General features: G+C 63.7%; 102 protein-coding genes and 2 pseudogenes (1 of these 104 running past the window's edge). 51 read left to right on the top strand and 53 right to left on the bottom strand.

The features are described 5' to 3' along the window. The coding region (locus AC54T3_RS02015; RefSeq protein WP_496621898.1) for a hypothetical protein at window positions 1-193 on the top strand (193 nt) is incomplete at its 5' end. Here the strand turns inward: AC54T3_RS02015 and AC54T3_RS02020 are convergent. The 5 genes and pseudogenes from AC54T3_RS02020 to AC54T3_RS02040 form a co-directional block, all read right to left on the bottom strand. Then, entirely contained in the window at window positions 190-3,114 is a 2,925-nt protein-coding gene (locus AC54T3_RS02020) for an O-linked N-acetylglucosamine transferase, SPINDLY family protein (RefSeq protein ID WP_496621900.1), read from the bottom strand. The two genes, AC54T3_RS02015 and AC54T3_RS02020, sit on opposite strands and share 4 nt — an antisense overlap. 119 nt (window positions 3,115-3,233) lie before the next feature. Then, complete coding sequence (locus AC54T3_RS02025) at window positions 3,234-4,478, bottom strand: FliC/FljB family flagellin (RefSeq protein ID WP_496621902.1); 1,245 nt, start codon at window positions 4,476-4,478, stop codon at window positions 3,234-3,236. Between the two features lie 213 nt (window positions 4,479-4,691). Continuing rightward, window positions 4,692-5,132: pseudogene (locus tag AC54T3_RS02030) on the bottom strand (hypothetical protein). Window positions 5,133-5,238: 106 nt separating this feature from the next. Further along, entirely contained in the window at window positions 5,239-6,258 is a 1,020-nt protein-coding gene (locus AC54T3_RS02035) for an Rpn family recombination-promoting nuclease/putative transposase (RefSeq protein WP_496621903.1), read from the bottom strand. Between the two features lie 31 nt (window positions 6,259-6,289). Further along, complete coding sequence (locus tag AC54T3_RS02040) at window positions 6,290-6,658, bottom strand: DUF4351 domain-containing protein (protein WP_496621905.1); 369 nt, start codon at window positions 6,656-6,658, stop codon at window positions 6,290-6,292. Window positions 6,659-6,818: 160 nt separating this feature from the next. Between AC54T3_RS02040 and queF the strand changes: the two genes are divergently transcribed. The 8 genes from queF to AC54T3_RS02080 all read left to right on the top strand — a co-directional run bounded on the left by queF (window position 6,819) and on the right by AC54T3_RS02080 (window position 11,531). Further along, window positions 6,819-7,208, top strand: coding sequence for a preQ(1) synthase (gene queF, locus AC54T3_RS02045; protein WP_496621907.1), 390 nt, complete (start codon window positions 6,819-6,821; stop codon window positions 7,206-7,208). Continuing rightward, the gene (locus AC54T3_RS02050) at window positions 7,205-7,639 is read left to right on the top strand and encodes a hypothetical protein (RefSeq protein ID WP_496621908.1); all 435 of its coding nucleotides are present in this window, start codon (window positions 7,205-7,207) and stop codon (window positions 7,637-7,639) included. The genes queF and AC54T3_RS02050 overlap by 4 nt, the downstream gene beginning before the upstream one ends. Window positions 7,640-7,680: 41 nt before the next feature. Beyond that, window positions 7,681-8,304 (top strand): V-type ATP synthase subunit D, encoded by a 624-nt coding sequence (locus tag AC54T3_RS02055; protein WP_496621910.1) that lies wholly within the window; start codon window positions 7,681-7,683, stop codon window positions 8,302-8,304. Between the two features lie 23 nt (window positions 8,305-8,327). Beyond that, a complete protein-coding gene (nth, locus tag AC54T3_RS02060; protein ID WP_496621912.1) occupies window positions 8,328-8,978 on the top strand; it encodes an endonuclease III in 651 nt (216 codons plus the stop codon). Then, complete coding sequence (locus tag AC54T3_RS02065) at window positions 8,959-9,408, top strand: DUF1841 family protein (protein ID WP_496621914.1); 450 nt, start codon at window positions 8,959-8,961, stop codon at window positions 9,406-9,408. The genes nth and AC54T3_RS02065 overlap by 20 nt, the downstream gene beginning before the upstream one ends. Before the next feature lie 153 nt (window positions 9,409-9,561). Continuing rightward, a complete protein-coding gene (locus AC54T3_RS02070) occupies window positions 9,562-9,819 on the top strand; it encodes an HvfA family oxazolone/thioamide-modified RiPP metallophore (RefSeq protein ID WP_496621915.1) in 258 nt (85 codons plus the stop codon). A 10-nt stretch (window positions 9,820-9,829) separates the two neighbouring features. Then, window positions 9,830-10,696 (top strand): HvfB family MNIO-type RiPP peptide maturase, encoded by an 867-nt coding sequence (locus tag AC54T3_RS02075; protein WP_496621916.1) that lies wholly within the window; start codon window positions 9,830-9,832, stop codon window positions 10,694-10,696. Then, window positions 10,689-11,531 (top strand): HvfC family RiPP maturation protein, encoded by an 843-nt coding sequence (locus AC54T3_RS02080; protein WP_496621917.1) that lies wholly within the window; start codon window positions 10,689-10,691, stop codon window positions 11,529-11,531. The genes AC54T3_RS02075 and AC54T3_RS02080 overlap by 8 nt, the downstream gene beginning before the upstream one ends. Here AC54T3_RS02080 and AC54T3_RS02085 read toward each other — a convergent pair. Further along, window positions 11,502-12,275 (bottom strand): retropepsin-like aspartic protease family protein, encoded by a 774-nt coding sequence (locus tag AC54T3_RS02085; RefSeq protein ID WP_496621918.1) that lies wholly within the window; start codon window positions 12,273-12,275, stop codon window positions 11,502-11,504. The genes AC54T3_RS02080 and AC54T3_RS02085 overlap by 30 nt on opposite strands. A gap of 416 nt (window positions 12,276-12,691) precedes the next feature. Between AC54T3_RS02085 and AC54T3_RS02090 the strand changes: the two genes are divergently transcribed. Genes AC54T3_RS02090 through AC54T3_RS02100 form a run of 3 tightly spaced genes read left to right on the top strand, consistent with a single transcriptional unit; the run spans window position 12,692 to window position 15,550 of the window. Next, window positions 12,692-13,882 (top strand): aspartate aminotransferase family protein, encoded by a 1,191-nt coding sequence (locus AC54T3_RS02090; protein ID WP_496622085.1) that lies wholly within the window; start codon window positions 12,692-12,694, stop codon window positions 13,880-13,882. Next, a complete protein-coding gene (gene argF, locus AC54T3_RS02095; protein ID WP_496621919.1) occupies window positions 13,879-14,829 on the top strand; it encodes an ornithine carbamoyltransferase in 951 nt (316 codons plus the stop codon). Before AC54T3_RS02090 ends, argF begins: the two co-directional genes overlap by 4 nt. A 31-nt stretch (window positions 14,830-14,860) precedes the next feature. Continuing rightward, on the top strand, window positions 14,861-15,550 hold the full coding sequence (locus tag AC54T3_RS02100; protein ID WP_496621920.1) for a TIGR04211 family SH3 domain-containing protein: 690 nt from the start codon (window positions 14,861-14,863) through the stop codon (window positions 15,548-15,550). Window positions 15,551-15,557: 7 nt separating this feature from the next. On the opposite strand, the gene AC54T3_RS02105 is transcribed toward AC54T3_RS02100, so the two are convergent. The 4 genes from AC54T3_RS02105 to gpmI are packed head-to-tail and all read right to left on the bottom strand — an operon-like array spanning window position 15,558 to window position 20,002. Next, the gene (locus AC54T3_RS02105; RefSeq protein WP_496621921.1) at window positions 15,558-16,460 is read right to left on the bottom strand and encodes a LysM peptidoglycan-binding domain-containing protein; all 903 of its coding nucleotides are present in this window, start codon (window positions 16,458-16,460) and stop codon (window positions 15,558-15,560) included. Continuing rightward, window positions 16,451-17,521 (bottom strand): protease SohB, encoded by a 1,071-nt coding sequence (gene sohB, locus AC54T3_RS02110; protein ID WP_496621923.1) that lies wholly within the window; start codon window positions 17,519-17,521, stop codon window positions 16,451-16,453. Before sohB ends, AC54T3_RS02105 begins: the two co-directional genes overlap by 10 nt. Window positions 17,522-17,572: 51 nt before the next feature. Next, window positions 17,573-18,412, bottom strand: coding sequence for a thymidylate synthase (locus tag AC54T3_RS02115; RefSeq protein WP_496621924.1), 840 nt, complete (start codon window positions 18,410-18,412; stop codon window positions 17,573-17,575). 45 nt (window positions 18,413-18,457) lie between these two features. Continuing rightward, window positions 18,458-20,002 (bottom strand): 2,3-bisphosphoglycerate-independent phosphoglycerate mutase, encoded by a 1,545-nt coding sequence (gpmI, locus tag AC54T3_RS02120; RefSeq protein WP_496621926.1) that lies wholly within the window; start codon window positions 20,000-20,002, stop codon window positions 18,458-18,460. A 273-nt stretch (window positions 20,003-20,275) separates the two neighbouring features. Here gpmI and AC54T3_RS02125 point away from each other — a divergent pair, with 273 nt between their 5' ends. Further along, entirely contained in the window at window positions 20,276-21,535 is a 1,260-nt protein-coding gene (locus AC54T3_RS02125; RefSeq protein ID WP_496621928.1) for a glucose-1-phosphate adenylyltransferase, read from the top strand. A 59-nt stretch (window positions 21,536-21,594) separates the two neighbouring features. On the opposite strand, the gene ihfB is transcribed toward AC54T3_RS02125, so the two are convergent. The 4 genes from ihfB to aroA all read right to left on the bottom strand — a co-directional run bounded on the left by ihfB (window position 21,595) and on the right by aroA (window position 25,938). Beyond that, complete coding sequence (ihfB, locus tag AC54T3_RS02130; protein ID WP_496621930.1) at window positions 21,595-21,963, bottom strand: integration host factor subunit beta; 369 nt, start codon at window positions 21,961-21,963, stop codon at window positions 21,595-21,597. 91 nt (window positions 21,964-22,054) lie between these two features. After that, complete coding sequence (gene rpsA / locus AC54T3_RS02135; RefSeq protein WP_496621932.1) at window positions 22,055-23,764, bottom strand: 30S ribosomal protein S1; 1,710 nt, start codon at window positions 23,762-23,764, stop codon at window positions 22,055-22,057. An 84-nt stretch (window positions 23,765-23,848) separates the two neighbouring features. After that, window positions 23,849-24,589, bottom strand: coding sequence for a (d)CMP kinase (gene cmk / locus AC54T3_RS02140; RefSeq protein WP_496621933.1), 741 nt, complete (start codon window positions 24,587-24,589; stop codon window positions 23,849-23,851). Then, window positions 24,586-25,938, bottom strand: coding sequence for a 3-phosphoshikimate 1-carboxyvinyltransferase (gene aroA, locus AC54T3_RS02145; protein WP_496621935.1), 1,353 nt, complete (start codon window positions 25,936-25,938; stop codon window positions 24,586-24,588). The genes cmk and aroA overlap by 4 nt, the downstream gene beginning before the upstream one ends. Before the next feature lie 292 nt (window positions 25,939-26,230). Here aroA and AC54T3_RS02150 point away from each other — a divergent pair, with 292 nt between their 5' ends. The 7 genes and pseudogenes from AC54T3_RS02150 (at window position 26,231) to AC54T3_RS02180 (ending at window position 35,478) form a co-directional block, all read left to right on the top strand. Next, a complete protein-coding gene (locus AC54T3_RS02150; protein ID WP_496621937.1) occupies window positions 26,231-27,463 on the top strand; it encodes a PQQ-dependent sugar dehydrogenase in 1,233 nt (410 codons plus the stop codon). A gap of 104 nt (window positions 27,464-27,567) precedes the next feature. Beyond that, entirely contained in the window at window positions 27,568-28,539 is a 972-nt protein-coding gene (locus tag AC54T3_RS02155) for a DUF1848 domain-containing protein (protein ID WP_496621939.1), read from the top strand. A gap of 14 nt (window positions 28,540-28,553) precedes the next feature. Continuing rightward, entirely contained in the window at window positions 28,554-29,750 is a 1,197-nt protein-coding gene (locus tag AC54T3_RS02160; RefSeq protein WP_496621940.1) for a 3'-5' exonuclease, read from the top strand. 21 nt (window positions 29,751-29,771) lie between these two features. Continuing rightward, on the top strand, window positions 29,772-32,009 hold the full coding sequence (locus AC54T3_RS02165; RefSeq protein WP_496621942.1) for a hypothetical protein: 2,238 nt from the start codon (window positions 29,772-29,774) through the stop codon (window positions 32,007-32,009). Further along, complete coding sequence (locus AC54T3_RS02170) at window positions 32,006-33,796, top strand: hypothetical protein (RefSeq protein ID WP_496621943.1); 1,791 nt, start codon at window positions 32,006-32,008, stop codon at window positions 33,794-33,796. Before AC54T3_RS02165 ends, AC54T3_RS02170 begins: the two co-directional genes overlap by 4 nt. 107 nt (window positions 33,797-33,903) lie before the next feature. After that, a pseudogene (locus AC54T3_RS02175) lies at window positions 33,904-34,623 on the top strand (AAA family ATPase); the annotation flags it as partial. A 726-nt stretch (window positions 34,624-35,349) separates the two neighbouring features. After that, window positions 35,350-35,478, top strand: coding sequence for a hypothetical protein (locus tag AC54T3_RS02180; protein WP_496621944.1), 129 nt, complete (start codon window positions 35,350-35,352; stop codon window positions 35,476-35,478). Between the two features lie 22 nt (window positions 35,479-35,500). On the opposite strand, the gene rluB is transcribed toward AC54T3_RS02180, so the two are convergent. Genes rluB through AC54T3_RS02215 form a run of 7 tightly spaced genes read right to left on the bottom strand, consistent with a single transcriptional unit; the run spans window position 35,501 to window position 41,516 of the window. Next, window positions 35,501-36,430 carry a 23S rRNA pseudouridine(2605) synthase RluB gene (gene rluB, locus AC54T3_RS02185; protein ID WP_496621946.1) on the bottom strand — a complete coding sequence of 310 codons (930 nt, stop codon included), beginning with the start codon at window positions 36,428-36,430 and terminating at the stop codon, window positions 35,501-35,503. Further along, a complete protein-coding gene (gene scpB, locus AC54T3_RS02190) occupies window positions 36,417-37,034 on the bottom strand; it encodes an SMC-Scp complex subunit ScpB (RefSeq protein ID WP_496621947.1) in 618 nt (205 codons plus the stop codon). Before scpB ends, rluB begins: the two co-directional genes overlap by 14 nt. Continuing rightward, window positions 37,031-37,891 (bottom strand): segregation and condensation protein A, encoded by an 861-nt coding sequence (locus AC54T3_RS02195; RefSeq protein ID WP_496621949.1) that lies wholly within the window; start codon window positions 37,889-37,891, stop codon window positions 37,031-37,033. The genes scpB and AC54T3_RS02195 overlap by 4 nt, the downstream gene beginning before the upstream one ends. 32 nt (window positions 37,892-37,923) lie before the next feature. After that, the gene (locus AC54T3_RS02200; RefSeq protein WP_496621951.1) at window positions 37,924-39,141 is read right to left on the bottom strand and encodes a tryptophan--tRNA ligase; all 1,218 of its coding nucleotides are present in this window, start codon (window positions 39,139-39,141) and stop codon (window positions 37,924-37,926) included. 36 nt (window positions 39,142-39,177) lie between these two features. Next, entirely contained in the window at window positions 39,178-39,909 is a 732-nt protein-coding gene (locus AC54T3_RS02205) for a site-2 protease family protein (RefSeq protein ID WP_496621952.1), read from the bottom strand. Between the two features lie 57 nt (window positions 39,910-39,966). Beyond that, window positions 39,967-40,599: an L-threonylcarbamoyladenylate synthase gene (locus AC54T3_RS02210; RefSeq protein ID WP_496621953.1), complete on the bottom strand. Its 633-nt coding sequence runs from the start codon at window positions 40,597-40,599 to the stop codon at window positions 39,967-39,969. 17 nt (window positions 40,600-40,616) lie between these two features. Next, window positions 40,617-41,516: a PHP domain-containing protein gene (locus AC54T3_RS02215; protein WP_496621954.1), complete on the bottom strand. Its 900-nt coding sequence runs from the start codon at window positions 41,514-41,516 to the stop codon at window positions 40,617-40,619. A 175-nt stretch (window positions 41,517-41,691) separates the two neighbouring features. On the opposite strand from AC54T3_RS02215, the gene AC54T3_RS02220 reads away from it, so the two are divergent. From AC54T3_RS02220 to AC54T3_RS02230, 3 genes are read left to right on the top strand one after another with little or no spacing between them, the layout of a single operon-like run. Then, on the top strand, window positions 41,692-42,432 hold the full coding sequence (locus tag AC54T3_RS02220) for a septation protein A (RefSeq protein ID WP_496621956.1): 741 nt from the start codon (window positions 41,692-41,694) through the stop codon (window positions 42,430-42,432). Then, window positions 42,432-42,734 (top strand): YciI family protein, encoded by a 303-nt coding sequence (locus AC54T3_RS02225; protein ID WP_496621957.1) that lies wholly within the window; start codon window positions 42,432-42,434, stop codon window positions 42,732-42,734. Before AC54T3_RS02220 ends, AC54T3_RS02225 begins: the two co-directional genes overlap by 1 nt. A gap of 43 nt (window positions 42,735-42,777) precedes the next feature. After that, window positions 42,778-43,644 carry a peptidylprolyl isomerase gene (locus AC54T3_RS02230; RefSeq protein WP_496621959.1) on the top strand — a complete coding sequence of 289 codons (867 nt, stop codon included), beginning with the start codon at window positions 42,778-42,780 and terminating at the stop codon, window positions 43,642-43,644. 54 nt (window positions 43,645-43,698) lie between these two features. Here AC54T3_RS02230 and AC54T3_RS02235 read toward each other — a convergent pair whose 3' ends face one another. The 17 genes from AC54T3_RS02235 to AC54T3_RS02315 all read right to left on the bottom strand — a co-directional run bounded on the left by AC54T3_RS02235 (window position 43,699) and on the right by AC54T3_RS02315 (window position 62,590). After that, the gene (locus tag AC54T3_RS02235) at window positions 43,699-44,496 is read right to left on the bottom strand and encodes a carbonic anhydrase (RefSeq protein ID WP_496621960.1); all 798 of its coding nucleotides are present in this window, start codon (window positions 44,494-44,496) and stop codon (window positions 43,699-43,701) included. Window positions 44,497-44,573: 77 nt separating this feature from the next. Then, window positions 44,574-44,858 carry a segregation and condensation protein A gene (locus AC54T3_RS02240; RefSeq protein WP_496622087.1) on the bottom strand — a complete coding sequence of 95 codons (285 nt, stop codon included), beginning with the start codon at window positions 44,856-44,858 and terminating at the stop codon, window positions 44,574-44,576. A gap of 115 nt (window positions 44,859-44,973) precedes the next feature. Next, window positions 44,974-47,055 (bottom strand): NAD-dependent DNA ligase LigA, encoded by a 2,082-nt coding sequence (ligA, locus tag AC54T3_RS02245; RefSeq protein ID WP_496621961.1) that lies wholly within the window; start codon window positions 47,053-47,055, stop codon window positions 44,974-44,976. Next, complete coding sequence (locus AC54T3_RS02250; RefSeq protein ID WP_496621962.1) at window positions 47,052-47,942, bottom strand: cell division protein ZipA C-terminal FtsZ-binding domain-containing protein; 891 nt, start codon at window positions 47,940-47,942, stop codon at window positions 47,052-47,054. The genes ligA and AC54T3_RS02250 overlap by 4 nt, the downstream gene beginning before the upstream one ends. A gap of 77 nt (window positions 47,943-48,019) precedes the next feature. Next, window positions 48,020-51,652, bottom strand: coding sequence for a chromosome segregation protein SMC (smc, locus tag AC54T3_RS02255; RefSeq protein ID WP_496621963.1), 3,633 nt, complete (start codon window positions 51,650-51,652; stop codon window positions 48,020-48,022). 63 nt (window positions 51,653-51,715) lie between these two features. Further along, window positions 51,716-52,624, bottom strand: coding sequence for a DMT family transporter (locus AC54T3_RS02260; protein ID WP_496621964.1), 909 nt, complete (start codon window positions 52,622-52,624; stop codon window positions 51,716-51,718). Beyond that, window positions 52,624-53,448 (bottom strand): bifunctional hydroxymethylpyrimidine kinase/phosphomethylpyrimidine kinase, encoded by an 825-nt coding sequence (gene thiD, locus AC54T3_RS02265; protein WP_496621966.1) that lies wholly within the window; start codon window positions 53,446-53,448, stop codon window positions 52,624-52,626. The genes AC54T3_RS02260 and thiD overlap by 1 nt, the downstream gene beginning before the upstream one ends. Window positions 53,449-53,953: 505 nt before the next feature. After that, the gene (ureG, locus tag AC54T3_RS02270; RefSeq protein ID WP_496621968.1) at window positions 53,954-54,571 is read right to left on the bottom strand and encodes an urease accessory protein UreG; all 618 of its coding nucleotides are present in this window, start codon (window positions 54,569-54,571) and stop codon (window positions 53,954-53,956) included. Window positions 54,572-54,631: 60 nt separating this feature from the next. After that, window positions 54,632-55,036 carry a VanZ family protein gene (locus AC54T3_RS02275; RefSeq protein WP_496621969.1) on the bottom strand — a complete coding sequence of 135 codons (405 nt, stop codon included), beginning with the start codon at window positions 55,034-55,036 and terminating at the stop codon, window positions 54,632-54,634. Further along, window positions 55,033-55,776 carry an urease accessory protein UreF gene (locus AC54T3_RS02280; RefSeq protein WP_496621971.1) on the bottom strand — a complete coding sequence of 248 codons (744 nt, stop codon included), beginning with the start codon at window positions 55,774-55,776 and terminating at the stop codon, window positions 55,033-55,035. The genes AC54T3_RS02275 and AC54T3_RS02280 overlap by 4 nt, the downstream gene beginning before the upstream one ends. Next, window positions 55,733-56,236 (bottom strand): urease accessory protein UreE, encoded by a 504-nt coding sequence (ureE, locus tag AC54T3_RS02285; protein WP_496621972.1) that lies wholly within the window; start codon window positions 56,234-56,236, stop codon window positions 55,733-55,735. Before ureE ends, AC54T3_RS02280 begins: the two co-directional genes overlap by 44 nt. 129 nt (window positions 56,237-56,365) lie before the next feature. Continuing rightward, a complete protein-coding gene (ureC, locus tag AC54T3_RS02290; RefSeq protein WP_496621974.1) occupies window positions 56,366-58,090 on the bottom strand; it encodes an urease subunit alpha in 1,725 nt (574 codons plus the stop codon). Beyond that, window positions 58,087-58,449, bottom strand: a complete 363-nt coding sequence (locus AC54T3_RS02295; protein WP_496621976.1) for an urease subunit beta — start codon at window positions 58,447-58,449, stop codon at window positions 58,087-58,089. The genes ureC and AC54T3_RS02295 overlap by 4 nt, the downstream gene beginning before the upstream one ends. A 28-nt stretch (window positions 58,450-58,477) precedes the next feature. Further along, on the bottom strand, window positions 58,478-58,780 hold the full coding sequence (gene ureA / locus AC54T3_RS02300; protein WP_496621978.1) for an urease subunit gamma: 303 nt from the start codon (window positions 58,778-58,780) through the stop codon (window positions 58,478-58,480). A gap of 120 nt (window positions 58,781-58,900) precedes the next feature. Then, window positions 58,901-59,734, bottom strand: a complete 834-nt coding sequence (locus tag AC54T3_RS02305; RefSeq protein WP_496621979.1) for an urease accessory protein UreD — start codon at window positions 59,732-59,734, stop codon at window positions 58,901-58,903. Window positions 59,735-59,817: 83 nt separating this feature from the next. After that, window positions 59,818-60,513: an urea ABC transporter ATP-binding subunit UrtE gene (gene urtE, locus AC54T3_RS02310; protein ID WP_496621981.1), complete on the bottom strand. Its 696-nt coding sequence runs from the start codon at window positions 60,511-60,513 to the stop codon at window positions 59,818-59,820. A gap of 82 nt (window positions 60,514-60,595) precedes the next feature. Further along, on the bottom strand, window positions 60,596-62,590 hold the full coding sequence (locus tag AC54T3_RS02315) for an ATP-binding cassette domain-containing protein (RefSeq protein ID WP_496622089.1): 1,995 nt from the start codon (window positions 62,588-62,590) through the stop codon (window positions 60,596-60,598). A 174-nt stretch (window positions 62,591-62,764) separates the two neighbouring features. Between AC54T3_RS02315 and AC54T3_RS02320 the strand changes: the two genes are divergently transcribed. Together AC54T3_RS02320 and AC54T3_RS02325 are read left to right on the top strand one after the other, a co-directional pair. Further along, window positions 62,765-63,472, top strand: a complete 708-nt coding sequence (locus AC54T3_RS02320) for a Crp/Fnr family transcriptional regulator (RefSeq protein WP_496621983.1) — start codon at window positions 62,765-62,767, stop codon at window positions 63,470-63,472. A 137-nt stretch (window positions 63,473-63,609) separates the two neighbouring features. After that, entirely contained in the window at window positions 63,610-64,038 is a 429-nt protein-coding gene (locus tag AC54T3_RS02325; RefSeq protein WP_496621985.1) for a rhodanese-like domain-containing protein, read from the top strand. 7 nt (window positions 64,039-64,045) lie between these two features. On the opposite strand, the gene AC54T3_RS02330 is transcribed toward AC54T3_RS02325, so the two are convergent. The 3 genes from AC54T3_RS02330 to AC54T3_RS02340 form a co-directional block, all read right to left on the bottom strand. Continuing rightward, window positions 64,046-64,561, bottom strand: a complete 516-nt coding sequence (locus AC54T3_RS02330; protein ID WP_496621987.1) for a Fe-S cluster assembly transcription factor — start codon at window positions 64,559-64,561, stop codon at window positions 64,046-64,048. A 61-nt stretch (window positions 64,562-64,622) separates the two neighbouring features. Beyond that, entirely contained in the window at window positions 64,623-65,402 is a 780-nt protein-coding gene (cysE, locus tag AC54T3_RS02335; RefSeq protein ID WP_496621988.1) for a serine O-acetyltransferase, read from the bottom strand. A gap of 40 nt (window positions 65,403-65,442) precedes the next feature. Further along, window positions 65,443-66,261 carry an RNA methyltransferase gene (locus tag AC54T3_RS02340; protein ID WP_496621990.1) on the bottom strand — a complete coding sequence of 273 codons (819 nt, stop codon included), beginning with the start codon at window positions 66,259-66,261 and terminating at the stop codon, window positions 65,443-65,445. Window positions 66,262-66,346: 85 nt separating this feature from the next. Between AC54T3_RS02340 and AC54T3_RS02345 the strand changes: the two genes are divergently transcribed. The 5 genes from AC54T3_RS02345 to AC54T3_RS02365 all read left to right on the top strand — a co-directional run bounded on the left by AC54T3_RS02345 (window position 66,347) and on the right by AC54T3_RS02365 (window position 70,454). After that, window positions 66,347-67,156, top strand: a complete 810-nt coding sequence (locus tag AC54T3_RS02345) for an inositol monophosphatase family protein (protein WP_496621992.1) — start codon at window positions 66,347-66,349, stop codon at window positions 67,154-67,156. 261 nt (window positions 67,157-67,417) lie between these two features. After that, window positions 67,418-67,813 (top strand): septal ring lytic transglycosylase RlpA family protein, encoded by a 396-nt coding sequence (locus AC54T3_RS02350; protein WP_496621994.1) that lies wholly within the window; start codon window positions 67,418-67,420, stop codon window positions 67,811-67,813. Between the two features lie 220 nt (window positions 67,814-68,033). Then, on the top strand, window positions 68,034-68,603 hold the full coding sequence (locus AC54T3_RS02355) for a Tll0287-like domain-containing protein (RefSeq protein ID WP_496621996.1): 570 nt from the start codon (window positions 68,034-68,036) through the stop codon (window positions 68,601-68,603). 21 nt (window positions 68,604-68,624) lie between these two features. Then, window positions 68,625-69,857, top strand: coding sequence for a protoporphyrinogen/coproporphyrinogen oxidase (locus tag AC54T3_RS02360; protein ID WP_496621997.1), 1,233 nt, complete (start codon window positions 68,625-68,627; stop codon window positions 69,855-69,857). 39 nt (window positions 69,858-69,896) lie between these two features. Continuing rightward, window positions 69,897-70,454, top strand: a complete 558-nt coding sequence (locus tag AC54T3_RS02365; protein WP_496621999.1) for a putative 2OG-Fe(II) oxygenase — start codon at window positions 69,897-69,899, stop codon at window positions 70,452-70,454. Here AC54T3_RS02365 and AC54T3_RS02370 read toward each other — a convergent pair. Beyond that, a complete protein-coding gene (locus tag AC54T3_RS02370; RefSeq protein ID WP_496622000.1) occupies window positions 70,451-70,864 on the bottom strand; it encodes a hypothetical protein in 414 nt (137 codons plus the stop codon). The genes AC54T3_RS02365 and AC54T3_RS02370 overlap by 4 nt on opposite strands. 136 nt (window positions 70,865-71,000) lie before the next feature. Between AC54T3_RS02370 and AC54T3_RS02375 the strand changes: the two genes are divergently transcribed. From AC54T3_RS02375 to AC54T3_RS02385, 3 genes are read left to right on the top strand one after another with little or no spacing between them, the layout of a single operon-like run. Next, a complete protein-coding gene (locus tag AC54T3_RS02375) occupies window positions 71,001-71,651 on the top strand; it encodes an ankyrin repeat domain-containing protein (protein ID WP_496622002.1) in 651 nt (216 codons plus the stop codon). Window positions 71,652-71,705: 54 nt separating this feature from the next. Continuing rightward, on the top strand, window positions 71,706-72,002 hold the full coding sequence (locus AC54T3_RS02380) for a hypothetical protein (protein ID WP_496622003.1): 297 nt from the start codon (window positions 71,706-71,708) through the stop codon (window positions 72,000-72,002). A 21-nt stretch (window positions 72,003-72,023) separates the two neighbouring features. Continuing rightward, on the top strand, window positions 72,024-72,767 hold the full coding sequence (locus AC54T3_RS02385) for an SDR family oxidoreductase (RefSeq protein WP_496622005.1): 744 nt from the start codon (window positions 72,024-72,026) through the stop codon (window positions 72,765-72,767). A 120-nt stretch (window positions 72,768-72,887) separates the two neighbouring features. Here the strand turns inward: AC54T3_RS02385 and ppdK are convergent, their stop codons facing one another. Then, a complete protein-coding gene (gene ppdK / locus AC54T3_RS02390) occupies window positions 72,888-75,662 on the bottom strand; it encodes a pyruvate, phosphate dikinase (protein ID WP_496622007.1) in 2,775 nt (924 codons plus the stop codon). A 307-nt stretch (window positions 75,663-75,969) separates the two neighbouring features. Here ppdK and AC54T3_RS02395 point away from each other — a divergent pair, with 307 nt between their 5' ends. Further along, entirely contained in the window at window positions 75,970-78,933 is a 2,964-nt protein-coding gene (locus AC54T3_RS02395) for a valine--tRNA ligase (protein WP_496622009.1), read from the top strand. On the opposite strand, the gene glcF is transcribed toward AC54T3_RS02395, so the two are convergent. From glcF to AC54T3_RS02420, 5 genes are all read right to left on the bottom strand, one after another. Further along, entirely contained in the window at window positions 78,899-80,272 is a 1,374-nt protein-coding gene (glcF, locus tag AC54T3_RS02400; RefSeq protein ID WP_496622011.1) for a glycolate oxidase subunit GlcF, read from the bottom strand. The two genes, AC54T3_RS02395 and glcF, sit on opposite strands and share 35 nt — an antisense overlap. 7 nt (window positions 80,273-80,279) lie before the next feature. Beyond that, window positions 80,280-81,446, bottom strand: a complete 1,167-nt coding sequence (gene glcE / locus AC54T3_RS02405; RefSeq protein ID WP_496622012.1) for a glycolate oxidase subunit GlcE — start codon at window positions 81,444-81,446, stop codon at window positions 80,280-80,282. Between the two features lie 16 nt (window positions 81,447-81,462). Continuing rightward, entirely contained in the window at window positions 81,463-82,947 is a 1,485-nt protein-coding gene (locus AC54T3_RS02410) for an FAD-linked oxidase C-terminal domain-containing protein (protein WP_496622014.1), read from the bottom strand. 26 nt (window positions 82,948-82,973) lie between these two features. Then, on the bottom strand, window positions 82,974-84,350 hold the full coding sequence (locus AC54T3_RS02415; RefSeq protein ID WP_496622016.1) for a four-carbon acid sugar kinase family protein: 1,377 nt from the start codon (window positions 84,348-84,350) through the stop codon (window positions 82,974-82,976). A 305-nt stretch (window positions 84,351-84,655) separates the two neighbouring features. After that, a complete protein-coding gene (locus AC54T3_RS02420; protein WP_496622018.1) occupies window positions 84,656-86,884 on the bottom strand; it encodes a phosphoketolase family protein in 2,229 nt (742 codons plus the stop codon). A gap of 261 nt (window positions 86,885-87,145) precedes the next feature. On the opposite strand from AC54T3_RS02420, the gene AC54T3_RS02425 reads away from it, so the two are divergent. The 15 genes from AC54T3_RS02425 to lpdA all read left to right on the top strand — a co-directional run bounded on the left by AC54T3_RS02425 (window position 87,146) and on the right by lpdA (window position 103,474). Next, window positions 87,146-87,565 carry a DUF6858 family protein gene (locus AC54T3_RS02425; protein ID WP_496622020.1) on the top strand — a complete coding sequence of 140 codons (420 nt, stop codon included), beginning with the start codon at window positions 87,146-87,148 and terminating at the stop codon, window positions 87,563-87,565. A gap of 124 nt (window positions 87,566-87,689) precedes the next feature. Further along, window positions 87,690-88,043 carry a NifB/NifX family molybdenum-iron cluster-binding protein gene (locus AC54T3_RS02430; protein WP_496622021.1) on the top strand — a complete coding sequence of 118 codons (354 nt, stop codon included), beginning with the start codon at window positions 87,690-87,692 and terminating at the stop codon, window positions 88,041-88,043. Window positions 88,044-88,129: 86 nt separating this feature from the next. Continuing rightward, on the top strand, window positions 88,130-89,761 hold the full coding sequence (locus AC54T3_RS02435; protein WP_496622023.1) for a cytochrome ubiquinol oxidase subunit I: 1,632 nt from the start codon (window positions 88,130-88,132) through the stop codon (window positions 89,759-89,761). Then, complete coding sequence (gene cydB / locus AC54T3_RS02440; protein ID WP_496622024.1) at window positions 89,758-90,900, top strand: cytochrome d ubiquinol oxidase subunit II; 1,143 nt, start codon at window positions 89,758-89,760, stop codon at window positions 90,898-90,900. The genes AC54T3_RS02435 and cydB overlap by 4 nt, the downstream gene beginning before the upstream one ends. Before the next feature lie 38 nt (window positions 90,901-90,938). Continuing rightward, on the top strand, window positions 90,939-91,061 hold the full coding sequence (gene cydX, locus AC54T3_RS02445) for a cytochrome bd-I oxidase subunit CydX (RefSeq protein WP_496622026.1): 123 nt from the start codon (window positions 90,939-90,941) through the stop codon (window positions 91,059-91,061). A 9-nt stretch (window positions 91,062-91,070) separates the two neighbouring features. Then, complete coding sequence (locus AC54T3_RS02450) at window positions 91,071-91,835, top strand: YciK family oxidoreductase (protein ID WP_496622028.1); 765 nt, start codon at window positions 91,071-91,073, stop codon at window positions 91,833-91,835. Then, the gene (locus tag AC54T3_RS02455; RefSeq protein WP_496622029.1) at window positions 91,835-92,794 is read left to right on the top strand and encodes a transketolase; all 960 of its coding nucleotides are present in this window, start codon (window positions 91,835-91,837) and stop codon (window positions 92,792-92,794) included. The genes AC54T3_RS02450 and AC54T3_RS02455 overlap by 1 nt, the downstream gene beginning before the upstream one ends. Continuing rightward, window positions 92,791-93,825 (top strand): transketolase family protein, encoded by a 1,035-nt coding sequence (locus AC54T3_RS02460; RefSeq protein ID WP_496622030.1) that lies wholly within the window; start codon window positions 92,791-92,793, stop codon window positions 93,823-93,825. The genes AC54T3_RS02455 and AC54T3_RS02460 overlap by 4 nt, the downstream gene beginning before the upstream one ends. 27 nt (window positions 93,826-93,852) lie before the next feature. Continuing rightward, window positions 93,853-95,028 carry a RuBisCO large subunit C-terminal-like domain-containing protein gene (locus tag AC54T3_RS02465; protein ID WP_496622032.1) on the top strand — a complete coding sequence of 392 codons (1,176 nt, stop codon included), beginning with the start codon at window positions 93,853-93,855 and terminating at the stop codon, window positions 95,026-95,028. Between the two features lie 256 nt (window positions 95,029-95,284). Continuing rightward, entirely contained in the window at window positions 95,285-95,947 is a 663-nt protein-coding gene (locus tag AC54T3_RS02470; protein ID WP_496622034.1) for a hypothetical protein, read from the top strand. A gap of 213 nt (window positions 95,948-96,160) precedes the next feature. Then, window positions 96,161-98,848 (top strand): pyruvate dehydrogenase (acetyl-transferring), homodimeric type, encoded by a 2,688-nt coding sequence (aceE, locus tag AC54T3_RS02475; RefSeq protein ID WP_496622036.1) that lies wholly within the window; start codon window positions 96,161-96,163, stop codon window positions 98,846-98,848. Between the two features lie 79 nt (window positions 98,849-98,927). Beyond that, window positions 98,928-99,905, top strand: coding sequence for a DUF368 domain-containing protein (locus tag AC54T3_RS02480; protein ID WP_496622037.1), 978 nt, complete (start codon window positions 98,928-98,930; stop codon window positions 99,903-99,905). A gap of 86 nt (window positions 99,906-99,991) precedes the next feature. Then, complete coding sequence (gene aceF, locus AC54T3_RS02485) at window positions 99,992-101,806, top strand: dihydrolipoyllysine-residue acetyltransferase (protein ID WP_496622039.1); 1,815 nt, start codon at window positions 99,992-99,994, stop codon at window positions 101,804-101,806. Window positions 101,807-101,842: 36 nt separating this feature from the next. Then, a complete protein-coding gene (locus tag AC54T3_RS02490) occupies window positions 101,843-101,995 on the top strand; it encodes a DUF29 family protein (RefSeq protein ID WP_496622040.1) in 153 nt (50 codons plus the stop codon). A gap of 48 nt (window positions 101,996-102,043) precedes the next feature. After that, window positions 102,044-103,474: a dihydrolipoyl dehydrogenase gene (gene lpdA, locus AC54T3_RS02495; RefSeq protein ID WP_496622041.1), complete on the top strand. Its 1,431-nt coding sequence runs from the start codon at window positions 102,044-102,046 to the stop codon at window positions 103,472-103,474. Window positions 103,475-103,551: 77 nt separating this feature from the next. Here lpdA and AC54T3_RS02500 read toward each other — a convergent pair whose 3' ends face one another. The 3 genes from AC54T3_RS02500 to AC54T3_RS02510 are packed head-to-tail and all read right to left on the bottom strand — an operon-like array spanning window position 103,552 to window position 104,422. Next, window positions 103,552-103,998 carry a 3D domain-containing protein gene (locus AC54T3_RS02500; RefSeq protein ID WP_496622042.1) on the bottom strand — a complete coding sequence of 149 codons (447 nt, stop codon included), beginning with the start codon at window positions 103,996-103,998 and terminating at the stop codon, window positions 103,552-103,554. A gap of 12 nt (window positions 103,999-104,010) precedes the next feature. Then, complete coding sequence (locus AC54T3_RS02505) at window positions 104,011-104,295, bottom strand: YkgJ family cysteine cluster protein (protein ID WP_496622044.1); 285 nt, start codon at window positions 104,293-104,295, stop codon at window positions 104,011-104,013. A gap of 4 nt (window positions 104,296-104,299) precedes the next feature. After that, window positions 104,300-104,422: a DUF2256 domain-containing protein gene (locus AC54T3_RS02510; RefSeq protein ID WP_496622045.1), complete on the bottom strand. Its 123-nt coding sequence runs from the start codon at window positions 104,420-104,422 to the stop codon at window positions 104,300-104,302. Between the two features lie 77 nt (window positions 104,423-104,499). On the opposite strand from AC54T3_RS02510, the gene AC54T3_RS02515 reads away from it, so the two are divergent. Beyond that, window positions 104,500-104,679, top strand: a complete 180-nt coding sequence (locus tag AC54T3_RS02515; RefSeq protein ID WP_496622046.1) for a hypothetical protein — start codon at window positions 104,500-104,502, stop codon at window positions 104,677-104,679. An 86-nt stretch (window positions 104,680-104,765) separates the two neighbouring features. Further along, on the top strand, window positions 104,766-110,618 hold the full coding sequence (gene uvrA, locus AC54T3_RS02520; protein ID WP_496622047.1) for an excinuclease ABC subunit UvrA: 5,853 nt from the start codon (window positions 104,766-104,768) through the stop codon (window positions 110,616-110,618). Between the two features lie 10 nt (window positions 110,619-110,628). Here uvrA and AC54T3_RS02525 read toward each other — a convergent pair whose 3' ends face one another. Both AC54T3_RS02525 and cobD read right to left on the bottom strand, forming a co-directional pair. Next, window positions 110,629-115,221 carry a hypothetical protein gene (locus AC54T3_RS02525; RefSeq protein WP_496622049.1) on the bottom strand — a complete coding sequence of 1,531 codons (4,593 nt, stop codon included), beginning with the start codon at window positions 115,219-115,221 and terminating at the stop codon, window positions 110,629-110,631. Between the two features lie 62 nt (window positions 115,222-115,283). Beyond that, on the bottom strand, window positions 115,284-115,343 hold the end of the coding sequence (gene cobD, locus AC54T3_RS02530; RefSeq protein ID WP_496622050.1) for a threonine-phosphate decarboxylase CobD. 1,077 nt of this gene lie beyond the right edge of the window; only the last 60 of its 1,137 coding nucleotides appear in the window; its start codon lies beyond the right edge, outside the window; it ends in the stop codon at window positions 115,284-115,286.

Raw genomic sequence — 115,343 nt, forward strand, 5'->3', positions numbered from 1 at the left:
GGAGGCGCAGGGCCACCCGTTGGGCTTCGCGCTGACGCCCTTCTTGGCGGCCTTCTTGGCGGCCTTCCTGCCGGCCTTCCTCTCGGCCTTCCTCCAGCCAAAGCGGCTGGTTCTTGGCGACAATCTCGCGATAGGCGCGGGTCTGTTCGAGTGGGGTCAGTTCACCGAGCATAACGAGGATCTCCTCTGTTAATCGAAGACGAATTCGTCAGCATCATCGGCATCCGCTGTTGTCGATGGCTGCGCCGGTTCGGCGTCCCTGTCCGAGTCGGACAGTTTCGGCTCAGTCAACGCCTCTGTGTCGACGGCCAGTTCCGATTCAGGCTCCGGCTCCGCCACCGGCTCCCAAGCATGCGCGATGCAACCCTCGGCGATCAAGTAACGCTCGCCCAGCTGCGGATCGATGTCGGCCAGCAGCGCATAGGTCAAATCCTTGATGCCAAAAGCCGTGTGCAGCAAGAACGAGAGCTTCTGGCGCTGATCGTCGCTGAGTCTGGCCCAGCGCTCGGCGCTGGGGATGAACAGCGCATCGGCACCGGTCAGCTCGGTGCTTTGCGGTTTCAAGAGGTCAGTGCGCTCGGGAAAATGGCTGGCGTGCGTCATGCTCTCGAAGCGGTAGAAGCGAAAGCCGTGGCGCGCGGCCCAGTGCTGCAGCTCGGCTAGAGTCGGCTGGCGCTCGTGGGTGGGCTGGAAGGCGATGCGCACCTGGATCAGCAGGCTGTCCTTGAGCGCCTGGTCGCCGTGCTCGAGGATGCTGTTGGCGTCGCTGAGGTCATCGAGGATGAGCCAGTCGAGACTCTCCAGTCCCTCGATCTGGTTGAGCGCGATCGTGTTGATCGGCAATTCGGTGAGCACGCGCGCGCCTTGCCGCTGGCATGTCGGCGGCAGTTGCTCCTCTGACAGCGGTTTCAGCGGACTGGAGAAGGCGGGGTCGAGGCAGACCCGCAGTTGCGCGGGCTGGCCGTCGCCGAGCACCGCGTGCTGGACCAGTTGCAGGTGCGCCTGATTGGCGAAACGCGCCGGCGATGGCAGGCGGCTGGCGGGGTCGAAGACCACCAGGCCGAAGGTATCGAGCGCCAGGAGGTCTTCCAGCCCCGGTTGCGTCAGCAGTCGCGCGCTGTTGTCGATGACCACGAGCCGGCCTGGGAGATCCCAGGAGAAGCGGGGCTTGGCGCGCCCGGTCGGCTGCGGGGCCGACTGCGCGTCGGTCTGGGCCGCCGCGCGCGCCGCCGAGGGGTGGGCCAGCGGCGCCGGCAGCGCCAGTTGCTCGGGCGCCGACTCGCCCTCGAACCAGACCTCGCCGTCGTCATCGAAACTCAACGCCGCCGCTGACTTGCCGGCGCAGTAGCGCTGCCAGATGGCGCGCAGCGCGCGGGTGAAGTGATTGGCAAAGCGCGCACCATCGCAGACCGGGGACGACTGCAGCACCTCGCGCAGGCTGCGACGAATGATCGCCAGGTTGTCGAGATCGCCGGCCAATTCGAGCACGCGCTGGTGATAGACCTCCCAACTCTCGGCGACCAGCTCCGGCAGGCCGGCGTTGATCAGATGCGTAGCGCTGTGGCGCCCGGCAAAGGTGGGGCCGGGATGGGTGACCACGGGCACGCCCATCAGCAGCGCCTCGCAGGTGGTCAGCCCGCCGGAGTACGGCCAGGGGTCGAGGGCGATGTCGACCTGGTTGTAGCACGCCAGCAGCACTCCATGCGCGGCGGGGCCTTCGATGCGCAGGCGCTCCTCGGTGATGCCGTGCGCCAGCAACTGCTCCTTGATGTGCCGCGTCAGCCCGGCATCATTGAACTGATGGCCTTTCAGATAAAGCCGGGAATTGCCGGTGGCCTGCAGCAGCTTGGCCCACTGCGCCAGCAGCCGATGATTGAGCTTGGTCGGGTTGTTGAAGCAGCCAAAGGTGATAAATCCATTGCGCCGCGCCGGCAGCTCGGCGACTGGCGGGGCATAGCGCGGCGGGTCGTAGCAGATATAGTCGTCCGGCAGGCGGATGAGTTTCTCGGTGTAATCCTCATCCACGCCAGGCGGCGTTTCCACCGCGTCCGAGAGTAGATAATCGATCGCCTCGACGCCGCTGGTATTGATCAAGCCGCCGACCCATTTCACGATCAGCGGCGCCGGCGCGCGGGCGACCGCCCGCATGCGGTTACCGGCATTATGGCCGGAGAGTTCGAGCAGGATGTCGATCTGATCGGCCTGAAACCGCGCGTAGACCTGATCGTCGCTTAGATAGGCGATGCTGTGCCAGACTTGGGCGTGCGCCTTCAGGCGCTCGGTGATCGGGTCTTCTGTGTTGCTGGAGGAATAGAAGAACAGCTCGAAATGGCCGGCCGGCAGCTGTTCGATGGCGCGGGTGATCATGGCGCCGACCGGATGCCCGCGAAACCCATCGGAGACTAGGCCCAGACGCAGCACGCGGTCCGGTGACCGATCGCTGGGCACGGGACGCCGCACCGGCGTCTTGGGCGCAAACAGCTCGTTCCAGCGCCAACAGGCCTCGGTGATCATCGCCGGCGGGATGTCGGGATGATAGTGCATCACGGTCAGCTTGTTGGAGTAGGCGTAATACGAATCCCTCTCGATCCGCGCGTAATGGGCAATCGCCTCATCGAAACGCCCGAGGTCCTTTTCGACATTGGCCAGGTTATTGGCCGCCGCGACGCTCTCTGGCTTCAAATCCAGCGCTTTCTTGAAGGCTGAGGCGGCGTGTTCGTATTGATACAGCCCTCTGTACGCATTGCCGAGGGTATTGAAGTTGTGCGCATCGTCGGGCGCATACTCACAGGCCAGTTCGGCGTGATGCACGGCCTCTGTATACTTGTTCTCCGAGTTCAGGAGACAGGCCAGGGAATCGTGCGCGTGGGCGTCCTTTGGCTTCTGTGCAAGGGCTTGTTCGAGAAGCTCGCGTGTGCGCGCATACTGGCCGAGATGGAAATGACAGTCGCCCAACAGGATCAGCAGCTCGGGATCATCCGGCTGCGCGCTCAGGGCCTGCTCGAGGTGAGGCAGCGCCGCCTCGAAGCGCTGCTCCTTGTGCAACCGCTGCCCTTTGGCCCGCGCCTTACTCGCCTGTTTGCGCGCCATGGCGTCTCGTGCCTGCTGTGCCATGCTTCGTTCTCCGGCGCCGCGCGCCTGATGCAGACAAAAAATCGGCCTCGCAAGGAGGCCGATCGGGTTAAAACCGTCGCACCGCTGGCGCCGTAGCGCCAGCGGCGTTCAGCCTGGGGTTAGCCGAGCAGCGAGAGCACGTTCTGCGGGATCTGGTTGGACTGGGCCAACACCGAGGTTCCGGCCTGCTGCAGGATCTGCGCACGCGTCATGTTGGCCACTTCCTTGGCGTAGTCGGCATCCTCGATCCGAGAACGGGCGTCGGAGAGATTGATCGAGTTCGTCTCCAGGTTACTGATCGCATCCATGAAGCGGTTCTGGATCGCGCCCAGGTTGGAGCGTAGGCTGTCGATCTGGTTGATCGCGTCATCCAGCCTCGCCATCGGATCGGTCGTGCCGCCACGACTCAGGTCGGTGAAGGCCATGGTGGTACCGTCAAGCTCGAAGTCGATAGTGGTAGTAGTTACATCACCTTCCGCCGGATCCAGGGAGATGTAGAAACTGGTGGTGACACCACTCTCGACCAGCAGACCGCGGGACGCCAAATTTTCGATTTCCGCCGTGTTGGTGGTGTTAATCGTTACTTCAGCAAAGAGATTCCCCTTGTTATCCATCTGAGCGGTCGTATTAAGAGTAATGCCGGCATCACTCATACCAATCCGCGCAGCGAGTTCGCCATCGAAATCGGCGGCCTCAGTGATAGTAATGGTGTCGACCTCAGTCGTCTCCCCAAAGTGACGGGTCAGCGCGGTGTTATCCGCGTCAATGCCGGCAGCGGTCGCATCAAAGTCGATCGTCGCCGAGACGGTACCACCAGCGCTCGTCACCTCAGCCGGGCCGGTGACATTGAAGGTGCCGATGCCGAGCGTCGCGGAGGTGATCTCCTCCATGCCGATATCGATCCGCTCGCCATCGTTGGCGCCGACTTGAATGCCGAGGTTGAAGTCCGTGCCCAGCACGGTGGTGCCGTTGAAGTCGGTCTCGGCCGAGATGCGGTCGATCTCCAAAAGCCGCTGGGAGATTTCGTCCTGGATCGATTGCAGGTCGTTGGCGCTGTTGGTGTCGTTGGCGGCCTGCACGCTCAGCTCGCGAATCCGCTGCACGTTGTCGTTGATCATGTCGAGCGCGCCTTCGGCGGTCTGCGCGATCGAGATACCATCGTTGGCGTTGCGCATCGCCTGGTTGAGGCCGGTGATCTGCGAGGTGAAGCGGTTAGCGATGGCCTGACCGGCGGCGTCGTCCTTGGCGGCGTTGATGCGCAGGCCCGAGGACAGGCGCTCCATCGCGGTGGTGAGGTCGTTCTTGCTGCCGTTCAGGTTCTGCTGGGCGATCAGCGAGGTGATGTTGGTGTTAATGACGGACATGATGTGCTCCTTCAGAGACGTGGTGAGAGCGTCAGGTCAGTGGCTGTCGCAAGGACCGCCAGGGCCTGTCGCAACGGCACCTGTGTTGGCCGTTGCTTTAGGTTAACGGCCGCGCCGGCGGAAACTTTAGGACGAGAATGTGATTTTCTTCACACTCGCCGCCGCGCGTGGGACGCGGCGCGGCGAGAGATGCCGAGCGGGGGCGTGGCGCGGCTACAGATAACGCACGGCGGTGATGGTCAGGCCGACGCCAGTGGCGATGAAGCCGACCAACCACAGAAAGTGGCGGTCGTGACGCTTGAGCATCTCATCGAAGCGTTTGTCGACTTACTTGAAGCGTTTATCGACCTGCTCGAAGCGCTTATCGACCTGTTCGAAGCGTTTGTCCATCTGCTTCTGCATCGATTCGATGCGTTTGTCGACCTGCTCGAAGCGCTGGTTCATGTCCGCGCGCATCGTGGTGAAGCGCTCGTCCATGCGGTCGAAGCCCTCGCGCATCAACTCGCGCTGGTGCTTGAGTTCTTCTTCCACCCGCACCATGCGCTCACGCAGTTCGATCTCGTAGACCGCCGTCGGCTTGCCAAGGCTCTGCTCGGCAAGCCACTCCCCGAGGTGGGTTTTGATGAAGACGATGTCTTCTTCGGCTAGAGCCATAGTGGTCGCGCTCGCGGTTGGTTGATGGCGCTGAGGCGTAAAGGCTAATGGAGCGCGGTGAGGCGGGCAAGGCGGGCGACCTAGTTGTTTGGCCCCGACACATCAATCAGTGCGGGTCAGCCGAGCGCAAGGCCTCGATCTGCGCGAGGCCGAGGCCCGTCGCCTGGGCGATCTGCGCGTCTGTGAGTACGCCCAGGGCGATGAGGTTGCGGGCCGTGGCCTGAGCGGTTTCCAGGCGGCCTTTCTGTATCCCGATCTGCTCACCTTCCTGGCGTCCTTCCTGACGTCCTTCCTGACGGCCTTGCTGGCGGCCTTCCTGGCGTCCTTCCTGGCGGCCTTCCTGGCGCTCGCGCTGTGCCCAGGTTTCCAGGTTCTCGGCTAACATGGTTTTGTCCTCGATGAGTGAATGGATGTGTGTGAGGTCGATCTGCGCGCCAAGTCGCTTGAGATGACGCTTGAGCCAGCGGGTGATGAGCACATCGAAGCGGGCCTTGTTCGGGTCGGCTTGGATCAGGCGCACCAGGCGATCGACGGCCGTTTGCAGCGAGGCGCGATCCCGGGAGGCGATCTCGACCTCGAACACACCGCTCAGGGGGCTGTCGATCAGGCTCAGTTGCTCAGGCGTGTAGCGGCCTTCGTCGATCAAATAGTAGCGCAGCTGCGGCTGGTAGGTGCGTAAGAACGGCGGTGGCTCGGGGCGGATCTGGTCGCGGATGTCCTCGGCGGCTGTCCACCGCGAGAGGCCATTGTAGAGCAGGATCGGTAGGATCGGCGGCAGGCCTTTAGCCGGCGTGGTGACCTGGGTCTTGAGCAGGTGCTGATAGAAGCAGGCGACGTAGTGGAGCATGCGCAGCGGCATGGTCGGATCGACCGTGGATTGGCATTCGATCAGCAGGTAGAGGAACACCCGTTCGGTGACGCCCTGCCAGTGTATTTGTACTGACCAGACGACGTCCTCGAAGCGCTCCTCGAACAGCGGCGTGATGTAGTTCCCGCTGTGGTTCTCGAGCGTCGAGAAATCCATCAGCGCGGCGATCTCGGCGGGGGCGAAGCCTTCGATCAGTTGCTGGACGAACTCGGGGTGGCTGAACAGCGCCTTGTAGCCGGTATCGTGGTGCTTGGCCATGCGTTGCAAGCCCCCGGGGAGCCCCCTGGCCTCAATGGAAAATCGTCTCGGGCGTCTCGGCGCTGAGGATGCGATCTAGCCAGGTTTCCAACTGCTCCAACTCGGCGGCTTCGATGCGCTCGCGGTGCGCTTGTGCCGCTTCGGGGCCGAATTTCTGAGTGAGTTGGCGCAGTAGTGTCCTGGCTTCGCCCTGCTGCACGCCCTGTTGCAAGCCCTGCTGCAAGCCCTTCTGAATCCCCGCGCGTTCAACGGTGGTCACATATGGCATACGCTGTTGCTCCTCGTAGGTATAGAGTTGTTGACGAAAGTCCGCCTCCAACGCCTCGGGCAGGCGGATCATCCAGTCGATGAGGCGGAAGAGTTCTAGGATCAAGGCGCGCTCATCGCCGCACTCGTACATCAAGCGGATCAGGCGGAATTTCCAGCCTTTGAGCGTTTCGGCGTCCTGGGTGACCTTGGCGCGGATCTGGGATTGGTGCTACTCGCAAGTGTAGCGCGGAACAGAAATCGTCCTATACTGCGCCGCCCGACACAATCCACAATCGACGAGGCCGATTTCGATGGCGAGTGCTCCCAGCCAGTCCCTGGAAACCTTTCCCAACCCCCAGCCCGAGCGCGACTATACGATCCGCATCCGCGTGCCAGAATTCAGCTGCCTGTGCCCCAAGACCGGCCAGCCGGATTTCGCCGAGCTGACCTTGGAATATGTGCCCGAGGCGGCCTGTGTCGAGCTGAAATCGCTGAAGCTCTATGTCTGGTCATATCGCGACGAAGGGGCCTTTCACGAGGCGGTGACCAACCGCATTCTCTCTGATCTGGTGACCGCCACGGAGCCGCGATTCATGCGTCTGACCGCCGATTTCAATGTCCGTGGCGGCATCTATACCACTGTGGTCGCCGAGCATCGGGCCGACAACTGGCGCGCGCCGGTACCGGTAACGCTGCCGTGACGCTCAGCGCCGAGGCGCGCTGCTGGATCGGCCTCGACCTTGGCACCTCCGGCTGCCGCGCCGTGGCGATCGATGCCGAGGGCGTGGTGATCGCCGCAGCGAAGACCGCGCTTGTCGAGCAAGACCCGCAGGCCTGGTGGAACGCACTCATCGAGGTGCTAGGCGCACTCGGCGCGTCGCTGAATGGCCACCGTCCGCAAGCCCTCTGCCTCGATGGCACCTCGGCGACGAGCAGGCCGGTTATCAGCGTCTATGCGCCTTGGGCGCGCCCTCGCCTACCCGCATCCTCAGCACCGGTGGCGGTGCCCGAAATCCGACCTGGAGCGCGATTCGCAGCCGCGTACTCGGGCTTGCGGTGGAAAGCGCACCGCAGCAAGAGGCCGCTTACGGCGCGGCCTTGCTGGCGCGCGGTGATTGGCACCCGTGAATAATTTGGCACAATGCACCTTTCTTAGAATCGGTTGTCATCGCCATGGCCCAGCAAGTCCTTAAGGTTCCGCCGACCAAGAACACCCTGCTCGCGCTGAAGAAGCAGACCAAGTTCCTCGAGGAGGGGCATGATCTCCTCGAGCGCAAGCGCGAGCTGCTCACGCGTCTGGTGTACGAGCGTATCGGCGAATACCGGCGCCTGCGCGAGGAGGCCGAGCGTGGGCTCGCCGAGGCCTATCGCTGCCTCGGTATCACCCATCTGCGCATGGGCAGTCGCGGCTTGAATCAGGCCGCGCTGGGCGCCGGGCCGGGGCTGCGCGTCGATATCCTGCCGCGACGCTCGCTCGGTGTGGAGTACCCGGCGGTGACCGCCAAGCGCCTGCCGATCAAGCCGGTCGGGCTCCTGGGCACCGATGCCAGCTTCGATAATACCCGCGAGCACCTGGCCGAAGCCGCCGTGCTCTTGGCCCGGCTTGGCGAGGTCGAGATCGCCCTCTATCGGCTGATGGAAGAGCAGCGCAAGGCGCAGAAACGGGTCAACGCGCTCAAGTACAACATCATCCCGCTCTATCAGCGCAGCATCCATTTCATCCAGTCCGCGCTCGAGGAAGAGGAGCGCAACACGCTATTCCAAGTCAAGGTGCTGCGCGAGCGGGCGATCGTCTGAGCCGCGCGCGCGACGAGCCCGCCATGAACAAAGACCAGCGCAGGGCGATCTTCGAGCGGTTACGCGCGGCTAACCCCAGCCCCACCACCGAACTCCATTACCGCTCGCCTTTCGAGCTGCTGATCGCCGTGATCCTCTCGGCCCAGGCCACCGACAAGGGCGTCAACAAGGCCACCAAGCAGTTGTTCGCGCGCGCCAACACGCCGGCGGCGATCCTGGCCTTGGGCGAGGAGGGTCTCAAGGCGCACATCCGCACCATCGGTCTTTTCAATAGCAAGGCCAAGCACATCCTCGCGACCTGTCGCCACCTGGTCGAGCAACATGGCGGCGAGGTACCGTCCGAGCGCGCCGCGCTCGAGGCGCTGCCCGGCGTCGGGCGCAAGACCGCGAACGTGCTCTTGAATACCGCCTTCGGCGAGCCGACCATCGCGGTGGATACCCATATCTTCCGGGTCGCCAATCGCACCGGGCTCGCGCCCGGCAAGACGCCGCTCGCCGTCGAGCAACGGCTGCTGCGGGCGGTGCCGAGCGCGTTCCTGCAGCATGCCCATCATTGGTTGATCCTGCACGGGCGTTACGTCTGCAAGGCGCGCACACCGGACTGCCCGAGCTGCATCATCTGCGACCTCTGCGAGTACACACAGAAGACGAGCGATGTTCAGTCAGGACCGTGACGCGCTACGCCAGACCTATCTCACCGCCTGGTGCAAGGCCCGCGCCGGCGAGCCGTTGGAGCCCGTCGAGCGGCAGATCGTCGAGGTGGCCGAGCAGCACCCGGAGTATCACCGGCTGCTGGAACAGGGCGAGACCGCGCTCGGGCGCGAGTGGCTGCCCGAGGGTGGCGAAGGCAATCCGTTCCTGCACATGGCGCTGCATATTGCTTTACAGGAGCAGGTCGGCACCGACCGACCGCCCGGTATCCGACGGCTGTATCAAGGCATGATCGAGTCCTGCCTAGGCGATGTACACGCGGCCGAGCACCGCATCCTCGACTGCCTGGCCGAGGCGATCTGGAAGGTCCAGCGCGATGGTCGCGCGTTCCGTCCCAAGGCTTATCTCAAATGCATCAAGCGCCGTGGGGCTGGCCAGCGCCCGCGCGATTGACCCCCCCGGGTTGTTCCCCGGTTGTTCCCCGGTTTTACCTGAGTGCCATGCTGTGCTATTAGTGATATGCCGTAGGTGCTTTCGTGAGGTCTGATCTCGAAGGCACGCAGACTTTAACATTCAAACATACAACGTTTTTTCGGAGTGGAACCCATGTCTAAGAACACCATGACCCCCGCCGCTGCCGTGATCGGTGCTGCCCTGGTTGGCAGTCTCTCTGCGGTCAACATGGCGCATGCGGCCGACAACCCGTTCGGTGCCGAGCAGCTCGACGGCGGCTACCTGATGCTGGCTGAAGGCAACTGCGGCGAAGGCAAGTGCGGTAACAAGGAGGATGGCGAGGGTAAGTGCGGTAACAAGGACGATGGCGAGGGCAAGTGTGGCGAGGGCAAGTGCGGCGGCGAAAGCTAATCCCCCCTGGATGCTAACGCACCCTGTTCATGGTGCCGGTCTCGGCCTGCGGCGCGCCTTCGCGGCCGCCGCAGCCGAGCAGCCACCCGCCGAGGTCGATTTCTGGGAGATCGCTCCTGAGAACTGGATGGGTGTCGGCGGCCGCTGGGGAAAGATCTTGCGCGATCTGACCGAGCGCTTTCCGTTCGTCTGCCACGGACTCTCCCTGTCGATCGGATCACCGGCGCCGCTGGACCTCGACTTCGTGCGCAAGGTCAAGGTCTTTCTCGATGCGCATCGGATTCGCGCCTACAGCGAACATCTGAGCTTCTGCTCGGACGAGGGCCATCTCTACGATCTGATGCCGATCCCCTTCACCGAGGAGGCAGTGGCCCATGTGGTCAGGCGCATTCGTCAGGTTCAGGACATCCTGGAGCGCCGGATCGCGCTCGAGAACGTCTCTTATTACGCCGCGCCCGGCCAACAGCTGAGCGAGCTTGAGTTCATCAACGCCGTGCTGCGCGAGGCCGACTGCGACCTGCTGCTCGATGTCAACAACATCCACGTCAACAGTATCAATCACGCCTATGACGCGAACGTCTTTCTCGACGGACTCCCCGGCGAGCGCGTGGTCTATGGGCATATTGCCGGGCATTATAAGGAGGCACCCGATCTGCGCGTCGATACCCATGGCGCCGATGTGATCGAGCCCGTGTGGGGTCTGCTGGAGCGCGCCTACCAGCGCTTCGGCGTGTTCCCAACGCTCTTGGAGCGGGATTTCAACATCCCACCGCTCGAGCAACTCACGCAAGAGGTGCAACGGATCAGCCAGATGCAAGCCGAACATCGCCCTCGGATCGCCGCCAACACCCGGCTGGAGCGGCTGGCTTATGCCTGAGTTCAACACCTCCACCACAGCGCATTCCAAGTCGCCGCCAGCGCCAATGCCAACGCCAGCTCCAGCGGGCTTCGCCGAGATCCAGCGAGCCTTCGCCGGCCATATCCGTGATCCGGAGGGAACGCCAGCGCCGGCCGACATCGAAGCGCGGCGCATGGCGATCTACCGCAACCTGTTCTTCAACAACGTCTCCTCGCTGTTGCGGCAGGGCTTTCCGGTCCTGTACCGCTGTCTCGGCCAAGCGCGCTGGGACAGGTTGATACGGCGGTTCCTGAGCGAGCACCGGGCGACGACGCCGCTATTTCCAAAGCTCGGCCAGGAATTGGTCGCCTATCTTGGCGAGGGACGCGACGCCCAGCCCGATGATCCGCCCTTCATGCTCGAACTCGCGCACTACGAGTGGGTCGAGGCCGCCCTGCTCTTCAGCGACGAGGAGGCGAGCCCGGATCTCGCTGATCCCAATGGCGACCTACTCGCCGGCGTCCCCGTGGTCTCGCCGCTGGCCTGGAATCTGAGCTACCGCTTTCCAGTCCACCGCATCAGCCCTGACTTCCAGCCACAAGCACCCGATTCGGAGCCGACCCATCTGGTGGTCTATCGCAATCGGGGCGACGAGGTCGCGTTCCTGAAGATCAACCTGGTCACCCAGCGCCTGCTGCAATTGCTAAAAGGCCAGGATCAGCAGGATCCGCAGACCGGGCTCGAGATCTTGAAGACCATCGCCACAGAGCTGCGCCATCCAGACCCGGAGCAGGTGATCGGCTTCGGCACGGGGCTGCTCGACGATCTTCGCCAACGCCAAATCCTACTCGGGACGCGCCGCCTCCTCGGCTGAGCGCCCGCCGCGATTCGGCGTCAGGATCAAACGATTGCGCTCATCATCGATGGTCATCTGATAGCGTCCGAGCACACTCATCCCGAGTAACCCCGGGGCGCCGAGCTTCTCCATCTCGAGGAAGGCGACGGCGACCCCGGGCAGGCGCTCGCCGTCGAGCCAGACCGCGTCCAGGGTGCCCATCAAGGCCTGGACACGACCGTTCGCGGTCTGCACCTCGCGGGCCTCGAGGCCATCGCGCGCGAGCCCCAGGGCGGCGATCATCGAGTCCGGCAGCACCACCGCGTCGGCACCGGTGTCGATCAGCAGCGCCCGATCGACGCGGCGCCCGCTCGCGCCTTCGAGCGTCACCCGCACCGAGTGCTGCGAGCCCTTGCGGAGGGTCTCGAGTTCGATCTGCCCCGCGCCTTCGCCCGCCTGCTCGCCGGATGGGGTATCGATCCGCACCTTGGGCGCCGGCGGCTGGCTGTTGGTGCGGCCGATGATGATCACCCGCTCGACCTCGCCGTTGGCCGCATGCACCAGGATGTGGTCGAAGCGCTCGAGCAGAACCCGCAGCCGGCGATACAGCCCGGCCTCCTCGGCCCGCCCGCGCTCGTCCTCGAGCACCTCGAGCCCGGAGATCGAGAACCCATGCGCCGCCGCCAGGCGATCCAGTTCCGGCGCGATCTCGACCTGAGCCGCCCGAGCGCCCTGCCAGAGGCCATCCCAGACGCCACCGAGGACGCCCACCAGGGCGAGCACGCTCCAGGCAAGGGCGCGAGCACAGGCAGACCGGCAGTGACATGTCATGAGATGGACCGACTCGCTCAGCAAAGATGGAAGTCCCACGGACGATAGGCTGTGAGCTTACCACTCACGCGCGCCGTCGGTTTCGAGCAGGCCTCGCGCTCCGGCGCTGGGCAAACGCCGCGCAAACGCATTTGCGGCGGCAGACCAAACCCTGATATCGTTCCCTGTTTACTCGAGCGCCGTGCACTGGATGGATGCCCAACCCATTTGCATCCCGCTTGGTATCCCCCTCCCCCACTCGACCACCTCGATGATGTTCAAGCGACCCTTGAGATCGAAGCCTCGGAGAGACCATCGTGAACGGGCCTGACGACGCCGGCAATCCATTGGCGACTGAACCCCCAGACAGCGGCAAGCAGTCGCCGCTCATGACCACCTACAAACGCCTGCCGGTGGCCTTCGAGCGTGGCGAAGGCGCCTGGCTCTGGGACCAAGACGGCCGACGCTACCTGGATGCGCTCGCCGGCATCGCCGTCTGCGGGCTGGGGCACGCGCATCCTGCGGTGCGCGATGCCCTCTGCGATCAGGCCGGCACCCTGATCCATACCTCCAACCTCTATCAGGTGCCGCATCAGGCCGAGCTAGGCGTCCGCCTGTGCAGTGCGGCTGGCATGGAGCGTGTGTTCTTCGGCAACTCGGGCGCCGAGGCCAACGAGGCGGCGATCAAACTGGCCCGCCTGCATGCCCACAAGCGCGGCGTGCAGAATCCCGCCATCCTGGTGATGGAGAACGCCTTTCATGGGCGCACCCTGGCGACGCTCACCGCGACCGGCAACCGCAAGGCCCAGGCCGGGTTCGAGCCACTGGTACAGGGCTTCGTGCGCGTGCCCTACAACGATATCGATGCCGTCGAGACCGCCGCCGAGAACCGACCGACTATCGTCGCCGTGCTGGTCGAGCCGCTCCAGGGCGAAGGCGGCGTCATCGTGCCGGACGAGGATTATCTGCAGCGCTTGCGCCTGCTCTGCGATCATCATGACTGGCTGCTGATGATCGACGAGATCCAGACCGGCATGGGCCGCACCGGGCGCCTGTTCGCGCACCAGTGGGGCGGCGTGAAGCCGGATGTGATGACGCTGGCCAAGGGGCTCGCGAACGGGGTGCCGATCGGCGCCTGTCTGGCCAGTGGCGCGGCTGCCGAGGTGCTCGGCCCGGGCAGCCACGGCTCGACCTTCGGCGGCAATCCGCTCGCCTGCCGTGCGGCCTTGAGCGTACTCGACACCCTCGAGAACGAGCATCTGCCCGCGCGCGCGGCTGTGCTCGGCGATCGCCTCATCGATGGTCTGCGCACGCGCCTGAACGGGGTCGCGGGCGTCGTCGACATCCGTGGCTGCGGACTGATGATCGGCATCGAACTCGATCGCCCCTGCGCCGAGCTGGTGCCGCTGGCCCTTGAACAGGGTTTACTCATCAACGTCACGGCGGGGTCGGTGGTGCGATTATTACCACCACTGATCATTGATGACGACCAGGCGACGCAGATCGTCGCGGCGGTCTCCGAGCTGATCCTAACGTTCCTAAGCGCCGATGCGCATGCCGCTGACGGAAGCCCCTCGTGACGACCGATACCACGCCGACCGGACCCAAGCATTTCCTCACCCTGCTCGATCTCGACGCGAGCGAGGCCGAGCGCCTGCTCGCGCGCGCGAGCGAGCTGAAGCAGCAACGCCAGCGCGGCGAGGACTATCGCCCCTTCGTCGGCTACAGCCTGGCGATGGTGTTCGAGAAATCATCGACCCGCACCCGCGTCTCGTTCGAGGCCGGCATGGCGCAGCTCGGCGGCAGCGCGATCTTCCTCTCGCCGCGCGATACCCAGCTCGGCCGGGGCGAGCCGATCGAGGACAGCGCGCGCGTCTTGTCGCGGATGGTCGATGCGGTGATGATCCGCACCTTCGAGCACGAGACCGTGACGCGCTTCGCCGCCCATTCCCGGGTGCCGGTGATCAATGGGCTGACCGACCGCTTCCATCCCTGCCAACTACTCGCCGACATGCAGACCTATCGCGAGCATCGGGGTGCGATCCGGGGCCGGCGCGTGGCCTTCATCGGCGATGGCAACAACATGTGTCATTCCTATATCAATGCCGCGCGCGTGTTCGGCTTCGAGCTGCGGATCGCCTGTCCGCAAGGCTTCGAGCCGGACGCCGAGATCCTGGCCTCGACGCCCGACCAGTGCAGCCTGACGCATGATCCGGCCGTGGCCGTCGAGCAGGCCGATCTGGTGGTGACCGATGTCTGGGCCAGCATGGGCCAGGAGAGCGAGCAAGCCGAGCGTCAGGCGCGCTTTGCCGCGTTCAGTGTCACCCCGGCGCTGATGGCCCAAGCGCGCGCCGATGCCCTGTTCATGCACTGTTTGCCCGCCCATCGCGGCGAGGAGGTCAGCGCCGAGGTCATCGACGGTCCTCAATCGGTGGTCTGGGACGAGGCCGAGAATCGGTTGCACGCCCAGAAGGCCCTGCTGGAGCTGCTGCTCGATCCTTCATCCCGCAGCGGCAGCGGCCGCTGATCATCGACCGTTCCACCTGCGATCACACCTCATGCCGCGCACGCGCTCTTCCCACGCCGCTCTTTGGTTCGCCCTCGCCCTTGCTGCCTCGGCCGTGGGGGCGGAGACGCGCTATGTCACCGACCAGTACGATTTCAACCTGCGCAGCGGCGAGAGCACACGCTACAAGATCCTGCGCCAACTCCCGAGCGGCACGCCACTCGACATCCTGGCTGTCAACCGAGACAGCGGCTATGCCCGGGTGCGCACCGAGGATGGTCTGACCGGCTACATCCTGCTGACCTATCTGCAGAGCGAACCCGCCGCCCGCAGCCAGCTCGAGACCATGGAGGCCAAGCTCGCGGAGCTGCAACAGGAGCCCGATAAGCTCGCCGCGCGGCTGAGCAGCCTGCAACGCGAGCACGGCCAGCTCGAGGACCAGGCCGAGGCGCTGAAACGCGAAAAACAAGACCTCGAGGCCGAGCTTGCCGAGATCCGCAACGCCGCGACCAATGCCATCCAAATCGACCGCGAGCGTCGCCAGCTCCAGGAGCAGGTCTCGAATCTCCTGCTCAAGGTCGATCAGCTCGAGCACCGCAATCTGGAGCTGAGCAATCAGACCCGGCAGCAATGGTTCCTGATCGGTGCTGGCGTCGTCGTTGGCGGCATCTTGATCGGACTCTTATTGCCCAATCTGCGCCTGCGCCGGCGGCGCAGCTCCTGGGGTAGCTCCTCGCTCTGAGCGCACTTTAGGGGATCACCAACGACATCCCCGGCGATAACGCATCCGGCGTCCGCAAGAGATCCCGATTCGCCTCGTAGATGCGTTGCCAGGCGTTGCTCTCGCCATAGACGCGCTCGCTGATGCGCGACAAGGTATCCGCCGGACGCACCACATAGAAGACGGGAGCCGTGATCGGTTCCGACCTCGGGTCGGCTGCAGGCGGCGTCGCACTGGGTGTGGAAGGCGCTAAGGGCGCGGAAGGCGCGGATTCGCCGGTGTTCGTGGCCGCCGGCATGGGCTCCGACGGCTCGGGCGCGGCCGGTGATGGCTCCAACGTGAAGCGCGCCAGCCGTGCCTCGGCGGTGGCTAGCCGGCGCTCGAGTTCAACGGTGTGTTGCAGAGCCTGAGTCTGGCGCGCCTTGGCGTTGGTCAGCTCGGTGTTGAGGCGTTCGATCTCGGTGGCGGCCTGGGCCTGGGCTTCGTCCATCGCCGCCGCCAGCTTTTCGGCCTTCTCGGCCCGGCGCCGCGCCTCATCGAGCGCGAGCTGCTGCTGTTGCAGACGTGCAGTGAGTTCGGCGAGGTTGCGTTGACAATCCGTCGGTAACGCTCGATTCGAGGCGTTCGATGGATCTGGCGCGGAAGCTGGCGGCGCGGAGGCTGGGAGCCGCTCTTCTAGGTTGGCCATCGAGCGCTGCAGTAGCGCCGTCTGCGCCGCCACCATGGCGCGCAGTTGCTCGGTCTCGGTGGTCAGTGCATCGAGTCGCTCCCGGACGCTGGCCTCGGGGATCGGTTCGCTGGCCGCCTCGGGCGTGGTGGCCGACGACAGCGAGACGGGCCCATCGGCCCAAGCAAAACCTGTGCCGAGCAGTGTAAGCAGCAACGTGCCCAGCAACGTGAGTAGCCTTAGGCCAGCAAGCCTTATGCGCATCGCGCACTCCCGAGCGTCCGCAACCAGCGCGCGACCGGCCCGATCACCCCCGCGAGCGGGCGCGCGAAGGCCCGCCCACCCTCGGACCCGAGCAAGCGCTGCAACAGCCGTTTCCGCGCCCGATAGCGAACCTTGTAAAGATCGGCGTCATCGCGTGCCGCCAGCAGATAGTCATCGCTGGTCTGGACACCATCGACCAAACCGAGGCTCAATGCCTGCTCGCCATGCCAATACTCGCCGGTCGCGACCTTGCTCAGATCGAGCGCGGGCCGATAGGCGGCGATGAAGGCCTTGAACTGGCCATGGGTCTCTTCGAGTTGCTCGCGCAGCTTGGCGCGGCCTTCATCGGTGTTCTCGCCGAACAGCGTCAGGGTGCGTTTGTGCTCGCCGGCGGTATGCAGCTCGAAGTCGACGCCTTTCTCCTGCAACAGGCGATGAAAATTGGGCATCTCAGCCAGCACGCCGATCGAACCGACCACGGCAAAGGGCGCGGCGAGAAGGCGGTTGGCGACACAGGCCATTAGGTAGCCACCACTGGCCGCGACCTTGTCGACGGCAATGGTCAGCGGGATGCCCGCGCTGCGCAACCGCAGCAGCTGCGAGGCGGCAAGCCCGTGCTCGTGCACGGCGCCGCCGGCGTTGTCGAGACGCACCAATACCTCGTCCTTCGGCGTCGCGGTGATCAACAGCGCCGAGATCACCTCGCGCAAGGCCCCGACCTCGCTCGCCATCAGGTCGCCGTGGAAATCGATCACGAACAGTCGGCGTTTATCGGCCTCCTCGGCCTTCGCGCGCGCCTTCTCGGCCTTGCGCTCGGCCTTGAAGGCCTTTTTGACGACCTTCGGCGGCAGGGTCGCGGCCTTGATCGTATCGGCCATGTTAGCATAACGCGTGTTCAGATCGACCACCTCCAAGCGGCTGCCGTCGTCATCATCATCCGCTCCCGCGCCGCCGGTTCGGGCGCGGAGCACGACGACCAGCAGCAGCCCGATCGCCAGTACCAGGGTCAGCGTCTTGGCCATGAACAGGCCGTATTGGATCAATGCGTCAATCAGGGTCATGCTTGTGGGGATCGCTGTGGGGGGGTCGTTGCTCGTGTGGGGCGCGGTGCCTTAGACCGCGATGGGGGCGCGAATGGGCGAATGCGGATCATAGCCCTCAAGGCTGAAATCCTCGAGCCGATAGGCGAACAGACTCGACGGCCGGCGCAGGATGTGAAGACGCGGCAGCGGACGCGGCGCGCGGCGCAGCTGCTCGAAGACGATCGCCTCGGTGAGGTGATTGCGATACAGATGCAGATCGCCGAAGGTATGCACCAGCTCGCCGACCCGAAGATCAGCCTGCTGCGCCATCAGCTGCGTGAGCAGCGCGTAGCTGGCAATATTGAAGGGCACGCCCAGGAAGAGATCGGCGCTGCGTTGATAGAGCTGACAGGACAAGATCCCATCCTGCACATAAAACTGAAACAGACAGTGGCAAGGCGCCAATGCCATGCGCCCGTTCGCGGCGTTCTCGCGCGGCGAGCGGCCGGGCTCCGGCAGCACGGCCGGGTTCCAGGCCGTGACCAGCAGCCGGCGCGAATCTGGATCATGCTGGATCTGCTCGAGCACCTGGCTGAGCTGATCGAGGCGGTCACCGCTCGGCGTCGGCCAGCTGCGCCATTGCGCGCCATAGATCGGACCGAGTTCGCCGTCGTCGGCGGCCCACTCATCCCAGATGCGTACGCCCTGCACATTCAGGACGCGGTTGTTGGTGGAGCCGGAGAGGAACCAGAGCAGCTCGGCGAAGACGCTCTTGGTGTGGATGCGCTTGGTGGTGACCAGCGGAAAGCCGGCATTGAGATCGAAACGCACTTGCCGACCGAACACCGAGCGCGTGCCAACCCCGGTGCGATCGGCCTTGTCGTGGCCGTTCTCGACCACGTCGCGGAGCAAGTCGAGATACTGTTGCATACTCGGAGCACGGCCAGCGGCAGCAACGCCGCCCGCGAGCCGTGTCTATTTCTGTGCCGGTTTCAGCAAGATGGATTTTCCCTGCATGGCCTCGGGCTGGGGCAGGCCCATCAGCTGCAGCACGGTCGGGGCAACATCCTCGATGCTACCGCCGATGCGCAGCCTCCAGCCTACCTCATCGACCACCAGGCAGGGCACCGGATAGACCGTGTGGCGGGTATGCGACTCGCCGGTCAGGGGGTCGATCATCTCATCGCAGTTGCCGTGATCGGCGGTCAGCAGCACCGAATAGCCTTGTTCCTGGGCGCTCTCGATGACGCGACCCACTTCCTGATCCAGCGTCTCGACGGCCTTCAGCACCGCCTCGCGCACGGCGGTGTGCCCAACCATGTCGCCGTTGGCGAAGTTGACGACGATGAAGGCATAGGCCTGGCTTTCGAGCGCGGCGATCACTGAATCCGCAACCTCGCGCGCGGACATCTCTGGTTGCAGATCATAGGTCGCGACCTGCGGAGAGGGGATCAGGCTGCGCTCCTCGCCCGGGAAGGGATCGCCACGACCACCGTTGAAGAAAAAGGTCACATGCGCGTACTTCTCGGTCTCGGCGCAATGGAACTGCGGCAGGCCGGCATCGCTGAGCACCTCGCCGAGCACCACCGGTGGCATCTCGTGACCGAAGGCGCTCGGCAGCCCGTACCAGGGATCGTACTCCATCATGCAGGTCAGGTCGGCGGCGCTGAAATCACCGCGCTCGAAGTCATTGAAATCGCGGTTGTAGAGGGCCGAGACGATCTGGCGTGGTCGATCCTTGCGGAAGTTGAAGAAGATCACCGGATCGCCGTTCCGAATGCGCTCGCCGCCCGCGATCAGGGTGGGTCGGATGAACTCATCATCCTCATCGGCGGCATAGGCCTGCTCGATCGCCGCGCGCGCCGACTCGGCCTCACGCCCCTGGCCGTGGACCAGCGCCTCGAAGGCGAGCTGGGTGCGATCCCAGCGCTTGTCGCGATCCATCGCGTAGTAGCGTCCGCTGACCGTAGCGATGACGCCGCCTGCGGCCGCGAGCGCCTCGTCGAGTGCGGCGAGGTAGCTGAGCGCCGAACGCGGGGCGGTATCGCGACCGTCGGTGATCATGTGCACGGCTGGACGCGCGCCCTGGTACTTGGCGAGCTTGATCAGCGCATTGAGGTGCCGGACATGGCTGTGCACACCGCCATCGGAGACCAGCCCGATCAGATGCAGGGGACGACCACGCTCGACCGCGCGCCGTGCCGCAGACTGCAGCACCTTGTTGTCGAAGAAGCTGCGATCCGCGATCGCGTCATCGACCAACACCAGGTCCTGACGCACGGTGCAGCCCGAGCCCAGCGTCATGTGGCCGACCTCGGAGTTGCCCATCTGGCCTTCCGGCAGGCCAACGGCCCGTGCCGAGGCCTGCAGCACCGTATGCGCGTTGTGCGCGAACAGGCGATCAAAATTCGGCGTGTGCGCGAGTGCCACGGCATTGTTCGCCTTGCTGGGATTCGTCCCAAACCCGTCGAGAATGATCAGTACCACTGGACGCCGTGGTAGCTCGAAACGGTTGCCCATAGTCTCTCCGTGGATAAAGTCAGACCGCTTGCGGTCTCGATAAGGGTTCGGATTACAACAATAAGAGCCGGTCCCGGTTTATCATGGGTCGATGTCGGTCTACGCGAGCCTTGGGAGCGACGCGCAGGCGGCATCGAACATAACCGAACTGAAGCGCGCATTGTAACGCGGCGCGCCGCTTCGTCGCCGAGTTCGCGTCTCGAAAGCGCGGCGGCGATACCGCGCCCGCGTTGCCAGTGCCTCAGTAACCGATCCATAGCGCCCGGAGGAGACATGCCCGATCGAATCATTGCCTTCGTCATGGCCGGTGGCCAAGGCTCACGCCTACAACCGCTGACCGCCGCCCGTTCCAAGCCCTCGGTGCCCTTCGGCTCGCGCTACCGCCTCGTCGATTTCGTGCTCAGCAACCTGATCAACTCGCAGATTCGGACCATCTATCTGCTGGTGCAATACAAGTCGCAATCGCTGATCGAACATGTGCGCAAGGCCTGGACCATCTCGCCCTTGCTCAAGGATCAGTTCGTTACCGTGGTGCCGCCGCAGATGCTGCTCGGTGAGTCCTGGTTCCAGGGCACCGCCGACGCGGTGAATCAGAATCTCAACCTGATCGAGGAGCACGGACCGGATCTGGTCGTGGTGTTCGGCGCCGATCACATCTACCGCATGGACATCTCGCAGATGGTCGCGTTCCACAAGGAGCGCGAGGCCGATGTGACTATCGCCGCGCTGCCTGTCCCGCTGGAGGACGCCAAGGGCTTCGGTGTCATCGCCGCCGATGCCGACGGTCGGGTCGAGGCCTTCCAGGAAAAGCCGGCCAACCCCTCGCCGATGCCCGATGACCCCGATAAGGCCTATGCCTCGATGGGCAATTACATCTTCACCACCGAGGTGCTGCTGCGCGCCCTGCAGGACGCGCAGCAAGCCGGTGAGACCGACTTTGGCCAGCATGTGCTACCGCGCTTGCTGGCGAGCAAACACCGGCTGTTCGCCTATGACTTTGCGACCAATGTGATTCCCGGCATCAATGCCTACGAGGACCGTGTCTACTGGCGTGATGTCGGCAGCATCGACGCCTACTTCAACGCCCACAAGGATGTGCTGGGTGCCGAGCCGGTGTTCGATGCCTTCAATCCGGACTGGCCCATCTACTCGAGCAACTACCAGGGGCCGGTTGCGCGCGTGCTCGGCGGGCAGATCGACAACACCCTGCTCGGCGCCGCGACCATCATCCACGATGGTACCCGGATCAAGAACTCGATCATCCGCCGCGAGGCGGTCATCGACGAGGGCGCCGAACTCGAGGACTGCATCATCATGGACTATGTGCATGTCGGCAAGGGCGCGCGTCTGAAGAAGGTGATCGTCGACCGCCATAACGCCATTGAGCCGGGCGCGGTCATCGGTTACGACCGCGAGGCCGATGCCAAGCGCTACAAGGTCTCGAGCGGCGGTGTCACTGTGGTTCCGGCTGGGCAGCCGCACATCTTCGCCCGCGCCGTCGTCGGTCGCCAGGGTCACGGGTATTCCGAGTAGACAGGAACAGGGGAGACGCTGATCAAGCAGCGCCTCCCCTCTTCTTTAAGGTGGCTGGATCAGCCAACGCTCGTGGCGGCACGCGCTGCCTGAGCCTCTTCGCTGTCTTCGTCCGTGCTCTGCCCAACGCGGGCCAACTCGTCCTGATAGGCATGATTGACCCGGTCGCGAAGCTCCTTACCTGGCTTGAAATGCGGAACATGCTTGCCCGAGAGCGCGACGGCGTCGCCGGTCTTGGGATTGCGGCCGACGCGCGGTGGCCGGAAGTGGAGCGAGAAGCTGCCGAAGCCCCGGATCTCGATGCGCTCGCCGGAGGCCAACGCACCGCTCATCTGCTCCAGGATGCAGCGCACCGCGAGCTCGACGTCTTTATAGGCGAGGTGGTTTTGCTCCCTCGCGAGAATCTCGATGAGCTCGGATTTCATCATAGCGGATAGCCTGCAATAGCGATGCAAGAGCCCGGCACAGGGTGCCGGGCGAATGCTCACAGGGAATGACGTCTGCGAGAGTGCAGCGGTGTCAGTCCTTCGCGGCCTCTTCCATCTGTTGCTTGAGGATATCCCCGAGCGTGGCCGTGCCGGCCTGCGCCTCGCGCGCATAGCCCTTGATCGCGGCCTGCTCGTCGGCCATGTCCTTGGCCTTGATCGAGAGCGAGATGCTGCGATTCTTGCGATCGACGCCGAGGAACTTGGCCTCGACCTCCTCGCCAACCTTCAGCACCGCGCGCGCATCCTCGACGCGGTCGCGCGAGATCTCGGAGGCGCGCAGATAGCCCTCGACGCCATCGCCTAGGTCGATATTGGCGCCCTTGGCGTCGACCTCGGTGATGGTCCCGTTGACGATACTGCCCTTCTCGTGCACCGCGACGAAGCTCGAGAACGGGTCCTTGTCGAGCTGCTTGATGCCGAGCGAGATACGCTCGCGCTCGGGATCGACCGAGAGCACCACGGTCTCGACCTCATCGCCCTTCTTGAAGCTGCGCAAGGCATCCTCGCCGGATTCATCCCAGGAGATGTCCGAGAGATGGACCAGGCCATCGATACCGCCGTCGAGGCCGATGAAGATGCCGAAGTCGGTGATCGACTTGATCTGCCCGGCAACGTGATCGCCTTTCTTGTGGATGGCCGAGAACTCGTCCCAGGGGTTGGACTGACACTGCTTGATGCCGAGCGAGATGCGGCGACGCTCCTCGTCGATATCCAGCACCATGACCTCGGCGTCGTCGCCGACGCTGACGATCTTGCTCGGATGGACGTTCTTGTTGGTCCAATCCATCTCGGAGACGTGCACCAGCCCCTCGACGCCTTCCTCGATCTCGACGAAGCAGCCGTAGTCGGCAATGTTGGTGACCTTGCCGAAGACGCGGGTGCTTTCCGGATAGCGACGCGAGATATTGACCCAGGGGTCTTCGCCCATCTGCTTGAGCCCGAGCGAGACGCGCTGGCGCTCGCGATCGAACTTGAGCACCTTGACCATGACCTCTTGGCCGATCTCGACCACCTCGGACGGGTGCTTGACCCGACGCCAGGCCATGTCGGTGATGTGCAGCAGGCCGTCGATGCCGCCCAGATCCAGGAAGGCGCCATAATCGGTCAGGTTCTTGACCACGCCGTTGAGTTCCAGCCCTTCCTCGAGCTTCTCGAGCAGCTGCTCGCGCTCGGCGCTGTACTCTTCCTCGACCACCGCGCGGCGCGAGACGACGACATTATTGCGACGCCGATCGAGCTTGATCACCTTGAACTCGAGGTCTTTGCCCTCGAGGTAGGTGGTATCACGCACCGGGCGAATATCGACCAGCGAGCCCGGCAGGAAGGCGCGCACGCTGCCCAGCTCGACGGTGAAGCCACCCTTGACCTTGCCGTTGATCTGGCCGGTGACCGTCTCGCCATCGTCGAACGCCCGTTCGAGCTTGTCCCAGGCGGCGAAGCGCTTGGCCTTCTCGCGCGAGAGGCGGGTGGCGCCGAAGCCGTCCTCGACCGCGTCCAGCGCGACCTCGACGTCATCGCCGATGGCGACTTCCAACTGGCCCTCGGGGCTGAGGAACTGATTGCGTGGAATGATCCCTTCCGACTTGAGTCCGGCATTGACGATCACGGAGTCGGCGGTGATATCGACGACCTGGCCGGTGACGATGGTGCCAGGTTGGAGCTGGGTATTGGTTAGGCTCTGCTCAAAGAGTTCGGCGAAGCTTTCGGTCATGCTGTGAATGTTCCTGGCGTCCCACGCCATCTCCCGGTGTTCGTTGCCGTCGCATCACTGGCAAGCCGACAGCAGGAGGGTTGAGTGAAAAACAAAATGGATGAAGTCTTGCCCTTAGCCGCCTCGAGCAGCGAGGGCAACATCGACGAACTGGAGTACCTGAGCGAAGACTTGCTCGATCGATAACTCGGTTGAATCGACGATGACACCGTCGGGCGGAACCTGGAGCGGGCTCTCGGCTCGCTCGCGGTCACGCTCGTCGCGCGCACGAAGCTCTTTGACAAGGTCGGGCAGGTTAGCATCCATCCCCTTGTCCTTCAACTGTTTATAGCGGCGCCGAGCGCGCTCGTCCGGGCTCGCGTCGAGATACAACTTGAGCCGCGCATCGGGGAAGACCCGCGAGCCCATGTCTCGGCCATCGGCGACCAGGCCAGGCGCGAGCGCCGCGTCCCGCTGCCAGCCGAGCAGCGCTTGGCGAACCTCGGGATGCACGGCGACACGCGAGGCATCGACCCCGGCCTCGGCGGTGCGGATCAGCGCCGAGACCTCCTCGTCATCCAACCGCACCCGTTCGCCTTCGAGCCGGACGCTGATCGTCGCCGCCAAGTGGCCCAGACCAGCGCCATCGTCGAGATCAACCTCGTGCCGACGTGCCGCCAGCGCCAGCGTGCGATAGAGGGCGCCGCTGTCGAGCAGGTGCCAGCCGAGGTGTTCGGCGAGCAGGCCGGCAATCGTGCCTTTTCCGGTCCCGGATGGACCATCAATGGTGATCACTGGAGCGGCAACTGGAGCGGCGCCCGATGGAGCCGCCTGCTCGGGCTCTCGCCCGGCCTCTAGCGTTGTCGGTTGCTTCATGCCTGGCGCTCCACATCGCGCAGCTCGGTGATCGGCAAACCGACTCCCGCCGCGAGACCAGCGAAATCCGGGAACGAGGTCTCGACATTCGCACAATCCTCAACCTGAATCGGCGCCGCCGCGCGCAGCGCGCTGATCGCGAAGGCCATCGCGATGCGATGGTCGCCATGCGCCTCGACCTTGCCGCCACCGAGCAGACCGGCCGCGCCTAGGCCGCAAATCCGCATCCCATCCGGGCGTGGCTCGGCCTCCACGCCCAAGGTGGCAAGGCCATCGGCCATCACCTGGATGCGATCACTCTCCTTCACTCGCAGCTCGGCCGCGCCGCGCAGCAGCGTCTCGCCATCGGCACAGGCGGCGGCGATGAACAACGCGGGGAATTCATCGATCGCCAAGGGCACCTGTTCCTCCGGGATCGCGATGCCGTGCAAGGGCGCGGCGCGCACGCGCAGATCGGCGACCGGCTCACCGCCGAGTTCGCGCGGGCGCTCAATGGTGATATCGGCGCCCATCTGGCGCAGGATGTTGACCACGCCGAGGCGGGTCGGATTCATGCCGACCTGGGTCAGGGTCAGGTCCGAACCCGGTGCAATGCTGGCGCCAACCAGGAAAAACGCCGCCGAGGAAATATCAGCCGGAATGCTGATCGGGGCCGCGACCAAGCGCCCGCCTCCGCTCAGGCAGACGCGGTTGCCCGCGCGCCGCACCGAATAGCCGAAAGCACCGAGCATGCGCTCGGTATGATCACGCGTCGGCGCCGGCTCGCTCACGCAGGTCTCGCCCTGGGCATAGAGCCCGGCCAGCAGCAAGCTCGATTTGACCTGCGCACTGGCGACCGGCAGCGGGTAGTCGATGCCCTGCAGCTGCGCGACCGGCAGCAGGCCGAGCGGCGCCCGCCCTGCCGGCGTTGCCTCGATGCGCGCGCCCATCTGCCGCAGCGGCTCGATCACCCGCCCCATCGGCCGCCGCGAGAGCGAGGCATCGCCAATCAGCGTGGTCGCAAAGCGCTGCCCGGCAAGCAGCCCGGACAACAACCGCATCGAGGTGCCCGAGTTGCCGAGATCCAGCGCCTGTCCCGGATCTTTCAGCCCGTGCAGACCAACGCCATGAACCCGCAGCCGACCCGCGACCGGGCCCTCGGCCTCGACGCCCATGGCTCGGAATGCCGCCAGGGTCGCCAGGCTGTCCGCGCCTTCGAGGAAACCGTCGATCTCGGTCGTGCCCTCGGCCAGGGCCGCAAGCATCACCGCGCGATGGGAGATGGATTTATCACCGGGCACGCGCAGCTCGCCACGCAAGGCCCCGCCAGGCGCGAGTTCGAAACTCAGGGATTGGGCAGACGCAGTCATGGTCCTCTCGGGCGACAGGATGGGAATCGGATTGAGGCCGCAGACCGGCAAACTCGATCAGCAAAGCCGCGATGATAACCGCGTAGAATGCGGCGCTGATGACGCCCTGGTCAAGAAGGTAGAGCTGGCCAACCCAATCAGCGCCTTGTTGAGACAGCACCACTCTGGGCACTACCAGCAAGCGCGTCTGTCGGAAACCATCGCGGGGCGCCGTCGAAGAAGGAACCACCAGGGTTCCGTCATCAGCGGCGGCCACATGTTGCACCATCAGGCACATCAGGAGGCACCTCCCATGCAGCGAATTCGACACCTTCAGGCTCCCGGCCGCGCGCGCGCCGCAGCGATCTGGCTGCTGGCGCTGATCCCGGCCATCGGCTTCACCCAACCCGCAGGCCCTGTCGAGCCGACCGGCGACGTGCCCGAAGCCGAGGGTTGGCGCACCGCGACCGTCGTCGCGGGTCTCCGCCATCCCTGGGGCATCGCCTGGCTGCCCGACGGTTCAGCGCTGGTCACCGAGCGTCCGGGCCGGTTGCGCCTGATCCACGGCGCGGTGCGCGCCGATGACGACAGCACCGGAGACGAGGCCAGGCTCGATCCAATCCCGATCCGAGGCACCCCCGAGGTCTGCGCCTGCGGCCAGGGCGGATTGCTCGATATCAGCCTGCATCCCGACTTCGACGCCAATCGGCTGGTCTATCTGACCTTCGCCGAGGGGACTGAGAACGCCAATCGGACCGCCCTCGCCCGCGCCCGGCTCGACTTGGCTGCAAAGCGGCTGACCGACCTCGAGATCCTCTTCCGCAACGCCGATAGCAAATCCGGCGGTCAGCATTTCGGCTCGCGGCTGCTCTGGCTGCCCGATGGCACCCTGCTGATGAGCATCGGCGACGGCGGCAATCCGCCGGTCGCGTTCGACGGCGAGAATATTCGCAATCAGGCGCAAAACCCTGCCACGCACTTCGGCTCGGTGCTGCGCCTGAACGCCGACGGTTCGGCGCCCGCCGACAATCCCTTTGTCGAGCATCCCGATGCCAAACCCGAACTCTACAGCATCGGCCATCGCAATATCCAAGGCCTGACCCGCGATCCCGACAGCGGCCGCGTCTGGGCCAACGAGCACGGCTCGCGCGGCGGCGACGAGATCAACCTGATCGAGGCCGGCAACAACTACGGCTGGCCCGAGGTCACCTACAGCCTGGAATACTCGGGCCCGCGCATCTCGGACAAGACCCAGGCGCCTGGCATGATCCAGCCGACGGTGGTCTGGACGCCCTCGATCGCCCCCAGTGGCATGACCGTCTACACCGGCGACGACTTCCCGGCCTGGCAAGGCGACCTGATCAGCGGCGCGCTTGCATTTAAGCAACTGCGCCGCACCGAGCTTGACGGCACCCGCGCCGTCGGCGAGGAAAAGCTCAGCATCGACCGGCGCGTGCGCGCTGTCCGTCAAGGCCCCGATGGCGGCCTCTACATCCTCACCGACGAGCCCGATGGCGCCTTGCTGCGCATCGTGCCGGATGGCTAGCCCAGATGTATGCCTCTGTGACCGCGCGGAAGCTGACCTTGGAGTTGCTATCATGAGACCATGAAATTCATCTGCAGAGCTTATGCCAAGCGAAGGACATCAGCATGAAAATCCGCGTCATCAGCGCTAGTCGTCGCACGGACATTCCCGCTTTTTATGGAACCTGGTTCATGAACCGCATCCGGGCTGGTTGGTGTGCGGTGCCGAATCCTTTCAACACCAAACAAGTTTCACGCATCGAATTCGATCCGAAAAGCACGCTGCTCGTCTTCTGGACACGTTGGGCAGAGCCTTTTATTAAAAATATCCCTGAACTGGAAAGTATGGGATACCGCTTTTACTTTCAATATACGGTTATGGATAACCCGCAGGCTATCGAGCCAAAGTCGCCGTCTCTCGATAAGGCCATTGATAGTTTCCGCCACCTCGCTGATCGGATTGGGCCAGAACGAGTGATCTGGCGCTACGATCCTATCCTGCTCTCGCAAAAAACAGATCACAGTTTTCACATCGACCGGTTTTCACACATTGCTGGGCGTCTGCAGGATTCTACTAAACGTGTTGTTATCAGCATTGTCGACTCATACGATAAAGTCGAGAGCCGCCTGAGAAAACTAGCAAAGGAAAAGCCTGAGTTTGAGTGCTGCCCGTTTCAATCGCAACCGGACTTGGAGATGATGAAAAAAATAGCAGAAATTGCACAAGACTATAGTTTCGAAATCCAATCCTGTGCAGAAGAAATAGACCTGCAATCTGCTGGCATTCAACCAGGCAAGTGCATCGACGATGAATTGATCGCAAAACTGTTTGAAGCTGATGTCAACCATCAAAAAGACAAAGGTCAGCGAAAAGCCTGTGGATGCATCGAAAGCCGAGAAATTGGCATGTATGACTCTTGTTTGTTCGGCTGCGTCTATTGCTACGCAACGCGCAGTTTCGATGCAGCGAAAAATAATCATTCAACACATGATCCGGAATCCGAATCATTATTGGGTCACTATCGCGCTCCACAAGCGAAAAATAAAAGGCCAGCATTGAAAGTGAAAACCCCACTTCAGCCTGGTTTGTTTGATTAAAAGGAGAAATTGCAGTGCCAAAAATCAAATTTAGGCTACCGTCATTGGAAAGCCTGCGAGCAAGCCCCGAAGGAAACGCCATGATTCGGATGTCGGAGGACGATGACTTTCGCTCTTTCTTAACAATAGGCTGTCCAGGGAGTGGAAAAACGACGCTATCCATTCTCCGTTTAGCTCGCTTGACTAATCTTGGCTTTGATGTACTGTTTATAACCTACCAAAAATTACTGGTTCTTGCGATCCGCAATGCGGTCCAAGATTCAGCCGCAAACCCAAAGCAAATTACTAACTTTCACCGCTGGTATTATGATCTTACGAGAGATGATGATAAAAGCGAATTCAATGCGGCAAGAATAATTACAAACCTTGACCGCGCAAAGCTCCAAAAATCAGGGAAAGAAGAGATCTTAATTGATGAAGGCCAAGATTTGCAGCCTGCTATCTATGAAGCGCTTCCGCACTATTTTAAACGCTGTTTCGTGAGCGCTGATAATGGGCAACGTGTCCATGAAAAAGGCGCATCAGCAGAAGAGATTAGTCAAAATTTAGAATCAGGATTTTCTCCGTATCGGAACTCAGTTCTAAGTAGAAATTTTCGTAACACTTATGAGATTTACCGTTTTTCTCGCCAGTTTGCTCCGAGAACAAATCTCGCTGCATGGGATGAAAACATTCTAGCCAGCTTGAAGCGAACCGGACGCCGTGGACCAAAACCGACAGTTGTCGGTTATCGAGATATAGAAAGTCGCAAAAAACATCTTCAGACTGTGCTTGAGAACGCCCGAGGAGAAAACGTTGCAGTTCTTTGCGAATATGGTCCAGCTTCTAATTCATCAAAAATAGCTGACAATGGATCGGTTGACGAAATTTACGAACTAATTACAAGTGTCGGCTTTTCTACGACAAGGTATCACAACAAATTAAAAGAGCCTGAGAGCCTTGAGCAAATTATCATCACAACTTATATCTCAGCCAAAGGAATGGAGTTCGACACCGTAATAATCCCACACATCAATTCCAGCTTTCCAAGTCGACTAATGGAGCAATGGTATGTAGCCTGTACTCGAAGCGTAACTCGGCTTATTATATACCATAATCTAGCTACCCCCTTTTACGATCCAATTGCTAAGCTGTGTTGCGATCCGGAAACTTACGAAAAAGTGCTTTTAGATGGAGGCGCTGATGCCTTTGATGACGACATTCCTTTTTGATGCTTGAGCCTAGATTTTATTATGAAAAACAGCGCGCCGATCAGCTTAAAAAAAGATGATTTTTTTGAACACGAGGGGGAAAAATATAGGGTTTTAAAAGATGGTTTGCAGCATAAAAAAAATTGCAAAAAGAAATGTATTGTTCCGCCAGATGGAGAAAGCCAACAAGCTGTCGGAATAGACAAAGCTGTGAGTAACAATTGGATTAAGTCAGAAAAAAAAACAATGGGGGTGACTCATGATATGCTCCGGCCGGATCTCGAAGATGCTGTAACTGAACCGAATCAAGAGCCCCTACCTTCGAAAAGGGCCGTTTCTCAGCCGATAACAGAGCCGGATCATCAGGTCGCAGATGAAGAAGAAAAAAATCCCGAGACCTCAGATGCAACAGAAAACAGTTTCGCATCAAATGCAGGCATTGAGGGATCGTTGCCATCAAACCACAAGGAGGAATCAAAGGCACTAGACAATCAAAATTTCTGTCCGCCAGAAGATCCGCCCCCATCTTTTGCGGAGTCGCCCCTCGTAAATTTGGATAAGGTCCCGTCGCTCTCAGAAAAAAGATATGTTCAGGGTGGTGGCAAATCAGAGTTCACATCATCTACCGACAATTTTTTCTACATTCTGGTCGACTCGATCCGCGCACGCACTTTCTTAGTACGTGGCTTGATTTATCCAGCAATTTACGATGAAGACGGCTTAGATAAACAATATCTAGACCATCATCAACCCGGAAGCCTGCTTTTGACGTCAACTCGTCCTCGGCTTAACAGCGAGAATCAGATTATTTTAAAAGTGCTTCTTCTGGCCGTCGAAATTAAGACTTTAGAAAATTCGGGATTTATACTTGATTGGCCGCTGCCCATTTCTCGCTTATACCAAATTGAAATATCACCTACGGCTGGCGGACCTGAGCGATTTGCAAAAGGCTGGGTAAACCCAGACGTGCCTGTGCCTCCTTTGGATTTATTTTGCGAGGTATCAGAGCCTCCGGACCTAACTGACAACATAATTGCTCAGCAAACCGAAGATATCGGCGCCAAGCCAAAAGAAGAAATCAAAGATGCGATAAAGCGATTTAACCGTGTTATGGGCGCTGTAGCGTTTTGGCGCAATGCAGACCGTTATGTCTCGGGTATTTCCGGATATTATTCCGATTATCCGGCAGGCTTCGAAGCGGTTTTCGATCTGATTATAGATTCTCCGGATTCTACAAATTTTGATGAATCTTTTCTCACCTGTTTTTTTCTATACATTCTTGGGGTTAGGAACCAAAATTCGAGGCTAACTTCTAATTGTATCCTTGATGATTTTCTCTTAACTGCATCTCATATTGATAGCGAATCCGCAAGAGAATGCGCAAAATGCATCTACGAGAAGCTAGATAAAAATAAAGCGCTCAGCGATGCATTCAAAAAACTTCTCAAAGGCGATTATCGCACCGCGATTGAGCTTTTGCAAAAGCCAAACATTCCCATCGAAGCTGCAGTTCTTGCAGCTTTGTTTAAATATTCGGCACGGAATTCAAACGACCATCAGATCATCAAAGCAGTAATCCACGAAGATATTCCAAGCGATGAGCATCGGCGTGCCGTGCTTGCCGTGCTCGGGGCTTATCACGGCTATGCTGCGATGAATGCATGTGAAGAAACTTTGCCTTCAATTCATCCAGATATCAGCGACAAAATTGAAGCGAGACCGGATATCAAATTTCATCTAAAAAGTCGCTTTGAGCGGATTCTGGTCGAGGCGCTTTATCGGCACAGCTTCGGATTTTTTGATTATACTGATGCTTCTTTAGATTCTGTATATGCTAGGTTTTTTCCGCCCTCCGAGAATTCGACAAAAAAAGAAGAGTTAGAAGAAAACGATCCCGTTTTCAGAAGTCAAATTTACAGAAATTACCTGCTAGTTAGAGCTTACCAGACCGAAATGGACCCAAAAGCGGTCCGGGTTTTTTATAACGAAGTGCCTGAAGGGCATGATTATTATGAGTTTAGGGTAAAATTCCCGAAAAAAATATTTCACGATCTCGCAGAGTCTAAAGCGTCGAACGCTTTCGATGAAATACACCAGATAATCCAGATAACCCAGACTGCTTGGGGGCAGATAGAAAGAAAAATCTTTGATAGACAGTCTAATCTTTCGGAGTCCGAAGCGTTGAAAGCTTTCAAAGAATTGCTCCAGATAGCCCAGACAATTTGGAAACAGATGGAAAGACAAATCTTCGATAGACAATCTAAGGGTGATCGCGAATGACGCTTCATGAGCTTAGAAATGGTTTGATTGGCTGCAAAAACTTTCTTGAGTGCGATGCTTTTTTGTCCGCTCGCTTTCGCGAAATACGTCTTCTGTTTTATGGTTATACGGACGAACAGTTGCGCAAAAATTCTCTTTACCTTGAATATGAAGAAGAAGTGCTACTTCCGTTAGACAATTCGGTATTAGGTAAATCGCTTCGCTCTGGAGAAAGCCCTCCCCCCTCTTTGATTGCCCTGCTGATTCTTTTCTTGTCTCTTTTCGAGAGATCTCGGCACTATGCCGCTATGCAGTCTGTGATAAATCTTCTTCCTCGCGGACCGTTGCACAATCGCGGTGATGCGCTTTGCAAATTTAAATATATCCAAAATGCTAAGATCGACTATATTCGCCGATTTGAACATATTTTAACTCTGCTGCAGCAGGCATGGGAGCAAGATAATGATGCAGGCCGTGAGCAGTGCGAAGATTTGCTGCTTGAATATTTCCTTGATGCTTTGCTAAGGCCGCAAGATGCTGGTTTCGATATTCGACAGGAAATTGTTTCGTACTTTGAGCAGCAATCGGCGCAGCAACGCTATCCCATCATAGAGAGTTTGTTCAAACGGAAAGCTTTTAGCTGGTGGGGAAATAAGCTCCGCCTTGAACATGAAGCTGTAAGGACTCGCATTGTCGAATCCCTTCATGCAGAATCGTTTTCTCTTGCTCCTGAATCGGTATCTACCGAACCTGAGAAAGAACCGGTAGATGGGGTATTTTCTGATAGCTTACGCGTCCGCACTGAGCTTCCTTCTTTTCTTGACGATCTGCTTGATAAAAAAAATGCCATATATAATCCACAGCGTGTCAACGCAAAATTTAACTTTGATAATAACGCAGAAAGCAATCGCATTTATTTTGGTACTTATTTTCCGAGGACTGTGATCGAAAGCTGGAATATATTTTCTGAATTACTTGATATACCAACAATAAGTGCGGCTTTTTCTCAAAAACTCATAATTCGAATCTTTGATGTAGGCTCGGGCACGGGAGGTGCGATCGTTGGGTTTTTGCTGGCGCTAGAAAGCTGGGGCCAATTTTCTGGTTCTGTAGAAATCGCTGCGATCGACTGCAACCAGGATGCCCTTGGCCAGCAGAAAAAAATGCTTGATGCAATTTCTAATCGATTTTCTTTTTCCTTGAAAGCAAGCATGCGCTATCAGTCGTTACCATTCACTCTGAATGGTTTTTCAAATGAGTTCAGTAAGCTTTCTGCGGCTCAAGAAAACAAGTACGATGTCGTAATCTTCTGGAAATGCTTTAGCGAATTTTACAACGTCAACTATGCCTCGGCGCAAGGTATTGTTAAAACTGCGCTTGTTTTTGCGTCTCGGATGCTTTCGAAACATGGTCTATGCGCCGTTGCTGATGTTACTTCTAAAGACAATGGGCATGAACATTTTTCAACGATTTTGAATCGAGAGGCAAACGAACATGACCGATTGCTGAAAGCGCAAATGCGGACAATCATTCCGCTGCCTTGTGGAACTAGCCCTATATTGTGCGAGGAAAAAAGTTGTTTCACGCAACGCCGTTTCCAAATCGTTCATCGTTTGGCAAAGCAGCAAACAAAGATCGCATACCGTGTTCTGGCTTCATCTCAATTTGCTCACGCTATACTCAAAAATTTTGCACGACAGAAAGGATACCGAGTCAACGGAGCTAACTCTGGAGAAGCATGTGTTGATAGAAAGAAAATTAACCTGGTAGAAAGAATGCCTTGTGGTTATACTCATTTTCATCTGTGATTTTGGTATGAATGGATTGCAGTTCAACAAGTGTGTTGTGATGCTATTTGATGCGATAAACAAGTCTTGCGCTTCGCACTTTCACGCTTGTTTTGAAGGTACAGCCGATGCGGTTTTTCACCACCGAGGGGCCAGTTCGGGCCGAGGATCACTATTGCCTGCCGCCGCTGGAGCGCTGGAATCTCACGCAGGTACTGGAGCTGATCGAACAGAAGAAATACTTTCTGCTGCATGCCCCGCGCCAGACCGGCAAGACCACCTGCCTGTTGGCGTTGATGGCGTACTTGAATCAGGACGGTCGTTATCAAGCCGTCTATGCCAATCTCGAAGGGGCGCAGACCGCGCGCGAGGATGTCGCCCGCGGCATGCGCGCGATCTGCGGCACCATCGAGGCGGCGGCGCGCCTCTATCTGAATGACGATCGCCTGCATGACTGGACCGAGGTCGCTTGGCAGGCGCGGGGCATCGATGGCGTGCTGACCGGCCTGCTCGAGACCTGGAGTGCGCGCACCTCGACCCCGCTGGTGCTCCTGCTCGACGAGGTCGATGCGCTGATCGGCGATACCCTGATCGCGCTGCTGCGCCAATTGCGGGCCGGTTATGCGCAGCGCCCGGATCACTTCCCGCACACGGTGGTGCTGTGCGGCGTGCGCGACTTGCGCGATTACCGCATCCATTCCAGCGCGGAGCGGGCGATCATCACCGGCGGCAGCGCCTTCAACATCAAGGCCAAATCCCTGCGGCTCGGCGATTTCAGCCACGACGAGGTCGAAACCCTGCTCGGCGAGCACAGCGCCGAGACTGGACAAGTGTTCACGCCGGCGGCGCTCGAGCGCATCTGGGAGCTGACCCTGGGACAACCCTGGCTGGTGAATGCGCTGGCCTACGAGAGTTGCTTCGAGATCCCAGCCGGCCGCGATCGCACGCGGCCGATCGGTGTCGAGCTGATCGATCAGGCCAAGGAAAACCTCATCCTGCGCCGCGTCACCCATCTCGATCAGCTCGCCGACAAGCTGCGCGAAGAGCGCGTCCGCCGCATCATCGAACCGATGCTGGCCGGCACCGCACTGGAGTCGGTGCCCGATGACGACCGACAATATTTGATCGATCTCGGCCTGCTGCGCCGCGCCAACGGTGGCGGGCTGGTGGTCGCCAACCCAATCTATCGCGAGGTCTTGCCCCGCGCCTTGGCTGGCGGACCTCAGGACTCCCTGCCGCAGATCAGCCCTACTTGGCTCAATGCCGACGGCAGCCTCAACCCAGACCAGCTCCTCAGTGCCTTCCTCGCCTTCTGGCGCCGGCACGGCGAGCCACTGCTCGGTAGCGCGCCTTATCATGAAATTGCCCCGCATCTGGTGCTGATGGCCTTTCTGCAGCGGGTGGTCAACGGCGAAGGCACGCTGGAGCGCGAATACGCCATCGGTCGCGGGCGTATTGAGCTGTTTCTGCGCTATCGGGATCTAATGCTCGCCATCGAACTCTAGGTCTGGCGCGATGGCGCACCGGACCCGCTGAGCGAAGGGCTGGAGCAGCTCGACGGCTATTTGGCCGGTTTGGGGCTAGACAGCGGCTGGCTGGTGATCTTCGACCGGCGAGCCGGTCAGCCGCCCCTGGCGGAGCGGATCGCCGAGCACGAGCAGCGCAGTCCCGACGGACGGCGGATTCGGCTGCTGCGGCTATGAGCCCATAGCAGCGCGACCGCTTTCATCGCGTTTTACCGCGCCACTGCGGTTTTCCTGGCCCGGCGCGGCGGCCTGTGGATGCGTCAGCCGGCTTGAGTCCAGGTTGATGGCGTTCGGTTCGTGTCCGTTCGGTGCGTGCCAGCCCGCCGGACGCTTTTGGGGCGAGATCAGCCAGCGTGAGCAAGCCTTCGAGTTCCTCGCCGACGACTTCCCGCCACTGCCCCGGCGTCGGCCGCGCGCCGAGGATCACATTCCCATAACGCACCCGCTTGAGCCGGCTGACCGTGCAGCCCACCGCCTCCCAGAGCCTTCGCACCTCGCGATTGCGGCCCTCGACGATCAGCACATGGAACCACTGATGGCTCTCCGAGCCGCCGGACGGCACGATCTCCTCGAACCGGGCCGGACCATCCTCCAACTCGACCCCATTGACCAACTGCGCCAGCAGCTGATCCGAGACCTCGCCACGCACCCGCACCGCGTATTCACGTTCGACTGCGCGCGATGGATGCATCAGCCGATTGGCCAGCTCGCCATGATTGGTCACCAGCAACAGGCCGGCGGTATTCAGATCAAGCCGTCCAACAGCAATCCAACGCCCGTCACGAATCCCCGGCAGACGACGGAAGATGGTCGGCCGCCCGTCGGGATCGCGCCGCGTGACCACCTCGCCCTCAGGCTTGTGATAGGCAAGCACGCGCAGCCGGTGGCGGCTCGCCGCGCGCCGGCGCACCTCGTTGCCATCGACCCGGATACGATCGATCGGCTGCACGCGATCGCCGAGCTTGGCCTGTTGACCATTCACGCGTACCCGGCCCTCGCGAATCCAGCCCTCGATCTCGCGCCGGGAGCCAAGCCCCGCTTCGGCGAGTACCTTCTGCAGCCGAACCGGCTCCTCGGGCTCCGGTGGTGGTCCGCTCGGTGGTGGTCCACGCCGATTAGCGTCCTTCATCTAACTGATCTCCGTGTGTATAGGACGGTTCTGGTTGTGTTTCCAGCGCCCGCTCGAAGAAGCTGGCATCGCGAATTTCGGTCAGGGGTGGCAACTGGTTGAGCGAGTGCAGCCCGAAATAGTCGAGAAAGCGCCGGGTCGTCGCATAGAGCGCGGGACGACCAGGCACATCACGATGACCAACCACCCGCACCCAGTCGCGCTCAGTGAGGGTCTTGATGATCGGCGTGCTCACCGCGACGCCACGGATCTGTTCGATCTCGCCACGGGTGATCGGCTGCCGATAGGCGATCAGGGCCAGGGTCTCGAGTAGCGCGCGCGAATAGCGCGTCGGCTTCTCCTGCCACAGCCGCCCGACCCAGGGAACGATCTCGGCGCGGACCTGCACCCGCCAGCCGCTAGCGACCTCGACCAACTCGATTCCTCGGCCCTGATACTCTTCGCGCAGTGCCTCAAGGGCTGACAGCACCGCCTCCCGGCTCGGGCGCTCTTGGTCTTCGTAGAGGCCCTGTATGCGCTCGATCGACAGCGGTTCGCCGGAGGCCAACAAAGCACCCTCGACCACCTGTTTGACCTCGGGCACCAGCAGCTCCCAATCGCTCATGCCGCCTCGTCAACGCCACGCAGGCGCAGCCGCAACCGAATCGGCGCGAAGGGTTCGACCTGGATCAGCTCCAGCGTCGCAGCCTTCAACAGCTCGAGCACCGCCAGGAAGCTGACCACGACACCCGCGCGGCCCTCGGTGACATCGAATAGATCGGTGAAGGGCACAAGCTCGTCACCACTGATCCGCTCGAGCACCGCCGACATCCGCTCGCGCAACGACAGCGACTCGCGCTCGACCTGATGGCTGGTGAACAGATCGGCGCGCGCCAAGACGCCCTGCAAGGCCGCCAGCAACTCATCGAGTTCGACATGGGGCGGGATGCGCCGAATATGCCCCGGCGGTACCGCTGCCTGGACCGCGAAACAATCGCGCTCCAGCCGTGGCAAGGCCTCGAGGTCTTGCGCGGCTTGCTTGAACTGCTCGTATTCGGCCAAGCGGCGCACCAGCTCGGCGCGCGGATCCTCATCATCCTCGCTGTCGTCGTCGGTTCGCGGCAACAGCATCCGCGACTTGATCTCGCACAGCATCGCGGCCATCACCAGATACTCGGCGGCCAGTTCAAGCCGCACCTCCTTCATCAGCTCCACGTACTCCATGTACTGATTGGTGATCTCGATGATCGGGATATCGAGGATGTCGAGATTTTGGCGTCGGATCAGATAGAGCAGCAGATCCAGCGGCCCCTCGAAGGTGTCGAGGAAGACCTCGAGCGCATCCGGGGGGATATAGAGGTCTTCCGGCAACTTCAGCAGCGGCTCGCCACGCACCAGCGCGAGACGCGTCTGGGTGCCGACTTTGTTCGTCTCGGCCGGGGACGTGGCTGTGGTCTCGGTCTCGGAGTCTGGCAGTGGCATGATCTGGCTCGCGCGCGCTGGCGTGCCGCCGCTCAGCCCTGGCGCAGCGACATCACGTGGCGGACATCTTCCATGGTCTCGCGCGCCGTATCGCGAGCACGCTCGCAGCCCTCGTTGATGAACGAGCGCACCAGATCCGGATCGGCCTCGAGCCGTTTCGCCTCGGCCTGGATCGGCTCCAGCTCCTTGCGCACGGCGTCGATGATGGGCTGCTTGCACTCGACACAACCGATGCCGGCGCTGCGGCAACCTTGCTGCACCCAGTCCTTGACCTCAGTCTCCGAGTAGACCTCGTGGAACCGCCAGACCGGGCAGACTTCGGGATTGCCCGGGTCGCTACGACGCACGCGCGCTGGATCGGTCGGCATGGTGCGCAACTTCTGCTCGACCGCGTCCGGATCATCGCGCAGCGCGATGGTGTTGCCGTAGGATTTGGACATCTTCTGCCCATCGAGCCCTGGCATCTTGGCGGCCTTGGTCAGCAGCGGCGCGGGCTCGGGCAGGATCACCCGGCCACCGCCCTCGAGATAGCCGAGCAGCCGCTCGCGATCGCCGATGGTGATGTTGGCCTGGCTCTCGAGCAGCGCGCGGGCGATAGCGAGTGCCTCCTGATCGCCCTGCTCCTGGTAGCGGCGCTTGAGCTGATCGAACATCTTCGCGTTCTTCTTGCCCATCTTGCGCTTGGCCTGCTCGGCCTGGGCCTCGAAGTCCGGCTCGCGGCCATAGATGTAATTGAAGCGGCGCGCGATCTCGCGCGTCATCTCGACATGGGCGACCTGATCCTCGCCCACTGGCACCGCGCCGGCCTTGTAGATCAGGATATCGGCGCTCTGCAGCAACGGATAACCGAGGAAACCGTAGGTTGCCAGATCCTTTTCCTTGAGCTTCTCCTGCTGATCCTTGTAGCTCGGCACGCGCTCGAGCCAGCCCAGCGGCGTGATCATCGACAGCAGCAGATGCAGCTCGGCATGCTCCGGCACCCGCGACTGGATGAACAGGGTCGCCGCGCCGGCGCTGATGCCCGAGGCGAGCCAGTCGACCACCATGTCGAAGCTGGCCTGGGGTATCTGAGATGGATCTTCGTAGTCGGTCGTCAGCGCATGCCAATCGGCGACGAAGAAGAAGCACTCGTACTCATGTTGGAGCGCGATCCAATTCTTCAGCACACCATGATAGTGGCCGAGATGGAGCTTGCCCGTCGGGCGCATGCCGGAGAGGACACGATGGGTTTGGTTCGGAACGGAAGTCAACGGCTTCGGGCCTTTGGCAGTCACAGGGAGGATCAGTCAGAGAGGGAAACGGTCACGAATCAGCTCGGATGACGGCACCACAGCGAGTGCCGCATGCACCATCGGCCGCAGCACGGTGCCGAGCACGCCGGGCGGCTGTCCGTCCGGCAGCATCAAAAGCGCGACTAGGATCAGCAGCCCATAGGGCTCCAAACGCGCAAAGCCACGCGCCATCGCGCGCGGCAAAAAAGCGCTGAGCACGCGCCCGCCATCCAGCGGCAGCACCGGGATCAGATTCAGCGCCATCAGGAACAGATTGATCAGCACGCCGATCACACAGAGTTCGACGTAGAAATACAGGAAGGCGCTCGGAATGTCGATGCGACCGTCCAACCAGGCCAGCAGCACGGCCATCCCTGGCAAGGCCAGGCCCCACCCGATCGCCATCAGCAGATTGACGCCAGGCCCGGCGACGGCGACCAGCGCCATATCCCAGCGCGGATTGCGCAGCAGGCGCCAGTTCACCGGCACCGGCTTGGCCCAGCCGAACAGGAACGGCACACCGAGCAGGGTCTTGGAACTGAAGAAGATGACCAGCGGCACGATGAGGGTGCCCACCGGATCGATGTGCTTGATCGGGTTGAAGGTGACGCGCCCGAGCAGGGCGGCGGTCGGATCGCCGCGACGATTGGCGACCCACCCATGCGCGGCCTCGTGCACGGTGATCGCGAACAGCACGGGCACCGCGATCAGCAAGATCAGCAACAGGGTTTGAGAGACAGATTCCATGAGATGAGCAGCGAGTGCAGGCGAAGGCCGAAGGCGGCTGGAGTCAAGATTGGGAGGCTACTGCTGAAAGACCGTCGTATCGCCCTTGCCTTCACGCACGACGACGGGCGGATCCTGGGTCATATCGACGACCGTGGTCGGTTGATTGTCGCAGGGACCGCCATCGATGATCAGCTCGACACAATGGCCAATGGTCTCACGGATCTCGAGGACATCATCCATCGGCTCCTCGTCGCCGGGCATGATCAGAGTCGTGCTCAGGATCGGCTGATCCAGCTCGCTCAGCAAGGCCTGGGTGATCGGCGTGCCCGGCACGCGGATACCGATGGCGCGGCGCTTGGGGTGCAGTAACCGACGCGGCACCTGCTTGGTGGCCTGGAAGATGAAGGTATAAGGTCCGGGCGTCAACGACTTGAGCTGACGATAGCCCTGATTATCAAGGCGTGCATAGGTGGCGATCTCCGACAGATCCCGACAGACCAAGGTGAAATGATGGTTGTCGTCGACCCGCCGGATCAGCCGAATGCGATCCAGCGCCGCTTTGTCGCCAAGCTGACAGCCTAACGCATAGGAGGAATCGGTCGGATAGACCACCACTCCACCGGACTCGAACACCGCCGCCGCGCGCTGAATGAGCCGCGCCTGCGGGTCTTGCGGGTGGATCTCGAGGAATTGATGTGAAGTAGCCATCGGCGAAGAGCGGCGACTTAGGCCGTCGCAAGGCGGAAGCCCGGCCGCGCGGTCTGTTCGAGCGGCGATGGTCCGACGCTGGCGAAGCCCAGCTGGTTCCAGATCGGTCGACAGCCGTCGGGAAGGGACGGCAGTCGGCCGAGTTCGACCCAGGGGCTCTCGGGGCCATGATAGTCGGAGCCCGCCGAGGCCAGCAGTCCCTGCTCGCGCGCCCAGCGGGCGAAGGTGAACGCGTCATCCCGACTGTGACTCCCCGAGACCACCTCAATGCCGCGTCCACCACAGGCGCGAAAGTCATCGAGCAAGCGTTTCATCTTCGAGCGCGTGAGCCCGTAGCGCGCCGGGTGAGCCATCACGGCCTGACCGCCGGCGGCGCGAATCCAGCCGACGGCCTCTTCCAGGGTTGTCCAACGTCCAGCCACGTAGCCAGGCTTGCCTTTGACGAGAAAGTGTTTGAACACGGCGCGTACATCCCGAGCCGCACCCCGTTGAACCAGAAAACGGGCGAAATGGGTGCGACCAACGAGTTCGCCCGAGGCGTAAGCCCGCGCGCCCTCGAGTGCCCCGGGCCAGCCAGCCTGCGCCAAACGCTGAGCGATCTCGACCGCCCGCTCTTCGCGGTACGCCCGCAAGCCGGCTAGCCCGGCGCGCAAGCTCGCGCAATGCGGATCGACATCCAGCCCGACGACATGGACGGTGCGCGCACTCCAGGTCACCGAGATCTCGACCCCAGGCACCAGGGTCAATCCCAGCGCGTGCGCGGCCTCGGCGGCTTCATCGATCCCGGCCAAGGTATCGTGATCGGTCAGGGCCAGCACCTCGACGCCCTGCGCGGCGGCCCGCGCCATCAGTTCGCGCGGAGTCAGGGTGCCATCGGAGGCAGTGGAATGCGTATGCAGGTCGGGCGTCTTGATCATCTGTGCATTCTAACCGATCCACCGCCGCATCCCGAGACTCCGTTTCGGGCGCTCGTGATCTCTCCCCGCGATGCGCTCATCTTGGGGAGCGACGGTGTAGGATGCCGCCTTCATTCAGCCTTGCGCGCCCATTGAACCGCGTTGTTCAAACGCGGCCTACCAACCGGAACCCGCGATGAAACTGCTCATCGACTTCTTCCCCATCATCCTCTTTTTTATCGCCTACAAGCTGTCCGGCATCTATGTCGCGACCATCACCGCGATCGTCGCCGCGTTGGCGCAGGTCACCTGGTTGCGCTGGCGGCATAGCCGATTCGAGACGATGCCCTTGATCACGCTGGGGCTGATCGTCGTCTTCGGCGGGCTCACCCTGCTCCTGCGCGATCCGATCTTCGTGATGTGGAAGCCGACCATCGTCAACTGGCTCTTCGCCGGTGCCTTTATCGGTGGCAGCCTGATCGGCAAGCGGCCCTTGGTCGAGCGCATGATGGGTCAGGCCATCAGCGTGCCGGCACCGATCTGGCGACGATTGAACGCGGCCTGGGTGGTGTTCTTCATCGTCTCGGGACTGATCAACCTGTTCGTCGTCTACATTGGCAGCGGCTTCCATGCCGCCGAGCAGGCACTGATCGCGGCGACCGGGATCACCGCGATCGATCTCGCCACCTGCGCCGAACAGTTCGCGGGCCAGTCCCTCGTTCTCTGCGAAACGGCCCATGCGAGTGAAGCGGTTTGGGTCAACTTCAAGCTGTTCGGTATGATGGGGCTGACGATCCTGTTCGTGATCGGGCAGGCGTTCTACCTCGCGCGCCATGTTCAGGAGCCAGATCCAGCGGAGTCCACACCCGTGGATTCCGACCCAACGGATTCTGACCCAGCGGCGCCCTCACCTGCGACCACCGGAGACACCCGCTGATGCTCTATGCCATCATCAGCCGCGATCGGCCAGAGAGCCTGTCGCAACGCCGCGCGACGCGCCCGGCGCATCTCGAGCGCCTGCGTCAGCTACAAGACGCGGGTCGGCTGATCCTCGCCGGCCCGCATCCCGCGATTGATACCTCGGACCCCGGCGAGGCCGGCTTCACGGGATCGCTGGTGGTGGCCGAGTTCAGCGATCTGCAATCGGCCCAGGCTTGGGCCGATGCCGATCCCTATGTCCTTGCGGGCGTCTACGCCGAGGTCCATGTCAAACCCTTTATCAAGGTCCTGCCTGCTTGAGCCAGGCATTCACAGCCATCAAACCGTCAAGAAGGAAAGTCGTATGAGACATCGTTTTATCACCGCGCCGCTGCTGGCCATCGTCCTAGTCTCGCCCGCCTGCGCCCAGGAGCAGGACCCTCAAGAGGCGCAGGCGCGCGACGACACGCTGATCGCCACCGTCAACGGTCAGCCCTATGAACTCGATCTGTTTCGCGCCTACTACGGCGAGCTGCTGCAGCAGCGCGGCGGCCAGAACAGCCCGGAGTTGCAAGAGCAGGCGTTCAACGAGTTCATGAATCTGGTGGTGGCCTCGCAGGAAGGCGAGAAGCGCGATCTGACCGACAACAATGAAGTGCAGACGGCGTTGGCGCTGCAGCGCATGATGGTGCTCTCTGCGGCGGCCCTGCAGAGCATCGGCGCCGAGTTCGATCCCAGCGAGACCGAACTCCGGCAAGCCTATGATCAGCTCGTCGAGCAGTCGCAACAGACCGAGTACAAGGCACGCCACATCCTGCTTGACGATAAGGACAAGGCGCAGGCGCTGATCGAACAGCTCAACGCCGCTGACGGCGAGGGCTTCGCGGAGTTGGCCGAGAAAAACTCACTCGGTCCAACCGCCGAGAAGGGCGGCGATCTCGGCTGGTTCGATGCGCGGCGCATGGTCAAGCCGTTTGCCGATGCCGTCGCCGAGATGGAGCCGGGCTCCTACTCCCAGCAACCGGTACAAACCCAGTTCGGCTGGCATGTGATCCTGCTCGAGGAGACGCGCGCCGCCGAGCCGCCGTCGTTCGAGCAAGCCAAACCCCGGCTCACGACGATGCTGCGTCAGCAGAAGGTCGCCGAGGCGCTCACCAAGCTGCGCAACGATGCCGAGGTCGAACTGAACGAAGACGTGGTCAAGGTCAAGGAAGAGGCCAGCGCCGAGTAAGCCTCTAGCGCGCGGGAGATTGAATTAGCGTAGCGCTGCTCGATCAGCGTTACGCTAATCGCCTGGTGTTGAACAAAACCGCTCCACCCGACGCTCTCCGAGAGGCTGCAGTGGGCGGGCGTTGGCTCCGATGATCCGGGCCAGCCTAGCCAGATCGGAGGGTGCGATCTCGAGCGGCGTATCGAGCACGTAGCGGTGCACCCCTTCCTCGCAGGGTGGCCGTGTCAGCGAGCCTTGGTAGCGGAAATACGAGCGCGGGGACGGAAGCAGCAACATGGCGTTGACGCCGATGTGACGACCGTGGGCATGCTTTCCGGCAGCCGTGGGAGCATGATCGAGGATGCGCCGCAAGGTCTGATTGAACCGATTGCCGGCCTCGATCAGCACTGAAACGATGGCGATATCACCACGGTTATTGCCATGGATAAACTCGATCTCCCCGTCGGGGACGTGCCCATCGATCGCGTGCTCGCCGGGAACGTGAAAACGCAGCTCGACGAGTTCGTAGCTGAGGCCGTCGATCACGAGATGACTGCCACGACCATAACCAAGCCGTAGCGCATTACCGTCATTGACCAAGTGTAAGGCTGTGCTCCGGTAACGAAACCGAAGCGGCGTACAGGGCTGAAACAGGGCTGCCGCGCTCTCGATCGGCACCGGTGACTGCAAGCCCCTAGCACGGCAACGTTCATAGGAGGCATTCAACTCGCCCCAGTGGCTCGGCCCCCGCTCGCCGGCATACGACCAATCGGGTGCCGACGCCTTCATATCGGACAATTGCGATTGCCAGGCGTGGGCGCTCGTGGACAGCAGCAGCGTGACCAGGACTAGACTGAACCGATAGAGCTGCATTTCAACCTCCTTCAACGCTGGGCTTGGCGTCGGGCTTGGCGCTGGGCTTAAGCCCGCCTCGGGCTTCGGCGCGTCAGTCAGGCACCGCCCGGTTTATCGGCACGCCGAATGCCTGCAATCGGCACGACCCGCGCCGATTGCGGCTGATCGGCATAGTAGGGACGGTCACCACCACGGCCCTCGCTATCCGCCAACTCCTTTTCGCGCGCCGCGATCAACGACAAACAGGCGCGCACATCGCCGATCGTACGCTCGGAGAGCGGATGTTTCATGCCGGGTGGCGGTGTCACATCCTTGATCACGGCGGCGAGCGTCTTGCGCATCGCGATCAGGATCTGCTGCTCTTTGCTCAATTCAGACATCATCATCATCCATCGTCGTTTAAGTGACATCGAGCCGGTCATGACCGCCCGCCCTGCGAAGATCGGGACACATCGCGCCGAATTCAGCCACCGCCCTCTGTTGACCGCTCGCACCTCATACCCCGAGCAGTTCGGCGAGCCGCTCGCCGCCGATGATCTCCACTCCGCATTCCTCGGCTTTCGTGAGCTTAGTATCGCCAGGATCGACACCCGCGATGAGAACGTCAGTCTTCTTCGACAGGCTGCTGGTGACCTTGGCGCCCAGCGCTTCGAGCTGCGCCTTGATCTCGGCCCGCGGGCGATCCAAGGTGCCGGTGATCACCACCGTTTTACCCGCTAGCGGGCTGGTCGCGGCTAACGACGCCGTGTCGTCCTCGGGCGCTGCGGGCCGCTCCCAGATGATGTCACCAAGCGACGGCGAGCGCAGCTTGGCGATGACTTCGAGATTATGCGGCTGCGAGAAGAAAGCCTGGATGTGCGCCGCGACCACCGGGCCGATGCCTTCGATCGGCAGCAGCGCTGAGCACGGCGCCTCGATCAAGGCATCGAGATCGCGGAAATGCTCGGCTAGGGCGCGCGCCGTCGTCTCGCCGACCTCGCGAATCCCGAGCGCATGGATGAATCGCGCCAGGGTCGTGTGGCGGCTCTGATCGAGCGCGGCGAGCAGATTCGCGGCCGATTTCTCGCCCATGCGCTCGAGCCCACTCAGCTGCTCCAGCGTCAAACCGTAGAGGTCGGCCGGGTCGGTGACCAGACCGCGATCGACCAACTGCTCGACCAGCTTGTCGCCAAGCCCTTCGATATCCATCGCCCGCCGCGAGGCAAAATGCTTGATCGCCTCCTTGCGCTGTGCCGCGCAGAACAGCCCGCCGGTGCAGCGCGCGACCGCCTCGCCCTCGGCACGCAGCACATCCGAGCCGCAGACAGGACAGTGCGCCGGCAACTGCACCGGCGCCGTGTCGCTCGGCCGGCGTTCCGGCAGCACTCGCACCACCTCCGGGATCACATCACCGGCGCGGCGTACATAGACGGTATCGCCCACGCGCACATCCTTGCGCTGGATCTCATCCATGTTGTGCAGGGTCGCGTTCGCGACCATCGCCCCCGCGATCGAGACCGGCGCCAAGCGTGCGACCGGCGTCAGCGCCCCGGTGCGTCCGACCTGGAACGCGACCGCCTCGACGGTGGTGAGTTCTTCCTGGGCCGGGAATTTGTAGGCGATCGCCCAGGCCGGATTGCGGTTTTCCGCGCCCTTGCGGCGTTTCTCGGCTTTTTCGGTCAGCACACGCTGCTGCGCGAACGCATCGATCTTGTAGACCACGCCATCGATTGCGTAGGCGAGTTGTTCCCGGCGCTCGCCTATCGCCGTGAGATAGGCGAGGCACCCCTCGATCCCCTCGACGCTGCGCTGCTCGGGCGAGACCGGCAGCCCCCAACGCGCGATGCGCGCGAGGCTGTCGTTGTGGCTCTCGGACCAGGGCGCCCCCTCGATCGCGCCCAGGCCATAGCAGAACATGCTCAGGCCGCGCGCGGCGGTCACGCGCGGATCGAGCTGGCGCAGACTGCCGGCGGCGGCATTGCGCGGATTGGCGAAGACCTTGCCGCCCTCGCGTTGGGCACGCGCATTGATGGCCGCAAACCGCTCATAGGTCAGGAAGACCTCACCGCGCACCTCCAACAGCGCTGGCCAGCGGTCTTCCTGCTCCAGGTCGCGCAGGCGCAACGGCAGCGACTGGATGGTTCGCACCTGCGCGGTGACCTCCTCGCCGCGATGACCATCCCCGCGCGTCGCCGCCTGCACCAAGACACCGTCCTCGTAGCACAGGCTGATGGCGAGCCCATCGAGCTTGGGCTCGGCAGAGTAGCGCACCCGATCGGTCCCGAGCCCCTCGCGCACCCGGCGATCGAATTCACGCAGCTCGTGTTCATCGAGCGCGTTCGAGAGCGACAGCATCGGCAATCGATGCTCGACCTCGGCAAAGCTGGCCAGCGGTTCGGCCCCCACCCGCTGCGTCGGCGAGTCCGGCGTCACCAACGCCGGGTAGCGTGCCTCCAATGCCTGCAGCTCGCGCAGCAGGCGGTCGTACTCGGCATCCGGGATCTCCGGGTCATCAAGGACGTAATAGCGGTGATTGTGATGCTCCAGCGCGCGCCGCAGGCGCTCGGCCTGCTCCCGCTCGGACGCCGGCACGCTCATGAGCGAGACGATGGCGCATTGGCGTCGCTCGGCTCGGCACCACGCGCCAGGGCATCGGCGCGCGCGTTGATCAGCTCGAGCAGCTCGTTGCGCAGGGCCTCCCAGGCCGCGTCATCGAAGGGCCGCCGATCCTGCAACCGTAGCTCACCGCCGAGTTCGTCGGCGATCGCGCGGGCCGTGCGCACCAGTTCGTCGTAGACCATCAAGTCGCTCGGCAAGCCTTCGAACTGGGTGAACAACGCAAGCCCAGGCGAGTTGAAGTCCTCCATCGCGTCGAACGGAAAGGTGCCGGGCTTGACCAGATTCGCCAGGCTGAAGTGCGAGCGTTCACCGCTGCCATCGAGGTTGCGCCGGTGATAGATGTCCATCTCTCCAGGCACCAGGTGCTGGCGCTCGGCTGCGGTCTGAATCGCCAAGCCGTCGAAGGCCTGCTCGCGTGCGAACACGAACAGCTGCACGAGCAGCGTTTCCTCCGGCTGTGACGCGGAAGTCGATGCGCCTTGCTCGCGGGCGGCAGGTTCCCGCCGCCCAGCCGCGCCCGCGCCCGCGCCCGCGCCCGATCGACGATTGGAACCGCCGCGCGCCGCGCCGTCCTCGTCATCCACATCGAGGTCATCGATCTCGGCGCGCGCCAGATCGAAACGCCCACGTCGGCGCGCACTGGGCTCCGCATCGATATCGAACGCGGCGCCCGATGTCTGGGCATCGTCCTCGAAGCGCCCGCCGACGTTCGGCTCGCGACGACGGCCAGCGCTGAGCGAGCGCTCGGCATGAGGCGCGTGCGGATCATCGCCCCTGGCGATGCGCCGCCGCTCCCAGATATACAGGGCACCGAGCAAGAGCGCGCCGAGGACGATCAGAATCAATCTTAGTGTAGAGGCATCCATTGGTCTGCATCCGATGGAGGATTGTCTGGAGTATATCAGTGCATGGGTAGCGATTATGCGCTGGGTCAAGCCAACATTCAGGAGGCTGCGACCATGCGCGCGGCCTGTTCGACGTCGACCGAGACCAGGCGCGAGACGCCCGGCTCGTGCATGGTGATACCGAGCAGTTGATCGGCCAGCTCCATGGTCACCTTATTATGGGTGATGAAGATGAACTGGATCTGATCCGACATCGAGCGCACCAGCTCGCAGAAACGCCCGACATTGGCGTCATCGAGCGGCGCATCGACCTCGTCGAGCATGCAGAACGGGGCCGGATTGAGCTGGAAGATCGCGAACACCAGCGCCACAGCGGTGAGCGCCTTCTCGCCACCGGAGAGCATGTGGATGGTGGCGTTGCGCTTACCCGGTGGGCGCGCCATGATCGAGACGCCGGTATCGAGCAGATCGTCGCCGGTGAGTTCGAGCGAGGCATGGCCGCCGCCGAACACGCGTGGGAACAGCTCCTGCAGCCCGCTGTTGATGCGCTCGAAGGTCTCCTTGAAGCGGCTGCGGGTCTCGCGATCGATCTTGCGGATCGCGGATTCGAGCGTCTCCAGCGCGGTGCTGATATCGGCATGCTGCTCCTCGAGATAGCGCATGCGCTCGGATTGCTCCTGGAACTCGTCGATCGCGGCCAGGTTGATGTTGCCGAGGCGCGCGATGCGCGCCTTGACCGCCTCCAGCTCGGACTCGCAGCGCGCCAGTTGGTCGGCGCCGGCAGGTTCGGTACCGGCGAGTTCGGCACTGGCGGGCTCAGCATTTGCGGGGGCGGTCGGGTTCATGGCGTCTAGGTCCAGCGCGTCTGCGTCCATCGCCGCCAACACCGCTGGCGCCGAGGTCTCGCGCGCGCGCAGTTGTTCCTCGACGGTCTGGCGCCGCACCAGCAGCTCTTGGCGCTGCAAGCGCGCTGCGTCGAGCGCCTGGCGCGCGCTGTTCAGCGTCTGCTCGAGCCCGTGGCGACGCTGCTCGGCGGCGCGGATGCGCGTGTCGATCGCCTCCATGCGCGTGCGGCTCTGGTTCAGCGCTTGTTCGACCTGCACACGTTGTTCAAGCTGCTCGTCCAGGCGTTCCCGATGCTCGAGGGCGGGCTCGGCGGCCTCGTTCAAGGCGTCGGCCAGTTCGTCACGGCGCGCCTCGAGACTGGCCAGGCGCTCGCCGGCGCGCTCTAGGTTCGCCAGCAACGCGCCCCGCGAGGCCCGCCACCGTTCGGTCGCGACCTCTAGGCGTTGCACCTGGTCGCGCCAGTGCGTCTCCTCGCCACGCAGCTCGGTCACCGCCGAGCGTCGCGACTCACGCTCGGCGGCTAGGGCATCGCGGCGGTCGGTGAGCTGTTCCGTCTGCTCTAAGGCCGCATGCAGGCGCTCGCGCCCCTGCGCCATGGCATCCTCGATCTCGGCGTGGCGTGCCTGCAGCTCGGCGCGCTCCTCGGCTAGCGCCGCGCGGCGCTCGCGCAGATGGCTCAGGCGAGCGCGCGCGGCGCCTTGCTCGGCATCCAGCTCGGCTCGATCCCGACTCAAACGGGCAAGATCCGCGTGCGCTTCATCGCGCGCCTGCTCAAGTTCGCCCCGGCGCGCGGCCAGGACCTCCTGCTCCTCGGCCAACTCCGCGATCACCTCGTCGAGTTCCTCGGCCGCAGCCTGAAGCGCCCGCATCTCCTCGGCACGCGCGATGCTGCCGCCGACATCGGCGCCGTCCTTCAGGCGTTGGCCCGGCGCGCGCACCCAGCCCGGGCCGACCAGGAAACCATCGCGGGTGACGATGCGCTCGCCGGTATCGAGCCGCGAGCGGCTGCCCAGCGCCTGCGCGCGGCTTTCGGCGACCGCGACCCGATCCAGCCATTGGGTCAGAACCGCCGGTCCACGCACTAGGGCGCCGAGCCCCCCCAGACCGGCCGGCGCGGCACCAACCCTGCCAGCGCCGCTATCCCCATCAACCTGCGTGGCAGCGTGCTCGACCAGCATCAGCGCTTCGCTGTCGAGCGCGCTGGCCAGTGCGTCCAGTTCATCGACGCAGACAGCGGCAAGCGCGCGATTCAAGACCACCTCGACCGCCGACTCCCAGCCGGGCGTGACCTCGATCAGGTCCAACAGACGCGGCGCCTGGGTGAGATCGTAACGATCGATCCAGGCTGCGACCGCCGTATCCGGATTCTCCAGCGCCGCATCCTGCAGCGCTTCGAGCGAGGCCAGCCGGCCGCGCGTGGTCTGCAATTCGGTGCGCGCCGCATCCAAGCGCCCCGCCAGTTCGCGCCGCGCGCTCTCCGCCTCGCGCAAGTCGGCAGCCGCTCGCGCCTGGGCATCGGCGGCGAGGCTCAGGCGCTCGTCGAGCCCCTCGGAACGCTCGTCGAGCGCGGCGAGGCGTTCCTCAAGCTCGGCGGTATCGAGACGCCCGTCTTCGTCATCAATGCGAGCGCTGCGCTGGCGATCCTGGGCCAAGCGCTGTTCGAGCTGATTGAGCGTCGAGCGCTCGTGCTGGGCCTCGGCCGCAGGTCCGGCGAGTTCGAGTTGGACCTCATCCCAGGCCTGTTGCCAGGTTTCGAGCTGATCCTCGGCCTCGGCGAGCTGCTCGCGCAGATCGTCGAGACGCTCGCGTCCCTCCTCCAGCACCGGTGTATCGCGTTCGAGTTCGGCATCGAGTTCGGCCTGCCGCTGCTGATCGCGCTGCAGTTGATCACTGGCCTCGTCCAGCTCGCGCCGCACCGCGCCCAGCTCGCGCTCCTGGCGCTGACGGGTCTCGGTGGCGAATTGCAGGGCTTGTTCCAGACGCGCAATCTCGGAGCCGACCGCGTACCAGCGCCCCTGCACCGCGTTGAAGGCCTCGGAGGCTTCGGCGTGCTCGGCGCGCTCTGATTCGATCTCGGCCTCGAGCCGGCGCAGCGCCGCCTGATCGGCTTCCAGCCGTGTCTCGGCCTCACCGATCACCCGATCCTGGTGCGCGAGCGCGTGGTCCAGCTCGCGCCAGCGCAGGGCATCGCGTTCATCGGTCAGGCGTCGTTCGTCTTCTTTCAGCGCCCGATAGTTGGCGGCGGCCTTGGCTTGCCGCTCCAGATGCTGCAACTGTTTGCTGACTTCATCGCGCAGATCTTGGAGGCGCTCCAGATTCTCGCGCGTGTGGCGCATTCGGTTCTCGGTCTCGCGCCGACGTTCCTTGTACTTAGAGATGCCGGCCGCCTCCTCAATGAACAGCCGCAGCTCATCGGGCTTGGCCTCGATGAAGCGCGAGATCATGCCCTGCTCGATGATCGCGTAGCTGCGCGGCCCGAGGCCGGTGCCGAGAAAGAGGTCTTGGATATCGCGCCGCCGGCAGCGGGCGCCGTTCAGGAAGTAGCTCGACTGGCCATCGCGCGAGACCTGGCGCTTGACCGCGATCTGCGCGAAACGCGCGAATTCGCCGCCGGCGCGACCATCGCTGTTGTCGAAGACCAGCTCGATATGGGCCAATCCAACCGGCTTGCGCGAGCTGCTGCCATTGAAGATGACATCGGCCATCGACTGCCCGCGCAGCATCTTCGCCGAACTCTCGCCCATGACCCAACGCACCGCATCGATGACGTTCGATTTGCCGCAGCCGTTCGGGCCGACCACACCGACGCGATTGCTCGGAAAGGGAACGGTCGTCGGGTCGACGAAGGACTTGAAACCGGCGAGCTTGATCTTCTCCAGACGCATCGGCGAACGATACTGGAGCCCTCGGCAGCCCACAAGCTCGCCGACGGCACGCCGACCTGGGCTCTAATCTGAGCGTCGGCCCTGATGGGTGAAGACATAGAGCCCGGAGCCGACGATGATCGCGGCGCCGAGACCGGTGAGCAGATCCGGGATCTCGCTGAAGATCAGCCAGCCCAAGAGTGTCGCGCTGAGGATCTCCAGATACTGAAAGGGCGCCAGCACGCCAGCGCCAGCGCGCCTTAGGGCCAGGGCCGTGAGGACATTGGTCGCCGCCGCGATCGCGCCGACGCCGAGCAACAGCGGCCAGACGCCGAGCACCGGCAAGCTTGGCGGCATGATCGGCCGCCCCTCGACGAGCAGGCCAAGCCCCATGATCAGCACCAGCACCAGCGCCGCAGCCGCACCGGTCCAGAACGCCAGCGTCAGGGCATCATCGCGTCCGCCGACGACCCGGGTCAGCGCCAGGAAGCCGGCGAAAAACGCGCCTGCGGCTACCGGAAAGATCGCCGCCGGTCCATAGGCGGCCCAGTTCGGACGCAGTACGATCAGCGCGCCCACCAAGCCGATCACCACCGCTACCCACTGCCGCAGGCTCACCGACTCGCGTAACGCGAGCGCCGAGATCAAGGTCAGTAACAACGGCTCGATGAAGAACAGCGCGGTATTGTTGGCGAGCGGCAGATAATGCAGCCCAGAGAACAGGCAGATCACCGCCAGAGCGATCAACGCCCCAAGCGCCAGATGGCGGACACCCGGCGCCGGCAGTCGCCCGCCTTTGTAGATCAGCAGCACCGGCAGCAACAACAGCGACTGCAACAGGAAGCGAGCGGCGGCGATCTGCACCGGCGCCAGCGTCGTGGTCAGGAACTTGGCCAAGGCATCGCTGACCGGAAACAGCAGCATTGCGATGGTCATCAGCAGCATGCCCAGCTCGACCTCGCGGCGAGCCCCTTGGCTGGCGACACTGACCATCAGCCGGTGCGCTGGAGGCCGTTCCAGAGGGCATGGAAATGATGCGTCGGCCCCTGGCCTTGTCCGACCTCGAGGCTGTCAGCATGAGCAATCGCGCCGGCGACATAGGTCTTGGCAGCGCGCGCCGCGACAATCGGTTCAGCGCCCATCGCAAGCTGCGCCGCAAGCGCCGATGAGAGCGTGCAACCGGTACCGTGGGTGTTCTTGGTCGGGAGACGCTCGGTTTCTAGCCAAATGCCTCCTTCGGCTGTGACCAGATAATCCGGGCTCGCTGCACCGCTCAGATGGCCGCCCTTCAGAAGCACCGCAGAAGGGCCGAGCGCCAGCAACCGCTCGGCGAGTGCCGGCATCGCCGCTGAATCAGTCGCCTCCGGCTCGTCCAGCAGCGCCGCCGCCTCCGGCAGGTTCGGCGTGAGGATGGTCGCCAACGGCAGCAAGCGCTCGATCAAGGTTCGGATGGCGGCCTCCGAGAGCAGCCGATCGCCGCCCTTGGCGACCATCACCGGGTCGAGCACGATGCGTTGCGCGTGATGGCGCGTGAGCGCCTCGGCCACCGCCTGCGTGATCTCGGGCGAGCCGAGCATGCCGATCTTCACCGCATCGACACGGATATCCTCGAACACTGCATCGATCTGCGCTGTGACGAACTCGGGCGCGACCAATTGCACCCCACGAACCCCACAGGTGTTCTGCGCGGTCAGCGCCGTGATCGCCGCCATCGCATAGGCGCCATTGGCCGAGATCGCCTTGATGTCAGCCTGGATACCGGCGCCGCCGGAGGGGTCGGAGCCGGCGACCGCGAGGACATGCTTGATTGCACTCATCGGTCGGAGTTTGTGCGCTTGTTGGACGATTGGCTCATAGTGTGTTTTGAGGAGCTATGCTTACAGCGCAGGTTGCAGCAAGCATGTCATCAGAGAACCTAACACGGCTTTCCCTCTTCGTTTGGCATTATGGATAAACTCGAAAAATGCCAAGTACAGAGGAAACTTCTCTTGTGAGAGTCCGCGATGAGGACGTAACCAAGAACGCAGCAAAGACCAAAATCCTTCCATGGTGGGGCATTTTACCGAACCGGACTAACGCATATTACGAATGATTTCATAGCATCGGGCCTCATCAATAAGACGCACTATGAGCCTTGCCGTAAATTACGTTAGTGAGCGATCTCGAACTTCCACTTCTCGCATGCAGAGGAAGGTACTAGACGACTGCTTGGAGTCGAGTCAGCGTTCCCAAAGGTTGCGAGAATTGAGTCGGGAACCTGTAAGCTCCCAACCCCGATGACCCTGAGGAAACCGAGCGGCGAATTCAACCACCGCCGGCCAATCAGGCAAGCATCCCCTCACGCATGATGAAGGCGACGATCGCGTCCAGCCCCTCGCCTGCGCGCAGATTGGTCATCACGAAGGGCCGCTCACCGCGCATGCGTTTGGCATCGCTCGCCATCACCTCCAGCGAGGCACAGACATGCGGCGCGAGATCAATCTTGTTGATCACCAGCAGGTCCGAACGGGTGATGCCAGGCCCGCCCTTGCGCGGGATCTTCTCGCCTTCGGCGACATCGATGACGTAGATCGTCAAGTCGGCAAGCTCCGGACTGAAGGTCGCGGCTAGGTTATCACCGCCGCTCTCGATGAAGATCAGATCGAGGTCCGGGAAGCGTTGCTGCAGATCGGCGACCGCAGTCAGGTTCATCGATGCATCCTCGCGGATCGCGGTGTGCGGACAACCACCGGTCTCGACCCCTAGGATGCGTTCCGGCGCCAGCGCCTCGCTGCGGATCAGGAACTCGGCGTCCTCGCGGGTATAGATGTCGTTGGTGACCACCGCGATCTGCACGCGATCGCGTAGCCGTTTGCAGAGTGCATCGAGTAAGGCCGTCTTGCCAGAGCCGACCGGGCCGCCGACACCGACGCGCAAAGGGTTGCTGGATTCATTCGTCATGAGCCGTGGAACCACAGGATGCTGAAGGGATGACGTTGTTTCGGAAGGACCGCAGGCTCCTTATGCCGGCCGTTGCCGAACACCCGCTAGCGAGGCGGCGAGTGCCACCCCGATGAGCATGCCGGCAGTATTCAAGCCGATATCAAGGAGCGACGCATAGCGGCCGGGGGCGAACAGCTGCACGAACTCCAACAGGGCCCCATAGCCGGTGGCGAAAATGGCAGCTAACAGGATCGGCCGCTTAAGGCGCACCAGCGCGGCCGCCCAGAGCACGGTCAGGAGTGCGTAGAGCGCGACATGCATTGCGTTCTGCAACAGCGATGGCACCGACCCGATCACGACGACGAGCTTGGCGTCGCCCTCTTGCGGGTAGCCGGGCACGAGCGACAGGAAGGCGATGGCGCCGGTCAGCGCAAGACTCGCCCCCAGCCGGATCGGGATGGAACGAAACAGGGCGGCGATCATGAGCGATAGAGTCTGGTGTACTGGGTTTCGTGAAGGCTACTGGCGATGGCCAGCGCCGGCGTGCTGGCGCCAATCTCGCTGTCGGCGACCAGCCGGGCTTGGCTGACCGCGTTCGGAATCCGCGCCGCGAGACCTGTCAGTATGCGTTGCCCCGCAGTCTGGCCGAGCGGCACCAGCTTGACGCCTGCCAGGGTCAAGTTCTCGGCCCAGGACCACGCATAGCCAAGCAGCGCATCGGTCTGCCCGATCTTCCAGGCCGCCGCCGCGAACGCGAAACCGGCGAGCTGGCTGCGCGCGAGGATTGCGCGCCAGTCGGCTCGCGGCGCTACGCCCCGTTGGGCCATCGCACGATCCAGCAACCCGAGTGCGTGCAGCAGCTCGGCCAGTGCACGTCCGCAGCCGGCCTCCTCGGCGCGCAGCTCGGCGGTCTCGCGCCGCGCAAGCAGTTCATCGATCCAATCCGACATCCGTGCTACGGAGTCGCGACTGGCGGCGTCCATCATGCGCAGCAGCAGCGGTAGATCGACCCAGGTCAGCGCTTGCGCAAGCTGATCCGAGAGCCAATCCTCGAGCGTTGACTCATTGCGCACCCATCCCGCCTCGACCGCCCATTCCAAGCCTTGCGAGTAGGCGAAGGCGCCCACCGGCAGCGACGGGCTGACGAGCTGCAGCAGTCGCAAGAGCGGCAGCGGCGCCTCAGTGGGCATGGCCATGCCGGTGCCCGTCGCCGCCATGTCCATGCTGCCCACCACGGTAAGCCCCCGGTTCCGGCTCGAATGGGGCCTCCTCCGAGGTGACGGAGAGACCGAGGCCGCGCACCATGGCATCAAGCACATGATCCTGGAGCCAGCGCAGGCGGCCCGGCTCGATTTGTAACGCGACATGGCGATTGCCGAGGTGATAAGCCGCGCGTGCGAGCAGCACGGGATCATCGGATTCCGCGCTCGCGACCGGCTCGGCTGCGGCCCGGACCTGCACGACGACACCCTGCTCGTCGCTCAGTCGATCGCCGTCGCGCAGGCTTTCGCCGCCGCGCGACAGCAGCACCCCCACTTCGCGGCCGTCATCGAGACGCGCACGCAGCCGCGAGCGCGAGCGCTGTTCATAGGTGAGCGGCAGCATCGCGCTGGGCGACGGCGCCTCGGCCACCCGCTGGGTCAGGCGCAGCGCCAGATCATCACGCTCATCATTCGATAGCATCGTGTGGCAGCCCACTGTGAATCGCGCTGACGCAGCGTTCCAAGTCAATGCACGACGACATCACGAAGGATGCGCGGGTCACGGCTTGATAGCTATGCACTGGAATGTTGCGAACTCCGACAATATCGCTCAAAACAGGAAATAGCGCTGCGCCAGCGGCAGCACGTCGGCCGGCTCGCAGGTCAGCAGCTCGCCGTCGGCGCGCACCTGATAGGTCTGAGGATCAACCTCAATGGTCGGCTGCCAGAAGTTGTGGATCATGTCGACCTTGCGCACTTGGCGCACGTCGCGCACCACGCCGACGCGCCGCCGCAGATTCAGCCGCTGTGGCTCGCCGGCCTGTAGTGCCCATTGCGAGATGAAGGTCATGCAGGTCTCGCCGAGCGCGCCGCCGAAGGCACCGAACATCGGCCGATAGTGGACCGGCTGCGGGGTCGGGATGGAGGCGTTCGGATCACCCATCGGCGCCATCGCGATCATGCCGCCCTTGAGGATCAGGCTCGGCTTGGCGCCGAAGAAGGCCGGCTTCCAGAGCACTAGGTCGGCCAGCTTGCCAACCTCGATCGACCCAACCTCGTGGGCGATGCCGTGGGTGATCGCCGGGTTGATCGTGTATTTGGCGATGTAACGCTTGGCGCGGTAATTGTCGTTGTCGCCCCGATCGACCACGCCAGCCCAATCCGGTGCGGCGAGATGGCCGCGCTGCAGCTTCATCTTGTGCGCGGTCTGCCAGGTGCGACAGATCACCTCGCCGACGCGGCCCATCGCCTGCGAGTCGGAGGCGATCATCGAGAAGGCGCCGAGATCGTGCAGGATGTCCTCGGCGGCAATGGTCTCGCGGCGAATGCGCGATTCGGCGAAGGCGACATCCTCCGGGATCGACGGCGACAGATGATGGCAGACCATCAGCATGTCCAGATGCTCATCGACCGTGTTGATGGTGTAGGGCCGGGTCGGATTGGTCGACGACGGCAGCACATTGGCCTGCCCGGCAGCCTTAATGATGTCCGGCGCATGGCCACCGCCCGCACCCTCGGTATGATAGGTATGGATGCAGCGGTCCTTGAACGCAGCGAGGGTGTCCTCGACGAAGCCCGACTCATTGAGCGTATCGGTGTGGATGGCGACCTGCACATCCATCTTTTCGGCGACGCCCAGCGCGCAGTCGATCGCGGCCGGGGTCGTGCCCCAGTCCTCGTGCAATTTCAGGCCCATGGCCCCGCAACGCACCTGCTCCTCGAGCGCATTCGGCTGGCTGCCGTTGCCCTTTCCGTAGACGCCGAAGTTGACCGGCAGCCCCTCGGCGGCCTGCAGCATGCGACGGATGTTCCAAGGACCGGGCGTACAGGTGGTGGCGTTGGTGCCGGTGGCCGGGCCGGTGCCACCGCCAAGCAGCGTGGTCACCCCGGACGCCAGCGCCTCCTCGGCCTGCTGCGGACAGATGAGATGGACATGGGCATCGATACCGCCGGCGGTCAGGATCTGGCCCTCGCCGGCGATGATCTCGGTGCCGGGGCCGATGAGCACATCAACGCCGTGCTGAGTGTCCGGATTACCGGCCTTGCCGATCGCGGCGATGCGCCCGTTGTTGATGCCAACATCGGCCTTGACCACGCCCCAGAAATCCAGAATCAGCGCATTGGTGATGACCAGATCCATGACCTCGTCGGACTGGCGCTGACATTGGCCCATGCCGTCGCGGATGACCTTGCCGCCGCCGAACTTGACCTCATCGCCATAGTGGGTCAGATCCTCCTCGACCTCGAGGATCAGATCGGTATCGGCGAGCCGGAGCTTGTCGCCCGTGGTCGGACCGTACATCGATGCATAGGCCTGCCGGCTGATCTTGTTCATGCCTTGCCCTCCTCCTCGGCGCTGTCATCATCGGGCTCGGGCTCGGGCTCGGGCTCGAGCCGCCCCATCACCTCGCCGCGAAACCCATAGACCGCGCGCGCGCCGGCATAGGGCACCAGGTCGACGGTGCGCGACTGACCGGGTTCGAAGCGCACCGCAGTGCCGGCGGGGATGTCCAGCCGACAGCCGCGCGTCGGTGCGCGCTCGAATTGCAGTGCCGGATTGGTCTCGAAAAAATGATAATGAGAGCCGACCTGAATCGGCCGATCGCCCGTGTTCGCAACCTCGACCGATAACACCGGACGGCCGACATTGAGTTCGATCTCGCCAGCGGCCGGGAAGAGTTCGCCAGGAATCATGATGCCATCCTCGGGGTGGGTGGACGGGCTAAACGATGGGGTCGTGGACGGTGACTAGCTTGGTGCCGTCGGGGAAGGTCGCTTCCACCTGCACATCCGGGATCATCTCCGGGACACCCTCCATGACCTCGTCGCGGCTCAGCAGCGTGCGGCCATCATCCATGAGTTCGGCGACCGTGCGGCCATCACGCGCGCCTTCCAGAATGGCGCAGCTGATGAAGGCCACCGCCTCCGGGTAATTGAGCTTCAGCCCTCTCGCCTTGCGCCTTTCGGCGAGCAGACCGGCGGTGAACAGCAGCAGCTTATCTTTTTCGCGGGGGTTCAGCTCCATGGTCGACGCCTCGTCGAGTCGGGTTGAGATGGAACAGTGTATACGCCAGCAGAGCGCACTGATAGAGCCACAAGCAATGGGGACCGACTCCTTGATCCGGCCGCTTGATCAGACCGGCGCTCAGGTCGCCCAGATGCGGGGCGCGGATGCCTCCAGACCGAGCAGGCGCGGCCTCAAGCCCTGCCAGAGGGCACGAAACTGGAGCAAGACCGGCTCCACCTTAGAGGCGAGCGCGCGCGCGACTAGAAGGTCGTCCAGCAAGGTCAGGCCGAGCCTGAATCCAGGCTCGGCCGGAACCAGCGCGCGCGCGGCCTCCAGGTCCTCGGGCGTGGCGCCGGTCGCGATCAGGGTGGCACTGATCGGTTGGCCGCGCAGACCGCTTGGCCCATCCAAGCCGCCTGGCCTGGATGGCTCGGCATCCAGGCGCAGGCGCTCGATCAGTAACGGTCGTCCATCACGCTCGAGACGCAGCCCAAGCGCGGCGCGGCCCTGGTCGAACCGCTCCCCGATCGCCGGCCGCCCGAGACTGAGGATCTCCCAGCCGATGAAACGCGCCGCGCCGCTCAGCACGACCTGTGTTTGCAGGTCGAGACGCGCGCCCGGAAAGAGGATCGCCTCCGGCGGCAGCCATTCCAGCACCCCGCCGTCGGCCACCTCGAAGCACTGCTGTTGCCGCGCCAAGGCCCCGGCGCTGCGGTAGAACTTGGCGGCGCCCGGCGCTGTCAGCAGCGCATGTGCCCCAGCGGCAACCCGCGCCTCGATGTGCAGCTGATCGCCACCGACCACCCCGCCAGGGGGATGCAGCAGATACAGATGGCAGGGCGCGCCCTCGGGATAGAAGCCACGCTGCACCGTCAACGGACCTTGCTGCTGTTTCCGCGCTAAAACGGTGCGTTGACCGCGCGACTCGAACCGCAAAGCAATGCGCGCGCCCCAGCCCGATGGGCGCTGCATCGATGGGCGCTGCACCAATGGATGCCCGGGTGGCTGCCCCGATCGCCCCGCTTCGGTCGAATCCCATGTGAGTGGGAGTGGCATCAGACCGTCAGATACTCGCGCACGAGATCATCACCGAGTTCGGTCATCGCTCCTTCCGCCTTGAGCCGGCCGCGATCGAGGATCGCAAAGCGATCGCCGACACGGCGCGCGAACGGCAGCTTCTGCTCGACCAGGATCACCGTCAGCCCGAGCTGATCCATCAAGCGCCGGATGATATCGCCGATCTCATGCACGATATTTGGTTGAATGCCCTCGGTTGGTTCGTCCAGGATCAACAGCTTCGGATCGATCACTAGGGCGCGACCGATTGCGAGCTGCTGCTGTTGACCGCCGGAGAGATCGCCACCACGACGAGCACGCATCTCATCGAGCACCGGAAACAGCTCGAAGATGAAGTCCGGGATCTGGCGACGGCGATCGGCGCGGGCCGGCAGACCGATGCGCAGGTTCTCCTCCACCGTCAGCAGTGGGAAAATCTGACGTCCCTGCGGCACATAACCGATGCCGAGTCCAGCGCGGCGCTCGGCCGGCAGGCGCGCGAGGTCATGGTCCTGGAATCGCACCGCGCCGGTGTGAAGTGGTAACAGTCCCATGATGCACTCCATCAGCGTGGTCTTGCCGACGCCGTTTCGGCCCATCACACAGGTGCATTCGCCCTCTGAAAAGGTCACCGACAGATCCCAGAGGGTGTGGCTCTCGCCGTAGAATTGGTTGAGCGATTCGATCTGTAACATCGGATGGACTCGGTGAAACGGTGATCACGCAGTCGTCTTGCGTCGACTCCGGGTTCGATAAAGCAAGCTATGCGCCACTTTTTTAGCGTCCGAGCGCCTGCTGGGCGGCCTCGAGCGCTTCCCAGCGTTCGTAACAGCCCGCTAGCTCTGTCTCGACCTCGGTCAGTCGGGTCTGGGTCTCGGTGACCTTCTCCGCCGGCCCCTGATAGAGCGCGGGGTCACCGAGCCGGGCATGCAGCTGTTCGACCTCGCTCTCGAGCGCCTCGATCCGCCGTGGCAACTGCTCGAGCGCGCGTTGATCCTTGTAGCTGAGTTTTCCCGGCGACTTGCCTCGGCCAGCGGACGCAGGCCCCGCTGTTGCCTGAACAGCCTCGCTGTCCCGACCCTTGCGCCTCGGCTCCGTGGTGCGCTGCTGTGGTGACGGCGTTTTAGACCCGGACGCCGTCGACGCCTTGCCCTCCTCGCCTCGCTGTCGCTGCCAATCCGAGTAACCGCCGACGTACTCCTGTACCCAACCGTCACCCTCGAGCACCAGGCTGGAGGTGACCACGTTGTCGAGCAGATCGCGGTCGTGGCTGACCAAGAGCAGGGTGCCGTCGAACGCGTTTAACAGCTCCTCAAGCAGATCCAGGGTCTCGGCGTCCAGATCGTTGGTCGGCTCGTCGAGCACCAGCAGGTTGGCCGGCTGGGTGAACAGCTTAGCCAACAGCAGCCGGTTACGCTCACCGCCCGAGAGCGCCGAGACGGGTTGCTGGGCGCGATCCGGGGCAAACAGGAAATCCTTGAGATACGAGAGCACATGCTGGCTGCGCCCGCCGACCTCGACCTGATCGCTACCGCCAGCGACATTATCGCGCACACTCCGGTTCGGATCGAGCTGAGCGCGGAGTTGGTCGAAATAGGCAACCTTGAGATTGGTGCCGAGCCGAATCTGGCCCGAATCTGGCTGTAGCTGGCCAAGCAGCAGCTTGAGCAGCGTTGACTTGCCGGCGCCATTGGGACCGATGATCCCAACCCGGTCGCCGCGCAGGATCAGGGTGCTGAGATCCTGGATGGTCGGCGCCGAGCCCGCGTCCGGCTGATAGGAGAAGGTCACGCCCTGCGCCTCGACCACCAGCTTGCCGCTGCGCTCGCCGCTGTCGACGCTCAGGCGCGCCTGCCCCAGCCCCTCGCGCCGGGCGCGACGCTCCTCGCGCATCGCCTGCAAGGCCCGCACCCGCCCCTCGTTGCGGGTGCGCCGGGCCTTGATGCCTTGGCGAATCCAGACCTCTTCCTCAGCCAAGCGCTTGTCGAAACGCTCGCGCTCCTTGGCCTCGGCATGCAGTCGTTCCTCGCGCCGGCGCAGATAGTTGTCGTAGTCGCCGGGCCAATCGGTGAGCTGGCCACGATCGAGTTCGAGGATACGGGTGGCCAGGTTGCGCAGGAAACGCCGGTCATGGGTAATGAACAGCAGCGAGCCCTGGAAGCCGAGCATCAGCTCCTCGAGCCATTCGATGGTCTCGATGTCCAGATGGTTGGTCGGCTCGTCGAGCAGCAGCAGATCCGGCTCGCTGATCAGCGCGCGCGCCAGCATCACCCGTCGGCGCAGCCCGCCGGAGAGGGTCGCGTAGATCGCCTCGCCATCCAGGCCCAGCCGCGAGATCACCCGCTCAGCGCGTTGCTCGATCTCCCAGCCGTTGCCGGCCTCAAGGCGCTGTTGCACGGTCGCCAGCCGCGCCAGATCGCGTTCCGAGGCCGAGGCACCCGCCTTGGCCAAGCCATGGCTGAGATGGTGATACTCGGCGACCAGTGCGCCGAGTTCGCCGAGACCACCGGCGACCACGTCCAAGACCCGATGCGCGTCGCCGAGCGGCGCCTCCTGCGCCAGACGGGCCACGCGCAGTCCATCGGCGCGCCAGAGCGCGCCGGCATCGGGCTGGATCTCGCCATCGATGAGCTTGAGCAAGGTACTCTTGCCAGTCCCATTGCGCCCGATGAGACAGACGCGCTCGGCCGGATCGATCTCGAGATCGATCCCATCGAGCAGCGGCGGATGGCCATAAGAGAGCGAGACGGAGCGCAACGAGAGCAGGGACATAGGCAGCTTGGCCGGTATCGGCCGGTGGTCGATGATGTCGGTGATGATAGAACGCGCATCATACTGCGCGCATCGCCTCACTGTACGCATACGCCAAATCCATTGTGCAGCGCAAAATTCCTGTACACTGATGCGTCAATCGTCATTGACACCGCGCTTAATAGAGCAAGAGGCATGGTCAAATCCGTGACATTGCGTGAGGCATGGGCCGGCGAGGCCGACTGCAGGAATTGCGCGTTGCGCACAACGGTGCTGTTTGCTGGACTCACCGAACAGGACTTCGATGGCATCCACGATCCGATCGATCAGTTCAACCTGAAGCCAGGCACTCCGCTGTACCAGGCCGGCGAGGTCGGTGACTATATGTTCACCGTGCGCAGCGGTTCGCTCAAGCTCGTCCAATACCTGCCGGATGGCAGCCAGCGCATCGTGCGCATCGCGCGTGGTACTGACGTGCTTGGGCTCGAAGCATTGCTCGGCAGCGCCTATCAGCACGACGCCGTTGCGCTCTCGCCAAGCGAGGTTTGTCGGTTCCCGACGCGCGTGGTGAAGGCCCTCAGCAAGGACAACCCAAGCCTGCATGAGGAACTCATGCAGCGCTGGCAGCGCGCGCTCACCGAGGCCGACGCCTGGCTGACCGAACTCTCGACCGGCTCGGCGCGTCAGCGCGTCGCCCGGCTCTTGCTGCGCCTGGTCCGCGATCGCGAATCGAGCGAATGCCAGCTCTTCGGACGCGAGGATATGGGCGCCATGCTCGGTATCACCACCGAGACCGCAAGCCGCACCATCGCTGGCTTCAAGCGCGAGAGTCTGATCGTCGAGTCACGGCCGAATCGCTTCCTGCTCGATATCCCCAACCTCCGGCGGATCGCCGAGGATTGACGCCGCTCGGCAATCCGCTAGGGGTGCAACCTGCCGAGCAGGGCTGAGCACCGTAGCGCCGTTTTATCGACGTGTGCCGTAAGACAGCAAAGAACGATCGATGCGGAAAACGATAAACCACGATCAGGAGCACCACCATGGGCGAGCGCTTACCAACACCCCTGACGCCGGAACAGGCGCATCAGTTGCTACAAGATGATCCTCAATCCCTCTTTGTCGATATCCGCTCGACGATGGAGTTTCTGTTCGTCGGCCATCCCGCTGGCGCCGTCCATGTGCCCTGGATCGATGAACCGGATTGGACCGTCAATCCGCAGTTCCTTACCGAGATTCGCAAACGTTTGCTCGGCGGCGCCGTCTGCACCGCAGAGGATGCCTGCGCGCCCGTCGTGCTGATCTGCCGCAGTGGCAAACGCTCGCTCGAGGCAGGCAAGGCGCTGCTCGAGGCCGGCCTGCCCAACGTCTTTCATGTGGACGAAGGCTTCGAGGGCGAACTTGATGAGCAGCACCACCGCTCGACCCGTGGCGGCTGGCGGTTTCGCGGCTTACCCTGGGAACAATGCTGAGCTGCACTCACGCATTGGCCTGACCCGTTGGGCGCACTGGATCAAGACGGACCTGGGTGCCCTCGGCGCGACTTGCCGCCTCGATCGTACGCTTCGCGCCTCCTCGGCTAGCCGCCGCCTCCCTCCCGCGCTCGACGAGATCGCGCAAGCTGATGTTGTTGAGGTAGCCGTAGATGCGATCGCTCAGATCCATCCATAGATCATGGGTCAGGCAGGGGCCGTCCGACTTACAGTTGTGCGCGCCACCGCAACGGGTGGTGTCGACATGCTCATCGACGGCGGTGATCACCTCCGCGATAAAGATAGCGCCAGCCTCGCGCGCCAAATGGTAACCGCCGCCGGGTCCGCGCACACTGAGCACGAGCCCGCGCTTGCGCAGCTTCGCGAACAACTGCTCTAGGTAGGACAGGGAGATGCCCTGACGCTGCGCGATATCCGCAAGCGCGATCGGCCCTTGGCCTTGATGGATTGCAAGGTCCAACACCGCAGTCACCGCATAGCGCCCTTTCGTTGTCAGTCTCACCTCGACCCCTCCTCGCTGATAGCCTTGTCTGACGACATCCTATGATAACCGACCAAACCTATCAATTTTGCTCGGTCGCCTCCGAACTGACCTCAGCCGGGTCGAGCACGCAATCGTCGAGGTCATTGAGATGGGCGAAGTGGCGGGTGATGCCCTGCTCCTCGAGCGCCCGCGACATGGCCTCCATGCGCCGGTCCATGATGTGGATATGATCGAGCATCCGATTCACCGCGTTGGCGACCGGGTCGGGTGCATCGCGGGTGGCCCCATAGGCATCGAACCCCATGCGCTTGGCCGTGTCCGCGCGCCGACGGGTGGCCGCGTCTGCGGCATGCTCGATCACCCGCCCTGGGACGCCGACCACGGTGCCGCCGGCCGGTACTGGCTTCAACACCACCGCGTTCGAGCCGATGCGCGCACCGTCGCCGATATGGATCGGCCCCAGCACCTTGGCACCGGCGCCCACCACCACATCGCGCCCCAAGGTCGGATGGCGCTGGCCCTTCTGCCAACTGGTTCCGCCGAGCGTGACGCCGTGATAGAGCGTGCAGTCATCACCGACCACGGCGGTCTCGCCGATCACCACCCCCATGCCGTGGTCAATAAAGAAACGCTGGCCCAGCCGCGCCCCCGGATGGATCTCGATGCCGGTCAGTAGACGCGCTAGGTTCGACAAGATCCGCGCCAGCCATTTGAAGCCGCGCTCCCAAAGGGCGTGCGAGACCCGGTGCATCATCACCGCATGCAGCCCGGGATAGGTGGTCAGGATCTCGAACGCGTTACGCGCTGCCGGATCGCGCTCGAACACACAGTCGATATCGTCCCGTAGGCGCTTGAACATCAGGCCCTCTCCTCATCAAGAATCGGCTGCGTCCCGCCCCTTAGCGGCGAAACCGATCCGGGTGTTTCCGCCCCTCGGCCGCAGACAGGATGCCGCGCAGGATATTCAGCTCGGTGCGATCCGGGCGCGCGCGGTTGAAGAGCCGTCGCAGCCGTCGGCGCAGGGTGCTGGACTGGTCCGGATCGGCAAACCCGATCCGCGTCATGGTCTGCTCCAAATGCCCATAGAAGCTCGCCATCTCATCGGCGCCCGCCAGGTCGTTTCGCGGCGCGCCAGCCAGGGAGGTGTCCGAGGCTGGCTCCCCTGCTGGCGTCGCGCCAACCGGCCCCCGCAGCGCCACCCGCCGCAGCTCATAGGCGAAGACCTGCGCGGCGGCGGCGATATTGAGCGAACTGTAATCCGGATTGGCCGGTATGCGCGTCAAGAAATGGCAATGAGACAGCTCATCGTTGGTCAGGCCCGAGCGCTCGCGTCCCAACAACAAGGCCACCTCGGCCTCTGCGGCATCCTCTAGCAAGCGCTCGGCACAGCCCTGCGGATCGACCTCTGGCCAAGCCAGGGAGCGCGCGCGCGCGCTCGAGCCGATCACCAATCGGCAGCCGGTCAGCGCCTCCTCGAGCGACGCGCACACCCGCGCGTGTGCTAGCAGATCATCGGCCCCCGCCGCGCGCGCTAGCGCCTCGGCATCGAGCGCCTGCCGAGGCCGCACTAAGCACAATTGCGTGAGCCCCATGGTCTTCATCGCGCGCGCAACCGCGCCCATGTTCGCACTGAGGCTGGTCTCGATCAGCACGAAGCGCACGCGCTCAAGCCGCGCCAGGTCAGGCCGCTGGGCGGATGTGTTATCACCTGCATCCATCACAGTCAGTTCTTCCTCAGTTCTTCAGACTTTTCCGATCTTGTCAATCTACTATCCAAGGCGCGACTAGGTTATCGTTAGCACCATGGATGCCATGTTAAATATTGCTGTACGCGCCGCGCGCCAGGCCGGACGCATCGCCGTGCGCTCTTATGAGCGTGGCGGTGATCTCCGGGTCAACGAGAAAGGTCGTAATGACTTCGTCAGCGAGGTCGACCGCGCCTGTGAGGCCGCCATCATCGACGAGCTGCGCGGCAAGTTCCCCCATCACGCCATCCTCGCTGAGGAGAGCGGCAGCAGCAAGGGCCGTGACGGCAGTGACGAGTTCCAGTGGATCATCGATCCGCTCGACGGCACCACCAATTATCTGCACGGCTTCCCGCAATGGTCCATCTCGATCGGCCTGCGCTACCGTGGGCTGATGGAGCAGGCCGTCGTCTACGACCCGTTGCGCGAGGAACTGTTCACCGCCAGTCGCGGTGGTGGCGCCATGCTGAACGATCGGCGTATCCGGGTCAGCGACCGGCGCGGACTCGAGGGCGCCCTGATCGGCACCGGTATCCCCTTCCGTGATCAGTCGCACCTGACCACCTATCTCAGCATGCTCGCGGCGATGATCCGCGACACCGCCGGCATCCGCCGGCCAGGCTCGGCGGCCCTGGATTTCGCCTATGTGGCCGCTGGGCGCCTTGATGGCTTCTGGGAACTCGGACTCTCGCCCTGGGACTTCGCCGCTGGCGCACTCTTGGTCGCCGAGGCGGGCGGCACCGTCACCGACCTCGCTGGCGGCGACCGCTTCTTCGAGACCTGCAACCTCGTCGCTGGCAGCCTCAAGGTCCACCGCGCCATGATCGAGCGCCTCAAGCCCTTTCGCGGTGGTGACCTCGCGGCCTAGCCAGGCACTGATAGCGAGCCACCCAGCCTCAGCCTGCTCACCTGGGCTCGAGCTGGGGCGCGGTGCAGGAGGCGGCAACGCGACTGCGCGCCGACGGCATCCCTGTGCGGGCCATCGCGCTGCGGCTGATCGCGCCGTTGCAACGCGCGGCACTGCGAATGATGCGCGCCTGCCTGCGATGATCCCCGACGAGGGACTTCCCTAATGCGGGATTTCCCTTATACTCTCGTCATCGTTTTGTAAACAGATCAGGCCTCAACGATGACGACCAAGCTCAACCTCCTACTCATCGGCACTCTCCTGCTGCTCGGCATCTCCGGTCCCGTGTTGGCGGCAAAGCCGGGCCAGGTTCTCAGCGGCATTGCCTCTTACTACCACGACAGCCTGCACGGCAATCAGACCGCCAGCGGCAAGGTCTACAACAAGAACGCGCTCAGCGCCGCCCACAAGACCCTCCCGCTCGGTACGCGTGTGCGCGTGACCGAGCCGTACACCGGACGCAGCGTCGAACTCGAGGTCAACGACCGAGGCCCCTTCACCAAGGGGCGCATCATTGATCTCTCACGCCGGGCCGCCGCCGAACTCGGCATCATCAAGAAGGGCGTGACAAAAGTCAGGGTCGAAATCCTGAGCCTTCCAGGTCAACGCGGTGCCTGACCAGCCTCCGGCCCCAATCCCGGCTTCAATCCCTGCGCCACGCTCGATCCGGCCCCGGTTCTCCAGCCTCGGCACCAGCGCATCAGCGCGCGCGTTGCGCTTTCCCATCGCGGCGCGGCCCGATCATCAGACATAGTCTCTGCGTGTGCGCGGTTGGATACGGGCCATGTCGGCCCGATATCGCAAGCGCTTTTCAAGGACTCTCTAGGAGACAGTACCCATGCGTAAGATGACACGACTCTCGGTGACGACACTCCTGCTCGCAATGCCCGCCCTCGGTCTCGCCGAGACCACGGCCGGCGCCAGCGACGAAGCCCGCGCGCTGATCCAACAGTTCGCCTCGACCTTGCAGTCGGAGCTGGTCAGCGCGATGAAGGCCGGTGGCCCGACGAATGCCGTCGAGGTCTGCCAGGACAAGGCCCCGGCGATCGCCCGCAACCTCTCGCAGACCTCGGAGTGGGAGATCGGCCGCACCAGCCTCAAGACGCGCAACCCCGATAACGCGCCCGACGCTTGGGAGACACGCATCCTCGAGCAGTTCGAGTCCGACAAAGCCGCCGGTAACGAGGTCGCCGAGATGAGCTATGCCGAAGTCCTCGAGAGCGAGGGGCAAAAGGTCTATCGCTACATGCAGGCGATTCCGACCCAGGAGGTCTGCCTGACCTGCCACGGCAGCGACCTCGATCCAGCATTGACGCAAACCCTCGATGAGGCCTACCCCGAGGATCAGGCGCGCGGCTACTCGGCGGGCGACATCCGCGGCGCCTTCACCCTCACCAAGCCGCTCTAAACGCAGCGGGAGCCCTCACCCATGGCCGACCATACCCATATCGTCATCGGTGGCGGTATCAGCGGACTCAGTGCCGCGCATTACGCGCTGCATGCCGGTGTCGACACCCTCTTGCTCGAAGCCAGCGACCGCCCAGGTGGCTGCATCCATAGCAGCCACTTCCAGGCGCTCGACGGCTTTTGGGTCGAGGCTGGCGGCCACACCTGCTTCAACAGCTACGGCCATCTCCTCGGCATCATGGAGCAGCTCGACCTGTTGAAGCTGACCATGGCCAAGGAGAAACGCAGCTACAAGCTGTGGCGCGAAGGCGAGCGGCGCGGCATCCTCTCGGCGCTGCATCCCTTCGAGCTGCTGATCTCGCTGCCCAGCCTGTTCCGCATCGAGAAGGCCGGCAAGACGGTGTCCGAGTACTACGGTCAGGTCATGGGTCGCAAGAATTATCGTGATCTGCTCGGCCCGGCGCTGCGCTCCGTGGTCTGCCAGGACGCCGACAACTTCCCCGCCGAGGCGATGTTCCGCAAGAAGCCGCGCCGCAAGGATGTGCTGCGTGCGTTCACCATGCCCGGCGGCCTCGCCGATATCCCGCGCGCGATCGCCACGCAGCCGGGCTTCAACGCCCAATTCGGCACCCAGGTCACGCGCATCACCGCCCAGGGCGAGGGCTTCGAGATCGAATGCCAGGACGGCAACCAGCACCGCTGCGAGCGCCTGACCCTGGCCGTACCGCCGGATGCCGCCCGTGCCCTGCTCGGCGAGGTCGCGCCAGCGGCGGCGAGCGCGATCCAGAACATCGGCATCGCTTACATCGACACCCTGGTGCTGGCCTTCGAGCGTTCCAGTCTCAGCGTCGAGGAGATCGCCGGGCTGATCAGCATCGATGGCGGCTTCCTCTCTGCGGTGTCGCGCGATTTCCTACCGGACGAGCGCTATCGCGGCTTCGCCTTCCATTTCCCGGGCGACACGCTCAGCGAGGCGGAGCGCGCGCAGATCGCGTGCCAGGCCCTCAATGCCCACGTCGCCGACATCCGCGCCAAGGCCCATGTCCGCAACCAGTTGCCCGCCCTGCGCGCCGATCACATGACGCGTATCCAGGCGCTGGACGCGGCGCTTGCGGGCGGACCGATTGCGGTGACCGGCAATTGGTTCCTCGGCGTCTCGATCGAGGATTGCGTGACCCGCACCCGCAGCGAGCACGAACGGCTCTTCGGCGCGCTGAGCGATGGCGCTCCGGGCGGCAGCGCAAGCGGCCACTGACGGCAGCGCTTGGGACCGAGAGCGAGCGTCGCCCGCGCCATGCTCACGCGCGCCAATAGCCCCATCCTCGCCTGCCATCATCCCCGCGCCGAGGTCATCAATGACCCTCTCGCGCGGGCCTTCTCCCGGCTCGGCGACGAGGATTTCGAACGCCGCTCGCATTTCATCGACGGGCGTTTTGAGAATCTCTACCTCAACGCCGAGCAACTGCCCGGCATCGCCGACATCCTCGCCGTCGCCCTGGAGCAGGCGCGTGTCTGGCTGAGCAGCACTCAGGCGACCTGGCTCGAGGAACCCATCGCGACGGAGCAGCCGCTGCGCGCCGGGTTTTGGATCAATGCCATGCAGCCCGGTCAGGCCACTAGCCGCCACGCGCATGAAGAATGCGACGAATTGCTCTCGGGGGTCTACTACGTCAGCATGCCGGCCGCAGCTGGCGACATCCTCTTCCATGACGGCCCCTTCGAGACTCGACTGCGGCCTTGGCCGGGGCTGCTGCTGTTGTTCGATCCGGCGCTCGAGCACTCGGTCGAGCGCAACTGCGGCGATTCACGGCGACTCTCGATCGCCTTCAACATCGGTCCCAGTCCGGATTAGCGCAGGCGTTCGGTTTCGCGCTCGCGCACGACCAGGCGTTCCATCTCGGCGATCTGAATACGACGCCCATCGAGGGTGCGAAAGCTGCGGCGGCCGATCTCGCTGCGACGCGCCTCATAGTGCTCGGTCTCGCCGGTATAGACGTTGACGACCTGGAGCTGAACGGTCGCGCGCGCATGCTGCCAATCCTGGAACAGATAGAACCCGGTACCGCCGAGCATCAGCACCACGATCCCATAGGCGGCGAGCTTGACCGCGCCACGTGGCATCAGCGGCCCAGCCCCCGAGGCGTGCGATTCCGATGCCGCGCGCAGCCGTAGCGGCTCATCGCCCTCGGCCCGCCAACGGTTGCGCACCACGAGCCAGGCCACCAGGATCACTGTGGCGGTTAACAGGAGTTTTGTGAACATGATCCGATTACGCTACCACGAGCATCGCCCCAGGACCATGGCCAAACACGGCAGGTCGCCGCCTTGTCTGGCGACACCAGCAGGGCTTACCATCCACGGCTCGATCGCGCCGCCCTGCAGTCCGCCACCAAGAGCCATGCCTGTGCTTCCCGTCCTGGTCATCATCCTGGCGAGCCTTGGACTGCTGGTCGGTTGTGATGAGCCACCTCAGCCGAGCGTCAATCTGTATCGGGCCGTTCACAGCGGCGATCTGGATCAGATCAAACGGCACCTGTTCTGGAAGACCGATATCAACCAGCCCGGCCCCGAGGGCGACTATCCCCTGCACGTTGCCGTCAGTCAGGGGCGGGTCGCCATCGCGCGCGTGTTGCTCGAACAGGGCGCGCAACCCGATGTACGCGACGCGCGCGGCCGCACCCCCTTGCATGTCGCGCTCGCGAACGGCAAGGTTCAGGCGGCTCAGTTGCTGCTGCAACAGGGGGTCGATGATGACCTGCAAGCGCTCTTATTCGAACTCGCCGAGGAGCAGGCGCTCGATCCCGATACGATCGAACTGCTGACCGCTTGCGGAGTCGATCTCAACGCCGCCAATTCGCAAGGCCGAACCCCGCTGCATCTGGCGGTCGCGGCTGATGATGTCAAACTGGCAAAACAGCTGATCAACGCCGGCGCCAATGTCAATCACACCGACAGCAATGGCACGACCGCGCTCGAGATCGCCTATGAGCAGAACCAGCCCACTATGATCACCTTGCTCGAGCAGTATGGTGCCGAACGCGCACGCTGACCCGCAACGCAATCCGGACACCGACGACAACCATGAGATGACCAGGAGCCCGGCATGACTGAAAAGGTCGACGATCTGACCATTACCTATACCGAGGGAGACATCGAGACCACCAAGGAACTCGATAAGGTCATCCTGTCCAAGGGCAGCTGGGCCACGGTGCTCTATCGCTACCAAGACTGGGATCGGGCTAAGGAGGCTTACGGACAGGAGCGCTATACCATCCGGCGCTACCAGAAGCGTGGTGGTGAGTATCGGCAACAATCGAAGTTCAACATCTCGAGTCGAGCTCAAGCCCAGGCGCTGGTCGAAGCGCTCCAGGGCTGGCTCGCCGACGACGCTCCGAACTAAGCCCAAACGAGGAGACAAGCGATGATCGATCCCGCCCATCAGGTCGCCGTGATCACCGGCGCTAGTCGCGGGCTCGGTGCTGGCCTCGCGGAACGCTTCCTCGAGCGAGGCCTGCGGGTCGCGGCCTGTGCCCGCGCGCAGCCGGCGCTCGCCGACGATACCGAGCGGCTGCTGAGCATGGCCGCTGATGTCACCGATAGCGGAGCCATGTCACAGTTCTGCGAGACGGCGGTCGAGCGTTTCGGGCGCATCGATCTGTGGATCAACAATGCCGGGCTGCTGGCGCCGATCGGCCCGTTGCGCGACAACGATCCCGCCGAATTCGCGCGGCATATCGAGGTCAATGTCGTCGGCGTGTTCAACGGCAGCCAGGCCTTCATCCGCCACCTGCATGCACGGGGTGGCGAGGGCGTGCTGTTGAACATCAGCTCGGGCGCGGCCCGCAGCGCCTATGCGGGCTGGTCCGCTTACTGTGCCGGCAAGGCGGCGGTGGATCGGATGAGCGAGTCGATCGCGCTGGAGGAGGCCGACAGCGGATTGCGCGTGCATGCCGTCGCGCCCGGCATCATCGACACCGACATGCAGGCGATGATCCGCGACTGCACGCCGGACCAATTCCCGCGCGTGCAAAAATTCCTCGACCTCAAGGCCAAGGAGGGCTTCAGCTCGCCGGTCTTCGTCGCTGATCGCCTGCTCGAGCTAGCGTTCGGCCCCGCTAGAGCCGAACAACCCGTGGCGATGAGCTTGCCGCTGGAAAAGGGCTGAGGCGCAGCGCCCGGTCGCCCGCCTCGAGAGGCGGGAGGCGGACGGCTGGGTTCGGCCGGATGTGGACCGGGCCTCGGCCAGATATCTCGACCGGATCTGGCCCGAGCGAGGGCGGGGGAGCTACTGCGACCGATGCTTCAGCGCCGCTTGCGCTGCCGCGAGCCTTGCGACCGGCACCCGTGGGCCAGAGCAGCTCACATAGTCCAGACCCGCTGCGTCGCAGAAGGAGATCGACGCCGGATGGCCGCCATGCTCGCCGCAGATGCCCACGTGCAGATCCTTGCGCGCGCATCGGCCCCAATCCACGGCCAACTGCATCAGCTTGCCGACCCCCTTCTCGTCGAGCACCTCGAACGGGTTGTCGTTCAACACATCGGACTGGTTGTAGAGCGGCAGGAACTTGTTCTCGGCATCCTCGCGCGAGAACGAGAACACGGCCTGGGTCAGGTCGTTGGTGCCGAACGAGAAGAACTCGGCCTCTGCAGCCAGGGACTCGGCGCGCATGCAGGCCCGCACCACTTCGATCATGGTGCCAAACTTGAACTTGACCGGCTGACCGTGCTTGGCCTGGACCTCGGCGTGGGCCTCGTCGACATAGGCCTTCACGCGCTTGAGTTCCTGCACGGTGCAGACCTGCGGCACCTTGATCTGCGGCTGGATCTCGATCCCGGCCTGGGCACACTCGGCTGCGGCCTCGAGAATCGCGCGCACCTGCATCTTGTAGATCTCCGGGAAGGAGATGCCAAGCCGCACGCCGCGATGGCCGAGCATCGGGTTGGTCTCGTGCAGGGCACGCACCTTCTTGAGCATTGCCTCTTTCTTCGCGATCGCCTCCTCGACCATCATCGGGTCCATTACCCGGCGCACTGCGTCGAACTCGTCACGCGCCTTCTCTGGTGTATGCAGCAGGCCCATGGAGCCAGCCAAGGCCGTCATGCCGCGGGTCGCCCCAGCCAGCGCATGCAGATCGGCAAGGTCTTGCTCAAGCTGATGCTCGTCGGGCAGGAACTCGTGGATCGGCGGATCGAGCAGGCGGATGGTGACCGGATTCGGCGCCATCACCTCGAACAGCTCGCGGAAGTCCTGCCGCTGTAGGGGCAGGAGTGCCTCTAGCGCCGTATCGCGCTGCTCGGTGGTCTCGGCGACGATCATCTCGATCACCAGCGGCAATCGCTCGGTGGCGTTGAACATGCGTTCGGTGCGCGCCAGACCGATGCCGACCGCGCCGTACTTGCGCGCGTTGCGGGCATCCTCGGGCGTGTCGGCATTCGCCATCACCTTCAGCCGTGCGACCTCGTCGGCCCATTGCAGCAGGGTCGAAAGCTCGGGCGTGAAGTCTGGCTCAACGGTCGGGATCTCACCGAGATAGACGCGCCCGGACGAGCCATCAATGGTAATGGTGTCACCCTCCTTGAAGCTGGTTGCGCCGACGATCGCCTCGCGCCGGCCGACATCCACGCTGATCCCCTCGGCACCCGCGACACAGGGCTTACCCATGCCGCGCGCGACCACCGCCGCGTGCGAGGTCTTACCACCGCGCGCGGTCAGAATACCTTCGGAGGCAAAGAAGCCATGGATATCCTCGGGCTTGGTCTCCTCGCGCACCAGGATGACCTTTTGCCCCTGATCATGGCCGAGCTGATGGGCGCGATCGGCATCGAAGACGGCAATGCCCGCCGCCGCGCCCGGCGAGGCAGGCAGACCCTGGGCGACCGGCTCGACCCGAGAACTTGGGTCCAAGCGCGGGAACAGCATCTGCTCGAGGCTGATCGGATCGATGCGCTGCAACGCCTGCTCCTTGCTGATCAAGCCCTCCTGCTCCATCTCCACCGAGGTGCGCACCATGCCGTGCGCGTTCATCTTGCCGTTGCGGGTCTGTAGGCAATAGAGCACGCCGCGCTCGATGGTGAACTCGAAGTCCTGCACCTCGCGATAGTGGCTCTCGAGCTTGGCGCGCAGCTCGGCCAGCTCTTCGGCCATCTGTGGCATCTCGACCTTGAGCCGATCGAGCGGCTTGGGCGTGCGGATACCCGCGACCACGTCCTCGCCCTGGGCATTGATCAGGTATTCGCCGTAGAGGGCGTTCTCGCCGGTGCCCGGGTTGCGGGTGAAGCCCACGCCGGTGGCGGAGTCGTTGCCACGGTTGCCGAACACCATGGTGCAGATATTCACTGCGGTGCCATTGGCCATCTCCGGGGTGATATGGAACTGCCTGCGGTAGTCGACCGCGCGGCGCCCCATCCAACTATTGAAGACCGCCTTGACCGCGATCTCGAGCTGCATCATCGGGTCCGAGGGGAAGGGCTTGCCGGTGTGCTCCTCGACCACCTTGAGGAAACGTTCGCTCATCTCCTTGAGGTCGGATGCCGTGAGATCGATATCCTGCTTGGCATGCGCGGCCTCTTTGACCGCGTTGAATTCCCTGTCGAAGGCCTCGTCATCGACACCGAGCGCGACCTTGCCGAAAAGCTGGATGAAGCGCCGATAGGAGTCGTAGCCAAAGCGATCATCGCCCGTGGCCTTGATCTCGCCCAGCAAGGTCTCTTGGTTGAGGCCGAGGTTGAGGATGGTGTCCATCATGCCCGGCATCGACATCGCCGAGCCGGAGCGCACCGAGACCAGCAGCGGGTTGTCGGGGTCGCCGAAGCCCTTGCTGGTCTTGCGCTCCAAGGCTTCCATTTGCGCGCGGACCTGATCCATCACGCCCGCTGGCAACTGATGATCGGGCTGCTCCAGATAGGCCAGGCATGCGTCGGTCGTGATCACGAAGCCGGGCGGCACGTTGAGACCGATCTGCGTCATCTCGCAGAGATTGGCCCCCTTGCCACCGAGCAGCTTCTTGTTCTTGCCGTCGCCTTCCTCGAAGGCGAATACCCATTTGTTCGATTCAGTCATGCTCTCGGTCCTCGATCCTCGGTTCGGGTGATCAATGCCATCTATTTGATCGAGCATCGTCGCTGTTGGGAAGTGTCCGAAATCAACTGCTCTAGGACTAAACAGCCCGATGACACGATCGCCTGATCTTAGAGGGTTGGACGCTCTCGATAAAACCGCGCTCCATGCGCGAACCACCAACCAACGGCGCCAAGCCGTTTATACTGCCGGCCTTCGCTCCCAGCCCGATCGCCACCGCGATCGCTACCGGGCCCGCACAGACATCGACACCGTATCAGCGCCGAAAGAGACGCGCAGGATCTCAGCCATGTTGGACAAGACCTACGATCCCAAAACCATCGAAACCGCCTGGTACCAGCACTGGGAGCAAGCCGGCTGGTTTGCCCCGGACCTAGGGGCTGGGGCTGGCCCCAACGTCGGTGGCGACCGAGGCCAAGGCGATGTCGCGCCCCCGTTCTGCATCATGATCCCGCCGCCGAACGTGACCGGCAGCCTGCACATGGGCCATGGCTTCAACAATGCGATCATGGACGCCCTGGTGCGCTACCACCGCATGCGTGGCGAACCGACCCTCTGGCAGCCGGGCACCGACCACGCCGGCATCGCCACCCAGATGGTGGTCGAGCGCCGGCTCGAAGCCGAAGGTCAGACCCGCCACGATCTCGGTCGCGAGGCCTTCATCGAGCGGATCTGGGAATGGAAGGCCGAATCCGGCGGCACCATCACCCGTCAGTTGCGCCGGCTCGGCTCCTCGCTCGACTGGCGGCACGAGCGCTTCACCATGGACGAGGGGCTTTCCAACGCCGTGCGCGAGGTCTTCGTGCGCCTGTTCGAGGAAGGGCTGATCTACCGCGGCAAGCGCCTGGTGAACTGGGATCCGGTGCTGCACACCGCGATCTCGGATCTCGAGGTGATCGCCGAGGACGAGGCTGGCCACATGTGGGATCTCAAGTATCCGCTGAGCAACCGCACCGGCGCGATGATCGTCTCCACCACCCGCCCGGAGACCATGCTCGGCGACTGCGCGGTAGCGGTGAACCCGGACGACGAGCGCTACAAACACCTGATCGGCGAGACCGTCGAGCTGCCGCTCACCGGCCGGCGTATCCCGATCATCGCCGACGAGCACGCCGACCCCGAGCTTGGCACCGGCTGCGTCAAGATCACCCCGGCGCACGACTTCAACGACCACGCCGTCTGGCAGCGCCATCGCGACGAGACGCCGATCGCCGATCAGCCGCACGGCGGCCTGATCAACCTCTTCACCATCGATGCCGCCATCCGCGCTAATGCGCCGGAGGAAGGCGAGCTGATCCCCAGCGCCTACAGCGGCCTCGACCGCTTCGAGGCGCGCAAGCGCATCCTCGCCGACCTTGAGGCCCAGGGGCTGCTGGTGCAGGTGCGCGAGCATCGGCTGATGATCCCACGCGGGGATCGCTCCGGCGCCATCGTCGAGCCCTATCTGACCGATCAGTGGTACGTGCGCATCGAGCCGCTGGCCAAGCCGGCCATCAAAGCGGTTGAGGACGGTCACATCCGCTTCGTCCCGGACAACTGGAAGAACACCTATTACGAGTGGATGCACAACATCCAGGATTGGTGCATCAGCCGCCAGCTCTGGTGGGGCCATCGCATCCCGGCCTGGTACGATGACGAAGGCAATATCTACGTCGGCCGTTCCGAGAGCGAGGTGCGCGCCAAGCACGGCCTGAGCGACGCCTATCCGTTGCGCCAAGACGAGGACGTGCTCGACACCTGGTTCAGCTCCGCGCTCTGGCCCTTTAGCACGCTCGGCTGGCCGCCCGAGCAGAATGGGCAGAGCAACCAGCACGGGCAGAACGGTCGGCACGAGCAGAGCAGCGAGCAAGGGCACCAGGAGCAAACGGATCGACTATCCACCTTCTACCCCACCTCGGTGCTGATCACCGGCTTCGACATCATCTTCTTCTGGGTCGCCCGGATGATCATGATGGGGCTCAAGTTCATGGGCGACGTGCCCTTTCGCGACGTCTACATCCACGGCCTGGTGCGCGATGCCCAGGGCAACAAGATGTCGAAATCCAAGGGCAACGTGCTTGACCCCATCGATCTGATCGACGGCATCGAGCTGGAGCCGCTGGTCGCCAAGCGCACCAAGGGGATGATGCAGCCGCAACTGGCCGAGAAGATCGCCAAGCAGACACGCAAGGAATTCCCCGATGGCATCCCCGCCTTCGGCACCGACGCCTTGCGCTTCACCTTCGCCGCGCTCGCCACCACCGGGCGCGACATCAAGCTCGACCTCGGTCGCGTCGAGGGCTATCGCAACTTCTGTAACAAGCTCTGGAATGCCTCGCGCTACGTGTTGATGAACACCGAGGGGCAGGATTGTGGCAGCGGCAGCAACGACGCACCAGGCCTCGAGCTAAGCGCTGCGGACCGATGGATTCGGAGTCGATTGAACAAGACCGTCGCCAGCGTGCGCGACGCACTGGACGCCTACCGCTTCGACCTCGCCGCTCAGGCCATCTACGAGTTCACCTGGAGCGAGTTCTGCGATTGGTACCTCGAACTCGCGAAGCCGGTCCTCACCAGCGACACCGTCTCTGACGCAGCCAAGCGCGGCGCCCGCTGGACCCTGGTCCGAACCCTGGAAACGCTGCTGCGCCTGGCCCATCCCTTCATGCCGTTCATCACCGAAGAGATCTGGCAGAAGGTGCGGCCACTGGCCAGCCCCAGCGGCGATCATCCAGCCGCAACCATCATGCTCGCGCCCTACCCGCTCACCGACAGCAGCCTCGACGATACCGACGCCGAGGCCGAGATCCGCTGGGTGCAACAGTTCATCCTTGGTGTGCGCCGCATCAAAGGCGAGATGAACATTGCTCCGTCCAAGCAACTGCCAGTCCTGATTGCCAACGCCAGCGACCGCGACCGGCAGTGGATCGAGCAGGCACGCCCTTACCTCGACTTCCTCGCGCGCACCGAATCGATCACCGTGCTCGACGACGAGACCGAAGCCCCGGAAGCCGCCATCGCCTTGGTCGGCGCGATGAAGATCCTGATCCCGATGGCCGGGCTCATCGACAAGGACGCCGAACTCAAACGCTTGGACAAGGAGATCGCCAAGCTAAGCGCCGACATCGAGCGCATCGAGAACAAGCTCGCCAACCCCAGCTTTGTCGACAAGGCACCTGCAGCGGTGGTCCAAAAGGAGCGCGACCGCATCGCCGATCAGCGTGCCGCGCTCGCCAATCTCAGTGAGCAGCGCGAGCGGATCGCCGCGCTTTAGTCAAGCGAGACTCTGCATCAAACAGCTCGATCCAATGCATCACGGACACCTGTGCGGCAGCGGCTAGGTGCGTCTGGCAGCCGACGTTGGCGGTCGCGATCAGCGCGGGCGCGCCCGCCTGCAGGGCCTCAAGACGATCGGCCTGCAGCCGCTTCGACAACCCAGCCTGCAGGATCGAATAGGTGCCCGCCGAGCCGCAGCAGCTATGGGCATCCCGCACCGGGGTCAATTCAAAACCAACGCCCGTCAGCAGGGCCTCGACTCGGCCCATCAGCTGCTGACCGTGCTGCAGCGTGCAGGGGGGATGGAAGGCGATTCGATGCGGCACACCACGCGCGAATGGACTCGGTAGCCGGGCCAGATCCTCGGCGTTGAGCAGTTCGCTCAGATCGCGTGCTAGGGCCGAGACACGCGCCGCCTTGGCTGCATAGTCCGGATCATCGCGCAGATGCCAGCCGTAATCCTTGACCACCGCACCACAGCCGCTCGCGGTGATCAGGATCGCCTCGGCCGGCGCGCGCCCGTCTCGCGGCTCGATCTCGGGCCACCAAGCGTCGATATTGCGACGCATGAAGTGCTTCGCCTCGTCCGGCGCCGCCAAATGCTGACTGATCGCCCCGCAGCAGCCACCGCCTTGCGGCTGCAACACTTGGATGTCAAGTTGCGCTAGCACACGTTTGGTCGCCTGCACCGTCCCCGGCGTTAGCGTCGGCTCAACGCAGTTATCGAGCATCAGCACCCGCCGCCTTGCAACGCCCTGCGGCGTCTGCCGATCTGCAGCAACAGCCCCGGCAGTCACGCTCGCGTTCGCTTTCGCAGCAGCCGCAGTCCCGGTGATCGCCGCATTCGCGCCCATAGCATCGGGCGATTGCGATAGCGCCACCGGCACCTTATCGCGCAGTCGCGCCGGCAGCAGCGGCCGCATCCATTGCCCAACGCGCAACAGCGGCACGAACCGACTCGGATAAGGCAGCACCTTGCGCAGCCCCCAACGCATCAGCCGCTCATGTACGGGTCGCGGCACTGATCGCTCAATCCGTTCGCGACCAATCTCGACCAGCTTGTGATACTCAACCCCGGACGGACAGGTCGTCTCGCAGTTCAGGCAGGTCAGGCAACGATCCACATGCTGCTGCGTCGTGCGCGTCGCCGGCTCGCCCTCCAGCACCCGCTTGAGCTGATAGATCCGCCCACGCGGGCCGTCCAGCTCGTCGCCTAGAAGCTGATAGGTCGGGCAGGTCGCGGTACAGAAGCCACAGTGCACGCAGCTGCGCAGGATGCGGTCGGCCTCGCGGCCATCGGAGGTTGCCAGCAGCTCCGGGATCAGTCGCGTCTGCATGACCAGCTCATCGATACAGCCGACCGGGATTGAAGAGGCCGTCTGGGTCAAAGGCCTGCTTTAGACGTTGATGCAACCGCAGCACTACAGGACTCAGCGGCGCGAAGACCCCATCCGTTGGCAATGGAGTGCTTGCCCCCGCGCGGAACAGCGTTGCATGCCCACCAGCAGCGGCAGCCCATGCCCGAACCGCTGTGGTGGTGGATGCGCCAGATCGCGCCTCTGCATCAGCGGACGCCGTGGCCGCAGCCCGAGGGTCAGCATCAGCCACACCCGCTGGCTCCGTCCTCAGCCAGCGCAAGGCGCCGCCCCACTCGATCAAATCAACCCCCGGAATCGCATCCGCTGCGGTCGCCGGTGGTACCGACACTCGCCACAGCGGCCGCTCACCGGCAACACATGCCAGTCGCTGCTCACGTACCGCAGTCCAGAAGGCATCGGCTTCCGCAGGGGTCATCAGCATGCCGCCGAGCAGGCGCTGCGTTTCGGTCAGCGCCTCATCACTCCCGGCGACCCGCAGATGCAGCCGGCCATTCAGCCAAGCCATGCCCGTGATCGGCAGCGCCTGCCCAGCCCAACGCTGCATCAACGCCAGCGCACTCGCTTGATCCTGCTCCTGTACCAGCGTGATCCGGCCCGGCGGCCTCGGCATCACCTTGATCGACACCTCCAACAGCACGCCCAGCACCCCGAGCGAGCCCACCATCAAGCGCGATAGATCGTAGCCAGCGACGTTCTTCATCACCCGGCCGCCGAACTGCAGCACCTTGCCCTTGCCATTCAGCATCCGCACGCCGAGCACCGCATCACGGACGCTGGCTGCATAGGGCCGCCGAGGCCCAGACAGACCCGCCACCACTACCCCGCCGATCGTCGCTCGCTCACCAAAATGCGGCGGCTCGAACGGGAATTCCTGCCCATGCTCAGCCAGCAGCGCCTCGACCTCGGCGAGTGGCGTGCCGGCCCGAACCGTGACCGCCAGTTCAGTCGGCTCATAGGCGATGACACCGCAGTGGATTGAGCAATCCAATTCGGCATCGGCCTGCACCGGATTGCCATAAAAGGCCTTGGTCTTGCCGCCGTGGATCGCCAGCGTTGTGCCCGCTAAGCGCGCGGCATTGACCTGCTCGACGATCGCCTGCTCAGTCATCGTATCCAAGTGTTCAGCAGCCATCGAAGTCGAGCACCAGCTAAAACCGTGGCAGCTCGGGAAACTTCAGCTCCCCGTGATGGACATGCATGGCCCCGAATTCCGCGCAGCGGTGCAGCGTCGGCACCGCCTTACCCGGATTCAGCAGCCCCTTCGGATCAAACGCCGCCTTCACCGCATGCATCTGGGTCAACTCGGCGCTATTGAACTGCACGCACATCTGATTCAGCTTCTCGACACCCACGCCATGCTCACCGGTCACGGTGCCGCCCACCTCAACGCACAGTTCCAGAATCGCGCCGCCGAGTTCCTCGGCCTTATCCAGCTCCCCGGGGTTATTCGCATCGTAAAGGATCAATGGATGCAGATTGCCGTCGCCGGCATGGAACACATTCGCCACCGCCAGCCCATATTCAGCCGATAGCTCGGCGATGCGATTCAGCACCGGCCCCAGCTCACGGCGCGGGATGGTGCCGTCCATGCAGTAATAGTCCGGCGAGATCCGCCCGACCGCCGGAAACGCCGCCTTGCGTCCCTTCCAAAACCGCAGGCGCTCTGCATCATCCACAGCTGTGCGAACACCGGTAGCCCCGGCACCGAGCAGCAGCTCGCGCACCCGCATCACATCCACCGACACCTCGGCGTTGAAGCCATCCAACTCGCAGATTAGGATCGCCGCCGCGTCCATCGGATAGCCAGCATGGACAAAGGCTTCGGCCGCCCGAATCGCCGGGTTGTCCATCATCTCCAGCCCGGCCGGAATGATTCCGGCCCCAATGATCCGAGCCACCGCCGACCCAGCCCGCTCGATGCTATCGAACGACGCCAACAGCGCCTGCGCCCGCTCCGGCTTCGGCAACAATTTCACCGTCACCTCCACGATGACGCCGAGCATCCCCTCCGAGCCCGTCATCAACGCCAACAGATCCAGCCCCGGCGAATCCAGCGCCTCGGAGCCCACCTCAAACAGCTCACCTTCAACGCTCACCAGCTTCAGTTTGAGAATGTTGTGCACCGTCAGCCCATACTTCAGGCAGTGCACACCGCCCGAGTTCTCGGCCACATTGCCCCCGATCGAGCAGGCGATCTGCGATGACGGATCAGGCGCGTAATAGAGCCCATGGACAGCCGCAGCCTCACTGATCGCTAGATTGCGCACCCCCGGCTGCACCCTCGCCATGCGATTGGCCGGGTCAATGTCAATCATCCGATTGAACTTCGCCAGCGACAGCAGCACCCCATCGGCGAGCGGCAGCGCGCCGCCGGAGAGCCCCGTGCCCGCCCCGCGCGCCACCACCGGCACCTCCAACCGATGACAGAGCCGCATGATCTGCTGCACCTGCTCCACCGTCTCCGGCAACGCCACCACCAGCGGCCGCTGTTGGAAGGCGCTCAGCCCATCACATTCATAAGGCGCCAGCTCAGCCTCGCTCGCGAGCACGCTGGCCGCAGGCAGCAGCCGACGCAGCTCCGTGATGACCTCGGGCTTTGGATTCAGCGGGCGTTCGTCTGGGATTCTGGACATGAATGGACTCGACCGAAACCTTAAATTCAAGCAGTGTCCTGTGCTGCCAACGTCTGATACACCTCCGTCAACGTCTCATCACCACCCACATTCCCCGGAAAGATCACCACCGGCAGATTCGGAAAACGCGGATGATCCTCCGGACAACGCACCACCGAACAGCCCGCATGCACCTGCCCGAGCACCCGCGCGGTGCGCAACGCCAACGCCTTGCTCAGCGTATCGTTCGAAGTAATCCCCCCCTTACTGATCAGAAAACCGATATCCGCCGGCAACCGCTGGCCAATCTCCACCAGCAACGCCGCCACCCGATCCCCAAACGCCAAGCGCTCCGCCTTGGTCGCAAACTGCCGCTCGCTGCGGCTGGTGTAGAGCACCGCACCGTAGCCCTCACGCATTGCCGCCTCCACCGCAGCAATCAACTCCGTCACCAGCGTATCAGCGGCGTCGATCCGCCCCGGATCCCTATCGGGACCTACCGCATCCGTCCCATCCAGCCGATCCAGATCAACCTCCAGTCCCACCACATTCGTCTCCGCCAACAGATGCTCCAACTGCCGTGTCGACTTACCGACATGCGAGCCCATCAACACAACCCCTGGCTGGCCACCGCGCACAAAGGCCGCCATCTCGGCTGCCGGCACCGGCTGTGGCGACAGCCCCGCCAAGGCCGTCAACAGACTCGCTGCACTGCGAAACAGAAACCGCTTGCCCTGCCCCGCCGTCGCCAACACCTGCCGAGCAAAGCCATCCAGATCCGCCTGCTCCTCGGCATCCACCACGCAACAGCGATTCCCCTCCAAGCGAATCAGCCGACCCTCCAATTCCCCGCGCACATCCGCCAGCGAAAGCCGCTCCACCTCATCCGCAGCAATCCGCCCTGCGGTCTTCTCGTCAACATAGTCCGGCAAGAATGCCGTGCTGAACCCGAACACCGAATCCCGCGCAAACTCCGTCTCATGCACCGGCACCGGCTCGCCATCAACCATCAAATAATGGATCCCATCCCGCGTAAAGCGACCACCTTCAAAGAATGCGGGCACCAGAAAATGCGCATCAAACGGCCCCAACACCTCCTCGATCACATCCGTCTCCACCGGATAATGCCCACGCAAGGTACTATCCGACCGACTCACCACCACCGGCTGCACTGGTTCCCCAGCCTCTTCCATCCGCGCCAATGCGGCACCCAAATTGACACAAATCTCACGCGTGACTGCGGCTGCTGACTCGGCATCCATCCCCCGCGTGTTGCTCAGTACGAAAAACAGTGGCGATGCATCGCGCAGGCCTTCCAGCAAGGTCTCCACATCCCATCGCGTCAGCAACAGGCACCCATGCACCGTCTGCGAGCCCGTCGGGTCATCATCAATTGCAATAATCTTCGTCACAGGTTTCGTCATATCCCGACCCAGTCAATCTGAAAACGCTACAAGCGCGGAATTCGGGTGATCCGACCCGGCCGGCAGTCTGACCCTCGCCCCTCAACCAGACTCAAGGCCCGCGCTGCGCCGAAACCCGGTACCACAGGCATCAGAAGCGCTGGGGTCGGGTGCCGTCTGTCGGGGGTGTGCGCAGCAGGGAGCTGCGCTCAAGCCTCCAAGGACGGATTCACGGCGTTCCCCGACAGGCGGTACGCAATCTAACGAGCCACAGCGCTCGATCCACCGCATCAACGCCCACTCCACCGCGTCAAAGCCACAAGCGATCAGCCAATCAACCCAACAGCCCGACCCGCCAACGCCTCCCCGGTGATCCCATTAAACGCCATGATCTCCGCCGGGGAAGCCGTCGTTTCCCCCCGCTGCCAACCGACCAAATCCCGCGCCCCAGCCCGCGAGCGCAACATCACCGGCTCCAACGCCACCGTGCCACCGCCACTCACCGCCACCAACGCGTCCCCATCAAACTGATCTGCAAACGCCGAATCATCCATAAACCGCCCATCCGCCTCCGCACTCTGCGCCCAGGCCACATCCCCAGCCCGATACAACCGCCGCGGATTCACCACCGCCACAATCCGCACCCGATGCCCAGCCGTCTCCAGCGCAGCCTTCGCCTCGAACACCGGCAACAACACCATATCCCCAGTCACCGCGAACACCACCAAAGACCCGGCGCCGGCCGGCGACTCATACAACGCCACCGCTCCTTCATCAATCGCCCGCGCAGCCTGCTCCGGCGTCGTATACACCGGCAACGCCGACTTACTCGCCACAATGCTGATGCACTTATTGAACTGCGACGTCGCCCAAGCAAAGGCCGCCTGCATCATGTTCGCATCCGCCGGATACAGCAGATAGCTATTGCCATTGCGCATCTGCCCACCGAGATAGTTCTCGATCTCCGGTCGCTGATGCGTCCAGCCATTACGCCCCTGCTCCAAGGCACCCGCAGTGAACATGCTCAGCACCGCCGGCGTGCGCCGCCGCAGCTCCGCCATCGCCTGCGCCACCGTCTGCACGATCGGCCAGCCATTGATCGCAAAGCTCTCATACGACAACCACAGCGAACGCCCACCGAACAGCGCAATCCCCGCCGCCAAGCCCGCACAGGCATCCTCGCTCAGCGGCTCATACACCTGCCCGCTTGGCGCCTGATTGTAGAGTGCATCAGCGGTGGGATGGCGAATCTTCAACCGCTCATTGATCACCTTCATCGCCGAGGCCTCGTTGCCATCGGCATTGGTCACCACGAACAGCGGATCGCGCTCGCCCAGCGTCGCCACCATCTCCGCCATCGCCGTTGACGGTACTGCCTTATCGCCGACCGCAAACGCCTGCATGGGCAGCTCGCCCACCTCCGGCAACGGACGCTCGGTCTCGGTCACCACCACCTGGCCCGCCGGCCCGCCACCGGCCCGCGCCATCAGCGTGCGCACCAGCGCCCAAGCCTCCGGCGCCAGCGCGCCATGCTCCAGCGCCTCGGCAATGCTCGGCTTCTCTGGCTTATCGCCGGGATACAGGTTGTGCGACTTCGCGCCCCGCGCATGCACGCCGGCACCTTTCAGCTGCTTGATGATCACAGCCGTTAGCGTCCCACTCATCGCCGAGTCGGCCGCCTCGCGCATACCGCCCAACACCGCCCGAGTGAAGGCCGCCCGCGCCGACTCGCTAAATAACGTGCTGTCGACATACGCCTCTGGCTGATCAGCGTCATCAAACGCCTTCGCATCGATCAGGATCACCCGCTCGAAGCCGTGCGTCTGCCAGTACGCCGTCATCTGAGCGTTATCCATCAAAGACACCATCGAATGATGCTCCTGGCTGTAGCCGTTCCAGATCAGCACCGGCAGGAAGTTGGTCACCTCCGGATAGCTGGTATGGAAATGCTTCATCGCCGAGAGGATATAGGGCTCGCCAAGGCCACCATCGCCAATCGTGCAGGGGAACAACGTATCCCGATTCAGATAGGCGCCGGCCATCGCAAAATGCTGCCCCTGCCCGAGCGGCCCAGCCGGTGCCAGCAGACCCGGGATGGCCCCCGACAGATGCCCAAGCAGACCATCACGCTCGCGGAAGCGCTCCTGCATCTGGGTCATGGTGCTGATACCCATCGCCTCCAGCGAGCCATCCAAGAACATGCTGCTGTAGAAGCCCGGCGCATGATGGCCGACCTCGGTGACGATGTTCTTATGCCCGAGCATGATCAGCGCCGCGATCGCATCCGCCGCGCTCGCGAAACCACCTGGATGACCCGACTCCTTCGACGCGCACAGCTGCAGCGTCGCATAGCGCAGCGCATTGGCCATCAACCGCGTTTGGAAAACCGCTGCCTCATCGACCTCAGCAATCGCCGAGGCTCCCTCAGCGATCACCGGCTCGCCGAACTCAGCAAACCGTGGCGGCAGATCACCAAAATGGAGCACCCCCTCGCAGAAATCGGGCGTCGTGCTTGCGCCCTCGGGCGCAGTCATCGGGGACGGAGCGGTCATCATCAAAATCCTCGTCGATCAGGAAAGCCATTCAGCGTGGAGAGGAGGAACATGCGACCCAGAGCGCCATTCCGCAACAAGGGCATCCAAGTCATCGACCGCGCCAGCGGCCGATTGACAGCTTTCAATGTGGCCCACCATCCGAGGACTTAAGCTGCGCTGATCACGAGTAGGGTCTGCCAGCCTGTCCGAGACCGTCCAAGCCGTCTCCAGCCTTGAGCCCCGGATTCGTCTCTGTGTTCCTCGCCAGTGAAGCACATCGCCATGAAGCAAACCCTGCTCAACGAACGTTATCCACTCTTCGTGCTCAGGCTCGATCGCGACGAAACCCGTTACCAGAGCGTCGATGCGATCTGCGACTATTTTCGCGGCTGTATCGAGGCGCATCGCTGCGGCCAGTTTATCGCCGTCTTCGATCATTACGCCCATACCTGCAGCCTGCCGGATGGCGCCGTGGAGAGCGACATTCGCGCGGCCAAGAACGTGCTGTTCTGCTTTGGCCTGACGCTTCCCAGCCCCGAGATCCTCGGCCTCAGGCCGCGCTCGATCGGTGTCGCCGAACTCGATCATCAGTTCGTGATCAGCTTCATGGAAGCTCCCATGCCGCTTGCCAATGCCGCGATGGAGGATTGGGCGCTGGGGCTACGGCAGAACGATCTCGAGCCCAACGCCGCGCTGACCTAGCCCGCGAGCGCAACCACCGTTGGTTGCACATTGATTGCTCAGCGGAATCCATACATCATCATGGTCTGGAAACACGCTCTCTGTCTCCGAGCCGTTTCCGTTACCACCCCAGAGAATTCGACCGATGCGTATCGCCGTCACCAGCCAGAATTTCAAGACCATCACCGGCCACGCCGGCAAGAGCCGCCGCTTTCTCATCTACGATCTCGAGCCCGGCGGCGAGCCGCTCGAGGTCGAGCGGCTCGACCTGCCCAAGGAACGCTCGCTGCACGAGTACCACGGCCCGGATCATCCGCTCTATCAGCGCCAGCTCACCGCCATTTTGACCGGCGGTGCTGGGCGCCCCTTCGTTGAGCGCATGGGCCGAGAGGGCATCGAGGTCATCACCACCGGCGAAACCGACATCGCTGCGGCGCTGAAGACGATCGCCGAGGGCGAGGCCCTACCACCCGCCGCGCCGCATGAGCATGAGCACTGAATTGGAAACGATGAGACTGGTGGATGCTGACCCACGCAAGGGGCGCCAGCATCTAAACGCGTTCAAGCTGCTTCGGGATGTGAACGATGCTAGATAGCGCAATGGTCGAGCTATCGCGGTGGCAATTCGCCATCACCGCGATGTATCACTTTCTCTTCGTCCCGCTGACTCTTGGTCTCAGCTGGATGCTGGTGATCATGGAAAGCGTCTATGTGATGACGGGACGCCAGATCTATAAGGACATGACCAAATTCTGGGGCAAGCTGTTCGGCATCAACTTCGCCCTCGGGATCACCACTGGACTGACCATGGAATTCCAGTTCGGCACCAACTGGGCCTACTACTCGCATTACGTCGGCGACGTCTTCGGCGCGCCGCTGGCCATTGAGGGCCTGATGGCCTTCTTCCTCGAATCGACCTTCATCGGCCTGTTCTTTCTCGGCTGGGAGCGCCTGACCAAGCGCCAACATCTGGCCGTGACCTTCCTGGTTGCCGTGGGCTCCAGCCTCTCGGCGATGTGGATCCTGATCGCCAACGGCTGGATGCAGCATCCGGTCGGCTCCGAGTTCAGCTTCGAGACCATGCGCATGGAGATGGTCAGCTTCAGCGAGGTGTTGTTCAACCCGGTCGCGCAGGTCAAGTTCGTGCATACGGTGGCCGCCGGTTATGTCACTGCGGCGATGTTCGTCGCCGGCATCAGCGCCTACTACATGCTCAAGGGGCGTGATCTCGCGTTCGCCAAGCGCTCGTTCTCGGTCGCGATGGGCTTCGGTCTGGCGTCGATCCTGTCGGTGATCCTGCTCGGCGACGAATCCGGCTACGAGGTCGGCGACGTGCAGAAGGTCAAGCTCGCCGCGATCGAGGCCGAATGGCATACCGAGCCGGCGCCCGCCCCGTTCACGGTCTATGGCCGGCCCAGCAACGCCGACGAGGAGACCCATGATGCGATCAAGATCCCCTGGCTGATGGGCCTGATCGCAACCCGCTCGTTCAACCAAGAAGTTACCGGGCTGAAGGATCTGATGCGCGAGCACGAGATCCGTATCCGCTCCGGGATGATCGCCTATGAATATCTTCAGCGGCTGCGTAACGGCCAGGATACCGAAGGCAATCGCGCGGTGTTCAAGGATCACATGGACGATCTCGGCTACGGGCTGCTGCTCAAGCGCTACATCGACAACCCGGCCGAGGCCACCGAGAAGCAGATCCAGATGGCGGTCAAGGACTCGATCCCCGAGGTCGCGCCGCTGTTCTGGGCCTTCCGCATCATGGTCGGCGCCGGGGTGTGGATGCTGTTCTTGCTCGCGCTCGGCTTCTACTTCAATGCCAAGCGGCAGATCCAAGACAAGCGCTGGTTGTTGCGCGCCTTCCTCTACAGCATCCCGGTGCCCTGGATCGCCGCCGAGACCGGCTGGTTCGTCGCCGAGTTCGGCCGCCAGCCATGGGCCATTGGTGAGGTGCTACCGACCTCGGTCGCGGTCTCGAGCCTGACCGCCAATGATCTGGTCATCAGTCTGAGCGCCTTCATCCTCTTCTATACCGCGTTGTTCATCATCGAGATGTACCTGATGTTCAAGTTTGGCCGGCAGGGGCCAAGCTCGTTGCACACTGGCAAGTATCACTTCGAGAAACAGCAGACGCCGCAGAGCGATGCGACCGGTGGCGGAGCGCCCTCGGCATCCGCGCCCGCGAGCCAGTATCGAGGAGAAGGTTCATGATCATCGACTACGAAGTTCTCAAACTGATCTGGTGGCTGCTGGTCGGCGTGCTCTTCATCGGCTTCGCGGTCACCGATGGCATGGACATGGGCGTCGGCACCCTGTTGCCCTTCCTCGGCAAGGGCGACGACGAGCGCCGGGTCATCATCAACACCGTCGGCCCGCACTGGGACGGCAATCAGGTCTGGCTGATCACCGCCGGCGGCGCCATCTTCGCGGCCTGGCCGCTGGTCTATGCCACCGCCTTCAGCGGCTTCTACTTTGCGATGCTCTTGGCGCTGTTCGCGCTCTTCTTCCGACCGGTCGGCTTCGACTACCGCAGCAAGATCCAGGACAAGCGCTGGCGCAGCACTTGGGATTGGGGCCTGTTCATCGGCAGCGCGGTGCCGGCGCTGGTGTTCGGTATCGCCTTCGGCAACCTGTTGCAAGGCGTACCCTTTCACCTCGATGAACTGCTGCGGCCTTACTACAGCGGGAGCTTCTTCGGGCTGCTCAACCCGTTTGCGCTGCTCGCCGGGCTGATCAGCCTCGGCATGTTGACCATGCACGGTGCGATCTGGCTGCAGCTGCGCACCAGCGAGCCGATCGCCTCGCGCGCCAAGCACTGGGCGAAGATCGTCGGGCTCGCGACCATTGCCGCATTCGCGCTCGCCGGTCTGGATTTGACCCTCTTTGTCGATGGCTTCAAGGTGGTGAGCATGCCGGCGCTGGACGCGATTCCGAATCCGCTGACCAAGGAGGTCGTGGTCGATCCCTACGGCTGGTTGACCAACTACCGCCTGTACCCCTGGACCTTGCTGTTCCCGATCCTGGGCTTCGCCGGGCTCGGGTTCGCGGTCTCGCTCTCGATGCGCGATCGTGCCGGGCTGGGGTTGGTCATGAGCAGCCTTGGCATCACCGGGATCATCATGACCGCCGGCGCCGCGATGTTTCCGTTTATCATGCCATCAAGCACCAACCCGAACAGCAGCCTGATCGCCTGGGATGCGACCTCGAGCCATCTAACGCTGACGGTGATGTTCTGGGCGGCGGTAATTTTCATCCCGTTGATCCTGGCCTACACGACCTGGACCTATACCAAGATGTGGCGTCGGGTCACGGTCGAGGAGATCCGCGCCCAAGATAGCTCGGCCTACTAACTCGGCCAGCGGCCTATTCGCTTTCGGAGCAGCAACGCATGTGGTATTTCACTTGGATTCTCGGCGTCTTGCTCGCCGTCGCCTTCGGTATCATCAACGTCATGTGGTACGAATCCTCGCAGTACATGGGTGATCCGCAAGACGATCAACACCCGGACTGAGCCCGCCCCATGCAGGACTACCAACCGCGCCCCGGCCTCCTCAACGACCGCGTCATCCTGATCACCGGCGCCGCCGAGGGAGTTGGCCGCGCGCTCGCCCTCGCCTGCGCCAAGCACGGCGCGACCGTCGTCCTCAGCGGCTTTCACGAGAAGGCACTCGAGACGGTCTACGACGAGATCCTCGCCGCCGGCGGGCCGGAGCCAGCGAGCCTGCCGCTCGATCTGGAGACGGCGGACGAGCAGTTGATGCTCGGCGTCGCCACCACGCTCGGCGATGAGTTCGGCCGCCTTGACGGCCTGGCGCATACGGCGCAATACATCCCCTTCCTCAGTCGCATCGACGACTACGACGCCGAGCAGTGGGACAAGGTGCTGCGCATCAACCTCACCGGCCCCTTCCTGCTGACCCAGGCCTGCCTGCCACTCCTGCGCGCGGCCGAGGCCGCCTCGGTGCTGTTCCAGTCCGATCGCGTCGGCCGGCGCGCGCTGGCCTACTGGGGCGCCTTCGCCGCCGCCATGTCCGGTATCGAGGCGCTGATGCAGACCCTGGCCGAGGAGACCGAGGACAACAGCCGCATCCGGGTCAACAGCATCGATCCCGGGGCGGTGCGCACCGCGCAGCGGCGCGAACTCTACCCGGCCGAGGATCCCAACACGCTGCCGACAGCGGACAGCATCGTCAATGCCTACCTCTACCTCCTCGGTCCTGACTCTCGCGGCCTGAGCGGACAGGCCCTGAGTGCCCAGACGCCGGGCGCGCCACCGAGCCCCTGATGAGCACGCAGAATCGCCACGCACATGGCTCAGCACCAGAATGGCCGCTGAACGAGATCGCACCTGTTGCCGACGCGGTGCGCCGCCGCGTGCTCGAGCACACGTTGCGCAACAATGGCGGCTATCTGAGTCAAGCCTGCTCCGCCGCCGACATCCTCGCCACCCTCTATCTGCGCGTGATGCGACTCGGCCCCAGCACGGCGCCCCTGATCCCGCGCGCGTTTGCCGGCGTGCCCGGCCGCGACAACCCCCACGCCTTCACCGGCGCCGACTACAACGGCCCGCGCGCGCCGGAGCTGGATCGGTTCATCTTCTCGCCGGTGCACTACGCGCTCGTGCTGTACGCGCTGCTGATCGAACTTGGCCGACTCGGTCCCGATGCGCTGGAGCGCTTCAACACCGACGGCAGTACGGTCGAGCTGATCGGCGCCGAGCACTCGCCCGGCCACGAGGTCACCGCCGGCTCGCTTGGTCAGGCCCTGAGCCAGGCCGGCGGCATCGCCCTCGCACGGCGGCTGCGCGGCGAGGCCGGGCGGATCTGGGTGTTCATGTCCGATGGCGAATTCCAGGAAGGCCAGACCTGGGAAGCGTTCGCCGCCCTCGCCCATCATCGTATCGGCAACCTCGGTGTCTACATCGATGCCAATGCCCAGCAATGCGATGGACCGATGGCCGATGTGATGACCATCGAGCCGCTTGCCGAGCGGCTGCGTGCCTTTGGCGCCGAGGTCCATGAGGTCGATGGGCACGACTATGACGCCCTAGCAGCGCCCGCGCTTGCGCGCCTGTCCGCCGACCCTAAGCGCCCGCTGGTGGTCATCGCCCGCACCGACCCTTGCCGTGGCATCGAGCCGTTGCGCGCGCGCGCACCCAAATTGCACTATCTCCGCTTCAAATCGCCGACCGAGCAGGACGCCTACGAAGACCTGCTCGAACACTGGCAGGACCGCGTCTCATGATCGAGCTGGTCACCCGTCCCCATCGTTCCAATCTGATCCGCTGGGCGGCCGAACGCCCCGAGGTATTGGTTCTCGGCGCTGATCTCACCGCCTCCTGCGAGGCCGATGGCTTTCGCGACCACTACCCGGAGCGCTTCTTCTCGTTCGGCATGGCCGAGCAGAACATGCTCGGCTTCGCCGCAGGACTCGCGCGTGAGGGCTTCTTCCCGTATATCCACACCTTCTCGGTCTTCATCACCCGCCGTCCGTTCGATCAGCTGGCGATGAGCATCGCCTATCCCAACCTGCCGGTGCGCCTCATCGGCTTCCTCCCCGGCATGACGACCCCCGGCGGCGTCACCCATCAGGCCATCGACGATATCGCCCTGATGCGCGCTGTGCCCAACATGACCATCCTCGAGGCCGGCGACGCGACTGAGGTCGAATCCATGCTCGATGTGGCCCAGGCGATCGATGGCCCGGTCTATGTGCGCCAGCTCCGTGGCGAGGTGCCCAGGCTGTTCCCCGCTGATCAGCCGCTGCGCCTCGGCCAGGCGCGGCTGCTCGGTAGCGGTACCGATCTGGCGGTGATCAGCTCCGGCGTCTGCACTGAAGAGGCCCTCAGCGCCGTTGCCGCGCTGCGCAGCCGGGGTGTTGCCACCAGCCACCTGCACGTCTCGACCCTCAAGCCCTTCGCTGATCCACAGTTGCTCGAGCAGATCGCCAACGCCCGCTATGGTGCCATCACGCTCGAGAACCACGGCATCATCGGCGGCCTCGGCAGCGCGCTGGCGGAACAGCTCGCCGAGCAAGGCATTGGCAAGCGACTGATCCGACTCGGGCTGCGCGATACCTATGCCCATGGCGCCAGCAAGCCCTACCTGATGCACGAATACGGGCTCGATGCAGCGGCGCTGGTGCATGCCGCCGAGACCCTGATCGGCGACTCGCTCGGCATCGATGCCGCGCTCCTGAGCGAGCACGCAGCCAACGCTCGCGCCGAGGCTCAGGGTGCGACGCTCACCAAGGCGGATCGAACCGAGGATCTCTAAGGCGATGATCGGCTTGGCCCGCGACGCTTGAAAACTCCCGCACCTTCACTCGTGCTCAGCGGTGAGCGCTTCACTGCGGTCTACCGCCTCCACGGCTCGGCGACCGAGGTCGAGGCCCGCGCGCGCGCGATCTGCCTCGAGCAGACGGTCGAATTCCCGGAGGCGCTGATCCCGAGCGAGGCGATCCGCGCGCAGATCGTCGGCGAGATCGCCTCGATGACGCCCTGCCCGGCCGATGACGCTGCCAACGGCGTCGAGGTCAGCATTCGCTACCCGATCGAGACCGCCGGGCGCGAACTGACTCAGCTACTCAATGTGCTGTTTGGTAATGTCGCGCTCCAGCCCGATGTGCGGCTGCAGCGCATCGAGCTGCCACCAAGCCTGCTGCGGCATTACTGCGGACCGCGCTTTGGCATCGCCGGGCTGCGGCAACGCCTGGGTGTCACCGATCGCCCGCTACTCTGCACCGCGCTGAAGCCCATGGGGCTGAGTCCGGCCGAGCTGGCGGACCTGGCCTATCGGCTGGCCCTCGGCGGCATCGATCTGATCAAGGATGACCACGGCCTGAGCGATCAGACCTTTTGCCCCTTCGATGAGCGCGTCAGCCGGTGTGCGGAGGCGGTGGCTCGCGCCAACCAAGAAACCGGGCACATCAGCCTCTACCTGCCGAACGTCACCGCGCCCGCCGATGAGATCGTCCCGCGCGCGGCCCGCGCTTGCGAGTTAGGCGCTGGTGGGCTGCTGCTCTGTCCGGGGCTGACCGGGCTCGATAGTCTCCGACGCCTGGCCGATAACGACCAGCTCGCGCTACCGATTCTGAGTCATCCGGCGCTGCTCGGTGGCCTCAGCCTGGGACCGAGCCAGGGTGTGGCGCATGGCCTCTTGTTCGGCACCCTCGCCCGTCTCGCCGGCGCGGATGCGAGCATCTTCCCGAGCTACGGGGGGCGCTTCGCGTTCAGCACCGCCGAGTGCCGCGAGATCGCGACTGCGGCTCGCGCGCCGCTGGATGGACTCGCACCGATCTGGCCCGTGCCCGCCGGCGGGATGCGCCTGGAACAGGTGCCTGACCTGATGCGCGTCTATGGACGCGACAGCATGCTACTGATCGGCGGCGATCTGCATGCCGGCTCGGATCTCGCGGCACGCTGCCGTGCTTTTCTGACCCTCGTCGAGCAGACCCCCGAGCAAACGTCGAATCATTGACTAAACTCAATGACAAGATGGCTATGGCGCTGCGCGCGCCTCTCAGCGGTTGATGCTTTATTATTTTCTTATAAACTTACGTGCGTCCTGTCCTCGATTTGGCGCGCACTCTAGCCGCGACCGCTGGTACCCTCTCTCGATCCGGCGCTCGATCCGGCCGCCGACGAGACCCAGGCGGACAATAACAAACGCCAAGGAGGTAGGACGGTTTGCACAGTGCCCATCCTCATTAGACTCACTGAGTTAAGGTCTGCCCATGAAACGTCTCATCCTTTCCGCGTCTGCCGCCACGTTAGCCCTCGCTTCGATGACCACCGCAGCCTGGTGGGGCCAGCCCTACGCAGGCCCCTTCCATGGTCCTTATGCCTATGGCGCGCCCTATGCGGTTGCACCGCCGTCTCCGCAGCAGCTTCAGCAGATGGCCGAGCGTCAGCGCGAAGCGGCCATCGAGATGATGGAAACACATCGACAGGCGATGGAGGCGCAGCGCAACGCTCGCGGCCTGCCGATGCCGGAAATGCCCGCGTTCGGCGAGCGCCCGGCGATGCCCGAGATGCCCGCCTTCGGTGAGCGCCCGGCGATCCCCGAGATCCCCGGCTACGATGACCTGCCAGCAATGCCCGAGTTTTCGCTGAACCCCGAGGAGCGCAAGGCCGAGATCGATGCCCATCGCGCCGCGCTCAAGCAGCAAGCGGCCGAGCGCCGCGCTGCGATGCAGGCCATTGCCGAGCAACGTCGGGCCGTCGCCGAGCAGCGCCGACAGGACTGGCTCTGCGCTCGCCAGGCACTGCGGCCAATGCCTTACGCCGGTCCCGCTCGGGATTGTGCATCGAAGGGCGGCAAGAGCGAGGCTGACAGCAACGCCGAGTCGAGCGACCAGACCGCTGATTCGGCTGCGGCCTCCAACCAGGCCAGTTGATAGCCTGTGCCCAACCCTGGGCCTGACCCTTGATCGATCGGCCGCGCTCGGCATCCGCTGAGCACAGCGCCGCCTCGATCACAAACCCCCGACTATCGGGGGTTTTTTGTGTGAAAGCCAATAATCAGTATTTGCCAACTCACTGAGGCTCCGGTAGCTTTGACGGCTTTCGACCGCTCGCTGCTTCGTTGCGCCCTCGCCCTAGGAAACGCCATGCCCAATAAGCCCGACATCGATCCGCAGGAGACCCAAGAGTGGCTCGAGTCCCTGGACGCCGTGCTTGAGAACGAGGGGGTCGAGCGCGCACATTACCTGCTTGAGCGTCTGATCGATAAGGCCCGACGCTCCGGTGCCTATCTGCCGTTTAGCGCCAACACCGCTTATCTGAACACCATCCCGATGCAGAAGCAGGATCGCTTCCCCGGGGATCGGGCGATGGAGCGACGCATCCGCTCGTTCATCCGCTGGAATGCGATGGCGATGGTGGTCCAGGCCAACCGGCTGTCCTCGGAGCTTGGTGGGCACATCTCCTCGTTCGCCTCCAGCGCCACGCTCTACGACGTCGGTCTCAATCATTTCTTCCGCGCTCGCAGCAAAGACCACGGCGGCGATCTGATCTTCATGCAGGGCCACTCGGCCCCTGGCATCTACGCGCGTGCCTACCTCGAAGGCCGCATCAGCGAGGAGCAGCTCTACAACTTCCGCCAGGAGGTCGACGGCCCAGGACTCTCGTCCTATCCGCACCCCTGGCTGATGCCCGGCTTCTGGCAGTTCCCGACCGTGTCGATGGGCTTGGGGCCGATCATGGCGATCTACCAGGCGCGCTTCATGCGCTATCTGACCGACCGCAGTGTCGTCAACACCGAGGGCCGCAAGGTCTGGGCCTTCCTCGGTGACGGCGAGATGGACGAACCGGAATCGCTTGGCGCCATCTCGCTGGCGGCACGCGAGCGGCTCGACAACCTGGTGTTCGTGGTCAACTGCAACCTGCAGCGCCTCGACGGCCCGGTGCGCGGCAACGGCAAGATCATCCAGGAGCTGGAGGCGGTGTTCCGTGGTGCTGGCTGGAACGTCATCAAGGTCATCTGGGGCAGCTATTGGGACCCTCTGCTGGCGCGCGACAACCAGGGCCTGCTGCTCAAACGCATGGAGGAATGCGTCGACGGCGACTACCAAGCCTACAAGGCCAAGGGCGGCGCCTACACCCGCGAGCATTTCTTCGGCAAGTATCCCGAACTCGCCGACATGGTCGCCAACATGACCGACGAGGATATCTGGCGCCTCAACCGCGGTGGCCATGATCCGGTCAAGATCTTCAATGCCTATGCTGCGGCGATGCGCCATCAGGGCCAGCCAACGGTGATCTTGGCCAAGACCGTCAAGGGCTATGGCATGGGGGTTGCCGGCGAAGGCATGAACATCACCCACTCGCAGAAGAAGATGGGTGAAGCCAACCTCAAGGCCTTCCGCGACCGCTTCAATATTCCGATCTCCGATGAGCAGATCGGCGCCGCGCCCTTCTACAAGCCAGCGCCGGATAGCCCCGAGCTGAAGTACCTCCATGAGCGTCGCGAGGCGCTTGGCGGCCCACTGCCGGCGCGGTTCGATGATGCGCCGGCGCTCGAGGTGCCCGAACTCGCTGCCTTCGCGCAGCTGCTCGAAGGCAGCGGCGAGCGAGAGATGTCGACCACCATGGCCATGGTGCGGCTGATGACGATGATCATCCGCGACAAGGCCCTCGGCAAACTCGTTGTACCCATCGTGCCGGACGAGGCGCGCACCTTCGGCATGGAAGGCATGTTCCGCCAGCTCGGCATTTACTCGCACATCGGTCAGCTCTATGAGCCAGTCGATTCCGATCAGGTGATGTATTACCGCGAGGAGACGAACGGCCAGATCCTGCAGGAGGGCATCAACGAGGCCGGCGCCATGTCCTCTTGGATCGCCGCTGCCACCGCCTACGCCAACCACGGCCAGGCGATGATCCCGTTCTACATCTACTACTCGATGTTCGGCTTCCAGCGCGTCGGCGACCTGATCTGGGCCGCCGGCGACATGCAGGCGCGTGGATTCCTGCTTGGCGGCACCGCCGGACGCACCACCCTCGCCGGCGAGGGCCTGCAGCATCAGGATGGCCACAGCCATCTGGCCGCAGCGACCATCCCCAACTGCGTCAGCTACGATCCAGCCTTCGCCTATGAACTCACGGTCATCGTCCAGGACGGCCTGCGCCGGATGTACGCCGAGAAGCAAAACTGCTTCTACTACATCACGGTGATGAACGAGAACTACCAGCAGCCGGCCATGCCCGAGGGCGTCGAGGACGGCATTCGGCGCGGCATCTACCGACTACCATCAGCCGAGGAGGCGGAATCAGAGACGGGTGCCAAGGACTCTGACTCGACACCGCGCGTGCAGTTGCTCGGCAGCGGCACCATCCTACGCGAGGTCCAAGCCGCCGCCCATCTGTTGGCGAAAGACTTTGAGGTCGCCGCCGATATCTGGAGCGTCACCAGTTTCAACGAGCTGCGTCGCGATGGCATCGATTGCGAACGCTGGAACCTGCTCCATCCCGAAGAAACACCGCGCACCGCCTATGTGACCGAGCAGCTCGTCGAGACCGAAGGACCAATCATCGCCGCCACCGATTACATGCGCGCCTACGCCGATCAGATCCGGCCCTATCTGCCGCGCCGCTACAGCGTGCTCGGCACCGATGGCTTTGGCCGCAGCGACATGCGCAGCCAGTTGCGCAAGTTCTTCGAGATCAATCGCTGGTATATCGTCGTCGCCGCACTCAAGGCGCTGGCCGACGAGGGCAGCATCCCCGTCGCTCGCGTACGCGAGGCGATCGAGAAATATCGCATCGATCCCGACAAGCCGAACCCGGTGACTCAATGACGCCCGTTGTGACGGACTGTCCAGCGATGTCACCCGTGCAGGCATTTCCCGGTACCAGAGAGAGCAACAAAGGCGCAAGATGAGCAGTCAAGCACACAATAGCGCCGCCGCACGCCAGCCCAAGGATTACGCACTGGTTTTGCTGAAGGGTCTAGCGATGGGAGCGGCCGATGTGGTTCCCGGGATTTCTGGAGGCACGATCGCGTTCATTACCGGCATTTACGAAGAACTGCTCGATAGCCTGAGGTCGATCAACCCCAGTTCGGCGCGACGACTCTTTAGCGAAGGCCCACTTGCCTTTTGGCAAGCCATCAATGGGAATTTCTTGCTCGCCTTGCTCCTTGGTATTGGCATCAGCCTCTTTTCGCTCGCGCGAGTGTTGACATTTCTACTTGAGCATCATGCGGTCTTACTCTGGGCGTTCTTCTTTGGGCTGATTCTGGCTTCGGCGATCTATGTTGCACGACGCCTGTCCTGCTGGAACATGGCCAACGCGGCGATTGGCATCGCTGGCGCCATCTTCGCGTTCTGGATCACACTCGCCACCCCCGCTGAAACGACGCATGCGCTTTGGTTTGTCTTTCTGTCTGGCTCGATCGCGGTTTGCGCGATGATTTTGCCGGGCATCTCGGGGAGCTTTATTTTGCTACTGCTGGGTCAGTACAGCTTTATCATCACCGCCATCAGTGATTTGAATCTTGTCATTATCATGGTGTTTGGCGCGGGTGCGGTGATTGGGCTCCTTGCATTTTCTCACCTGTTGTCATGGCTTCTTCATCGGTACCGCGATTTGACCATCGCGCTACTGACCGGGTTTATGATCGGTGCGCTCAATAAGGTTTGGCCTTGGAAACAGGTCATCGACACCTATATCGATCGCCATGGCGAGGTCAAACCGCTCGTTGAAGTGAATGTACTACCAGGGCAATTTACCGGCGACCCTCAGTTACTCGGCGTCATTGTGCTCGCGAGCCTTGGCTTTATACTGATCTTCGCGCTCGAAGGCATGTCAAAACTGCTTAAGCGCAACAAAGACGTGCTCGCTTCTCGCATTTAAGGGATGCACGCCAAACGCATAGAACGCTCAGGCGCATACCCGATGACCGTCATTCATCGCATCATTTTTTAGGAGCAGACAACGGCGTGGCAACGATAGAAGATGTTCTGCTTCCCGATATCGGCGATTTCACCGATGTCGAGATTATCGAGATCCTCATCGCCCCCGGTGATCGCATCGAACCGGAACAGTCGCTGCTGACGTTGGAGAGCGACAAGGCGACCATGGAGATCCCCTCACCGCTGGGTGGCCAGGTCACGGAGATCAACGTCAAGGTGGGCGAGCGGGTTGGGCCCGGTCATCTGCTGCTGCGGGTGGATACCGATGCTGCCGAAAGTGGAAAGCCTTCGGTGAGTGACAGCACATCATCGAGCGCCACCTCTGAAGCAGCCGAGTCTTCCGCAGCCGGGTCGGGCACTGGCGCAGTTGCAGCAACTGCAGCACCCGGCGCGACGGGCGGAACAGGCTCAACCGGCAATATCGAGGAGGCACCAGCCGCTGGCACGCCCGCGACCGCCGCTGAACAGATTGAGGTGCCACTGCCGGACATCGGTGATTTCGCCGACATCCCGGTGGTCGAGGTTCTGGTCACTGTCGGCGACCAGGTCGAGGTCGATCAATCCATCGTCACGCTCGAAAGCGAGAAGGCGACCATGGAGATCCCCTCGCCGGCCGCCGGGACCGTCGAAGCCGTCCATATCAAGACGGGTGACAAAGTCAATCAAGGCGACCTGATGCTGACGCTGAAGGGGCCGGCTCCGGCGAGCGCCACCGATTCGACCTCCGCCGAAGAGGCGGAGACCGCGCAAGCGCCCGCAGCGACCGCTAAGCCTGAAGGCCAGCAGGCTCAACCCACGGCGGCCACCAAGTCTGAGCGCACACCGGACACCGCTGCAACATCACCCGCAAGCCGCGCACCAGGCGAAGCCGAGCGCCGCAAGGCCCCGATCCTGCCTCGTCCAGAGGACATGCAGGCCATTGCCAGCGGCCGTACCCCACATGCGAGTCCGGCGGTCCGCCGCTTCGCGCGCGAACTCGGCGTCGATCTGGCACAGGTCAAGGGTAGCGGCCGCAAGGGGCGTGTCCTCAAGGAGGATGTGCAAGCCTACGTCAAAAAGACCCTCTCGGCCGGTGCCGCTCCGGTTGCGGCCGGCGGCATGCCGTTCCAGCTCCCGGCCGCGCCCGAGGTCGATTTCAGCAAGTTTGGCGAGACCGAGACGCAGCCGCTCGCGCGCATCAAGAAGCTTAGTGGGACGCATCTGCACCGCGCCTGGCTGTCGGTGCCGCATGTCACCCAGTTCGACGAGGCCGACATCACCGAACTCGAAGCATTCCGCAAGGGTCAGAAACAGGCCGCCGAGCAGGCCGGCGTCAAGCTCACCTTCATGCCGTTCTTGATGAAGGCCGTCGCCGGTGCGCTGGCGCAGATGCCAACCCTCAAGGCCTCGCTTTCGCCCGACGGCGAGAACCTGATCCTCAAGCGCTACACCCACATCGGCGTCGCCGTCGATACACCGAATGGGCTGGTGGTACCCGTCATCCGCGATGTCGACAAGAAGGGCCTGTTCGAGATCGCTCGCGAGCTGATGGCGCTCAGCGGCAAGGCGCGCGATGGCAAGCTGCTACCGGGCGACATGCAGGGCGGCGTGTTCAGCATCTCCAGCCTTGGCGGCATCGGCGGCACCGCCTTCACACCCATCGTCAACGCCCCCGAGGTCGCCATCCTCGGTGTTTCGCGCACCGAGACCAAGCCGGTCTGGAATGGCGACAGCTTCGCGCCGCGGCTGATGCTGCCGCTGTCGCTGTCCTATGATCATCGCGTCGTCGATGGCGCCGATGGCGTGCGTTTCACCACCTTGCTCGCCAGCCTACTTGCAGATATCCGCCGGCTACTGTTGTAAGCTGCCCACTCCTATGCGGGCCGGGCGAGGTATCTGATGAACGCACTGAGCACCTTGTACGATCTGGACTATCCCCCCACCTGGGCGGCAAAAACCGCCGAGCTACTCCGCCAAGGGCGCTTCTCAGAGCTGGATCTAGACCATCTGGTGGAGGAGTTGGACGAACGCCCCTCGTCTCCTCATCAATAGAAAACCTCATCTGCGGCCAACTCAACAAACACCTGAACGAGAGTCTCCATGAGCGACACCGCTCCCCATAAAGAAATCAGCGCCCAAGTCGTCGTGCTTGGCGGCGGGCCGGGTGGCTACACCGCCGCCTTTCGCGCCGCCGATCTCGGCCTGCGCACCGTTCTCATCGAACGCTATCCCAGCCTCGGCGGCGTCTGTCTCAATGTCGGCTGTATCCCCTCGAAGGCGCTGCTGCACACCGCGCAGATCATCGAGGAAGCCAAGACCATGGGCGCCATGGGAGTCACCTTTGCCCCGCCTGAGATCGATCTCGACAAGATGCGCGCCGGCAAGAACAAGGTGGTGAAGAAGCTTACCAGCGGCCTCAGCGGCATGGCTAAGCAGCGCCAGGTCGAGGTGGTCCAAGGCACCGGCCGCTTCGAGACCCCCAACCGTATCGGCGTCGACAGCCGCGAAGGCAAGGTCGCGGTCAGCTTCGATCAGTGCATCATCGCGGTCGGCTCCACCCCGATCCGCATCCCCGGCTTCCCGCACGATGATCCGCGCGTGATGGACTCGACCGATGCGCTCAAGATCGACGGCATCCCGGAGCGCATGCTGGTGGTCGGCGGCGGCATCATCGGCCTCGAGATGGCCAGCGTCTATGCGGCACTCGGCGCCAAGATCGATGTCGTCGAACTCCAGGGCCAGCTGATGCCCGGTGCCGACAAGGATCTGGTGCGCGCGCTGCAGAAGGTGGTCAAGAAGCGCTACAACAACATCTGGCTCGAGACCAAGGTCGCGACCATGAACGCCAGCTCCAAGGGCATCGACGTGCTGTTCGAAGGCAAACACGCCGGCGAGGCCAGCTATGACAAGGTGCTGGTCGCCATCGGCCGCCGCCCCAACGGTAAGCTGATCAATGCCGAGGCCGCCGGGGTCAAAGTCGACGAGCATGGCTTCATCAAGACCGATCAGCACATGCGCACCAATGTGCCGACCATCTTCGCCATCGGCGATGTCGTCGGCGGGCCGATGCTCGCGCATAAGGCCACCCACGAGGGCAAGGTCGCGGCCGAGGTTATTGCCGGCGAGCCGGCGCTGTTCGACCCCATGACCATCCCCTCGGTCGCCTATACCGACCCCGAGGTGGCCTGGATGGGCCTCACCGAGACCGAGGCTGCGGCCAAAGACATCGCCTATGAAAAAGGCGTCTTCCCCTGGGCCGCCAGCGGCCGCGCGCTCGGCATCCATCGCGACGAGGGCCTGACCAAGCTCCTGTTCGACCCCGAGACCAAGCGCATCCTCGGCGCCGGCATCGTCGGCCCCAACGCCGGCGAGTTGATCGGCGAGACCGTGCTAGCGCTCGAGATGGGCGCCGACATGGAAGATCTCGGCATGACCATCCACCCGCACCCCACGCTCAATGAGACCATCGGCCTCGCCGCCGAGATGGCCCACGGGACCATCACGGATCTGATGCCACCGAAAAAGCGCTGAGCCAAGCCCTACGCCAACCTTCGAATGGCATCGTTCAGTGGCATTCAGGGGTTATTGGCGTGCTGGCGACTCGCCGCTCACCAGCGCAGCACGACCTCCTGCTTGCCCCACCCCCGGGCGCGTTCGAGGTCGTTGCCCATATAGATATCGATACGCCGCTTCCAGCGTTTGTTCATCTTATCGCGGACGGTGTAGACACCGGGCAAGCCCTTGATCTCAACCTCAGCGCCATTCTTAAGGCCGATTTTGAGCAGATCGCGGGAGACGGCGATCGACTTCTCGCCAGGCGTGAGCCGATTGTTCCAGGCCCCGAGATAGGGATCACCACTGGTCTCGGAGGGGCGCGAGGTGTACGCCGTTGCCTTGACCTTGATCCGGTTGTACGTCTCGCTCAGGGGCTCCTCGCTCAGGGGCCGCTTGCTCAGTCGATCCGCGAACAGCACCAGGATCAGAATCAGGATTAAGGCGACCGCTACCGCGATCGCGAGCCCGAAACGGCGTCGGGTCTTGGACGCTACTGGCATGGATGCACTCCGTCAGACATGATCAACCTCCACACGCGCGGCCAGGCATTCTGCCCCGCCCATCCTGACATCGCGGCAAAGCTGCGGACGGCTCTCGTAGATTGAGCAGCACAGCCGTTGCCGGTCAAGCGCGATGCACCAACCATCGTCGAGTCGTTCGAGCACCTCGGCTCCCCAAGCGTCGAGGACGATGAAGTGACCTGGAACGCGCGGATCACCAAGCAGCAGGACCTCCTTACGGCAACAGCAGGCGCGGCAATCCTCGCAACGGACGCTTGGGTCGATAACCTCATCCATGGCCCTAGCGCCGCCGACAACGCTGGCTGCAATACGTTACCTGGTCCCAGCAGGCGGCCCATTTTCGACGCCAACTGAAAGGACGTCCGCGAATCGGACGGATATTATGCGGCAGGTTGGTTTTCATCAAGGCAGACGCGATATCGGAGATCCAAATTTAAACACCTGAGTATAGCGCGAGTTCGCGCGGGATCGATCATGGACATGGGCTCATTCAAGGCACTCGAACTCCTTCTCATCGTCGGCGTTGTCGGCTACTTCTACATTCGCCAGCGGCAGAATCTGCAGCGTCTCAAGGAAGAACGCGAGGCTAAACAGGATCGGGCCAACGCCGAGGCGCGTTCGAGCGCTGACGCCGATGAAACCCCGCCCCCGCGCGACTGAGCCGCGCACCAACGGCTCGCTCTTCGCCCGCCGAGCGCGCCGGCGCTCTGTCTCTCAACTCCGCGCGCCCTACTCCTGTCGCTGCAATGCCCGATCTCAACGACCAGATCCGCCTGCGCGGGGTGCGCCAGAATAACCTCAAGAACCTCGATCTCGACCTGCCGCTCGGCGCGCTGATCGTCGTCACGGGTGTCTCTGGCTCGGGTAAATCCTCGCTCGCCTTCGACACCGTCTACGCTGAGGGTCAGCGCCGCTACGTCGAGACCTTCTCGCCTTACGCGCGCCAGTTCCTCGATCGCATGGATCGGCCCCAGGCCGAGCGCATCGACGGTATCCCACCGGCGATCGCGATCGATCAGACCAATCCGGTGCGCACCTCGCGCTCGACGGTCGGCACCATGACCGAGCTGACCGACCACCTGAAGCTGCTATTCGCCCGCGCCGCGCGGCTGTTCTGCCACGGCTGCGGCCGTGAGGTCCGCCGCGACAGCCCCGAGGGGATCTGGGCCGCACTCCAGCATCGACAAACCGCTACCCGCGTCCTGATCTGCTTCGAACTCGCGATACCGGACGGGCTGACCTCGGATCAGCTCAAGGAGCTGCTCGCGCAACAGGGCTACATCCGCTTCCTGCACGAGAATGACCAACGGCTCGAGGTCATCCAAGACCGGCTGCGGCTCGATGACGACAATCGCGGCCGCGCATTGGAGGCGCTCGAAGCGGCACTCGAACACGGCGGCGGTCGGGTACGCATCTACCCGCTCGATGCCGAGCGCAACCCCGGGCCGTCCTGGCACTTCTCGCGCGACCTGCACTGCCCCGATTGCGAGATCGACTATCGCGATCCGATTCCCAGCCTGTTCTCGTTCAACTCACCGGTGGGCGCCTGCGAGACCTGTCGCGGCTTCGGCCGGGTGATCGGTATCGATTGGGATCTGGTGGTGCCGGATGCGCGCAAGTCGCTGCTCGATGGCGCCATCAAGCCGATCCAATCCGATGGCTACGCGGAGGTCCAAGAAGACCTGATCGCCTTCGCGCATCGGCGCAGCGTCCCGACCGACGTGCCCTGGGCGCAGCTGACCGAGGCCGATCGCCACTGGGTGCTTGAGGGCGAGGGAGACTGGCACGACGACCCGCGCCAGCGCGTCTGGTACGGCATCCGAGGCTTCTTCGACTGGCTCGAAGGGCGCAGCTACAAGATGCATGTGCGAGTGCTGCTCTCACGCTACCGCAGCTACGATCCCTGCCCCGACTGCGGCGGTGCGCGGCTCAAGGACGCGGCGCTGGATTTTCGCATCGGCGATCACGCGCTGGCCGACAGGGTGCTGGAGCGCCAGCAGCGTTTCCGCCATGCGCGCAGCCACCTGTCGGAGACCGCCTGGCTCGGCCTGCCCGGCTTGAACATCCAGGATCTCACGCGCCTGCCGATCGCGAGCCTGGCGCGGTTCTTCGACGCGCTCAGGCTGCCCGGCAACCTGGATCAAGCGATGGAACTACTGCTCGCCAACATCCGCGCCCGGCTGCATTATCTGAACGAGGTTGGGCTCGGCTATCTGACCCTGGAGCGGCAATCGCGGACCCTCTCGGGGGGCGAGGTGCAGCGTATCAACCTCACCACCGCGCTCGGCACGGCCTTGGTGAACACGCTCTTCGTGCTCGACGAGCCGAGCATCGGCCTGCATCCGCGCGACATGGATCGCGTGGTGCGCATCCTGCAGCGCCTGCGCGATCGCGGCAACACGCTGCTGGTGGTCGAACATGATCCGCAGGTGATGCGCGCTGCGGATCAGATCCTGGACATCGGCCCCGGGCCCGGTGAGCGCGGCGGCCAACTCGTCTTCCAGGGCCCGCCGGCGGCGTTGCTCGACGAGCCAGCCTCGCTGACCGGCGACTTCCTCGCCGGCCGTCGCAGGGTCGCTGAACCGCGCGCGCCGCGACCACCACTGCCGGACGAGCCCAAGCTGCGGATTCGCGGCGCCAGCGAACACAACCTCAAGCACATCGATCTCGAGCTGCCGTTGCAGCGGCTGGTCGTCATCACCGGCGTCTCCGGTTCGGGCAAGTCGACGCTGGTGCAGCAGGTGCTGTTCCACCATCTGGCGAAGCAAAAGGGACACCCAGAAGGACCGCTCGGTGCCTGCGATGCGGTCGAGGGCGCGGCGCTGGTCGAGGACGTGTTGATGGTCGATCAATCGCCCATCGGTCGCAGCTCGCGCTCCAATCCCGCCAGCTACGTCGGCGCACTCGACCCGCTGCGCAAGCTGTTCGCCGCCGCGCCCCTGGCCCGCGAGCGCGGCTTCAAGGCCGGCCACTTCAGCTTCAACGCCGGTCCCGGCCGCTGCCGGACCTGCTCCGGTTCTGGCTTCGAGCATGTCGAGATGCAGTTCCTCTCCGATGTCTACCTGCGTTGCCCCGATTGCAATGGCCGGCGCTATCGGCCCGAGATTCTTGAGGTGCATTTACCGGCACAAGCCAGGCGTCAAGACGCTGAGACTCCACCAAGCGAGCCCCTGGCTGAACCAGCAACAGGCCCAAATATCGCCGAGGTGCTGGAGATGACCGTCGCCGAGGCGCTCGTGGCCTTCGCCGACCAGGCCGATTTCCAGCGGGCCTTGCAGCCGCTCGTCGATGTCGGCCTCGATTACCTGCGCCTGGGCCAGCCGGTCCCGACCCTCTCCGGTGGCGAGGCGCAACGCCTCAAACTCGCCGGGCATCTGGCCAAGACCGCGCGCCGCAAGCCGACGCGCACCGTTCAGCGCAAGCACGCCACAGACGAAGGCAACGTCAGTGGCGAGGTTCAGGATCGACAGCGCCAGGATCGGCCGCACCAGGATCAACCCGGACTGCTCTTCCTCTTCGACGAGCCGACCACCGGCCTGCACTTCGCCGACATCGCCACCCTACTCAGCGCCTTTCGCCGGCTCATCGACGCCGGCCATTCGCTGCTGGTGATCGAGCACAATGTCGACCTGATGCTGGCCGCAGACTGGATCGTCGACCTCGGCCCCGAGGGTGGCGACGGCGGCGGCGAGATCATCGCCTGCGGCACCCCGCGCATGCTCGCCGAGCATCCCGAGAGCCATACCGGACGCGCCTTGCGCGAGGCATTAGCGCCGAACGCTGCGCTCGGCACGGATCGAGCCCCGACAACGGCGGCGGAAATCGCTGAAGTCTCAGCGGACTATCGATCAAAACTCGCGGCCACAGACTCAACCATCGCCGGTCCGATCGACGGCAACGCAGAGCAGGCGATCCTGATCCGCCACGCCCGCGAACACAACCTCAAGGATCTGACCCTGTCGATCCCGCGCGGGCAGTTCATCGTCATCACCGGTGTCTCGGGCAGCGGCAAGAGCACCCTCGCCTTCGACATCCTGTTCGCCGAGGGCCAGCGCCGCTACCTGGAATCGCTGAACGCCTATGCGCGGCAATTCGTGCAGCCGGCTGCGCGCGCCGATGTCGATGCGATCTTCGGCATCCCACCGACGGTCGCGATCGAGCAGCGCAGCAGTCGCGGCGGGCGCAAGAGCACGGTTGGCACCGCTACCGAGATCCATCACTTCCTGCGCCTGCTCTACGTGAAGCTCGGCCTCCAGCACTGCCCCGCGTGCCAAGTCCCGATCCAGCCCCAGGGTCGCGCCGAGATCCTGAGCCGGATCAGCGCGGACTTCCACGGCCAACGCCTGATCCTGCTCGCGCCCCTGGTCATCGCGCGCAAGGGCACCTATGCCGAGCTGGCCGACTGGACCAAGCGCCGTGGCGTCGAACAGCTCGCTGTCGATGGTGAACTGCAGCCGGTCGAGCCCTGGCCCAAGCTCGACCGCTTTCGCGACCACTGGATCGATCTGCCCTTCCCGCCGGTCGCGGTTGATGGCTCGCACCAGCACCAGCTCTCGGAGCAGCTCGATCAGGCGCTCGCCATCGGCAAAGGGATTGTGCGCGTTGTGGTTGCTGAACAGCTCAAGCCCAGTCTCGGTCAAGCAGCCGGTCAAGCCTCGCCCCGCACCTATTCGACTCAACGGACCTGCCCGAGCTGCGGGCTCGGCTTTGACGAGCCCGATCCGCGCCTGTTCTCGTACAACTCCAAGCATGGCTGGTGCCCGACCTGTTTCGGCACCGGCTTGCAGCTCAAGGGCTTCGATGCCGAGCAAAGCGGCGAGGAAGGACAATGGCTCGCCAACGACGGCGATCTCGACAGCAAAAGCAAAGGCGCCAGCCCCGCTAAGGCCTGCTCGAGCTGCCAGGGCCAGCGGCTGGGACCCGAGGCGCTGGCGGTGACCTTTCGCGAGCACTCGATCGCCGAACTCTCGGCCCTGAGCGTGACCGATGCCAGCCAACTGTTCGCCGAGCTGAGCCTGAGCGAGCGCGAGGCCGCGATCGGCCGCGACCTGCTGGCCGAGGTCCGCGCCCGACTCGGTTTCCTCGAGCGCCTGGGGCTGGGCTATCTGAGTCTCGACCGCGCCGCGCCGACCCTTTCCGGTGGCGAAGCGCAGCGCATCCGGCTCGCCGCGCAGCTCGGCTCCAACCTGCGCGGCGTCTGTTACATCCTCGACGAGCCCAGCATCGGCCTGCATGCGCGCGATAACGCCCGGCTGCTCGAGACCCTGACTGAACTCAAGGCCAAGGGCAACAGCCTGATCGTCGTCGAGCACGATGCCTCGACCATGCACTGCGCCGATGAGATCATCGACCTCGGGCCCGGCGCCGGCATTCATGGTGGAGAGATCGTCGCGCGCGGCACCGCCGACGCACTCGCAGCGAACCCGGCTTCGCTGACCGGCCGCTACCTCGCCCGCAACAGGGTGAGGTCTCTGCGGCATGCAGCGACTGCAAGCGCCACGAAATGGCTGCACATCGAAGGTGCCTCGCTGCACAACCTGCAAGACCTGAGCCTCGGCATTCCCCTAGCGCGACTGGTCTGCGTCACCGGCGTCTCCGGCTCCGGCAAATCGACCCTGGTGCGCGATGTGCTCGGCGCCTCGCTCAAGACCCTGCTGAGCCGCCAAGGCCACGGTGGCGGCCCTGATCGCAACAGCCGCAAACAGAAAAGCAACGACGGCAGGCGCGCTCGAAAAGCCGAACTCAGCGGCTGCGGCGCGTTGCGCGGCTGGCAGGCGCTGAGCCGCGTGCTCGAGGTCGATCAGACCCCGATCGGCAAGACCCCGCGCTCCTGCCCGGCGACCTACATCGGCATCTGGGATCGCATCCGCCGCCTGTTCGCGGCCGCGCCCGAGGCGCGGATGTTGGGCTGGGGGCCGGGGCGTTTCTCGTTCAACACCGGCGGCGGACGTTGTCCTGCCTGCGAAGGCCAAGGCGTGCAACGGCTCGAGATGAGCTTCCTGCCCGACGTGAAGCTCCCCTGCGAGGTCTGCGGCGGCACCCGCTTCAACGCCGAGACCCGACGCGTTCCCTATCTGGGCAAGGACATCGGCGCGGTCCTGGCGATGAGCGTCGACGAAGCGGTCGAGCTGTTCCAGGCGCATCCGGCGATCCGCCATCCGCTCGAACTACTGCAGGCGGTAGGGCTCGGCTACCTGGCCCTCGGGCAGGCCAGCCCGACGCTCTCAGGCGGCGAGGCGCAGCGCCTGAAGCTGGTCACCGAACTCGCCAAGGCGCGATCCACGCGACCCACTGGATCCACGCAGCCCACCGCTGATGGCCTCAGCAACCGCCCCGCCCTCTACCTGCTCGATGAGCCAACCGTCGGCCTGCACATGGCCGATGCCGAACGGCTGATCGGTGTGCTGCGGCGCCTGGTCGCGGCTGGCCATTCGGTCGTCGTCATCGAGCACGACCTGGATCTGATCGCCGCCGCTGATTGGGTCATCGATCTTGGGCCCGAGGCGGGACGCGACGGCGGGCTTCTGGTCGCCGCTGGCAGCCCGGCTGAACTCATCGCACGGGGCAGCGGCTATACAGCGGAGGCCCTGCGCGCTTGAGCTTGAACCGCTAAAGATCGACGCTCAATCCCTCCTCGGTCGCCTTGCGTTTCAGCGCCTGCCGCCGCGACTGTCGCCAGGGCGTCGGCGCGACCAGTCCCTGCCAGCCCCAACGCAGCCAGTCCAGCAGCCGCCACGCGAGCCAGAGCGCCCAGGCCAGCATCAGCAGCCGATAGATCCAGATCGGCGCTGAGATCACCGTCACCGGCGCGGTCTGCTCGCCACTGCGGTCCAGATACCAGTTCAGCTCGGTCGCGCTCGAGCCATTGCCCGCAACCTGCATCGCCGGGCTGCCGAGCAAACCCTGCTGCACCGCCAGCAAGAGCGCGCTCAGCGCCGCGATGCTCAGCAGCACCAGTCCGATCTGCATTAGATTGAACCGCCAGGGCGTCAGCTGATCCTGGTCGAGCCGTCGACGCAAGCCGAGCGCGAACAGCCAGAGCACTACCAGCGCGCCAACCCCGACCGAGACCTGGCTGAGCCCGATCCCCAGCAGCAGCCAATCGCCGACACCGAGCGGGGTCAAACGCGCGCGCGCCAGGATCAGCGCGAGCACCGCAATCACCAACAGCAGCCCCCAGAACTGCACCGCCGGGCCGAGGCCCGGTCCGAGACGGGGACCGCTGGCCCACAACAGCCAGCGATCGGTGCCCAGTCTCACCTGCGTCTCGGCGTTCACGCCCACCACGCCGAGCGTCACCGCCGCCGGCTGATAGACGAAGGACAGCCCATCTGGCTGCAGCCAGCTGAGTTCGATCTGCTGGCTGCCTGGAACCAGCGCCAGATCGACCGCGTTGTCCTGCATCAGCAGGGGTCGCGACTGACCATCGACGCGAAGCCGCGTTGGCTCGGCACCCGCTGGCAGCAACAGCCGATGCCGACCCCCCTGGCTGCTGCGCAGATCGAGCTGCAACAGCGCCTCGCTGGAGCGACGGCCCGGCTGGAGCTGATAGCGGCTGCGATCCAGGGTCAGCGTGGGTCCGGCGACGCCGACCGGGCGCGACAGCGACAGCTCCAAGACCTCACCGGGCCAGGGCCGATAGGTCGGCAGCGCGCGTGCATCGCCGTCGCGCGGCTGCACTGCGGGCACTCCTTGCGCGCGCAGATGCCAGATCGGGCTCACCTGCAGGCGCCATTCCTCGGTCAGTCTGGGATCGGTCGAGGCACGCAGCGCGAGGCGATCGACCGGCCGCAGGGCCGAGCGCCAACGCATGCGCGCACGCCCTGGCGGCAACGAGACCAGCACGCTTGCGGTATTGCTCTGGACCCCGGAGGTGGTCACCGATTCGCCGTCGATCAGCGCGACTCGCAGGCTCACCGATTGCCCCAGCGGCGAGCGCCGCTCGACCTCGGTGATCAGCTCCCAATCCAATCCGAAGCTCAGCGTGCGGGTGATCTTGAGCAGCGGCGGCCATGGGGCCTGCGTGTCACCGCTCGCTGCGCCCGATGCCGGCGCAGATGCTGAGCCCGACGCCGACATCGAGCCAGACGTGGCGCCCCCGCCACCGGGGTTCTGATCGTTGATGGACGCACCGTCGGGCTCGTTGCCGGCCGCAGGCCCCTTTGCATCCTGCTGGCGTAGCAACCGCAGCTGATCACCCGGAACACCATCGGCGCCGACCCCTTCGAGCTGCCAGATCGGATCGAGGCGGGTTTCGAGCAACCGTGGACGCAGCGGCAACGGGATGGCGACCTGATCGACCTCGACCAGTGAGCCCGACAGCAGCAGCAGATGCCGACCGCTCGGGATGGGCACCGCCAGATCCCCATTGGTCAGCCCGAGCAATCGATCCAACGGCTGACCATCGAGTTCGATCCGCTTCGGCGACCAACCACTGCGGGCGCCGGGGATCGGCAAGGCCACCGCCTCGGTCGCATCCACGGCCAGCAGCAAGCGCAGCGCGCCAGGCGAGGCATCGAGCACCAGCCGCGCGATCTCGGCACAGCGCGGCACACAGTCCGGCGGCGCGAGTAGCCGTGCGCGCAGCTCGGCCAGCAGGGACGTCGGCGGAAAGCCCGTGCTGTTCGCCGCCGAATCGGTGCTGTTCGCCGCCGGATTCATCATGAGCGGAGCGGCAGCGATCTGGCTGTCGGTTGCCGCCAGGCCTGGACTTGATGGCAGCAGCCACAGCGACCCGATCAGCATGACCCCAAGCAGGCCGACAAGCGCATGCTTGCCCGGCTTGCCCGATGTGCGCGCGCCTGGCGAGCGGACCGGCAGCGGCAGCCGCGACGGTCGCGGATCGGCGAGCCGCAGCCCCAGCAGCGGCACCAGCACCAGGGTGATCAACGCCAGCGGTGCTGAGGCCGAGGCCGGCCGCAGCCAGAGGCGCAGTCGATGATCGGGCGGCATCGGGCCGTTCCAGCTCAGATCGAAGCGGCGCCAGCGCCAATCCGGCACCCCGGCGCCGGTCTGCAAACGCGCGTCCGGGTCCAAGGTTGGCAACAACCGTGGCGGGGAAACCCGGTCAGCGCTGACCTCAGCAGGGGCTGACTTGAGGCGTGAAGACTCGACCTGATGATCCAGGCGAGAACCCACCTGATCAACGGCGCTCATCGGGGTGAGCCAGCCGGTGGGCGAGTCGACCAGACCAAGCCCCTGCTGTTCCAATTGCGGAAACAGCCCATCGCGCATCTCGGTGACCAGGAAGGGCACCGCGATCAGCACTAGCGACAGCAACGCCAGCCGCGCGTAGAGTCGGACCCCGGTCGCGAGCCAGGGCGGGCCCTGCGCGTGCGAGGCGTCTCCTGAAGGCTCGTCACGCTGTTGCAAGTCAGCCGGCGTCCGCCGCGCCGACTCCGGCAGCAGCCGCACCAGCGCGGCAGCGGCGATCAGATGCAGCCACACCCAACGCGGCGCGCCCGGTTCCTGCCAGGTCAGCACCAGCGTCAGCAGCGCCAGCAGCCCCCAAGGCCAGCCCCAAAGCCGTATCACCGCGAGCGCGGCGATCAATACCAGGAAGATATCCAGCAACGACCAGCGTGCCAGCCAACTCTCAGGGAGATTGTCGACGCCCGCCGCCGCCAACAGATCCCAGCCCGGCGGTAGAAAGAGCTGTGTCGAGACACTGCTCAGCGGCAGATCCCAGCCCGAGCCGGGCAGCTCCAGCCACCACCGGATGGGTCCACTGTCGATGCGCGCATCGGCGCTCAACGCAAGCCGCGCACCGCGCACCTCGACGCCTACGCGCTCATCGTCATCATCTCGATCGGTGTTCAGGCGCGTGATCAGACGCGGCTCGCCGTCGACGCTGACCTGGCCGAGGACCAACGGCGCCGTGGCCTCGATCCGGCGCCGCTCGTGCAGTTCACCGCTGAGGCGATCACGCAGGCTCAGACCGGTGGCATCGAAGTCCAGTCGCATCACGCGCTCGAGTCGGATCTGGTCCGAGCCCGAGGCGCCCCGGCTGAGCTGCTCGAGCCGCAGCGTCTCGCCCGCCCGCATCAGGTAGGCCGGTCGCTGTTGCCACTGCGCTGGCAGGCGGATCTGGCGCGGATCGATCGGCTCGGCGCCGCTCAGCTCGACCTGGCGCAGATCGGGCCGGGCCGCGAACACCCAGACTTCTTGCGCGGGCCAGTGGGATGGCGATGCGGGTGCCGGCGCGGAGACCGGCGCCGACGGTTGTTGCGGCAAGCTGAGTGCCGAGACCGGCCCCGGATGATGGCTTTCCAGGATCAACTCCCAGCGCCCGGGCCGCAGTTGCAGTTGCAGCAGGGGGTCGCCTTGCCCCGAGCGCTGAGCCGACGCGGCATCCGGGGTCGACCCTGCTCGGCGCGCCTCGGACGGCTCCTTGGATGCGATCAAGCGCGCCGGCAACGGACTCTCGAGACGCAATGGGATGCCACCGGGCAGCAGCGCCGGCCCCAGCAACAACTCGCGCGGCTGCCCGGAGACCTCGAGCAGCAGACGCGTTTGCACGTGTAACGGCACCGAATCCTCGATGTGGCGCGTGACCTCGAGCGAGAGCGCATCCGGCTCCTGCGCCTGCTTTGGCGGTCGCGGGCGGCGCTCGGAGCCGAGCCAAAGCCCGCCCTTGGCCTCCAAGCGGGGCTGCGCGATCTCTGTCCCGTTCAAGCTCAGGCTGAGCAACCCGACCTCGGCCGGCACCTGCAAGACATCGGGCCGCTGCGGCCAGGTGAAGCGACCGCTGATCTCGTGCTCGCCGGAGGCGAGCCGCACCATCGGGCGCCCGTCGCGTTCCACCACGCTGACAGGCGCCCCATTCGCGCTCACCTGTTGCGGCCATTGACCCGGCCCGCCAGGGAGCGCGATCCAGGCATTCGCCGCTAGGCTCCAGGCCTGCTCGAAGCGGCCGCCGGCATCATCGAGGTCAAGCCGCAGTCGCCCCGGCCAGGTACAGACGCGCTCTCCGGCGCCGGCGGCCCCGAGCGCACAGGCGCGCTGATCCTCGTCAGCCAGTACCCAGTCCACCCACGGCAGGAGCGCAGCGGGAACCGACGCCTGCGTATCATCGCCATGGACCCCGGCCACCGGCGTCATCAGCAGCATCAACAGCACTGGCAGCAACAGGGCGGCGCCGATCCTGCTCCCCGCCTTCTTTCCCGTGCTCACCACCGCAGTAGAGACCTGATGGAGTGGCATCGCTTGGTGATCCCCGTTGGCTGCGAACCCAGCGCCCGCCGCTTGAGGGTTGGCCTCGGCGATCAGAGCAGGCGCGTCATGGCTGCCAATAATCGCCGATTTTCTGGCTCGGTGCGCACCGC

It is taken from the genome of Halochromatium sp. NSM3, from assembly GCF_059621085.1.

Coding starts and splice junctions, on each gene's coding strand:
- AC54T3_RS02020 (WP_496621900.1), bottom strand. CDS start 3,114: ATGGCACAGCAGGCACGAGACGCCATGGCGCGCAAACAGGCGAGTAAG.
- AC54T3_RS02025 (WP_496621902.1), bottom strand. CDS start 4,478: ATGTCCGTCATTAACACCAACATCACCTCGCTGATCGCCCAGCAGAAC.
- AC54T3_RS02035 (WP_496621903.1), bottom strand. CDS start 6,258: ATGGCCAAGCACCACGATACCGGCTACAAGGCGCTGTTCAGCCACCCC.
- AC54T3_RS02040 (WP_496621905.1), bottom strand. CDS start 6,658: ATGTACGAGTGCGGCGATGAGCGCGCCTTGATCCTAGAACTCTTCCGC.
- queF (WP_496621907.1), top strand. CDS start 6,819: ATGGCGAGTGCTCCCAGCCAGTCCCTGGAAACCTTTCCCAACCCCCAG.
- AC54T3_RS02055 (WP_496621910.1), top strand. CDS start 7,681: ATGGCCCAGCAAGTCCTTAAGGTTCCGCCGACCAAGAACACCCTGCTC.
- nth (WP_496621912.1), top strand. CDS start 8,328: ATGAACAAAGACCAGCGCAGGGCGATCTTCGAGCGGTTACGCGCGGCT.
- AC54T3_RS02065 (WP_496621914.1), top strand. CDS start 8,959: ATGTTCAGTCAGGACCGTGACGCGCTACGCCAGACCTATCTCACCGCC.
- AC54T3_RS02070 (WP_496621915.1), top strand. CDS start 9,562: ATGTCTAAGAACACCATGACCCCCGCCGCTGCCGTGATCGGTGCTGCC.
- AC54T3_RS02075 (WP_496621916.1), top strand. CDS start 9,830: ATGCTAACGCACCCTGTTCATGGTGCCGGTCTCGGCCTGCGGCGCGCC.
- AC54T3_RS02080 (WP_496621917.1), top strand. CDS start 10,689: ATGCCTGAGTTCAACACCTCCACCACAGCGCATTCCAAGTCGCCGCCA.
- AC54T3_RS02090 (WP_496622085.1), top strand. CDS start 12,692: ATGACCACCTACAAACGCCTGCCGGTGGCCTTCGAGCGTGGCGAAGGC.
- AC54T3_RS02100 (WP_496621920.1), top strand. CDS start 14,861: ATGCCGCGCACGCGCTCTTCCCACGCCGCTCTTTGGTTCGCCCTCGCC.
- AC54T3_RS02105 (WP_496621921.1), bottom strand. CDS start 16,460: ATGCGCATAAGGCTTGCTGGCCTAAGGCTACTCACGTTGCTGGGCACG.
- sohB (WP_496621923.1), bottom strand. CDS start 17,521: ATGACCCTGATTGACGCATTGATCCAATACGGCCTGTTCATGGCCAAG.
- AC54T3_RS02115 (WP_496621924.1), bottom strand. CDS start 18,412: ATGCAACAGTATCTCGACTTGCTCCGCGACGTGGTCGAGAACGGCCAC.
- gpmI (WP_496621926.1), bottom strand. CDS start 20,002: ATGGGCAACCGTTTCGAGCTACCACGGCGTCCAGTGGTACTGATCATT.
- AC54T3_RS02125 (WP_496621928.1), top strand. CDS start 20,276: ATGCCCGATCGAATCATTGCCTTCGTCATGGCCGGTGGCCAAGGCTCA.
- ihfB (WP_496621930.1), bottom strand. CDS start 21,963: ATGATGAAATCCGAGCTCATCGAGATTCTCGCGAGGGAGCAAAACCAC.
- rpsA (WP_496621932.1), bottom strand. CDS start 23,764: ATGGCGTGGGACGCCAGGAACATTCACAGCATGACCGAAAGCTTCGCC.
- cmk (WP_496621933.1), bottom strand. CDS start 24,589: ATGAAGCAACCGACAACGCTAGAGGCCGGGCGAGAGCCCGAGCAGGCG.
- aroA (WP_496621935.1), bottom strand. CDS start 25,938: ATGACTGCGTCTGCCCAATCCCTGAGTTTCGAACTCGCGCCTGGCGGG.
- AC54T3_RS02150 (WP_496621937.1), top strand. CDS start 26,231: ATGCAGCGAATTCGACACCTTCAGGCTCCCGGCCGCGCGCGCGCCGCA.
- AC54T3_RS02155 (WP_496621939.1), top strand. CDS start 27,568: ATGAAAATCCGCGTCATCAGCGCTAGTCGTCGCACGGACATTCCCGCT.
- AC54T3_RS02165 (WP_496621942.1), top strand. CDS start 29,772: ATGAAAAACAGCGCGCCGATCAGCTTAAAAAAAGATGATTTTTTTGAA.
- AC54T3_RS02170 (WP_496621943.1), top strand. CDS start 32,006: ATGACGCTTCATGAGCTTAGAAATGGTTTGATTGGCTGCAAAAACTTT.
- rluB (WP_496621946.1), bottom strand. CDS start 36,430: ATGAAGGACGCTAATCGGCGTGGACCACCACCGAGCGGACCACCACCG.
- scpB (WP_496621947.1), bottom strand. CDS start 37,034: ATGAGCGATTGGGAGCTGCTGGTGCCCGAGGTCAAACAGGTGGTCGAG.
- AC54T3_RS02195 (WP_496621949.1), bottom strand. CDS start 37,891: ATGCCACTGCCAGACTCCGAGACCGAGACCACAGCCACGTCCCCGGCC.
- AC54T3_RS02205 (WP_496621952.1), bottom strand. CDS start 39,909: ATGGAATCTGTCTCTCAAACCCTGTTGCTGATCTTGCTGATCGCGGTG.
- AC54T3_RS02210 (WP_496621953.1), bottom strand. CDS start 40,599: ATGGCTACTTCACATCAATTCCTCGAGATCCACCCGCAAGACCCGCAG.
- AC54T3_RS02215 (WP_496621954.1), bottom strand. CDS start 41,516: ATGATCAAGACGCCCGACCTGCATACGCATTCCACTGCCTCCGATGGC.
- AC54T3_RS02220 (WP_496621956.1), top strand. CDS start 41,692: ATGAAACTGCTCATCGACTTCTTCCCCATCATCCTCTTTTTTATCGCC.
- AC54T3_RS02225 (WP_496621957.1), top strand. CDS start 42,432: ATGCTCTATGCCATCATCAGCCGCGATCGGCCAGAGAGCCTGTCGCAA.
- AC54T3_RS02230 (WP_496621959.1), top strand. CDS start 42,778: ATGAGACATCGTTTTATCACCGCGCCGCTGCTGGCCATCGTCCTAGTC.
- AC54T3_RS02235 (WP_496621960.1), bottom strand. CDS start 44,496: ATGCAGCTCTATCGGTTCAGTCTAGTCCTGGTCACGCTGCTGCTGTCC.
- AC54T3_RS02240 (WP_496622087.1), bottom strand. CDS start 44,858: ATGTCTGAATTGAGCAAAGAGCAGCAGATCCTGATCGCGATGCGCAAG.
- ligA (WP_496621961.1), bottom strand. CDS start 47,055: ATGAGCGTGCCGGCGTCCGAGCGGGAGCAGGCCGAGCGCCTGCGGCGC.
- AC54T3_RS02250 (WP_496621962.1), bottom strand. CDS start 47,942: ATGGATGCCTCTACACTAAGATTGATTCTGATCGTCCTCGGCGCGCTC.
- smc (WP_496621963.1), bottom strand. CDS start 51,652: ATGCGTCTGGAGAAGATCAAGCTCGCCGGTTTCAAGTCCTTCGTCGAC.
- AC54T3_RS02260 (WP_496621964.1), bottom strand. CDS start 52,624: ATGGTCAGTGTCGCCAGCCAAGGGGCTCGCCGCGAGGTCGAGCTGGGC.
- thiD (WP_496621966.1), bottom strand. CDS start 53,448: ATGAGTGCAATCAAGCATGTCCTCGCGGTCGCCGGCTCCGACCCCTCC.
- ureG (WP_496621968.1), bottom strand. CDS start 54,571: ATGACGAATGAATCCAGCAACCCTTTGCGCGTCGGTGTCGGCGGCCCG.
- AC54T3_RS02275 (WP_496621969.1), bottom strand. CDS start 55,036: ATGATCGCCGCCCTGTTTCGTTCCATCCCGATCCGGCTGGGGGCGAGT.
- AC54T3_RS02280 (WP_496621971.1), bottom strand. CDS start 55,776: ATGGACATGGCGGCGACGGGCACCGGCATGGCCATGCCCACTGAGGCG.
- ureE (WP_496621972.1), bottom strand. CDS start 56,236: ATGCTATCGAATGATGAGCGTGATGATCTGGCGCTGCGCCTGACCCAG.
- ureC (WP_496621974.1), bottom strand. CDS start 58,090: ATGAACAAGATCAGCCGGCAGGCCTATGCATCGATGTACGGTCCGACC.
- AC54T3_RS02295 (WP_496621976.1), bottom strand. CDS start 58,449: ATGATTCCTGGCGAACTCTTCCCGGCCGCTGGCGAGATCGAACTCAAT.
- ureA (WP_496621978.1), bottom strand. CDS start 58,780: ATGGAGCTGAACCCCCGCGAAAAAGATAAGCTGCTGCTGTTCACCGCC.
- AC54T3_RS02305 (WP_496621979.1), bottom strand. CDS start 59,734: ATGCAGCGCCCATCGGGCTGGGGCGCGCGCATTGCTTTGCGGTTCGAG.
- urtE (WP_496621981.1), bottom strand. CDS start 60,513: ATGTTACAGATCGAATCGCTCAACCAATTCTACGGCGAGAGCCACACC.
- AC54T3_RS02315 (WP_496622089.1), bottom strand. CDS start 62,590: ATGTCCCTGCTCTCGTTGCGCTCCGTCTCGCTCTCTTATGGCCATCCG.
- AC54T3_RS02320 (WP_496621983.1), top strand. CDS start 62,765: ATGGTCAAATCCGTGACATTGCGTGAGGCATGGGCCGGCGAGGCCGAC.
- AC54T3_RS02325 (WP_496621985.1), top strand. CDS start 63,610: ATGGGCGAGCGCTTACCAACACCCCTGACGCCGGAACAGGCGCATCAG.
- cysE (WP_496621988.1), bottom strand. CDS start 65,402: ATGTTCAAGCGCCTACGGGACGATATCGACTGTGTGTTCGAGCGCGAT.
- AC54T3_RS02340 (WP_496621990.1), bottom strand. CDS start 66,261: ATGGATGCAGGTGATAACACATCCGCCCAGCGGCCTGACCTGGCGCGG.
- AC54T3_RS02345 (WP_496621992.1), top strand. CDS start 66,347: ATGGATGCCATGTTAAATATTGCTGTACGCGCCGCGCGCCAGGCCGGA.
- AC54T3_RS02350 (WP_496621994.1), top strand. CDS start 67,418: ATGACGACCAAGCTCAACCTCCTACTCATCGGCACTCTCCTGCTGCTC.
- AC54T3_RS02355 (WP_496621996.1), top strand. CDS start 68,034: ATGCGTAAGATGACACGACTCTCGGTGACGACACTCCTGCTCGCAATG.
- AC54T3_RS02360 (WP_496621997.1), top strand. CDS start 68,625: ATGGCCGACCATACCCATATCGTCATCGGTGGCGGTATCAGCGGACTC.
- AC54T3_RS02365 (WP_496621999.1), top strand. CDS start 69,897: ATGCTCACGCGCGCCAATAGCCCCATCCTCGCCTGCCATCATCCCCGC.
- AC54T3_RS02370 (WP_496622000.1), bottom strand. CDS start 70,864: ATGTTCACAAAACTCCTGTTAACCGCCACAGTGATCCTGGTGGCCTGG.
- AC54T3_RS02375 (WP_496622002.1), top strand. CDS start 71,001: ATGCCTGTGCTTCCCGTCCTGGTCATCATCCTGGCGAGCCTTGGACTG.
- AC54T3_RS02380 (WP_496622003.1), top strand. CDS start 71,706: ATGACTGAAAAGGTCGACGATCTGACCATTACCTATACCGAGGGAGAC.
- AC54T3_RS02385 (WP_496622005.1), top strand. CDS start 72,024: ATGATCGATCCCGCCCATCAGGTCGCCGTGATCACCGGCGCTAGTCGC.
- ppdK (WP_496622007.1), bottom strand. CDS start 75,662: ATGACTGAATCGAACAAATGGGTATTCGCCTTCGAGGAAGGCGACGGC.
- AC54T3_RS02395 (WP_496622009.1), top strand. CDS start 75,970: ATGTTGGACAAGACCTACGATCCCAAAACCATCGAAACCGCCTGGTAC.
- glcF (WP_496622011.1), bottom strand. CDS start 80,272: ATGCAGACGCGACTGATCCCGGAGCTGCTGGCAACCTCCGATGGCCGC.
- glcE (WP_496622012.1), bottom strand. CDS start 81,446: ATGGCTGCTGAACACTTGGATACGATGACTGAGCAGGCGATCGTCGAG.
- AC54T3_RS02410 (WP_496622014.1), bottom strand. CDS start 82,947: ATGTCCAGAATCCCAGACGAACGCCCGCTGAATCCAAAGCCCGAGGTC.
- AC54T3_RS02415 (WP_496622016.1), bottom strand. CDS start 84,350: ATGACGAAACCTGTGACGAAGATTATTGCAATTGATGATGACCCGACG.
- AC54T3_RS02420 (WP_496622018.1), bottom strand. CDS start 86,884: ATGATGACCGCTCCGTCCCCGATGACTGCGCCCGAGGGCGCAAGCACG.
- AC54T3_RS02425 (WP_496622020.1), top strand. CDS start 87,146: ATGAAGCAAACCCTGCTCAACGAACGTTATCCACTCTTCGTGCTCAGG.
- AC54T3_RS02430 (WP_496622021.1), top strand. CDS start 87,690: ATGCGTATCGCCGTCACCAGCCAGAATTTCAAGACCATCACCGGCCAC.
- AC54T3_RS02435 (WP_496622023.1), top strand. CDS start 88,130: ATGCTAGATAGCGCAATGGTCGAGCTATCGCGGTGGCAATTCGCCATC.
- cydB (WP_496622024.1), top strand. CDS start 89,758: ATGATCATCGACTACGAAGTTCTCAAACTGATCTGGTGGCTGCTGGTC.
- cydX (WP_496622026.1), top strand. CDS start 90,939: ATGTGGTATTTCACTTGGATTCTCGGCGTCTTGCTCGCCGTCGCCTTC.
- AC54T3_RS02450 (WP_496622028.1), top strand. CDS start 91,071: ATGCAGGACTACCAACCGCGCCCCGGCCTCCTCAACGACCGCGTCATC.
- AC54T3_RS02455 (WP_496622029.1), top strand. CDS start 91,835: ATGAGCACGCAGAATCGCCACGCACATGGCTCAGCACCAGAATGGCCG.
- AC54T3_RS02460 (WP_496622030.1), top strand. CDS start 92,791: ATGATCGAGCTGGTCACCCGTCCCCATCGTTCCAATCTGATCCGCTGG.
- AC54T3_RS02470 (WP_496622034.1), top strand. CDS start 95,285: ATGAAACGTCTCATCCTTTCCGCGTCTGCCGCCACGTTAGCCCTCGCT.
- aceE (WP_496622036.1), top strand. CDS start 96,161: ATGCCCAATAAGCCCGACATCGATCCGCAGGAGACCCAAGAGTGGCTC.
- AC54T3_RS02480 (WP_496622037.1), top strand. CDS start 98,928: ATGAGCAGTCAAGCACACAATAGCGCCGCCGCACGCCAGCCCAAGGAT.
- AC54T3_RS02490 (WP_496622040.1), top strand. CDS start 101,843: ATGAACGCACTGAGCACCTTGTACGATCTGGACTATCCCCCCACCTGG.
- lpdA (WP_496622041.1), top strand. CDS start 102,044: ATGAGCGACACCGCTCCCCATAAAGAAATCAGCGCCCAAGTCGTCGTG.
- AC54T3_RS02500 (WP_496622042.1), bottom strand. CDS start 103,998: ATGCCAGTAGCGTCCAAGACCCGACGCCGTTTCGGGCTCGCGATCGCG.
- AC54T3_RS02505 (WP_496622044.1), bottom strand. CDS start 104,295: ATGGATGAGGTTATCGACCCAAGCGTCCGTTGCGAGGATTGCCGCGCC.
- AC54T3_RS02510 (WP_496622045.1), bottom strand. CDS start 104,422: ATGAAAACCAACCTGCCGCATAATATCCGTCCGATTCGCGGACGTCCT.
- AC54T3_RS02515 (WP_496622046.1), top strand. CDS start 104,500: ATGGGCTCATTCAAGGCACTCGAACTCCTTCTCATCGTCGGCGTTGTC.
- uvrA (WP_496622047.1), top strand. CDS start 104,766: ATGCCCGATCTCAACGACCAGATCCGCCTGCGCGGGGTGCGCCAGAAT.
- AC54T3_RS02525 (WP_496622049.1), bottom strand. CDS start 115,221: ATGCCACTCCATCAGGTCTCTACTGCGGTGGTGAGCACGGGAAAGAAG.